The following is a 115,343-nucleotide window of genomic DNA, read 5'->3' as shown; positions in this document are numbered from 1 at the left end:
CAACTGGGGAGAACTGGCACCGTGACGAATTGACCACCAAGATAGAGTTCAACCTACGCCCATCCGCTTACGATCAGAGATCTTCAGGGTCACCAATGTCCGATAAGGCACCGCGGCACAAGCCTGCAGAACGGATGACAGCGGAACAGCTCCGCCGAGCAGCCGACGCTTGCCGAGACCTCGACGATCCGACGTTGATGGCGAAGGCTTGGGACGAGCCACCGCCGCCCGATATGCAAGCTTCAACAAACACACCGCGTCAATTCGGCCAGCTACAGAATCTCTCAGTTTCCGACACCTTCGATAATCCGCTGCCTGACGTGGAAGTCGCTGCGTGGGAAGCCGATTGTCCCCTTAGGTCCCAGACTCCAACGCGGGCGTCCGCCTTACGAAATGCAACGTCGCAATTGTTACTCAATGGCCGGCGCGCCCTTGAACACCCCGGACTTGTCGTTGGACAGGTGCATTGTGAACGTACCGCGCAGCCAGGGCGTGTTTGGTGTTGTAATAGGAGACTCGTTATGCAGCCGGATCAGCAGATGATAGAAGCACTGGTCAATTTGGCGACGAACGGCGTGCTGGACCGCATCGGCAACCGTGCCAAGCGTGCGCGGAATTGCGGCAGTGGGGACTGCACCCGCACCATCCTGAGCCGGGGAGCCCGTTTGTCGGCGACGACGCCGCTTTTAAGGAGGCGTATCCCTTAGTGCCGGCGGGGGATGCGGCGGTTGTCCGTTATCACTGGATCTGGGGCATTCTCAATGAATCTGGGGCACGACGTCAGTCCCAGGGGTTGACCAGGTCGACGCCCGTTCCGTCGAAGTGGCGAGTATTGCGGGTAGCCACAGTTGCGTGCCGGGACGCGGCGATGCCGGCGATCTGCACATCACGAATTTCCACCGCACGCCCACCTCGTTGTTGGGTGGCGGCGATGGTCCCAGCGGCAAACGCAGCCGTCAGGTCGAAGGATTGCACACGACCATCAAGGTCTTCGTCGAGGAGTTGAGAAAAGATCTCGTCGAGCCGCTTGCGTCGGCGGCTTGGCGTCAAAAGTTCAATACCAGTGCGTATCTCGAATACTGTTACCGATGTCGTCCAGATTGATTCGGTGGGCTGATTATCGAGCCATTCCACGACGGCCGGATCGGGTGTGTCCCGCATCAACGCGGAGAGCACATTGGTGTCCAGCACGATCATGATTCGTTGAACTGTGCCGGCTGGACGGGCTGTCCCCGCAGTTCGGGTATGTCCTCGGTCAGGCCCACGCCTTTGAAGCGTGACGCGATACGAGACCCGAGCCGCCCAGGCGGATTATCGACGTGCCGGACTGCGTTCCGTAAGATCTCGCGCACCTCCTCCTCGGTGCTGCGACCGTGTTGACGGGCTAGTCGCTGCAATTTGGCCTTGGTGTCGTCCTCAAGTTGACGGATGAGAATCTGCGCCACAGAGCGATGCTATCACGATATCGTTCAGATAGTGCGTTGACCTCGCCTTCATTGAGAATGCCCCAGATCCGGTTATAACGGACAGCGGTCACCGAGGAGTGTTTGATTCCGATGATGAGCGCCACGGAGAACCTGTACGCGGCCGCGTTGCTCGTAGATCAACGGACGACGACGAGGAACCTCTACGCGTCGTCCATAATGCAACTATGCCGTTCGGCGATGGAGACATCGGCGCGAACCATCTGGTTGCTCAGCGACCCCGACAGGAACGTACGGCGGGATCAACGGGACGCGGATTCGCTCGTGCCCGAGCGCATGGAGCCGACCATCGCACGGTGGATGAGTCTCTACGCCTAGGTGGCTCGGACGCGCTCGCCGATCTTCTCGTGGTGACGTTCGCGGCTTATCTGTAATCGTGTCACCCGCGACGGCTCGCGCCGCGGGTTGCGCATGGGCCCACTTATGGCTGTTGGAATGGCCACGGATTTGGCCACAGAACACGGTGGAACCGATGCGAACAAGAGGGACGGAGCGTCACAGCGGGAACGGCTGAACCTCGCTGACGTGCAGCTATGAGACCGTGCGCACTGGAGGAGACGGTGACCGGTTAGCTCATACCTTAGAGGTCGAATCGTGGCCAGTGAGCGGCGTCGTTGGCGGCATTTTTGCGCGAACATGCTGATTCAACGGCTCCAACCGCGAACCGTAGGCCAGGCCTGGTGGCTATCAGGTGTAGCTTCAGGGTGTGTTCTCAGGTGTTTATGTGGTAGCGTCTCAGGTAGATCAACGTGGAGGTGCGATATGCCAGTCTTGACCGTCTCTGCGGCGCAGCGGCTTGATGATGAGGCAGCGACGCTTTCGATCCGCGAGATCGCCGCGTATCTGCAAGAGGCCGTCGGCCAGCGCGTCGCGGCGGCGATGGCGGGCTTGGCTGACGCCAAGCAAATCGGCCGCTACGCGCGCAAGGGCGGCCCGGAACCTCACGGCGCGACCGAGCGCCGGTTACGTGAGGGCTACAAGGTCGTCAGGATGCTCGTCGATGCTTACGACGACAAGACGGCGCGGGCGTGGCTGTTTGGCACCAACACGCGCTTGGACGATCGCGCGCCGATCGAGGTGCTCGGTGCGGCGGTCGACACCGCGGAGTTCGCGATGGTTGTCCGGGCTGCACGGCAGGTCGCCAGCTTCCAGTCGTGATCGCGGCGCCCGAGCAGGGGCGAACCCTGTGGCGGGTCGGCTATTACGCTGACCCGCTCGGCTTCACTCCGCTGGAGCTGTACCAGTTCAGTCACCGTTTCGACGACGTCTACCGCCGGTTCCGCACGCTCTATTGTGCTGACTTGGCGGAAACGTGTCTTCGCGAGGTGCTAGCCGACTTCCGGCCGAACCTCGGCGCGCTGCGCCGCCATGTTGAGCGCTACGGACCTGAGGCTGCCCAAGACTTCACTGAGAAGCCGGTCACTGCGCAGTGGCGCATACAGCACGCCCTCGTTCCCACAGTCCTGAAGCTCGATGGCCCCTTGATCGATCTCACCGACGTGCCCACACGCCAGGAGATCGAGGATCGCCACGTCGAACTGCTGCTCGAGCACGACCTGCAGCACCTCGATCTGCGCGAGATCACCACCAGTCGCCGCGCCATCACGCAGACGATCGCCGCGGACCTTTTTGACCGAGGCGCCGGCGCCGTCCGGTTCCCGTCCCGCCTGGACGGCAACGCTTGCGTCGCACTCTTCGAGGGGCGCGGCACCGCGAGCTTGGCCGGAGACCCCATCGCGCTCACCGACCCGCCGCCCGAACCGCTCCTCAACGTCACCACGCCGTGGGGCCTAGTGCTTGAGCCAGCGCCGGTGAAACTGCTCTAGATTGGGATGCGCGCGGTGGTGCCCATCGGACCACACGCAAGCAAATTGGACTGCATCCAGCCTTTCAGTTGCGGTCGATAGTTCAGTTGGCGTCTCTATGAGATCCGCCGGGACCGCCGCGCTCTGTTCGGTAAGCGAAAACCATCGCACTAAGACTTCGCCCAAGTCCGCTTCTACCGACCAAGTAACCCGATCGGCTTGCCACGCAGATTGGGTTATCTCATGGGGCCAACATGGGGCCAACGAGCCAGACCGACTGATCCAACACGTCCGAATGCCGGTTGCGCTTCTGGTCTGACCGGCTGAAACACATTGGTGTAGGCCAGAACTCCGCCTGAAAAGCGGAAGGTCGGCGGTTCGATCCCGCCCCTGGCCACCACGAGATCGTCGAACGTTTTGGTTGCACTTGATCGCTTCCCGACCGGTGCCGGCCGTATACGAATTCGAAAATCGGCGTGGCCATCAGCGTGGTGACAATGGCTACCAACACCAAAATGGTGAACAGCGTCGGGGTGATGATTCCCGCTTCGAGTCCGATATTCAGCAGAATGAGTTCGATCAGACCACGAGCGTTCATCAAAGATCCCAACGCGATCGATTCCCGCAGCGGGACTTTTCGCAATCGCGCAGCCAGGCTGCACGCGACACCTTTTCCTGCAATCGACACGACAAGTATTCCGATTGTCACCGCCCACAGTTTTGGACTGTTCAGTAATCCGATCTGGGTGTTCAACCCGGAATAGACGAAGAACAACGGCAGCAGAAATGTGGTGACCAGCGGTTCGAGGGTAACGGTGACGTGCTCGGCGAAGAAACCGGACGGCATGGCGACACCGAGAATGAAGGCGCCGAAGATGGCGTAGATACCGGTGGTGTCGGTGAACCAGGCGCACGCCATGAGCAAGACGAGGACGGTGCAGAGCATCGAGGGGGTTACGGTGTTGCGGCGTTCCGATATCGTGCCGAGGCCGCGAAATGCCTTTCGTCCCAGCGTGAGCGAGAGCACGGTGTAGACAAGCCCGCCGATTATCGCCGTCGCCGCCACGGTCGGGCTGCCGCGGTGAATGGCCAGGACGGTGGCCAGGATGCACCACGACAGCGCGTCATCGGCGGCACCGCAGGCCAGGGCCAGGGTGCCCAGCGGCGTTCCGGACAATTTCGTCTCGAAGATGATCCGGGCCAGCATGGGGAAAGCGGTCGTTGCGATCGATGCGCCCAGAAACATCATTGCCATCACGAGCGTGACGCTTTTTGTGAAGAAAATTCCGCTGGCCAAGAGCGGGACGGCGATAAGCGCCCCCAGAAGCAGAGGAACCACGATGCCCGCTGCTGAAACGGCGGCGGCAGTGCCGGCACGGTGTTTGATCAAGTTCACATCGAAATTGAGTCCGACGAGAAACATGTACAGCACGAGGCCGATTTGGGCCACCGTGTACAACACGATGTTGGTGTGGCCCGGCGGGAAGAGATGGTGTTGTAAGCCGGGCGCGATGCTGCCCAAAAGGGAAGGACCGAGCAGTACACCGGCAATCATTTCGCCGACGACTTGAGGTTGTCCGAAGCGTTTTGCCACCAGCCCGACCAAACGACAGGTCGCGAGGATGACGGTCAGCTCCAAAAAGAAATGTATGGAAATGGCTGCGGGCACGGCTCAAGTCCTCAACGTCGATGTGATGGTGCCGACTGGCCCGCCGGGCCGGTGCAGCCGCCGGGGGTGACCGCCGCAGGGGTACGAGGCGGCCCTGGGCGTCGGTGGGTGGTCAAGTCTCATCCGGCCCCGCCCTCCCCAGCACTTCTCGCGTCGAATCTTCTGAGCGGAGGCCGCACGCTCGGACTTCGGTCTCCGCTTGCCAGAAGCCCGATTTAGTGTAACTTTCTTAACTATTAAGCAACTTAGCTTATCTCGCGCGTGGGAGGTTGACTTGTGGACGCACGAGCGCAACTGTCGCGCCTGAGCCCGCAAGCGCGGGAGGCTCTGGCGCGGCGAATCAAGACCCACCTGTCCGACGCCGAGAATGCCGCGCCGGACTATGACGTCACCATCGTGGGCGGGGGAGTGGCGGCCCTCACGCTGGCGCGCGAACTTCGCAGCGCACGTCCGCGGACGCGGATTCTGATCGTCGAGCCGACCCCGCACCCGGTGCCCGAGATCACCCACACGGTCGGCGAGTCGACAGTGGAAATCTCCGCGCACTACCTGCGGGACCGCATCGGCCTGGCCGACCATTTGCATACTTCCCAGTTGCGCAAAATGGGGTTGCGAATGTTCTTCTCGCACAACGGGAACGATGACATCGGGCAGCGCGTCGAACTCGGCAGCTCCAGATTCATTCCGCAGGTCACCTACCAGATCGACCGGGGCAGACTGGAGAACGAACTGACTCGACGTTGCCGCAACGACGGTGTCGAATTTGCCGCGGGCCGAGTACGATCCGTCGATTTCGGCACCGGCGGCGCGCACACGATCACCATCCAGACCGGTGACACCACTTCACACAGCACGACCCGGTGGGTGGTTGATGCATCGGGGCGAAACCGGGCGCTACCCCGGCAACTGAACTTGAAGCGGAGCAACGACCACAACTGCAACGCGGTGTGGTTGCGTGTCGCGGCCGAGCTCGACATCGGTCGATGGAGCGACGACGCCGATTGGCAAGAGCGCATCGTCGAAGGCGACCGAGCCATGTCCACCAATCACTTGATGGGTGAAGGGTATTGGGTGTGGTTGATCCGACTGGCCTCGGGATCCACCAGCGTCGGTATCGTCGCCGACCCGCAATTCCACTCGTTCGACCGCTTCAACACCCTTGCCAAAGCGCGGTCGTGGCTTGCAGAGCACGAGCCGCAGTGTGCCGCAACGTTGGCCGAGCACGCGCACCTGATCAAAGACTTCCGGGTGATGAAGAACTACAGTCACAGCGCCACGAAGGTTTACGACGGTCGCCAACGGTGGTGCCTCACCGGGGATTCCGGAGTCTTCTTGGATCCGCTGTACTCCTCGGGACTGGACCTCATCGCGATCGGCAACGGCCTCATCACCGACATGATCACTCGTGACCTCGACGGTCAGGACGTCACCACCAGGTCTGAGATCAACGACTCGCTGTTCCGGTCCCTGACCGACATGTGGCTCGCCGTGTATTGCCACCAATATGCGCTGATGGGATCGCCGGCGGTGATGTCGGCGAAAGTCATCTGGGACATCGCCTTCTACTGGGGGTTCCTGGGCTTCGTCTACAGCAACGGCCGGTTCGTCACTGTCGCCGACGACCCCGAGATCGTGCCGCACCTGGAGGGCTTGATCAAACTCAGCGTCCGCATGCAGAACTTCTTCGGAGAGTGGGCCGCGGTGGACAGCGGGCAGCCCTGCGCGAAGTTCGTTGATCTCTACACCCCATTGAACTTCATGGTGACGCTGCATACCGCGATGATGGGAAAGGCTTCGGACTTCACTGCCCAATTCGACGCCAACGTCCGCTTGCTGCACCAGTTGGCTGGCCAGTTGGTCGACACGGTCTGCACTGAGAAGTCGCGCAGCTTCGCCGATGACCATGTCGTGCGGCAAGTGCAAGCGTGGCAAGCGGACTCCTATCTGCGACAACTTCGGTCGACGTACCGACAAGAACAACCGAACAACCCGATCAGCCAAGAATGGATTGTTCGAACCGCGCCCGCGCTGGCCGTCGGAGATCAGGGGTAGTCGATCGGCCACTCGCGTAGTAAGCGGTACATCACCAACCAACAACCAAGCGGCGGTCTGATGGGCACTCTCGACTGGTCGTGAAGGCAAAGGGACGAACATGCTGACCGAACAACACCATCGCGAGCCGTTGGCGATCGTCGGGATCGGATGTCGCTTTCCGGGGGATGCCAACACCCCGGAAAGTTTCTGGGACCTATTGTGCAGCGGTGTCGACGCCACCAGGGTGGTTCCCGAGAACCGCTGGAACGCGGCCAAATTCCACGACCCCAATCCCGCGAAGGTCGGAAAGATGGTCACCCGTCGCGGCGGGTTCCTCACCGAGATCGACCAATTCGATGCTGCGTTCTTCGGCATCTCCCCACGCGAGGCGAACCTGCTCGACCCACAACAGCGTCTGCTGCTGCTGACCACGTGGGAAGCATTGGAAGACGGGGGAATAGCCGCGGATCACTTGGCCGGGACAGCAGTCGGCGTCTTCGTCGGCGGCTTCACTCTTGACTACCAACTGTTGCAGAACCAGGGCCGCACCAGCCGCTACCAGTTCAAGACCCATTCCGCCACCGGAATGATGATGACGATGCTGGCCAACCGGATCTCGTTTGCATTCGACTTCCGCGGTCCCAGTATGACCGTCGACACGGCCTGCTCCAGTTCTTTGGTCGCCGTTCACCTTGCCGCACAGAGCATCTGGAATGGCGAATGTGAATTGGCGCTTGCCGGCGGCGTCAACATCATGGTGGGGCCCAACACGGCCATCGCCGAATCCAAGAGCGGGTTCCTCAGTCGCGACGGGCGCTGTAAAGCCTTCGACCAGTCCGCGGACGGCTACGCCCGAGGTGAAGGTGGTGCGGTCGTCGTCATCAAGCCCCTCGAGCACGCACTGCGGGACCGCGACGAGATTTACGCGCAAATTCTCGGCACAGCGGTGTCGCAGGACGGCCATACCGGCAGCATCACCGTGCCTAGCGAGCAGGCGCAACAGGCAGCGGTCACCATGGCGCTGCGGCGAGCGGGCGTGAACGCCAACGACATCCGATATGTCGAGGCGCACGGGACCGGAACCCCGGTAGGCGACCCAGTCGAGATGCGCGCTTTGGCCCAGGCGTTGGGGGCCGACCGGCCGGCTTCCGATCCACTGCTGATCGGATCGGTCAAGACCAACATCGGCCACCTCGAAGCGGGCGCGGGGGTGGCTGGACTGATCAAGACGGCGTTGGTGCTCAAACATGGACGAATTCCAGCGAACCTGCATCTACGCAGCAGTCCGGTCCCGCTTTCCGAGCTGAACATCGATATCCCGCGCACCCCTCGCCCGTTCCCCGAGTGCCCGCGGCGCATCGCGGGGGTCAACTCCTTCGGCTTCGGCGGTACCAACGCGCACGTCGTACTCGCCGGGCCCCCGACGCCGAATACCGCCCCGTCCCAACGCGATCAGACCCCCTTGGCCGTGCTGCCGATCTCGGCCCGCAGCGAAGAAGCGCTGGTGGCCACGGCTCGACAGCTGGCCGAGCACCTGAGCGCGCACCCCGATCTCGCCCTGTCGGATCTCGGTTACACACTCACTCAACGACGCTCCCAACTGACCTTCCGCCGCGCTGTGACCGTGCAAAGCGTGGCCGAAGCGCGGGATCAACTGCAGGCACTCGGCTGCGGTGAGCAGAACATCGCCGCCAGCCGTGCCTGTTCTTCGGCGCCCAAGCTCGCGTTCGTCTGTACCGGCATGGGTCCCCAGTGGTGGAAGATGTGCCGAGGACTGCTGGATGTGTATCCGGTGTTCACCCACAGCATGCGCCGGACCGATCGCGAACTATCCCGTCACACCGGTTGGTCGTTGCTCGAGGAACTCTGCGCCGATGAAACCCGCACTCGGATGGGTGAAACGGCCGTAGCGCAGCCGGCGAACTTCGCCATCCAGGTCGCACTGGCCGAGCAGCTCAAACATTTCGGGGTCGAACCCGACGCCGTGATCGGACACAGCGCCGGCGAAGTCGCCGCCCAATATCTCGCCGGTGTCCTCACCTTCGAGGAAGCGACCAGAGTGATCTACCACCGAAGTCGTCTGCAACAACGCACCAGTGGACTGGGTCGCATGCTGGCGGTGGGATGCAACGCCGAATCGTTGCGCCAGACACTCGGCGATGAGGGACTAATCGGGCCGGGGGTATCTATCGCCGCCATCAACAGCCCGTCGGCCTTGACCCTGGCCGGTGACGGTGACCTGCTCGACGGCATCGCCCGCCGGCTGACCGACGCGGGAGTCTTCGCTCGATTCCTCAACGGGAAGGTGCCGTATCACACCCATTACATGGACGCGGTGAAAGACGAGCTGTGCGCAGCGTTGGCGGACCTCCCCGCCGGCAACGCGACGGTTCCGCTGTACTCCACCGTGACCGGCGATCGGCTCGATGAGTACCGGTCCGGCGCCGCCTACTGGTGGCAGAACACCCGCGCCACGGTACTTTTCGAACCCGCGCTGCGGAGCATGCTGGACGACGGCTACACGCACTTCGTCGAGCTGGGTCCGCATCCGGTGCTCGCGGCGTCGATCGCAGAGCTCGCCGCCGACCAGAACGTCGACGCGGTCGTGCTGGCGTCGCAGCGACGCAATGACGACGACGGTCGAACACTGATGAACTGCGTTGGGGCGCTGCATTGTCATGGCTACCCACTCGCATGGGACGCCCTGTACCCCCCGCGCTCGTCTCGGCTTGTCAAGCTTCCGCCGTACTCGTGGCAGTACAAACGCTTCTGGAACGAACCCCAGGAGGCGGCCGAAGACCTGCACTACCAACCGGTGCATCCGCTGCTGGGACAACCGGTGAGCGCAGTGCATCCAACGTGGGAGGCGGAGCTGAGCACCACCGCCGCGCCCTTCCTGATCGATCACCAGGTTCAGGGAAGTGTGCTGCTGCCGGGCGCCGCGTTCATCGAAATCGCCTTGGCGGCGGCCAACGAGGCTTACGGTCGCACCGACTACAGCGTGGACAACCTGGTGCTACGGCGCGCGGTCATTCTCGACCCGACGTGTGATCCCATTCTCCGGACCACCCTCAACCCCGACACCGGCACGCTGGAATTCGCGGCCTTCACCGCGACAGCGAACGGTGATCTCAAATGGACGATCGTGGCGACCGCCGAGCTCAACACGTTGAGGCGGGCAACTGCCGAGATCCCATCGGAGGCCGAACACGGCACATCCAATGACGCTGACGAGTTCTACGCCCGGACCGAAGCGCTCGGGTTCGCCTACGGTGAGGCTTTCCAGACCATCACCGGGATCACGTCAGGACAGGGCTGGGCAACCGCGCAGATCGCCGTGCCCACACCGCTCACCGACGAACTCGACAAGTACCGATTCCACCCGGCCCTCCTGGACGCAGCACTCCAAACCCTGTTCGCCGCACCAGTTTCCGGCGCGGACACCAGCGAGAGTCCCTATCTTCCCACCCGAATTCGGCGCACCGCCATCTACGGTGCGCCCGAGAAGAACATGACCGCTCGCCTGCGTGTCGTCTCGGCCGGCGCAGATGAGATCGAAAGTGACATCACGGTCACGGGTGAGGGCGGCGAACTGCTCGCCGTCTTGACCGGTTTCACGGTGCGATCACTTGCCGCCTCATCGCGGCTGTCCCCTGACCGCCTCGACAAAGATCTCTATGAGCTCGCGTGGGTGGCGACCACCGACGTCGGACACGACCAAGCAGACTGCGCGCCCTTGCCGGAAGGCTTGTCTTGGTTGATCTTCGTCGACGCCACTGGTGTAGGGCCGAGGATCGCCGAGCAGTTGCGCTGCCAGGGCCACCGGGTCCACACCGTCACCCGCCAATCCGCAGGCGCCTTGGCCGAATCCGAAGGTGGGTATGCGGTAGACCCGCAGCAGCCTGACCAGCTACACCAGTTGCTCGCAGCGCACCAGGAGAAGGAAGGCGGCCTGGCGGGTGTGGTCAACTGCTGGCCGCTGGACATCGCCGCCGATGCGGCCGAGACCACCCACCGGATCGGCGTGTTCCCGATCCTGCATCTCGTCAAGGCCCTGGCGCAGGCCGGGGCCGTCGCGCCGCGCCTCTACGTGATCACCGCCAACGCCCAACCGGTGCTCGGCAGCGAAGCGCTTGCCGTTGACCAAGCGGCGATCTGGGGACTGGGCCGGGTCATCGGACATCAGGAATTCGTCAACCAGTGGGGCGCGCTGATCGACATCGACGACGCCGACGAGCCCCACCAGACAGCGGCGCGCGTCTGCGAGCAGCTTCTCGCCAACGGGTCAGAAGACCAGATCGCCCTGCGCGGCGAGGGAACCTTCGTTCCGCGCCTTCGCCCCAGCTCGAATTTGACCAGGCCGTTCCCCACCAAACTCACCCCGGACGCGACGTACGTGGTCACCGGTGGAGCGGGCGCCCTGGGGCGCGCTGTGGCCACCTACCTCGCCGAGCGCGGTGCCCGTCACATCGCACTGCTGAGCCGAACCGCAATCCCGCCGCGGAACGTGTGGGCGCAATTGCGCCACGACGACCCGCGCCACGCAGTCATCGACATGATCCGCAGGGTCGAACACTTCGGCGCTCAAGTTCACACGGCCAGTGTCGACATCACCGACGAGGCGCGGGTGGAAACGTGGTTGAGGGATCACTACCGGGCGGGAGGTAGACCGGTGCGCGGCGTCATCCACGCCGCGGGATCGGTCGACGACCAACTTCTGGTGAACATGAGCGAAAGCAATTTCGCCAAAGTGATGGCGCCCAAGGTCACCGGTACTCGGGTGCTGCACAACGTGTTTCACAAGCACGACTTGGAATTCTTCGTCATGTTCGGGTCGGCGGGCTCAGTCATCGCCTCGCCGGGTCAAGGGAACTACGCCGCCGCCAACGCATTCCTCGACGCCTTCGCGCACTATCGACAGGCCCAGGGCCTGCCGGCGCTCACCATCGGGTGGGGGCCGTGGTCGGTCGGCATGGTCGAGGAGCTCCACCTAGAGCAGGTTTACGCCCAACGGGGGATCGAGCTGATCACGCCGGCCGCCGGCGCTCAGATACTGGATCGCCTGATCAATCAGAAGACCCCGCATGTTATCGCCATCGGCGCCGACTGGGCGCGAGCACGCAGTGTCGGACTCGGTACCCAGCTGCCGCCCATGTTCGCCGAACTCGGAAAGGCCGAGACCGCACTCGCTCAAAGTGATTCGTCTTCGTCGATCCTCGACTTGCTGGCCGGCTGCCCGGAGGAGGACCGGCTCGACGTGGTCACCGACCAGGTGCGGCAGATCGTCGCCGCCGTCTTCGATCTTGCGGCCGACGACATCGGGTGTGACGACAACCTCGACGACATCGGCCTGGACTCGATGATGGCGATGGATTTCCGGGGCCGGGTCAACGCGGGATTCGGAATCGACCTGCCGGTGCTGGAATTGCTGCGCGGCGTAAGTGTCAACTCGTTGGCCGTTCGGATTCTGGCCGAGCTCGAGCCGACCGGGGCGACCGCGGCTGCGGCTCCCGGAGGCCACGGCGAGCCCGACGAGGATGTCGATCGACTCATCGAGGGGCTCTCCGAAGCAGAGTTGCGCGAGCTATTGGCCGCTCTGGAGGCAGATCCGGCACAAAAGACGGGCGGCTGACATGGCATCTACGCGGCGGCCGGGTGCGGTACATGTCCGTGGATTGTCGAAGACCTACGGGCGCGTCGCCGCGGTCCGCGATCTGGATCTCGACGTCGGTTACGGCGAGATCTTCGCCATCCTCGGCCCCAACGGGGCGGGCAAGTCGACCACCATCGAGATACTCGAGGGACACCGGAAACGCGACGCCGGGCAGGTGCGGGTGCTGGGTGAAGATCCCGGAGTGGCCGGCCGCAGTTGGCGGGCCCGAATCGGCATCGTCCTGCAAGAGGCCAGCGACGCCGGGATGCTGACGGTGTCAGAAACCGTGCGGATGTTCGCGAAATGCTATGGCAAGGCCCGGGTTCCCGCAGAGGTACTCGAACTCGTCGGCCTGGGGTCGGTCGCGGGTTCGCGAGTGCGGACGCTATCCGGCGGGCAGCGTCGTCGCCTCGACGTCGCTTTGGGCATCATCGGCATGCCCGAATTGCTCTTCCTGGACGAACCGACAACCGGGTTCGATCCGGAAGCCAGAAGGCAATTCTGGGACCTGATCAAGCTGCTGTCAGCCGACGGCACGACGATCCTGCTGACCACGCACTACCTCGAGGAAGCCGCCGCGCTGGCAGACCGCGTCGCGGTGATCGTGGGCGGCAGGGTGGTGGCCGTCGACTCACCGATCCGACTGACCGGATATGTCAGTTCCGCCGCGACGGTCCGGTGGATCGAGGGAGACGAGGTGCACGTGGAAAAGACCGATCGCCCAACCGATTTGATCAGGCAGCGTTCCGATAGCGGGGCAGAACTGGCCGGGCTGACCGTAACCCGACCCACGCTGGAAGACGCCTATCTGCAGTTGATCGGGATGGCATGACGGGCAGCGTTCACACCCCCAGCGCCGCACCGCCCCGACACCGCTCCGCGGATCAGCAGCCGGCCCTGCCGTCCCCGCTGCGGATCGGACTGTCGCGAATCATTCCGGAAGTCAAGATGTTCGTGCGCCGGCCCGAGCAGTTGGCTCTGACGTTTTCCATGCCGGCGGTGATCAGCATCCTGCTGGGCTCCATCTTCTCCACCAAACTGCCGCATAGCGATACCAGCATCGGCGCCGTTCTCTCGGCGAGCATCCTTGCTTACGGCATCCTTTCGACGTCATTCATCAATCTCGGCATCAGCATCGCTTATGACCGCGACACCGGCGCTTTGCGGCGGTTTCGGGGGACGCCGACCACCGCGTCGTCCTATTTCATCGGCAAGATCTCGCTGGTTGCCATCGCCAGCCTCGCCGAGGCCGTAGTACTGCTGGCGGTGGGGGTGTTCGTCTTCAAATTGCGGTTGCCGTCCAGCGTTTTCGGGTGGTTCACGTTCTCCTGGGTGTTCGTGCTCGGCGTCGTCAGTTGTTCGTTGTTGGGCATCTTCGTCAGCAACTTCGCAAGTAACGCGGTGTCGGCCGCGGCGATAACCAATGCTCCGGCCATCGGCTTGCAATTTCTGTCCGGCACTTACGTTCCCATCACCGCGCTACCGACGTGGATGTTGACGCTGGGATCGGTCTTCCCGGTCAAATGGATGGCGCAGGGTTTCCGCTCGGTCCTGTTGCCATCGGAAATGGCCGCCTTCGAACCGGCCGGTAGTTGGGAGCACTGGCGGATATTCCTCGTGCTCACGGCGTGGAGTATCGGCGGGCTGGTCGCCTGTCGCGCAGTATTCAGATGGTCGGACCGAGACTGACCTCCGGGTGCCCAGCTCACGGACTCGGAAACGGCGTCCCGGTGAAGATGGTATCGATCGCCTCGGCGAGGACGGTCAGTTCCAGGCCTGCGGTGAGGGGCACCAAGCCCATGTTGGCCGCAATCGGCAGCCCGAATGCGTTGATCAGCCCCTCGATCGGCTGGCCGGTCACCATCTGGCCTATCCCGCTCAGGAACAGGTTGACGTCATAGGACGGCAACGAGACCGCGAGCGCGGTCGCGATATCCGCGGTCGGCAATAGCGTCGCGTAAGCCGTCGACAGATCAGCGGTGGCGGTGCCGACGATCTGCGTGTTCGCCGTCTCTAAGCCGGTGATGAGGTCGGTGATCGACGGCGGGCCGGTGGGCAGGGTGAAGCCGCCCGTTCCGGAGGTCAACGACGTCAACGCAGCCGAAATGTCGTGCAGCGACGGCAATGCGGGCGGCCCGCCCGCCAAGAGGTCGGTGGCCGCAGCGGTTATTCCTTGTTGGAAGCCGCTGGCCAAAGCGGGCCCCAGTGCGACGGTGTCGCTCAGTGGCGGTAGGAATCCGAACGGGGTGGGCACGTCGGCCGGTCCGGTGGACCAGCCGAAGTTCGGATCTCCGTAGCCCCAGTTGACGATTGGCTTGAGAATCGGATTGAGGAAGTCTGCGGTCGGAGTTCCTACGAACGGGATGGCCCGCAGCGGATCGAGCAACGGCAGGTTCTCCGTCGGGATCATGTAGTAGGTGGTCAAGCTCGGCCCCTGCGTGGGCAATTGGATGGCTGACGCGATCTGCGCCGGCGTCAAATCGGCATAACCGGTGTGCACCGTGACCATGCCCGCCAACGCGTTGAGGTCGGAGACGATATTGATCGGATAGCGCGGGAAGTCGGCCCAGCCGTCGTATTCCAGGGCATACGACAAAGTGTTGAAGCTGTTGCTCGGGGCCGCGCCCAGGGTGGAGAACCCCAGCGTCGGCAGGCTCAGACCCGGAAAGCGTGCGTCCCAGCCGCCATTGGGAGTCATCGAATTGCCAAGCAGCACAAAGTTGATCGGCAGCGAGCTGGGCGTGCCGGTGGGATCCAGCAACTGCATTTCCAGCGAAGCGATATTGGCGCCTTGCGAGTAACCCACAATGTTGAGGACGTTGCCCGCGGCGAGTTGCTGCTGAATCTGGGTGTTCAAGATTTGCACGCCGCGAGAGATCGAAACGCTCTGCAGCAGATCTTTGACACCGCTATCGGGATATTCCCCGGCTGGCATCGCCAAGCCCTGCACCAGGCCGGCAGGGAAATGTGGGAGCACGTACTTGTCCACGACGTTGGTGATGAAGTCTGCCGGCGGTATGGGTGTTCCGCTGCCGTCCAAGACGAACGTGACCGTGTTCGCCAGCGCCGGGGCGATGGTGTTCGGCGAGGCGAGCGCAGTAACCCCCGCGGCCTCGGCACTGGTGTAGGCGTTGCCGGCCGCGGCAAGTGCTTGGACGAAGTCGCCGTGGAACGCTGCCGCCTGGCCGATGACGGCCTGGCACTCCCGGGCGTACCCGCTGAACAGGGCGGCTATCGCGTCAGACACCTCGTCGGCGGCTGCCGCCACCGCGCTGGTCGTCCGGGCTGCCGCGGCGGAAGCGGCCTGATTGATCGTCGTTCCCAGTGTCGCCATATCCGCTGCCGCCGCTGCCATCAGCTGCGGCTGCGTCAGCACGTACGCCCCCATGGGGCCATCTTTATCACGAAGGGAACGCCGCCGTGCCCAAGCGGCAATTCACCCAGCCAATTCCCAGGCAGGGCAAAGCCATCCGCCGGGTGGCCAATCTATGTAGAGGCTATGTGCCCGACCTGGTTCGGCTTGTCGGGCCGTTCCTGCGCCCTAGGCTGCCGAAGCAACGATGAAAGCAACCACGCGCAGCGCCATTTCCCCCCGGACCCTCGGGTCGGCCCTCGTTGTCAGCTGTGCCATCGCCGCCTGCTCGCACCACGGCACCGCCGCGAAGCAGCCCCCGGTCGCGGGAACACATGCCGATTCGTTGATCGTCAGCGTCGAAGAGGTACGGCGCATCGCCAACCACGAAGGTCTGACCGCCCACTCCCACGCCGACCTGCGTCACCCGCCGCCGGCCGACTTGACCGCCCCAGGCCCGTGCCGTGCCGCGGGAATCAGCGATCTCACCTTCGGTGCCGGCTGGTCGGAATTCCGCAGCGCCGGTTACCACGGCATCACCGACGACCTCAAACCCGGCGGGCCCGCCATGATCCAAACCGTGAGCCAGGCGGTCGCGATCTACCCGGACGCGACCACCGCGCGCGGTGCGCTGGGCCAGCTGGAGTCCGCGTTGCAAGCCTGTACGGCTTTGCACGACAGCAATTACGACTTCACGATCGATCGGCCCGATGCTGGCACCGTGCGCATCACCGACGAGGGCTGGAGCCATCTGTACCGGGCGAAATCCTCGGTCTTGATCTCGGTGGGCGTGCTGGGCATCGAACCGGCCGACCGGATCGCCGCGACCATCATGCAGACCGCCACCGATCGGGTCCGCTGACACCGGCGCTCGCCGTCGCCTCCGTATGGTCGATGTGTGCTGATCGGTTTGCTCCTCGCCCTGGGTTGCTCGGTGTGTTACGGAACGGCGTCGGTGCTGCAGGCCGCGGCGACCCGATCGGTGGAAGCCGGCAGCGGCTCCGGTGTCGATGCGGTGCTGTTGATACGCGCCCTGCGGCAATGGCGCTACATCGTGGGCCTGGCTTTGGACGGCGTCGGATTTGCGCTGCAGGTGGCGGCACTGCGCCTGGTGCCCATCTACGTAGTCGGGGCCGCGCTGGCCGCGTCCATCGCCGTCACCGCCATCGTGGCCGCCTGGATGCTGTCGGCGCGGCTGTCACCGGCCGAATGGACGGCCGTCGGCGTCGTCTGCGCCGGCCTGACCATGCTGGCCATTGCGGCCGGACCCGAAGGCACGCGGCACGGACCGCACGGACTCAAGTGGGGTCTGCTGGCCGTCGATGCGGCGATCTTCCTCATCGGCGCGGGTGCCGGCCGGCTCGGTGACCGCTCGCGAGCGCTCGTCCTGGGTCTGTGTGCCGGCAGCGGCTTCGGCGTGGTCGAGATCGGTGTGCGCCTGATCGAATCCTTCGATCCGCGCAAAGGTGCCTTCTACACCCATCCGGCGTTGTACGCGGCCGCCGCCGGCGGGGCCGCCGGGTTCCTGCTGCTGACCTCGGCTCTGCAACGGGGGTCGGTGACCACTGCGGTGGCCGGGATGGTCGTCGGTGAGACGATCGCGCCCGCCTTCATCGGCGTGGTGTGGTTCGGCGACCTCACCCGCGCGGGTCTGGGCTGGATGGTGGTCGCAGGCTTCGCCGTCGCGGTCCTGGGAACATTGGTACTGGCCCGATTCGGTGAAGCGCCGACTCCCGAACCCAGCGTCGAACCTTCCTGAGCGGCCGCGCCAATCCCGTTCTCCGGCCCGACTCCCGGTGACAATTGAGGCGTGCGCCTGTTGAGCCGGTTCGTCGTGTCGGTAGCCCTGCTCGCACCTTTCGGCGCGGGCGCCGCTGCGGCCAGCGCGGACGTACCGCCGGTAAGCGACGCCGCACGCGCAGCCGGATTCGTCGACGCGCGAACCGTGGTTCCCGACGCCCTCATCGATCTGCGATACGCGACGACCAACAACTTCACGCACACGCAGTTGTATCCCGCCGACGCCCGCTGCCTGGTGCATCAAGATCTGGCGCCGGGGCTTGCCGCGGCCGCGGCGGCATTGCGACCGCAAGGGCACGTGCTGGTGTTCTGGGACTGCTACCGCCCACACGACGTTCAGGTCAAGATGTTCAAGATCGTGCCCAATCCCGCGTGGGTGGCCCGGCCCGGTCAGTACGCACACAGTCACGAGTCCGGTCGCTCGGTCGACGTCACCTTCACCAGCATGCTGCCACAATGCCCGGCCGAGCGTCACGTGTCCGGCTTGTGCCTGGCCGACATGGGCACAGACTTCGACGACTTCTCCCCGCGCGCAACAGCATTCGCCACCCAGAACGTGAGCCCCGAAGCGCAGGGCAACCGGGCGCGGCTGCGCGACGCCATGAAGTACGGCGGGCTGTCGGTCTACTCCGGAGAGTGGTGGCATTTCGACGGACCCGGTGCCGCGGTCGACCGCGCGATCCTCGATGTCCCAGTCAACTGATCTCAGAATGCGAGATGCATATCTCATATCCTGAAAAGCGCGGTAGGCTGGCGTCTCATGAGCGAACGCCGCGCCGTCTATACCCATGGCCACCACGAGTCGGTGTTGCGCAGCCACCGGCAGCGCACCGCGAACAACTCGGCCGCCTACCTGTTGCCGCACCTGCAGCCGGGTTTGTCGCTGCTCGACATCGGTTGCGGCCCAGGCACCATCACGGTCGACTTGGCGGCCCGAATCGCGCCGGGAGTCGTCACGGCCGTGGAACAAGCCGACGACGCTCTTGCTCTGGCACGGGCGGAAGCCGAACGGCAGGGCGTGTCCAACATTTCGTTCGTGACCTCCGACGTGCATTCGCTGGACTTCCCTGACGACACCTTCGACATCGTCCACGCTCATCAGGTGCTGCAGCATGTCGCCGACCCGGTGCAAGCGCTGCGGGAGATGAAGCGGGTGTGCGCGCCGGGTGGGGTGGTCGCGGCTCGCGATGCCGACTACGCGGGCTTCATCTGGTACCCGCAGCTTCCGGCGCTCGACCGTTGGCTCGACCTGTACCAACGGGCGCATCGCACCAACGGTGGTGAACCCGACGCGGGCCGGCGGTTGCTGTCCTGGGCGTTGCAGGCCGGCTTCGATGACGTGACGCCGACCGGCAGCCTCTGGTGCTTCGCGACCGAGCAGGACCGGCAGTGGTGGGGCGGTATGTGGGCCGACCGCATCGTGCAGTCCGATCTTTCTCGGCAGCTGGTCGACTCCGGCCTGGCGACGGAGACAGATCTGCAGGACGTCGCGGCGGCGTGGCGGGACTGGACGGCCGCCGCCGACGGGTGGCTGGCCGTGCCCCATGGAGAGATCCTCTGCCGGGTGACCTGAGCGGCTTGAGCGGCGCCGCCCGCAGGTGGTGATTTTGGCTGTTTCGCCAGCTCAGCGTATGGTATTGGCATTCTCTTTTTTTGCAAGTACGTTATGCACTGATGGATAACGCAGCCCAGACCCCGTCCGGCATTCCGCTCGCGCCGGTATACGGGCCGGAAGACAGGAGCGCGGAACCGCCGCCCCCTGGGCAGTTCCCGTTCACCCGGGGCAACTTCGCGTCCGGCTACCGCGGCAAGCTGTGGACGTTCCGGCAATATTCGGGGTTCGGGACCGCCGAGGAGTCCAACCGTCGCTATCGCTACCTGTTGGACCAAGGCGGAACCGGGCTTTCGGTGGCGCTGGACCTGCCTACCCAGTGCGGCTACGACTCCGACGATCCCGACTTCGGTGAAGAGGTCGGGCGGGTTGGTGTCGCGGTGGACACGTTGGCCGACGCTGAGATCCTGTTCGACGGAATCCCGCTGGACAAGATCAGCACGAGCATGACGATCAACGGTACCGCGGCGATCCTGCTGGCCTTCTATGTCGCGGCCGCCGAGCGCAAAGGAATCCCGCGCGCCAAACTCACCGGCACCATCCAGAACGACATCCTCAAGGAATACGCCTCGCGCGGCACCTGGATCTGGCCGCCGGAACCGTCATTGCGGCTCATCGCCGACACCATCGAGTTCTGCGCGGCCGAAGTGCCCAGATTCAACGCGATCTCGGTGGCAGGGGCGCACTTTCGCGATGCCGGAGCCACTGCGGTCCAGGAGATGGCATTCACCCTGGCCGACGGCGTCACCTACTGCGACACGGTGGTCGAACGCGGCCGGATGACCATCGACGAATTCGCGCCGCAGATCTCGTTCTTCTTCTACACCCACGGCGACTTCTTCGAGGAGATCGCCAAATACCGTGCGGGGCGGCGGCGTTGGGCCACGATCGTGCGGGAACGCTACGGATCCACCAAAGACAAGGCGTCGATGTTCCGCTTCGGCTGCGTGTGCGGCGGCGCGTCGCTGTATGCCCCGCAAGCCCACAACAACGTCGTTCGGGTCGCCTACGAAGCAATGGCGGCGGTGTTGGGCGGCGTCCAGTCGATGTTCACCGCGGCCTGGGATGAGCCCTTCGCATTGCCCACCGAAGAGTCGACCACCCTGGCGCTGCGCACCCAACAGATCCTGGCGTACGAGACCGGCGTGGCCAACGTGGCCGACCCCCTGGGCGGGTCGTACTTCGTCGAAGCGCTCACCGACGCCACCGAAGCCCGCATCGTCGAGATCATGGCCGACCTCGAGCAGCACGGCGGCATGGTCCGCGCCATCGAAGACGGGTACTTGCAGGGCCTGATTGCCGATGAAGCCTTCCGCATCCATCAGGAGGTCGAAGGCGGCACCCGTCCGGTCGTCGGGGTGAACCGGTTCGTCTCCGAAGAGCCCGAACCCGATATCGTCACCTACGAACTCGACGCCGAAGGGCGCGACTTGCAGCTGAAACGACTCACCAAAATCAAAGCCGAACGAGACAGTGGTGCAGTGCAATCCACTTTGGCCGAGTTGTCCCGCGCCGCCGAAGGCACCGACAACCTGATGCACAAGCTCATCGACTGCGCCAACGCCTACTGCACGGTCGGCGAGATGGTCTCCGCCCTCAAGGCGGTCTGGGGTGAGTTCGTGCAGCCGGTGGTGTTCTGACGATGGCGACCCGCGTCCTGATTGCCAAACCCGGACTCGACGGACATGACCGCGGCGCCAAGATCGTGGCACGCACGTTGCGCGACGCCGGCTTCGAGGTCATCTACACCGGTATTCGGCAGCGCATCGAGGACATCGCCTCGATCGCCGTGCAAGAGGACGTGGCCGTGGTCGGCTTGAGCATTCTGTCCGGTGCGCACCTGGCGCTCACCGTGCGCACCATCGAGGCGTTACGGGCCGCCGATGCGGCCGACATCGCCGTCGTGGTCGGCGGAACGATTCCGCACGCCGACGTGCCCAAGTTGCTGGACGCCGGTGCCGCCGCCGTATTCCCCACTGGGACATCGCTGGACACCCTGGTGCGCGACATCCGCGCGCTGACCGGTACCGCGCAACCGATCGAGGAGAACCCATGCGCCTCGGAGTGATGATCGGACCTGAGCGCGGCGACTCCGCCCGCAAGGTCAGTCGGATGCTCGCCGACATCGACTGGGCGGAGACGGCCGGGCTGGACACCGCCTGGATCCCCCAGATCCCCAACGACTTCGACGCGATGCTCGCCGTAGCCTTGATGGCCACGCGCACCAGCCGGATCGAGCTGGGCACCGCGGTGGTTCCGCTGCAAGCTCAGCACCCGATTGCATTGGCGCGTCAAGCCCTGTCCGCGCACGCGGCCACCGGTGGCCGCCTGGTTCTCGGCGTCGGGCCATCGCATCACTGGATCGTCGACGACATGCTCGGCATTCCTTACGAGCGGCCGGCCGCGTACACCCGGGACTACCTCGAAGTGCTGACCGCCGCCTTCGCCAATCCCGGACCGGTCGACGTGGAAAACGAGACCTTCCGCGTCCACAACCCGCTGGACCTGGCACCGGTTGCGCCACTGCCGGTGCTGATCGCCGCGCTCGGACCGGTCATGCTGACCATCGCCGGCGAGCGGGCCGACGGCACCGTGTTGTGGATGGCCGACGAACGCGCCGTGGCCGAGCACGTCGTCCCACGCATCACCAAGGCCGCCGACAATGCCGGACGCCCCGCGCCACGCATCGTCGCCGGCATACCGGTATGCCTTTGTGCGGCAGGCGAAGTCGATGCCGCGCGGGAGCGCGCCAATCGCATCCTCGGCGAGGCCGAAGTCTCCCCGAACTACCAGCGGTTGCTGGGTTACGGCGACGCCCGCGACGTCGGCGACATCTGCGCGGCCGGTGACGAGAAGGCGATTCTGGCGCGTTTCCGTCGATTCGCCGACGCCGGGCTGACGGACCTCTCGGTACGGCTGCTGCCCATCGGCGACAATCGCGACGAACTGATCGCCTCGAAGCGCCGCACCCGCGAAATGATCGCCGCGTTGGCGACGGAGTTGCGGTGACACCCACCGGTCCGCTGGCCGGAATACGCATTCTCGAGGTCGGCACCATGCTGGCCGGGCCGTATGCCACCATGCTGCTCGCCGATTTGGGCGCCGAAGTCGTCAAGATCGAACCGCTCGGCGGGGAAATCTCGCGCGGGGTCGGCAGCAGTTACTTCGGCAGTCTCAACCGCAACAAGTCGAGCGTCTGCCTGGACCTGAATTCCGCAGCCGGACAGGAGAATCTGCACCAGCTGGTGAGCCGATCGCATGCGCTTCTGGTGAACCTGAAACCGTCGGCCATTCACCGGTTGGGGCTCTCCTATCAGACGCTGCGGCAGTACAACGAGCGGATCGTCTGTGTAGCCATCACCGGCTTCGGTCTGCATGCCGGTGACGACCCGGCCTTCGACTACGTGATCCAGGCGGCCTTCGGTGTCGCCGCCCTGACCGGCGATCCCGACGGTCCGCCGACGCTTCCCGGCTACTCTTCGGCGGACAACTCCACCGGAATGTGCGCGGCACTGGGGCTTTTGGCCAAGATCATTTCGGGGACGGGTGGACAGGTCGACGTGTCACTGCGCGACGTGATGCTGTCCCAATTGAACTATCACGCGTCTGCGTACCTCAACGACGGCATCGAGCCGCACCGGCGGCCATTCGGAGCGCACTCGTACTACGTTCCCGCGCAACTCTTCCCGACCTCGGAGGGATATCTGGCGCTGTTCATCACCCATGACGGCTTCTGGAAGTCGTTCGCCACCGAAGCCGGCATCGGCGGCTTCGAAACGATGGCCGAGCGCGTGGCACGCCGCGACGAAGTGCTTGGCGTGGTGACAGCGATGCTGGCGACCGACACGGCGGCGAATTGGGAAGCTCGGCTACGCCCGCTCGGGGTTCCGGCCGCCGCGGTGCGGACCCTGCCCGAAGCGTTGCAAGCCACGCCGGAAGTCGTTGTGTCAGCGGGGGATCTACGCCTGGTCGGAAGCCCGATCCACATCTCCGGCTACCAGCCTGAGTATCGGCCGCCGCCGGCGTTGGATGACGCCGCGCGAGAATGAGCTACCCGCCGGGGTGGTACTCGGTGGTCACCTCGAGAAGCCGCATCACCGGCGGCGGATCGAATTGCAAGGCGTCGGACATGTGTAATTGACCGGCATTGTCGAGCATGTTCTGCAGCACCGACGGCAGGTCGTCGGCTTCGACCTCATAGAGGGCCACGTAGGGTCCGTCACCGTCCACCGGACGCAGGCGGCGGGCCGACACGATGCCGTCCAGGGCGACGAGTTCCTTCAGATGGACCTCGTTGTACCAGGTGTTGTATTCCTCGTCGCGGTCGGGCGAACTAGGAAAACTCTCGACATAGATGATCCCTTTGGCCATGCTCGCCGCCTCTCCTCTGGCTATTCGTAGCGCACGGTGATCGGCGCCTGATCGGGTACGCCCTGGCAGGTCAGAATGTAGCCCTCGGCCACTTCGTCGTCTTCGAGCGCGTCGTTGACCCGCATGGTGGCGGTGCCCTCGACGAGGCGCGCCATGCAGGTCCCGCAGTTGCCGGCCTCGCAGTTGAACGGTGGATCCAGTCCTGCCCGCCGGGCGCTTTCCAGCAGCGTCTCGCCCGGAACCAGCGGGACCGTGACTTTCTTGCGGTCGAGGTGAATCGTCACCATGCCGCCATCGGTCATGACCGCCCTCTCGGATCACCTGTACTTGCGTTCTTCAGTATAGAGAATACTATTCTCATCAACCGATAGGATCTTCTCAGCACCTTCTCACAAGCTCGGAGAGGAACGGGACGTGACCGAGCCGGCCGCGCTCGCGTTCGAAGAACGGCAGTTCAGCCTGCCGGAGCTCGACGCGCTGGCCTCCGGGCTGGCCACGTCGTTGTCTGACCGGGGGGCCGGGCCGGGACAGCGCATCGCGGTGATGTCCTCCAACCGGCCGGAATTCGTGGCCGCGGTGCTGGCGATCTGGCGTCTCGGCGCCGCCGCGGTCCTGATCAGCCCCGCCTGGAAACCCGACGAGGTGGACCACGCGCTGGGGGTGACCGATCCCGCTCACGCGATCGGCGATCATCCCGTCCTCGCCGGCATGATGCCGATGCTGGACCTCGACGAACCCATCACACCGGTGCACGCCACGTCCGGTCCGCCAGCGGCGCACGACGACGCCCTGCTGGTGTTCAGCTCCGGTACCACCGGGCTGCCGAAGGCGGTTCGCCACACCCACTCGTCGCTGGATGTCGCGGTGCGCCAGTGGCGCGACGCGCTGCACCTGACCGCTCGCGACCGCATTCAGGTCGCCACACCGCCCTCGCACATCCTCGGCCTGCTCAACATCCTCACCGCACTGCGCTCGCGGGCCTGGCTGCGGCTGCATCCGCGCTTCGACATCGGCCGGATGCTGCGGCACATCGAAACCGACCGCATCACCGTGGAAATGGCGGTGGCCCCGATAGCTCTGGCCATCGCTGCGCACCCCGATCTGGAGTCGTATGACCTGTCGTCGCTGCGCTTCATCATGTGGGGTGCCACGCCGGTCACCGCGAGCATCGCCGAGACGGTGACCCGGCGCACGGGCATCGGTTGGGTTCCGGCATACGGCACCACGGAGCTGCCGGTGATCGCGTGCAATCCGTTGGTCGGGTCCCGGTTGGACACCGTGGGCCCGGCGGTGCCGGGAGTGCAGCTGCGCATCGTGTCGCTGGACACCGGCCGGCCCGTGGCCGCCGGCGAAGTCGGCGAGATCCAGGCGCGATCGGCGTCCCTGATGGCCGGTTACTTGCCGGCCGAAGCCACCGCCGAGGCCATGCAGCAGGGCTGGTACCGGACCGGGGACGTCGGATGGCTGGACCGCAACGGTTGTCTGCGCATCACCGACCGGCTCAAAGAGATGATCAAGGTGCGCGGCTTTCAAGTGGCACCCGCCGAGATCGAAACCGTGCTGCACGGGCACCCGGCCGTCCGCGATTGCGCGGTCTTCGGTGTCCCCGACGGCGCCAACGGGGAAGCCGTGGTGGCCGCCGTCGCCACGCAGGCATCGGTCGAGGCCGCCGAACTGGCGGCTCGGGTGGAAGCCAGGCTGGCGTCCTACAAACGCCTGAGCCGGGTGGTGTTCGTGCCCGACATTCCCCGCTTGCCGTCGGGCAAAGTGCTGCGCCGAGTGCTCAAGGAGCTGTATGGATGTCCGTCTAACCACTGAGCAACAGCAGCTTCGGGACGCCGCCGCCAAGCTGGCCGACGATCTGGGTCCGGCGGCGGTGTCTGACCTCGCCGACGAGAGCCGAATTGCCCGGCTGGACAAGCAACTTCGAGCCACGGGTTGGCGGGCACTGCGATCAGACGGCGCATCCGGTGTCGAAGTGGCCATCGTCGCCGAGGAATTCGGTCGCCGGCTGGTGGACACACCGTTCCTGGGGCCGGTGCTGGCCGACGAGTTGGCCCGTCACCTCGACGTCGACGGCCGCGGCGTGACCATTGTGTCCGACGACCTTGCTTTCGACACCCGCGGATACCCACGGGCCCTGTCGCTTTCCGGTACGACGGTGGGCCGTGCCGACCTCGACGCCGGCTCCGGCGGTGCCGACCTGACCCGGGCCAGTGCCAGGATCATCGGTACGCCGACGCCTCTTGGTGAGGTGTCCACCGAGGTCGCCCGGCGCTGGCAAGCGCTGGCGCTGGTCGCCACGGCGGCCGATCTGGTGGGTTGTGCGCGCGGTGCCCACGCCGTTGCCTGTGACTACGCCAAGATCCGTGAGCAATATGGCAAACAGATCGGCTCCTATCAGGCCGTTGCGCACCTGCTCGCCGAAAGCCTTGCGCTGATCGAGGGTTCGATCAGCATCCTGCGCCATGCGGCGTGGGCTGTCGACGAACTCGATCCGGAGCAAGCCATACGGGCTGCCCAGGTGTCCAAAGTCTATTGCGCGCGCGCCGCTCGCACCGTGTGCGAGACGGCGATCCAGGTGCATGGGGGCATCGGCAACACCTGGGACTGCCTGGTGCACGTTTACCTGCGCCGCGCCTTGACGTCGACCGAGCTGTGGCCGGTATCGCTGAAGGAGATCAACTTTGGACTTTCGTGATTCGCCACCGGAGGCCGCCTTCCGGGAACGGTTGCGATCGTGGCTTTCCCTGCACGCCAACGAATTCACCGGATCGGGTGACGACTACTGGGCGCGGCAGGCGCACTGGCACCAGGCGCTGCACCGGGAAGGCTTCTTCGGGCTGTCCTGGCCCCGTGAATACGGCGGTCAGGAACTGCCGCCGGTGTACGACGTCATCGTCGACGAAGAGTTGGCCCGGGCCGGGGCGCCGCCGCGGCCCAGCGTCGGCTACCTGGTGTACGGAATCGGCAGGCACGCCAGTGACGAACTGCGACAGCGGTTTCTGCCCGGCATCATCGACGGCAGCGAACGCTGGTGCCAAGGCTTCAGCGAGCCCGGTGCCGGCTCGGATCTGGCGTCGCTGACCACCACCGCCACCCGCGACGGTGACCACTACGTGGTGCACGGGCACAAGATCTGGACCAGCTACTCCGATGTCGCCGACTGGTGTCTGCTGCTGGCCCGCACCGATCCGCACGCCAAGCGGCACCGCGGGCTGTCCGCGTTCATCATCGCCATGAAACAACCGGGGGTGCAGCAGCATCCGCTGCGCATGATCAACGGTGTCACCAATGAATTCGGCCAGGTCTTCTTCGACGGCGCCACGGTCCCCGCAGACCGGATGGTCGGCGCACCGGGTGACGGCTGGGCGGTGGCCATGACCGTCGTCGGGCACGAACGTGAGCCGTCCACCCTCGGTTATGCGGCCCGCTACACCAAGCTGGTACGAAATCTGTTGCAGCGCAATGGCACAGAGGCAGACGAAGACGTCGCGTGGGCGGCAATACAGGCCGAGATGCTCACTCATCACGTGCGGCGGCGGTTGTCCGAACAACTCGACGGCGTCTCGCACGGGCCAGAAGGCTCACTGGACAAGCTGTTGATGACCTGGGTCGAGCAGTCTGTCGGGCATGCGGCGCTGGGTGTCGGCGGTACCCGCGATCCCGAACTCCTCAATGCCTACCTGTACAGCCGCGCGCAGAGCGTGATGGGCGGAACCTCGCAGATACAGAAGAACATCATCGCTTCGCGGATCTTGGGATTGGGAGTCTGACATGTATGACATGCCAAGGGAAATCGACGTGCGCGCCGACGGCGGACTGCGGATCATCACGCTGAACCGCCCCGACGACCTCAACGCGGTCAACGACAACCTGCACGTCGGACTTGCGCGGTTGTGGCAGCGACTGTCCGATGATCCCACCGCCCGCGCGGCGGTGCTGACCGGCAGCGGCCGGGCGTTCTCGGCCGGCGGCGATTTCGCCTATCTTGCCGAATTGGCGCAAGACGCGGAATTGCGCGCCAAGACGATCAGGGATGGCCGCGAGATTGTGCTGGGCATGGCTCGCTGCCGGATCCCGGTCATCGCCGCGGTCAACGGACCGGCCGTTGGTTTGGGCTGCAGCCTGGTCGCGTTGAGTGACATCGTCTACATCGCCGAAGACGCCTTCCTCGCAGACCCGCACGTACAAGTGGGTCTGGTGGCCGCCGATGGCGGACCACTGACTTGGCCGCTGCACATCAGTCTGATGCTGGCCAAGGAATATGCGTTGACAGGCACCAAGATCGGCGCCGCGCGCGCCGTCGAACTCGGTCTGGCCAACCACGTCGCCGCCGACCCGCTGGCCGAGGCCACCGTCTGCGCCCAACGCATCATGACGCTGCCGCAACAGGCCGTCGAAAGCACCAAGCGGCTGCTCAACATTCACTTGGAACGGGCCGTGCTGGCCAGCTTGGACTACGCGTTGTCCGCCGAACATCAGTCCTTCACCACCGACGATTTCCGCTCCATCGTCAGCAAGCTGAATTCGGGCAAGAATTAGCGGCTCAATCGTGGCCGCGTAAGAACTCCCGCATCACACGATCGAATCGGTCCGGTTCTTCGATGAAGGGCATGTGCGAACTCGACTCGAACAACTCGAACCGCGACCCCGCGATGCGCTGCTGCATGTCGCGCATCTCCTCGGGAGAGCATTCGTCGTACCGGCCCGCCAAAAGCAGTGTGGGAATCGTGATTTCACTCAAGCGCGCTACCACATCCCAATCTCGCACCGTCCCGGTGATGCGAAAGTCGCTCGGCCCGAACATCGTCTCGAATATTTCGATGCCCATGTTGCGGAAAGCGTCCTGAAGTTCGGCAGGCCAGGGCCGCTTGCGGCACAGGTAGGTCTCATTCCACGTCTTGATCGCGGCCTGGTACTCCGCGGAATGGGTTGTGCCGGCAGCCTCGTGGCGGTCGATGGCGGCCTGGGTCGCCGCATCCAACTCCAATTTCAATCGCGCCACGTTCTCGGCGAACAACGGTATCGACGCTGTGCTGTTGGAGATGACGAAACTCGCGACGGGTGACGGCACGTCCAGGACGTACTGCTGGGCCAGCATCCCGCCCCAGGAGTTGCCGAAGAGGTGGAAGCGGTGCAAGGCCAGCCCCCGCACGACGGCGTCCATCTCGGCGACCGAGCGTTGCATCGTCCAAAGGCGGGCGTCGGATGGCCGGTCGGATTTTCCGCAGCCCAGCTGATCCCAGTAGATGACTTCACGTTCGTCGGCCAAGCGTTGCAGCGCGTTCAAATAGTCGTGAGGGAGCCCGGGGCCGCCATGCACGACGAGCAGCGGCAGACCGGTGCCAGGACTCCGGGGTCCGACCCGCCGGTACCAGACATTGCCGCCCGGGACCGCGATGGTCCCCTCCCGTTGCGTCACAGCAGCAGTCTAGGAAGCCGCCGCCACCGGCTGTCCTTGCAACTCGTACTCTCTACCTGAGAGAATAGTGTTCTCATGTCTGCGCGGATGGCTCTCGGGCCCCGCACACCGAAGTGGAGATACCCGTGCCTGAAGCCGTGATCGTGTCCGCCCTGCGCACCCCCATCGGGACCGCCCGGAAAGGGACGTTGCGCGACACCAGCGCATTTGATTTGGCGCACCATCTGGTGAGTGAAGCCGCGACAGACCTCGACGCCGATTCGGTCGACGATGTGATCCTGGGCGAAGGCATGTACGGCGGCGGAGTGGTGGCCCGCCACGCGGCTATCACCGCAGGCCTGAACCAGGTACCCGGGCTGGCCAACAATCGGCACTGTGCGGCGGGACAGGCGGCGGTGCAGAGCGCGGCGGCCAGCATCCGGGCGGGGATGGACGAACTCGTCATCGCCGGCGGGGTGAACTCGGCGTCCACCTCACCGCGGTCGAAGATGAACGTCGACGGCGAGTGGGTCGACTGGTTCCCCCCGACGCACCCCGACCGGCCCGACGCCCCGAATATGGACATGTCCATCACCGTGGGCTGGAACGCCGCGGTCAAAGCCGGTGTCAGCCGGGAGGAAATGGACGCATGGGCGCTGCGTTCGCATCAACATGCGATCGCCGCGATCGACGAAGGCCGCTTCAAGGAAGAGATCGTTCCCATTGAGACGCCGCACGGTGTGTTCGCGGTGGACGAGCATCCACGCCGCGACACCAGCATGGAGAAACTGGCCGCGCTCAAGCCGTTGCATCCGGAGATAGAAGGCTTTTCCATCACCGCGGGCAACGCCTGTGGCGCCAACGACGGGGCAGCGGTGCTGACCATCGCCAGCGACAGGCTGGGCCTGCCGGCATTGGCGACCGTGCGTTCATGGGCATCCGTGGGCGTCGACCCGGCGCTGACCGGCTTGGCGCCCGTCGATGCCATCCCGAAAGCCCTGAAGCGAGCGGGCCTTTCGATCACCGACGTCGACCTGTTCGAGATCAACGAGGCGTTCGCCTCGATGTGCGTGGCCACCATCAAATTGCTCGAGCTGGATCCCGACCGGGTCAATGTCAGCGGCAGCGGTTGCTCGCTGGGGCACCCGGTCGCGGCGACCGGCGCCCGGATGCTGGTGACGCTGGTGCATGAACTGCGCCGCCGCGGTGGAGGAGTCGGTGTCGCCGCGATGTGCGCGGGTGGCGGCATGGGCTCCGCGACGGTCATCGAGGTCCCGGCCCCGTGACATGACCATCGCCGACCTCATTGCCGGCGCGCGCAACGGGTCGCAGCGGGCAGCGGGTCGGCTGCTCAGCCTGGTCGAAGGCGAGCGCCGCGACGAGGTGCTGGCCGTCATCGGTGCCGATGGGGTTATGGCGGCACGCGTGCTTGGGATCACCGGACCGCCGGGTGCCGGCAAGTCGACGACGGTCGCCGCGTTGGTCGGCGCCTACCGGGAGCGGGCATGCCGGGTGGCGGTGCTGGCGGTGGATCCCTCGTCGCCGTTCAGCGGCGGCGCGATCCTCGGTGACCGCATCCGAATGACCGCCCACATCAACGACCCCGACGTGTTGATCCGGTCGGTGGCCAGCCGTGGACATCTCGGCGGGCTCGCCGCTGCGGTGCCGGCGGCAATCCGACTTCTCGGCGCCATCGGATACGACTTGGTCCTGCTGGAAACCGTCGGCGTCGGACAATCCGAAATCGAGATCGCCGCGGTGGCAGACCCGACAATCGTCATCCTGAACCCCGGTGCCGGTGATGCCGTGCAGGCCGCCAAGGCAGGGTTGCTGGAAGTCGCCGACATCGTTGCGGTCAACAAGGCCGACCGCGACGGTGCCGAACAGACGGTGCGGGACTTGCGCGCCGAGACCGCGGCTCCGATCGTCAGCCTGATCGCCGCGCGCGGCGAGGGTGTGACCGAGTTGGTCGCCGCCGTAGACGCGCATCACCGCACCGACAACCGCGCCCGCCGGCTCGCCCGCGCCCGGGCGCAGATCCTGTCGCTGGCCCACACCCAGCTACGTGCCCGCACCGACCTGGATCGGTTGGCCGAGGCGGTGGTAGACGGCCAGGAGAACCCCTATACGGCCGCCGAGCGGCTGCTGTCCCCTCCGTCGGGGGATTGAGTGTTGTCCGGCACAGCAGCGCGACCTTATTGGCGTACGACGCCGCGCAGGGAGACCAGCCCCAACTCCTTGTGAGTGAGGAAACCCGGTGGTGCGTCGCAAACGGCGGGAATGGCGTTGGCGGGACCCATAGCGGTCCAGGTGTAGCCGGGCTTCTTGTAATTGCCGTCTGGATCGGGCGGCGCTTGCAAGATCAGTTCGGTGGGTTCGTCGCCCTCGATCACGATCCGATAGTGATAGTGCCCGCCCCAATCCGGTTGCGGCTCAATCGCATCGTAAGAGTCCATGGTGTACATCTCGTGGAAGGTTATGAAAGGTTTGCCGTCCACCCACGTCGTCCACTTGTGATGCTGCGAGGCGACGGTGCCCTTGCTGATCACACCTTTGAACCCGGGCATGTCGCTGGTGGGCCCGCCTTCGAACGGAATGTCACGGATGGCTGTGCCCAACTCGACGTCCGTGGTGTACTTGTCGACAGTCTTGCCCAGCCCGTCGACCACCATGGCCATCGACTGCGCGAACAGGGGCCAGGCGTTACCGAGCAGGTTCGGACCGGCCAGGAATTCTTCTGGGTCACTTCCCATTCCCATCTCGTGCAGATACTTCAAGGTGTCCTTGCCGAAGTTCACCACCTCGTATATCTGGATGGTGTCGATCCGGCTGACGATGCGCGCCAGGGTCAGCACCAGCAGGTCACCGGCGAACCCGGGATTGACACCGCCGGCGTGAAACGAGGTACCGCCCTCATGGCAGGCGGCGTCGATCTTGTCGATGTCGGCTCTGCTGTGTTCGGTCCGATACCACCAGGCGCCACCCGACGCGACGACGTTCTTGCCGCCGCGCAGCAGACGACAGACCTCATCAGGGTCAGACCAAAGTGGTGCGTAGAACACACAATCGGCGTCGAGTGCCTCGATGGCCGCCTTGTCGTTGGTGGCCAGGACACCGATCGGCGCAACCCCGGCCAGTTCACCGGCATCCTTGCCCACCTTCTCCGGACGATTACAAAGGACGCCGACCACCTCGTAGGCGGGATTGTGGGCGAAATGACGCAGGGCAATCGTTCCGACATTGCCGATGCCCCACTGGATAACGCGGTACTTCTTGTCGGCTACGGCATTGCCAGTCATTGGGTCCTCCTACGGTACTTCGACGACACCGTCACTGCGTAGCGGTTCACCACATCAATCCGCGGATGACGGCTGCCTGCGGGATGTCCTCCACGGCGAGCAATCCTGCTGGCGCACGGCAGATCCAATCGATGGCATTGACCACTCGCGCAGCGGTGGACATGCATCCCGCTTCGGTCACGTCGAACGCCGGGTGGCAGACGTGCGTGTTGATCTCGACGCGGGGGTCACCTTCCACGACGACGCGATGCACACCGGGCTGGTTGTCCGGCGGATACTCCCAGTCTGGGGCGGCGGCGGCGGTGAGCCGATTGATGTGTTCCATCGTGATCACCGGCGCACCGTCACGCACACCTTCGACGGCGAACCGTGCCGCGGCCATCTGTCCGGGCTCTACCGTCGCCATCTTGCACTCGATGCGTTCGTCGGTGTACCACGGTTCGGTGCGTTGACGAATTTCGTCGAGTTCGATGCCAAGTTGCTCAGCCAGGTTGCGTATCGGGCCGCCCCACATGGTTGTGATGACGCCGGGCAAGAAGAGCATTGGTGTATCGGCGTCCGGTGTCATGCCGAAACCCATTGACTTGCCGGTGAATTCGTAGTCGTCATAATTGCCGTAGTCGAAGATCTCTTGAACGGTGATCGACGTTGCGCGGGTAACCAGACTCAGCGCGGAGTGCACTTCGGTGTCACCGGAGTATCCGGGATCGATCCCGTTGACGTAGAGGGAGGCGTTGCCTGCCGCACAGGCTTGCTCCAGCGGTACCCGCAGCCAATCCTCTGCCTGCCGGGGGGTCACCAGCCACACCATCGACGTTGCGGCGATGTTGATTCCGGCGGCAAGGAATCTCGACATCTGCCCGATGGTTTCCACCGGGCGCGTCTCGCCTTGTGCGGTGTAGACCACGCAGTCGGGCTCGAGCGCGATCAGTGTGTCGATGTCATCGGTGGCGATGATGCCGGTCGGTGTGCTCAGTCCGCACAGTTCGGCGGCGTCCCGACCGATCTTCTCTCGGCTTGCCGCGTGGACACCCACCAACTCCAGATCCGGCCGGCCGATGATTGCTCGCAGGGAGTGCTGCCCAACGTTTCCGGTGGAGAACTGCACGACTCGACGCATGGCTAGTCCACCGGCTCAGTAGTCGGGAATCGGCAGTGGTGAATTATTCGAGTCGATGCCACCGTCGACGTGGAATGTCGCGTTGGTCGCGTAACAGTCGCGCGTGGACAGGTATACGCAGAGGCGTCCGAGGTCTTCGACGTCACCGAGCCGATGCAAAGGAGTGGCTTCCTTCATCTTCTCCAGCGATCCCGGCATCAAGTCCAAGCTGCTTTGCAAGCCGTCAGTGGCGAAGGATCCGAGAGCAATCGCATTGACGCGAATCTTCGGCGCCAACTCCTGTGCCATGGCGCGGGTCAGCGCTTCCAACCCGCCCTTGGCCACGCAATAGGCGGTGAGCGCGCGAATGCCGAACCTGGCGGACCCCGACGATATGTTGATGATCGAGCCGTGTCCGGCGCTGAGCATGTGCGGCGCCACCAACTGGCCCATGATGAATGCCGACGTGACGCACCAGTCGAAGGTGTGTCGGAAATCTTCGTCGGTGATGTCGAGAAACCGTGCATACGTTGATCCGCCGACGTTGTTGACCAGAATGTCGATGCGGGCGAAGCGCTCCATCGTGGTCTCCACTACGCGGGTGCTGTCCGCACGACTCATCGCGTCGGCGACCAGGGCCAGGCCGTTGCCCCCGGCTTTCTCTATGTCGGCGATCGTGCCCACGACGTCGGATTCGGTGCGGGCCGTACCGACGACCGTTGCGCCGGCCTCTCCCAGCACTCTCGCGATGCCCTGACCGACGCCTTTTCCCGCGCCGGTGACGATCGCGACCTGGCCATCCAGCCGGAACTGTTCGAGTGCCATGCCACCCCAATCAGAAAGGGACTTGCGTCACGACGTCTTATCTAACGTCTGTTACTGACTCGCGTCAATATATGGGTGCGGGCGGCCTGCGCAACGCCCTCGTTTATCAGGCGGTACAGTGTCAAAGCGCCGCTCACCTGAAGGTTGGCACCGCCAATAATTGAGTCAAGTCAGCCGGATATGATCTCGGCACGACGCGACCGGCGCACTCGTCGCGTCGGAAGGAAAGATCAGCTTGGCGCACACTACAGTCGAATAAGCCACACTCCTGGCATTTGTGCTCATGACGAACAAGGAACTGACCTGACTATGGCGGAGAACCTGACTACGCGTGAGAGCAAGCGCTTACAGACCCGGGAGCGGTTGATGGGTGCGGCTATTGCCGAATTCAAGCGATCGGGTATCACCGAGGCGGATGTAGGCGCGATCGTCAATGCGGCGGGGGTTGCGCACGGCACGTTTTTCTTCCATTTCCCGACCAAGCAACATGTGCTGCTGGAGCTGGAGCGACGCGAGGAGGAGCGCATCGCAAAGCAAATAAGCCGATTCCTGGAATCCCAACCCGATCTCGCCGAAACGCTTCAAGAAGCAGTTCGTCTGGTGCTGGGGCTGGAGCGCCGCCTGGGTGACGTGCTCTTCAAAGACTTTTTGGCCCTGCACTTTTCGCAGACCCGACCACCAACCGAAGACGGTCGGGATCATCCGCTGATTGTGGCTGTGGCCGAGGGGATCGAGCGCGGTCAGCGGCGCGGTGACATCGATTCCCAGGTCAATCCGATGAACAGTGCGGTGTTCTTTCTGCTGGGCCTGTATGCCCTGCTGATCACCACCAACGCATGGCCTACCCGCGACGCGATGCTCGACGACTATGTGACCAGGACACTGCGCGGTATGGAGGCTTCGGGTCGCAAGTAGCCAGGAAGTGACTGACCCGGATTGGTAGCAGCAGCAACCTAGCGACGCATCGCTTCACTGACTATAGTCAGCACGACGGAGCCGATCTCGGTTCCGTGATTCAACTTCCGACGTGGTCGAAAAGTTGCCGATTGGGGGCAGTTTGAACTTGCCAACGTTGAAGCGCCACACTGGCAGCGAGTCCGGGTTCGACGAGCAGATCGAGGAATCGCAACTCGCTCAGCGCCGTGCTGACAGGTGGTTGATTGCCGGCAGCATGCTCATCGGTACGGCGGCACTGGGCGTCCTGGGCCTGCCGTTGTTCCTGCGCGGAGTTTGGTTGCTGCGCAGGGCTCACCACAAGGGTCTGTCGGTCCGGCCGATGCTTGTCACCCTGTTGGGCTATCTGGTCATCATCGACGCCGCGATCAACACCGTGGGCTGGGCACTGGATATGGTCGCGAATCACACCATCCTCGCCCGGGTGTTGCTCAACGGTTGGGGCGCCATGTTCGACGCCGGCTACTTCTGGCACTACAACGAGCTTTGGATCGGCGGCGCCGCCGGACCCGGCGAAAAGGGCTGGGAAATAGGGCTCATCCTGACTGTGTTCACCATGCGAATCGCCGCGGCGATCGGGTTTCTGCAGATGAAGCGGTGGGGTCACCAGTGGATGGTCATCACCTGCTGGATGGGCGTGGTGATCTGGATCGGCTACGTGTTCAACATGACGATGTTCGCCGATGTGCGCTTCGCGGGCGTGGTGTTTCCGGTCGTCGGCTGGTGGCTTTACGACATCTTCTACATCACCCCCTTTCTCGCCATTCCCTACCTGCACACGGTCAACCGAGAAGTCTTCTCCGACTGAGGCGATCAGAATTGCGCCATGCCGCCGTCAACAGGAAGCAGTGCGGCGGTTATGAACCGCGACTCATCGCATGCCAGCCAGCACACGGCCTCCGCGACGTCTTCGGGATAGACGACCCACTGCGGCAGGAACGGGGTGACCATTCCATTGAGCGTGGGGTTGGTCTCGATGGCCGCAGCCATCGCGTTGACCATGGTTCCGCCACCCATTTCGGTCAGTACGGGCCCCGGGTGCACACTGTTGACCCGAATGTGGTGGGGTCCCAACTCGGCGGCGAAAGCACGGGCCATGCCCGTCACCGCGTGCTTGCTTGCGGTGTAGTGCACCATGTAAGGCTGCATTTTGAGGCCGGCCATGGAACTGATCAAGATGACCGAACCGCCACGTCCGCCGTCGATCATGTGCGGCACACCGGCCATGACCGTGTTCCAGGTGCCCACGACATTGGTATCGATGACGTCGCGAAACGACTTCTCGCTGATGGTGTGCCACGGTTCGGGGATACAGATTCCGGCGTTGGCGACGATGACATCCAATCGACCGAGCTCGCCCACGGCAGCGCCTACCGCCGCGGCAAGCTCATCGAGATGGCGAATGTCGGATACCGCCGCCACCGTGCGACGACCTAGCGCCCGGACGAGGCGCGCTGTCTCGGCCAAGTCGTCGCGCGTGGCGGGTTCATAGGGGACCCGATCCGGAAGCGGCCCGGCCAGATCGACGGCGATGATGTCAGCGCCTTCGCTTGCCAGCCGGACGGCGTGGGCGCGACCCTGGCCGCGCGCTGCTCCCGTAACAAGGGCGACCCGGCCCGACAAACGTTCAGTCACGTTGATGACTCTACTCATTGACCAAGGTCGGATTACACACCGGACGGTACCGCGTCTTCCGCTGTATAGGGGTATGACAACGGACAATTACCGGTGAACGCAGCCGGCGGGCGCAGCCTTCATTGACTTTAGTCAGTAGGTAAGTTACAAAAGAGCACACCATGTCACCAATGGTCGAGCCTTCCGTGCGGCAAGAGCGTCGGGTGGTGCCTCGCAAGCGCCTGCTGACCGCAGCGACAGCCCAACCGCAACGCTGCGACAGGTACGAGACAAGGAGGTCCAGTGATGCTCTGGCTCTGGGAGATTGGCCGGTATGTCGCCGCATGGGGCGGTACGTGCCTCATCATCGCCTTCTGGTACTGGATGTTCTCCAACATCGGAACGTTCTAGACGAGGGACGTGCAGGCCGCGCTACGGCGCCGGGGAATCACGTTGGCTGAGCTGTCAGACACGTCGCCGTTGCTGCTTGAACGCAGCTGCGCCTTGACGGCGGTCGCGTTGAGTGGTCGCCATCGGCAAGGTGCGCGTCTGATCACGGGTCTCCAGCGCGGTTTTGGCTTGAGTGCGAGCCTTTCGATCGTGCTTGTTCCGTATCCCGCGCCGCACTATTGGACGCGTCGCACTCTGACATGCGGTGTGGCGCTGCAGTGCTCACCGTCCAAAGACCGCCTTGCCCAATACCGCTTGACGGAACTGTCACCTCGCGAGCTTTGCGCACTGACCCTCGTCGAAGCCGGCGTGGCCCTGGGCTGGGTAACCCGGGAGTGGCCCGGTCTGTTGCCGGAGATGCACCGGGTACTGCCCGACTTGGCTACCGCCGACCCAGACATGGATGCCACGTCAATGCTCGACCGGGCAATCGAATTGGCCCGGACACCGGAAACGTTGCTACCGCATCCGCTACTGGGTAGCCTGCCGTCGGCATTTTCGGTGCCTCGCGGACTGATCAGCACCATTCGCCGTTTCGGCAGGATGCCCTGGACCAGCACACAGCAGCGCCGCCCCCGGCCGTACTCCGTGCCCGTCGGCGGAGACGGTGGCGTGCGCAATCCCAACCTGCCGCCGCCGAGCAGACCTGAAGACAACGATTCGGACTTCACCCCCAACCGTCGGCAAGGGGTTCCCTACCCAGAATGGAACCAGTGGACCAACAGCTTCCTGCCCGACCATGTGGCGGTCGTGGAACACCGGCGACAGCGGCACAGCCCCGAGTCTCGAGTCAGCTCAACACCGTTGCAGAAATGGTTCGAAGAGCACACCCATCGGGCCATGGTCGGTCCTCTCGAAGACGGCTCCGAGCTGGACGTCGACTCCTACGTCAGCCATCACCTCGACGTGTTGACCGGTGCGGCGAAAGAACCGCGCGTCTTCCGGGCACTACTACCGAGCGGGCGTGATGTGACGACGGCGCTGCTGCTGGATGCCAGTTCATCGCTGGGGGTACACGGTGGCCGGATCTTCCGCCTGGAATTGGCTTGCGCCGATGCGCTGTCGCGCGCGATGACACAGGCACGGGAACGACACGGGATTTTCACGTTCACCGGAAACACCCGCCACCACGTCGAGGTGCACTGTCTGAAGGACTTCGACGACCGGCGCTTCGTTGCCCCCGGCGAGCTGGGCCTGGCGACGGGCGGCTACACGAGGCTGGGTGCGCCGGTGCGCCATCTGACGAGCCGCCTGCTGCGGCAGCCATCAGAGCGCCGATTGCTCCTGGTGATCGGTGATGGCTTGATGTCGGATGAGGGCTACGAAGGCCGTTACGCGTGGGCCGACGTAGCGCACGCCGTCGAAGAAGCCAACGAGGCGGGTGTTTCGGTGTACTACCTCGGTGTAGGCCCGACCCGGGTCGACCCGCTGCCCGAGGTCTTCGGGCCGCGCCGCTCCCAACGGATTCGACGCGTCGAGGAGCTTCCGCGTGTCCTCGCGCACGTGCACCGGGAACTGGTTGCCGCATGACGACCGACCTTTACATCGCCAACGGCAACGAAGTTCAGCTGTTCGAGCACGCCTACCACCGACGCATTCCGGTGATGCTCACCGGGCCCACAGGGTGCGGCAAGACTCGGCTCGTCGAACACATTGGTTTGCTTCTGGAACGACCCGTCATCACGATCAGCTGTCATGACGACCTGACCAGCTCGGACCTGGTCGGACGGTTCATGGTGACCGGCGGCGACGTGGTATGGACAGACGGTCCGCTGACCAAAGCGGTCAAAACCGGGGCGATCTGCTATCTGGACGAGGTCGTGGAGGCACGTCATGACTCACTGGCGATCCTGCACTCGTTGACCGACCACCGGCGAGTTCTCTACCTGGATCGCGCGGGAGAGGTTGTCACAGCGCCTGATTCGTTCATGCTGGTATGTTCCTACAACCCGGCATATCGAAGCTCACTCAAGGAGCTCAAGCCCTCGTTCCGGCAGCGGTTCGCCACCCTACCGATGCAGTATTTGCCACCCGAGCGGGAGGCTCAGGTGGTCGTGAGCGAAGCAGGCGTCGATGCAACGGTTGCTTCCCGCCTTGTCCAGTGCGCCAACGCAATCCGCACCGCCGATGACGTGTTCCACTTCGAGCCGCCCTCGACACGGGCGCTCGTCACAGCCGCGCAGCTGATCGCGGCGGGGGCATCCGAAATGGAGGCAGCCGAAGCCTGCATCCTTGCGCCCCTGACATCCGACGGTGCGGTCCACGACGGGCTTCGTGAGGTAGCGGCCGCGAGCCTGCTCGCCACTCAGTAGGAAGGGATCGAGACATGGACCAACAGGAACGCAAACGCAAGCGAGCGCTCATCGTCTTTCAGATCTTCATTTACGGCTACCTGCTGACGATGTTCCTGGTGCAGCTCTACATGTCATTTGCCCGAGGTTGGTGGGACCTGTGAATGTGCCGTTGCTGCACCGACGTTCCGAAGGCGGCTCGGTCGGCCTCGACGAGCACCACGACGAATCCCGCGGTGCCCAGCGTCGCGCCGACAAGTGGATGATCACTGGCGCCGCCTTGATGGGCATGTGGGCGCCCGGGATCATCGGATTCCCGGTTTTCATGCGCGGTGTGTGGTTACAGCGTCAGGCCCTGCGCGCCGGCCTGTCGGTGCGGCCCATGATCGTGACGCTGATCGGTTATCTGGTGTTGGTCGACGGGATGCTCAACAGTCTGGGCTGGGCACTAGACCTGGTCGCCAATCACACGCTGATCAACCGGGTGTTGATGATCGGCTGGGGCAACATGTTCGACGCCGGCTACTTCTGGCATTACAACGAGCTGTGGGTCGGCGGCGCCGCCGGTCCCGGTGAGAAGGCTTATGTGGCAGGGCTGATCCTCACGGTGTTCTCCATGCGGGTCGCCGCGGCGATCGGGTTCCTGCAGATGAAGCGGTGGGGTCATCAGTGGATGGTCATCACCTGTTGGATGGGGACGGTCATCTGGACCGCATACGTGTTCAACATGACGATGTACGCCGACGTGCGCTACGCCGGCGTCGTGTTTCCGGTCGTCGGCTGGTGGCTCTACGACATCTTCTACATCACGCCCTTCCTGGCTATCCCGTATCTGCACACAGTCAATCGCGAAATCTTCTCGGACTGAACGCCATAGGAGCACAACTGTGACCACTGCATCGACCACAGCAGAACACGGGCCGGCCGACGAGCTGCCGCCCGGTACGACGGCGTATTACGCGCGCATGCACAAGTGGATCAAGCGCGCCGTGCTGGTGTGCCTGGTCGCGCTGGTCATCGAAGGCGCCTTCACGCTGCCCTTCATGGCGATCTACTACGGCTACCCGACCCTGAGCCTCACCGAGATCTGTAGCGAACTATTGAAGGTCCGCTACTCCAATGACACGTTGGAATGCCAAGTCCCGTATCCCATGTTCGGTCCCCCTGAGGGTGCGGCCGGCAAAGCCACGGCGCAAGACGTGTGGGGGATTCAGCCGACGCCCAAATATCACCGACTGGGCTTCCGTGAGCTGGTCAGAATCCACGACCAGCGGCTCGCCCGCCAGGCGGCGCAACAACACGGCGCGCACCCTTGACGCGCAAACCGCTGCGCGTAATCCAGTGGACGACCGGCAACGTCGGCAAGAGTTCGGTACGCGCGATCGTCACCAATTCCACCCTGGAACTCGTCGGCTGTTACGCATGGTCGAAACAGAAGGTCGGTCGTGACGTAGGCGAGTTGTGCGGGATGGCGCCGCTGGGCGTGACGGCCACCGACGACGTCGGCGCGTTACTTGCACTCAAGCCGGACTGCGTGGTCTACAACCCGATGTTCCCCAGTGTCGACGAGCTGGTACGCATCCTCACCGCAGGCGTCAACGTGGTGGCGACTGCCGGATTCATCACCGGCCACTTCTTGGGGGACGGTCGCGATCGCATCGCGCAGGCATGCGATCGGGGCGGCTCGACGATCTTCGGCAGCGGCATCAACCCGGGTTTCATCCAGCTTTTCGCCATCGTGTCAGCAGGGCTTTCCGATCGAGTCGACAAGGTGTCGGTGATGGAGTCCGTCGATACGACGATCTACAACTCGCCGGCCACCGAAATCCCCATGGGCTTCGGGTATCCCATCGACCACCCGGACCTCCCCGCGATAACGCGGCAGGGCTCCGGCATTTTCGGTGACGGCGTCTTACTGATTGCCCAGGCTCTCGGCGTAGAGCTGGAAGAGGTCCGCTGCGAGGCAGAGTACGCCAGGACCACGGTGGATCTGCAATTGCCAGGGGACTGGACAATCGCGAAAAATTGCGTCGCCGGCATCGATGTCCGGTGGAAGGGAATTCTATACGGCCGGGAAGTGATCGAAATCCGCGGACGCTGGCGCAAAGGCCAAACACTGAAACCGGATTGGGATCTCGACATGGGCTACACCGTTGAGGTGCAAGGTAGCCCGACGATCAAGACGACGCTGAGTTTCGCCCCGCCGCCAGACTTTGCGGGTGAAACGTTGGATGACTACATCAGTCTCGGTCTCACGATCACTGCCATGCCCGCAATCACGGCGATCCCTGCCGTCGTCTCAGCGCCACCGGGCATCGCCACCTACAACGACCTACCGCTGCTGCTTCCGCGTGGAGTGCTGCGACCAACTTCGCACCGGAGGTAGCCGGCATTGAACGAGAGGTCGCAGCCACCGCAGGGACCGCCACAGCTTCACCACGTCGTATTCGCGGTCGAACCGCAGCGGCACACCACCGTGGCCGAGATGTTCACCCGACTCGGGTTCGCCTTCGAGAGCCTGGAATTGACCGAAATGGGATTGCGGGTGCACCTCGATTGGCACCGGGGTATCGAGTTGATCAGTCCGCTCCCGGGATCAACCGCTGCGGTGGCCGCGTCGGTGCAGGAATTCCTCGCCAATCACGGCGACGGGGTTTACACCGTGGTGATCCGGGTGCCCCAGGCGTCGGATGCGCACGCTGTGGCCGGGCAGTACGGCGCGACTGTGCGTTTCCAGCAGCACTTCGAAGGGGACGGATCTCACCTCGAGGAGATCGACCTATCGGTGATGAACCTGGCGCTGACCCTACTGGACACCAACCTGCCCTGACGCAACGACTGTCCTGGGCCGATGAGGAACGCGATGACCGTCTATTCCGAACCGAGCGTCTTCGACGCCGACCTCCCCACACTGACCTATGGCATCGCTGAAACACCGGCGGAGGTCTACCCCCGAATACAACAGGCCCGGGAACAGGCACCGCTTGCTCTGGGGCCGTTGGGGCCAGAGGTGCTCGGCTACGAACTGGCCCGGGCGATGCTTCGCGACCCTCGATTTGTGATCCCGCCAGGGATCCACCTGACAGCTCACGGCGTGACCTCGGGTCCGTTGTGGGACAGGGTGATTCGCAGCATTCTGTGCATGGAAGGAGATGAGCACCGTCGGCTGCGCGGATTGGTGTCCCAAGCTTTCACGCCGCGATCGACCGCGCGACTTCATGACACGATTGCCGCGGTCGTCAATGAAATCGTCGAGCGTGTCACCGACAAAGGGCGGTGCGACATTGTGCGTGATATCGCCCGGCCCTATCCGATTCCGATCATCTGCGCGCTTTTCGGTGCACCCCGCGAAGACTGGGAGCGGTTCTCGGCTTGGGCTGAAGACATCTTCAAGATCGTCAGCTTCGATGTCGATCTCACCAAGGAACAGGACGTCGTTCTGCGGGCGTGGGACGAGTTCGACAGCTACATCGATGACATGATCCGGCAACGGCGCAGCCGACTGACCGACGACTTGCTCTCTGAGCTCATTCGGGCCGAGGACCATGGCGACCGGCTGAACGTGGGGGAAGTGCGCATGCTGGCCTTCAGCATTCTGACGGCCGGCACGGACACCACTCGCAACCAACTGGCCGCCTCCATGTACATCATGTGCGAGCATCCGCAGCAGTGGGCGCTGCTGCGCGACAACCCCGACTTGGCCATGCGCGCCGTCGAGGAGAGCATGCGTCATTCACCCGCGGTCTGTAGCACGCTTCGCACCGTTACCAACGACGTCACCCTCGGCGACTACACCTTCCCGGCGGGAACGTTCATTCTGGTCAATACCTTTGCAGCCAATCGTGATCCGGCAATATATCCCGATCCCGGGCGATTCGACATCACCCGAGACGACCCGCCCGCGATCTTGAGCTTCGGCGGCGGCGCGCACTACTGCCTGGGGGCGAATCTGGCCCGGCTCGAGTTGGCCGATGCCCTGGCAATACTCGCCCGCCGGATGCCCGACGCGCGACGCGTGGGGCCCGCACCGTGGAAACCGATGCTCGGTATGAGCGGACCGACTAGCCTTCCGATTCAGTTCACCGCGGGTAGGTGATCGGCGGCATCACCCACCGAGGATGGGCAGTCAGCATCCGTCGATCGGGGGACAGGCGAATCATCCGCATTAGTGGCCGTCAGCCGACAGACACCGGGGCTCATCGCGGCACTGGTGCCCCCTGATGACCATCACCACGGTGGCGGTGCGTCTGTTCGGGGCGGTGTTGTGTTCTCCGCTGGCTCGTGCGCTCTCCGGTGACCGCGGCATCACCGTCAGTGCGTGAACTCAGCTGCCTTCAGTACGGTTGTCCGGTGGTGAGCGCCGACAAAGTCGCCAAGGACGCAGAACTCGAGCGGGTCCGCAACACGCACCGGTTGCGGTCCTACCGCATCGTCGCGGTCATGCGGATCGGTGTCTGGGCGTTCATGGTCGGTGCCATGGTGGTCAGCGGTCCCGAGTCGGACTGGGGATTACAACGGGGCCCTCGCTGGCCTCTACGGGTTCGCCACCCTGAGCGCGCTGATTCTGGCGTTCGTCCCCTTCGACCGTGTCGGCAGCGGCCGGTTCGGCGGGGTGGGCCGCTTGGAACCCTTCGCGTTCACCATCATTGACGTGGTGGTCCTGGTGGGCTTGCAATTGCTGTCCACCGATGCGATTTACCCCCTGCTCGTCATGATCCTGTTGCCCGTGCTGGTGGGCCTCGACGAGTCGGAGCGACGGGCGGCGGTGGTGCTGGCCCTCACCCTCATCGGTTTCGTGATTGCCGGGGTACAAGACACCGTGTTCCGGCGCGTCATCGAATGGCCCGACACCATCTTCTTGTCGGTGTTCTACGCCTTCCTGTGCGCCATGGCCCTGGTTGCGGTCCACGTCGAAGTTCGGCACGTGCGCACGATCGCCGGCCTGAGCGCCTTGCGAGAGGAATTGCTGGCTCAAACGATGTCGGCGTCGGAAGACTTGCAACGCCGTATCTCCGAAGCCATCCACGATGGTCCGCTGCAAGATGTGTTGGCCGTTCGGCAAGAGGTCGTCGAGTTGCAAACCGCTGATCCCGACGATGAGCGGATCGCGCGCGCGCTGACCGGCCTGCAAAGCGCGTCAGAACGCCTGCGGCAAGCCACCTTTGAGCTGCATCCTGCCGTCCTCGAACAGGTCGGCCTGGGCGCTGCGGTAGCGCAGTTGGCCGTCGCTACCGCGCAGCGCTCGGGCATCGAGGTGACTACCGACATCGACTATCCGGTTCGTGACCCGGTCGATCCCATCGCGTTCGGCGTCATTCGTGAGCTGTTGTCCAATGTGGTCCGGCATTCGCGTGCCACACGGGTGTCGGTGTCGCTCGAGGTCAGTGGCGACCGCTGCGTCTTCCACGTGTGCGACAACGGGATTGGAATCGAGGTGGACACCATGGCACGTCGCCTCGGTGAAGGCCACATCGGTCTGGCGTCGCACCGAGCCCGAGTGGACGCCGCCGGCGGTGTGTTCGCCTTCTTGGACACCAGCGCAGGCACCCACGTGTGCGTCGAACTTCCCCTGACTCACTGAATCCTCGCGATTCTCTGCGATGCTTTGTCCCCCGATCGGATGACCGATGTCCTCCTGACTTCAGCCCGATCGGTGGAGGTTCGCGCCACTGATCGTCCCTAATCTCAGCTTTGTGACCACAACGGGCGAGCCGGTATTCGTTGGTCGGGGAAATGGCCGAGGGTCGCCCGGTGTGGTCATTTCGTTGGGCCGAGAAGTTTCAGCATGGATGCGGGGTGCGCGGTCTTGACCACGGCCCGTGGCCGTGGCCGTGCCCTGACACGTGCCCCTGGTCGCGCGCGAGCGGCCGTCTATCTTGGTGCACACCGAACCCGGCAGCCCGGTACGGCTAGTCGAGCAACCCTTGGCGCATCGACTCGGCGACCGCGGCGGCGCGGTCACTGACGCCGAGCTTCTCGTATAGCCGTTGCACGTGCGTCTTGACGGTCGAGGGCGCCACGAACAGTTCCGCGGCGATCGCCGGGATCGACTGTCCGCGGGCAATACGATTGAGCACCTCGCGCTCTCGGGCGCTGAGGACCGGGGCGCTAGGCGCCGCGCGCTGGCGGATCTCTCCGGCCAGCCCGCCCACCAAAGAGGGCGCCACCACATCACGTCCCTTGGCGCAGTCCAGCACCGCCTTGACGATCTCGGTTCTGGTCGAATCTTTCAGCAGGAAACCGGCGGCGCCCTGCTGCAGCGCCTGGTACACGATCGCCGATTCGTCGTGCGCGGAAATCAACAACACCCGCGTCGGCAGGTCGCAGTTGCGCACGGCAGCCGCTACCTGAGCACCGTCCATTCGGGGCATTCGGTAGTCCAGCAAAGCCACGTCCGGTGAGTGAGCCTTGATCAACTCGAGAGCCGCCGCGCCGTCATCGGCCTCGCCGACGACATTCACCGAGCCGCTCAGTGAAAGGGCCCGAACAACGCCCTCACGAAATAGCGGATGATCATCGCCGACTACTACACGCACTTTCTCGGGCGTAGTCATATTGCTGCAGCGCCGAACATGGCGACGAGCTTAGCCCGTGGCGGCAAAGATTCGTCCGCAATTGCCGACATCGCCAAAAGAATGTTGACCGGCACGGTCGAATCACCGCAGCCTCCGGCGTGGTGTGCCAAGCCGCCCGTTTCGGGGATGTGTTGAGTACGGTGTTCGGTGTGTTGACCAGCGACGCGGAACTGGATCGAGTCCGTCGGGTGCACCAGTTGCGTTCCTACCGCATCGCTTCGGTGTTGCGCGTCGGCGTCGCGGTGCTCATGGCGGCGGCCATGATGATCGGCACGCGGCGCTCCGAATGGCCGCAGCAAATGGTGCTCATTGTGCTTTACGGCGTCACGGCGTTATGCGCGCTGTTATTGGCCTTTTCGCCGTTGCGGCAAAAACTGGGACTGGGTCCGGTCGCGGCCATGCGTCGCTACGAACCTTTCGCCTTCACCGCCATCGACGTGGTGGCGCTGACCGGCTTTCAGTTGCTGTCCACCGACGGCATCTATCCGCTGCTCATCATGACCCTGTTGCCGGTGCTGGTGGGGCTGGACGTGTCGACGCGCCGGGCCGCGGTGGTGTTGGCCTTCACCCTGGTCGGCTTCGCCGTCGCGGTGATCCAAGACCCGGTCATGGTGCGGGCGATCGGCTGGCCGGAAGCCGTCTTCCGGTTCCTGCTCTATGCGTTCCTGTGCGGTACGGCGTTGGTGGTGGTGCGGATCGAAGAGCGGCATGCCCGCTCGGTCGCCGGCCTGAGCGCGCTGCGCGAAGAGCTGCTGGCGCAGACCATGACGGCCTCGGAGGATCTGCAGCGCCGCATTTCGGAGTCCATTCATGACGGCCCATTGCAAGACGTGCTGGCCGCGCGTCAAGAGCTCATCGAGTTGGATACGTCCTGCCCGGGCGACGAACGGGTGGGCCGCGCACTGGCCGGGCTGCAGGGAGCTTCGGAACGGTTGCGGCAGGCCACATTCGAGCTGCACCCGGCGGTTCTCGAGCAGGTCGGGCTGGGGCCCGCGGTGCAGCAATTGGCTGGATTCACCGAGAAACGGTCCGGGATCAAGGTGACCACCGACATCGATTATCCGACTCGCAACGAAGTCGACTCCATCATGTTCGGCGTGATTCGGGAATTGCTCTCCAACGTGGTCCACCACTCCCGGGCCACCACCGCGTCGGTCGCCCTCGGGATCACCGATGAAACGTGCATCGTGGATGTGGCCGACGACGGTGTCGGCATCACCGGTGACACCATGGCCCGCCGGTTAGAGGAAGGACACATCGGGTTGGCGTCCCATCGAGCCCGCGTCGAGGCGGCCGGCGGCAGATTTGTCTTCCTCGACGTGCCTGCGGGCACCCACGTGTGTGTGGAATTGCCGCTCAAGCGCTGACCTTGACCGACGAGCCGGTAGCCGCGGCGTAACCGGCGCGGTACCCGAAAACCATTGCGGGCCCGATTGTTCCGCCCGCACCACCATAGGCACGGCCGGTGACGCCCGCCATCGTGTTGCCCGCGGCGAACAGCCCCGGGATGGGTTCACCGCGCACATGCAGAACACGGCCGTCGTGATCGGTGCGCGGACCGCCCTTGGTGCCCATTGCGCCCACCCGCACCGGCACCGCGTAAAAGGGGGCGGTGTCGATGGGACCCAGCGTCTTCCCGGCCACCGTGGTCGCGCGGTCGTCTCCCCAGTAACCGTCGTACGCACTTGACCCGCGTCCGAAGTCGGGATCGGCACCCGCAGCGACGTTGCGGTTAAACTGCTCGATCGTGCGCCGCAGCCCGTCGGGGTCGATACCGGTTTTGGCGGCCAGTTCGGCCAGGTCGGTCGACTCGCAGAACCACTGCGGCACCGGCTCCCCGGGGTTGACACCCAAGAACCCGTAGCGCTGGAAATGAATTGAGTCGAACACGATCCAGCCGCAATCGTTGACGTAACCGCCGCGCGGGTCGAGATAGTGAAAAGCGCCCGCCATCGAGTTGTAATCGCAGGCCTCGTTGACGAACCGGCGGCCGGCGCGGTTGACCATGATGCTGCGCGGGCGGGTCCGTTCCAGCCGCACACTGCGGCTGCGCTGCCGGCCGTCGATGGTGTCGTCGGGGATCTGCACGATCGGCACCCACCAGGCCTCGCCCATGTTGGCCAGATCGGCACCCTGGGCCATCGCCATGCGCAATCCGTCGCCGGTGTTGTTCGGCGGGGACACCGCGCCGTGCATCGGCCCGCGCAGAAAGGACTGCACCAGGGACGGATCCCACTCGAAGCCGCCGGTGGCCAGGACGACGCCGCGGCGGGCGCGCACGCTGCTGTGCTCCCCGGCGCGGGTGATGCGCACCCCGGTGACCCGCCCGGACTCAACGATCAAACCGGTGGCGCGGGCGCCGGTGCACGGCGTCACACCGACGTCGAGCAACCCCTTCAGCAGGCCGGCGATCAGTGCCGTGCCGGCCACGCACAGCTCACCGGCGCGCGCGGCGTCGGCGTGCAGGCGCGCCCGGGTTTCGGCGTCGAAACCGACGTTGGACCAATCGGCGGGAAACGAGGTGATGCGGCCGGCCCAGTCGCCGAGCTGGCTCAGGTCGAACGGGGCAGCGCTCAACGAGCGGCCACCCGCCGGCTGCCCCCCGGGCAGCTCTGGCTGATAGTCGGGGAAACCTTCGGCGATCTCAAAGCGCAGTCCGCTGTGGGTTTCCACGAAGTCGAGCATCACCGGGCCGGTACGCACGAACGTCTCGACCAAGTCGTCATCCATGGAACCGAAAGACTGCGCGCGCAGATATCTCAGCGCATCGTCCACCGGCAGGTTCCGCTCGGCCGACCGGTCGTGAGCGGGGATCCACACGATGCCACCGGAGACCGCAGTGGTGCCACCGACCGTCGACGCACGCTCGAACACCTGCACCGAAGCGCCGGACACCGCCGCGGTCAGTGCGGCGGTCAGGCCCGCACCGCCGCTGCCCAGCACCACGACGTCGTACTCCTGATCCCAAGACATGCCCTCGAATCCCCTTCAGCTCAGCACCGCGGAAAGTTGCTTGGCGGCGGTGACCACCGCGTCCCTGCCGCGCAGCACCACGTCTTCTCGGTGCGAGATGAGGTTGATGCAGGTGGGCGGTGACGGGGCGGGTCGAGGTACCGGCACCGCCAATCCGTACGTATTGGGCTCGATCTCGCCGTGGGTGGTGACCCAGCCCCGCTCACGGGCGACGGCCACCAGGTCCCGTTCCCCAGGCCGCGGGGGCATGCTCGCCAGCAAGGCGATCCCGGCCGCACCCCGGTCCAAGGGATATCGGCTGCCCTCATGGAAGGCGAGCTGGTAAGCGACCTGAGTGGGCACGATGACTGCAACGGCCACCTGCTCGTCGCCTTCGGCAACGAGCAGCGAAACCGTGGTGCCCAGGGTGTCGGCCAAGGTGCGCAGCGTCGGCAGGCTCAACTGCCGCACATTGTGGTCGAACGACGCGCCCAGCACGGCCAGCGCCGCAGCCGGTCGATAGCGCCCGTCTTCGCCTTTGGACACCAGGCGGAACTGAGTCAACGTCGCGAGCAGCCGGTAGGCGATGGTGCGGTGCACTCCGACCTGGTCGGCGACCTCTTGCATGGTCAGGCCGCGGGGGGACGCGGCTACCAATTGCAACGCAGTCAGTCCTCTGGCCAGCGTCTGTGAGCCCGTCCCGGAACCCGTCACGGCCTTGACAGGCCTTCTCGGGAGAGCAAAGCTCTGTATATAATGCACATTGTTGTGCGATATTAGCACACCAAATATCGCAAAGACGAGAACCTGATTTCCGGTAGGAAAGGCACCGTGGCCGAGTTCGAGAGCGTGTGGAGCGATCTGCAAGGCGTCGCCTTCACCCAGGGCTACCTCGACGCCGAGGGAGTGCGGACCCGATATCTACGGGCCGGTGATCCCGGCCGGCCGGTGCTGGTGCTGTTGCACGGATCCGGCGGCCACGCCGAAGCCTATGTCCGCAATCTGGCCGCGCACGCCGAACATTTCTGGACCTGGTCGATCGACATGTTGGGCCACGGTTACACCGACAAGCCGGGTCACCCGCTCGAAATCCCGCACTATGTGGAGCATTTGATGGCCGTCGTGCGCAGTATCGGGGCGGAGAAGATCAAGCTGAGTGGTGAGTCGCTCGGTGGCTGGGTGGCCGCGCGGGCGGCCGTCGACCACCCCGATGTCATCGACCGACTGGTCCTCAACACCGCGGGCGGGTCGCAGGCCGATCCGGCGGTGATGAAACGAATCATCGAATTGTCCATGGCGGCTGCGGAAAATCCGTCTTGGGACACCGTGCAGGCGCGCATCAAGTGGTTGATGGCCGACAAGTCGAAGGACTACGACGATCTGGTCGCCAGCCGCCAGCGGATCTACCGCCAACCCGGATTCGTCGGCGCGATGCGCGACATCATGGCGCTGCAGGACCCCGAGATACGCGCCCGAAACTTGTTGGGGCCAAACGAATACGGCGCCGTCACTGCGCCGACACTGGTGCTGTGGACCAGTGACGATCCCACGGCCGACGTGCCGGAGGGCCGCCGGATCGCGTCGATGATTCCCGGTGCCCGGTTCGAGGTCATGACCGGTTGTGGTCACTGGCCGCAGTACGAGGACCCCAAGACGTTCAATCAATTGCACATCGACTTCTTGCTGGGGCGTTGATGGTCGCGGCCGAGGTTGATTTCGACGTCGTGGTGGTCGGCGCCGGACCGGTCGGGCTGACCTTGGCCAATATCCTTGGCCTACAGGGAGTGCGGACCCTGGTGGTCGAAGAGCGGTCGACGCTGATCGACTATCCCCGCGGGGTCGGCCTGGACGACGAGGCGTTGCGCACCTTTCAGTCGATCGGCGTGGTGGACCGCGTCCTGCCGCACACCGTGCCCAACCAGATCCTGCGGTTCTTCGACGCCAAGCGTCGCATACTCGCCGAGATGGCGCCTCCTGATGCACGTTTCGGGTGGCCTAAGCGCAACGGCTTTGTGCAACCGCTGGTCGACGCGGAATTGCTGGGCGGGCTGAGCAGATTCTACCACGTCGCAGTGTGGTGGGAGCGTCCGATGATCTCTTGCGAGCAGGGCGCGGACGCGGTGACCGTCGAACTCGGTGGCGCGGATCCAGTTGCGGTGCAGGCGCACTACGTCGTCGGCTGCGACGGTGGGCGCAGCCGTACCCGCGCGATGATGGGGGTCTCGTTCGACGGCACCACCTCACCGACGCGGTGGCTGGTCGTCGACATCGCCAACGACCCACTGGGCCACCCGAACAGCGAGGTCGGCGCCGACCCGCAACGTCCGTATGCCTCCATCTCGATCGCCCACGGAATCCGCCGGTTCGAATTCATGATTCACGCCGACGAGTCCGACGAGCAAGCCGAGGACCCAGCGTTTCTCCGGCAGATGCTCGCGCGGATGGTGCCGCACCCGGACCGGGTCGAAGTGATCCGGCGCCGGGTCTACACCCACCATTCCCGCATCGCCGGTGCCTTCCGCAGCGGCAGATTGCTGCTGGCCGGTGATGCCGCGCATCTGATGCCGGTGTGGCAGGGGCAGGGCTACAACAGCGGCATCCGCGACGCCGCGAACCTGGGTTGGAAGCTGGCGGCGGTGGTGAAAGGTCAGGCCGGCGATGGGCTGCTGGACACCTATGACGTGGAGCGGCGCAAGCACGCCCGGGCGATGATCGACCTGTCCACAATGGTGGGTCGCGTCATATCACCGACCAACCGCACGGTCGCCCGGGCCCGCGACCTCATCGTGCGATCCGGCTCAATTGTCCCGTCGCTCAAGCGGTATGTGCTCGAAATGCGGTTCAAGCCGATGCCGCGCTACGAACGCGGCGCCGTCGCGCACCCCGAGCCGCGCAGTCCGGGGTCGCCAGTGGGCACGTTGTTCGTGCAGCCGCGGGTAGATACTCGCGAGCAACAGAACGTGCTGCTCGACGACGTGCTGGGCACCTGGTTCGCGGTGTTGTGCTGGAACAACAATCCCCGCAAGATTCTCGGCGCCGAGGCGTTCGAGGCTTGGCAGGCGCTGGGCGCGCGCTTTGTTGCGTTACGGCCGTTGACGCAGTTGCACTGGACCGGACACGACGATCCGGACGTGGTGATCGTGGGTGATCGATCCGGGGCGGTGAAAGCCTGGTTCGACGCACACACCGAATCGGTGGTGTTCCTGCGGCCGGACCGCTGCATCGCCGGCGCCTGCATCGCGGCGCTGGCACCGGAACTGAGTAGTGCGCTGCTGGACACCCTCGACCTCAAGCCGGGAGGAGGTGAAGTCGGAAATGACGCTGGCACTGTGCTGTATGTCCCACAGCCCACTGCTGAATCTAGCGGGGCCGTCGCAGGCCCTGCTTGACGAGATCGACACCGCCATTGCCCAAGCGCGCGAATTCGTCACCGCCTATGATCCGGAACTCGTCGTCATCTTCTCCCCGGACCACTACAACGGGTTCTTCTACAAAGCCATGCCACCGTTCTGTATCGGGTTGCGAGCCAACGGTGTCGGTGACTACGGGACGCACGCCGGACCGTTGGACGTGCCGGAGGACATCGCCGAAGACTGCGCCAAGGCCGTACTCACCGACGGTGTGGACGTCGCGGTGTCGGCGAGCATGGACGTCGACCACGGCACCGTCCAACCGCTGGAGAAGTTGTTCGGATCGGCGACGGCGCTTCCGGTGCTACCGGTGTTCATCAACGCCATCGCGACTCCGCTGGGCCCGTTACATCGTTGCCGGGCATTGGGTGTCGCCGTCGGCAACTTCGTGGCTCGCCTGGATAAGCGGGTGCTCGTCGTCGGCTCCGGTGGGCTCTCGCACAGTCCGCCGGTGCCCACCCTCGCCACAGCGGCCCCCGCGGTCGTCGAACGCATCGTGCACGGTCGAGCGATGACCGTCGAGCAGCGGCAGGTTCGGCAGACCGCCGTCGTCGAGGCGGCCAAGCGCTTCGCCGGGGGAGACAGCGACCTGCAGCCACTCAACCCTGCCTGGGACCAACGATTCCTGGAGTTGATCGACGGAGGCCACCTGGACGATCTTGACCAGTGGTCGAATTCGTTCATCACTCATGAAGGAGGCACCTCGGCGCACGAGATACGCACCTGGGTGGCGGCTTTCGGGGCCCTGACCACCGCAGGTCCTTACCGGACCACGGTGCGCTATTACAAGAACGCTCCGGAACTGATCGCCGGCTTCGCCATCAGAACGGCGACAAGCACATGACCGCCGCCGGAACGGGCACCTTCGACCACGTTGTCGACGTGCTGGTCGTCGGGTCGGGCGGCGGTGGCATGACGGCCGCCCTGACCGCTGACCACGCCGGTCTGCAGACCTTGGTGGTGGAAAAGTCCAGTCACTTCGGCGGTTCCACCGCCCTCTCCGGTGGCGGGATCTGGGTGCCAGGTGCACCCGCTCAGCGCCGGGAAGGTTATGCGCCCTCGCCCGAGGGCGTTGTCGAATACCTGCGGCACATCACCGAGGGGCTGGTCAGCGAGGCGCGAATTCGGCAGTACGTCACGTCGGCCCCGCAGATGCTGGAGTTCTTGGAACAGCTCTCGCCCTGGCTGGAATTCGTCTGGAAGCCGGGTTATGCCGACTACTATCCGGAGTTGCCCGGTGGATCCGCGCTCGGGAGCACGATCAATGTGCCGCCCATCGATTTGCGCGAACTCGGTGCCGACGAACAGACACTGCTGCAGCCCTTAGCCCTGGCGCCCAAGGGAATCTGGCTGGGTCCCAAAGAGTTGCGATCGTTCTACCGCATCCGGCAATCCTGGTCCGGCAAAGGCGTGCTGCTCAAGCTGATCACCCGAATGGTCCGCGCCAGAGTGTTCAACGAGCGCATGGCGGCGATCGGCCAGTCCCTGGCGGCGCGGTTGCGACTGGCCATGCGCGACCGCGGCATCCCGCTGTGGCTGGATGCCCCGATGGCCGAACTGCTGACGGATACAGGAGGTTCCGTGACGGGGGCAGTGGTCCATCGGGGCGGCGGTGTCGAGCGGATCGGGGCGCGGTGCGGGGTTGTCCTGGCCACCGGCGGATTCGACCACGACTTGGCTTGGCGCAAAGAACACCAGCCTGCGGTGGAGCAGGACTGGAGCTTCGGCAATCCGGCGGCCATGGGCGACGGCATCCGGGCCGGCCAGCAAGTCGGTGCGGCCGCCGACCTGCTCGACGAGGCGTGGTGGTTCCCCGCCATGCAATGGCCCGACGGCCGCATGCAATTCATGCTCAACGAGCGGATGATGCCAGCTCAATTCATCGTCAACGGTGCGGGCAAGCGCTTCGTCAACGAGGCGGCGCCGTACATGGACTTCGGCCACGCGATGATCGATGGCCAGAAGTGCGGTGTCACGCACATCCCGTGCTGGCTGATCACCGATCACCGCTCCTTCAACCGATATGTGATCGGTGGGCACCTGCCCATCCCGAAAGTCCCCGGAGCCCCGGTGCCGACCGGCCGCAAGATACCGCCGGCCTGGCTCGAGTCGGGGGTGGTCAAAGCCGCCACGAGCTGGGATGAACTGGCGGCCAAGATCGGCGTTCCGGCCGCCGCGTTGCGCCAAACCGCCTCGCGCTTCAACGAGTTGGCGCGCAGCGGTCACGACGATGACTTCAATCGCGGCGACAGCGTCTACGACAACTACTACGGTGACCCGACCCTGCCCAACCCCAACCTGTATCCGTTGGGTGACCCGCCGTACTACGCCTTCCGAATCGTCCTGGGTGACCTGGGCACTTCGGGCGGTCTGCGCACCGACGAATATGCCCGGGTGCTGCGGGCCGACGACACCGTCGTGCCCGGACTCTACGCGGTGGGTAACACGTCGGCGGCGGTGATGGGCCGCAGCTACGCGGGCGCCGGGGCAACCATCGGTCCAGCGATGACCTTCGGTTTCGTCGCGGCCAAACACCTTGCCGCTCACGGCGCTACACGGACCCTTGATTCTCCTAGGAGGTAGCAATGAAGATTTCGCTGTTCTACGAGTTCGCCCTGCCGCGACCCTGGCAGCCCGACGACGAACGGGCATTACTGCAGGAGTGCCTGGACGAGGTCGAGGCCGCCGACCGGGCAGGGTTCTCCACCGTCTGGCTCACCGAGCACCACTTCCTCGAGGAATACTGCCATTCCACCGCGCCGGAGATCTTCCTGGCTGCGGCAAGTCAGCGGACCAAGAACATCCGGCTCGGATTCGGCATCATGCACCTGCCGCCGGCGGTGAACCATCCCGCCCGAGTGGCCGAGCGCATCGCCACCCTTGACCTGCTGTCCAACGGTCGTGTGGAGTTCGGCACCGGAGAATCGTCGTCGGTGGGTGAATTGGGCGGTTTCAATATCGATCCCGCGGACAAACGCGCGCAGTGGGAGGAAGCGCTCGAGGTGGCGATCCGTTGCATGATCGAGGAGCCGTTCTCCGGTTTCAAGGGCAATCACGTCGAGATGCCGGCCCGAAACGTCATCCCCAAGCCCATGCAGAAGCCGCATCCACCGGTGTGGGTAGCGTGCACGCGGCCGGCCAGCGTACAGATGGCGGCGCAAAAGTGCATCGGCGCATTGAGTTTCGCCTATACCGGCCCCGGACCCCTCACCGAGCGGGTCAACGGCTACTACAAGGAATTCGAGGAGAGTGGGGTTCCGGTCACGCCGCAAATCAACCCGAACATCCTGGCCATCGGTGGGGACTTGTCGATGATGGTCGCCAAGACCGACGAACAGGCCCTCGATCGGCTTGGCAAAGGCGGCGGGTTCTTCTCGTTCGGCATCATGCACTACTACATGACCGGTGTGCACACCCCAGGGCGGACCGGGGTTTGGGACCGCTACCTGGAAGAGGTGGAGAAGGACCCGACGCTGGCGTACGGCCCGGGCCGCGGCGCCATCGGCTCACCGGCCACGGTGCGCGAATTTCTGCGCGGCTATGAGGAAAGCGGTGTCGACGAAATCATCCTGTTGCTCAACCCGCGCAGCCACGAGGGCACCATGGAATCCATCGAATTGATGGGTAAAGAGGTGCTGCCCGAGTTCATCGAACGCGACGAAAAAGCGGTGGCCGAGAAGAAAACGCGGTTGGCGCCCGTCATCGAGAAAGTCGAAGCTCGCCGACCCGAATCGACCGCACCACCATTCGACGAACACTACTCGTTCGGCGGTCTGCCGACCGGTCGCGGAGGTAAGTTCACCGCTAGTGAGATCCCGGAGGCCATGGCCGAGATCAACGAAGGCCGGGTTCAGGCGGCGCAGCGATTGAAAGAGCAGCAAGGTAAGTGACACGCGAAGACCTGCCGAGGCAGCCCGTTGGATGGCTGTGACGCGCGGTGGCGCTACGACGGTCGCCGTGCCGTAGTAACCGGATGTGCCTCAGGCATCGGCGCGCAGCTGGTGCGCCAGCTCACCGAGCTCGGTGCGCAGGTCATCGGTCTGGATCGACGCCCGCCAGCGTTGGGGTTGAACGACTTCCACGAGATTGACCTCGCCGACCCGGCCTCGATCGAGGACGCCGTGGCTGCTCTCGAGGGCCCCATCGACGCGTTGTTCAACGTGGCCGGCGTGTCGTCGGGCATCGGTGATCCCTTACTGGTCGTCACGGTCAACTTTTTGGGCTTGCGTCAACTCACCGAGGCGCTGATTCCGAAGATGTCGGCGGGGTCGGCCATCGTCAGCGTGTCCTCGCTGGCTGCGGCACAGTACCGGGAGCATCTGCAGGAGGTGGCGCCGCTGTTGCGCACCACCACCATGCAAGACGGCATCGACTGGTGCCGGCGCCACCCCGAAGCCGTGGGGACGGGCTACCAATTGTCCAAGGAAGCCATCATCCTGTACAGCATGCAAATGACCACCGCCCTGGGTGCACGTGGCATTCGAATCAACTGCACCGGGCCGGGTGTCACCGAGACACCGATTCTGGACCAGTTGCGCACCGCCTACGGGCAAGGCTTCCTCGACGACATACCCAAACCCCTGGGCCGGGTATCGGATGCCGCCGAGCAGGCGGCGGTCCTGTCGTTCCTCAATAGCGATGCCGCCGGTTACATTTCGGGCCAAGTCGTATGGGTAGACGGCGGAAACTTGGGTGCGGCGATCGCCCGTGAACTCGAGGAAGGGTAGCCATGGCCAGCATGACCGAGTTCCGCCGCATTGCAAAAGATCTCAGTAATTGGGGACGGTGGGGTGACGACGACGAACTCGGCACGCTGAATTTCATCACCGCCGAGAAAGTGCAGCAAGCCGCGAGCCTGGTGCGGCACGGCAAAGTCTTCCCGCTGGGGGTCGATTTCGGATCCTCGGGTCCGCAGGGCGCTTTTCAGTTCCGGCACAATCCCATCCTGGTGATGACGGTGGACGGTGGCGACGTGAATACGCTGGCCCAATACGGGCCAGGCTGGGCGCAGAACCCGACGGCCAAGCAGATAGGTGGCTACCTCGTCGACAACCTTTTCCGCTTCAACGAAGACATGATCATCATGCCGGTGCAGGCGGCCACCCAGTGGGATGCGCTGTCGCACGTCTATTACGAAGACAAGCTCTACAACGGGTATCCGGCTGGGTCAGTGACGAGCCTGGGCGCATACCACTGCGGCATCGACAAGGTCGACGCCAAGGGCATCACCTCGCGAGGAGTGCTGCTCGATCTCGTCCGTCATCGGGGAGCCAATGTGTTTCTCGAACAAGGCAACCCGATCACCCCGGATGAATTGGACGATGTGGTTCGGGCGCAGGGCGTGACCATCGAGCGCGGGGACATAGTGCTGATCCGCACAGGCTGGTGGACGAGATTTCTGCAGACCGGCAACAAGACGGAGCCCTTCTCCGGACTGCACTGGCGGTGCGCGTCGTGGCTGCACGACCATGAAGTCGCGGCGGTTGCTTCCGACAATTTGCAGGTGGAAGATCTGGTGCCCGATGTCGACGGTGCTTTCTTACCTCTGCACCTGCTGTGCTTGCGCGATATGGGGTTGATGCTCGGCGAGTACTGGGATCTCACCGCGTTGGCCGACGACTGCGCGGCCGACGGTGTCTACGAGTTTCAACTCGTCGCACCGCCGCTGAGAATCACCGGCGCCGTCGGATCGCCGGTCAATCCCATCGCCCTCAAATGATCGACCGCAAGACCGTTCTCGTCGACGGCTTGGTGACCAGCTATCTGGAGGCTGGACATGGCGACCCGGTGGTGTTGTTGCATGGCGGTGAATTTGGCGCCAGCGCCGAGCTTGGCTGGGAACGCAACATCGACGCGCTCGCCGAGCGCTATCGGGTGTTGGCGCCCGACCAACTCGGGTTCGGTCAATCGGCGAAGGTGATCGACTTCGTCGCCAGCCGAGCGATGCGGATTCGGCACGTCGCGCGGTTCTGCGAGCTACTTGGCGTCGGCACGGCCCACTTCGTCGGAAATTCCATGGGGGCAATCAATCTGCTCACCGACGCGACATCTGCACAGCCGTTGCTGCCGGTGCGCAGCATGGTGATCATTTGTGGCGGCGGGGAGATTCAACAGAACCGGCACTTCGAGGCGCTGCAGCAATACGACGCATCTCTGACGGGGATGCGTAGCATCGTCGAGGCGTTGTTCTACGACGCCGGGTACCCCGCTGACGAGGAGTATGTGCGTCGCCGCTTCGAGTCAAGTGTCGCGCCGGGCGCTTGGGAGGCGGTGGCAGCAGCGCGGTTTCGGCGTCCCGGTGCCGCCCCGCCCGCTGCCCCGTCCAGTGCACGGGCGTACGAGCGGATCAAAGTGCCGACCCTGGTCGTGGAGGGCGGCAACGACAAGTTGCTGCCGGCGGGTTGGGCGGCACAGATCGCCGCAGCGATCCCAGGCGGGCGTTCGGTCGTTGTTGACCGTGCCGGGCATTGCCCGCAGATCGAGCAGCCCTCGGTGGTCAATGGGTTGCTGCTCGACTTCTTCGCCGGCTAGGAGGTTGCCTGCGCGGCTTCATACACCAATCGGGTGTATTTCACTGTGCGGTCTGATCCCGCGGAGGTGACTTGACCCATCTTGTTCATGGCGTAGGCGAACGTCATGCGGCGCTCGAGGTCCATGATCACCACGGAGCCGCCCCAGCCGCCCCAGTAGCAGATTCTTCCGTTGGGAATGTCAGGTACCGCTTCCGGGTTTGGCAGCGCGTAGCCGATGCCCCAGCGTGCGGGCATGCCAAGCACCAAGTCGATCCCGTTCGCCTGTTCCTCGAAGATCAGGTCGATCGTCTCCGGGCGGAGCAAGCCGCGTCCAAGTCCGCTGCCCCCCAGTGAGATCGGCGATAACGAGCGCGCCAAGGAACGTGCGTTGGCGTGGCCGTTGGCCGATCCGATGTCCGCGCGCCGCCAAGCGGTGGACTGCGCGATCAGCGCCGCTTCGGAATTCGGGCTCAGAAGCGCGAAGGTCTTCCGCATCGGTTGGTCCTCAGGTACCAGGTCGAGTGGCACGTCCAGCGGTGGTGGCGGCACCAACTCGGCGATGCGGCTGTCGTCTTCGGGCCGCGCGCCGATTTGCACGTCCACGCCCAGTGGCTCTGCGATTTCGGTGCGCACGAATTCCTTCAACGCCATGCCGCTGATCCGGCGGATCAGCTCCCCGATCAGGTGGCCGCTGGTGAGCACGTGGTAGCCGGACGCGGTTCCGGGCTCCCACCAGGGTTGCTGAGCGGCGAGCCGCGAGGTCGACTTCGCCCAGTCGTACACGTCCTCGATGACGAACGGCATCTCCCACCCGGAAATACCGGAGGTGTGGCTGAGCACGTGCCGCACTTCAATGTGCTGCTTTCCGTTAGCGGCGAATTCCGGCCAATACCTGGCGACCGGCGCGTAGGGATCCAGCATGCCGCGATCAATCAGGATCAGCGCCGCTAAAGCGGTGAGGTTCTTGGTGCTGGAGAAGACGTTGACGATGGTGTCCTGGTCCCATTGCTTGGAGCGAGCCTGATCGGCATAGCCGCCCCACATGTCGACGACCATTTCGCCGTCGATGTCCACGGCGATGGATGCACCGAGTTCACCCCCGCTGGTGAGTTCTTCGGCAAAGGCGTCGGCGAGCCCGGCGAAGCGCCGATCCCAGTTACCCGCAATCACAGCGTCAACGGCGGGCCCGCTGCCGCGAAGTTGTTGTGTCATGGCATTTCCCCTCGAGATGTCGGTTCGTCGACTATGCCGCTTTGGTCTGCCGGGCAGCATTGGTGTGATCGCGTAATTTGCGCTCAAGTCGTCGCTTGGCGGTGTCTACGCATTTATGCTGATGCGATGCCGCGCTGGCGCGACGCATGCTGGCATGCATGGGTGAACCCGATCCCGGCGAGCGCACGATGTCGGTGTACCGGAGCGAGCCGGGCATGACCGGATTACCAACCGGAACCGTGACGTTGCTGCTGGCCGACATCGAAGGGTCGACCGGATTGTGGCAAACACGACCGGAAACAATGGGGTCCGCCGTGGCCCGGCTGGACGCTTCCTTGGTGCGGCTCACCCGTGCACACAACGGTGTGCGCCCGGTCGAACAGGGCGAGGGTGACAGCTTCGTCATCGCATTCACCCGAGCCAGCGACGCCATAGCATGCGCGTTAGACCTGCAACGCGCACCGCTCGCACCCATCCGCCTGCGCATCGGGATCCACAGCGGCGAGATACAGCTGCGCGATGACGCCAACTACATCGGCCCCACGATCAATCGAACAGCTCGCGTCCGGGACCTGGGACACGGGGGTCAAATCCTGCTGACCGCAGCGACGGAGCAACTCGTGGTGGACCACCTCCCGGCCGGGGCCTGGCTGGCCGACCTGGGTAGCCATGAGCTGCGCAACATAGCGCGTCGCGAGCGCATCCTGCAGTTGTGTCACCCCGATTTGCGGGTCGCTTTTCCGCCGCTGCGTTCGGCGCAGAGCCTGATCAAGCAACCACTTCCGTTGTCGCTGACTAGCTTTGTCGGGCGCGCCGCCGAATTGAGCGAGCTGCGAACACTTCTCGGAGTTCACCGGTTGGTGACGTTGACGGGCGCCGGCGGTGTCGGCAAGACTCGACTGGCGGTACAGCTGGCTTCGGACCTCGCGACCGAATTCCGCCGGCCTGTCTACTTCGTCGATCTGGCCCCGATCAGCGATCCGGACCTCGTTGCCGGTGCCGTCGCCGCGACAGTGGGGTTGCACGACCAACCCGGACGCCCCGCCATCGACTGCCTCGCCGCGCGCCTCGCCGACGGCGAGGTGCTGATCGTGCTGGACAACTGTGAGCATCTGCTGGGCGCGGCCGCGGCGGTGGTCGACGCACTATTGAGCCGGTCCCCCGGGCTGAGGTTGCTTGCCACCAGTCGCGAACCGTTACGTACCGCCGCCGAAGTGAACTGGCAAGTCCCGTCGCTTCCGCTGGAAAACGAAGCCGTCGCGTTGTTCACCGACCGCGCGTGTCAAGTGCGGCCGGACTTCACCGTCACCGACCACAACGTCGAGGCCATCACCGAAATATGCCGGCGCCTGGACGGGATGCCGCTGGCCATCGAGCTCGCCGCCGCCCGGATCCGTGCGCTGTCCGCCGTCGAGATTCGCGATAGCCTGCGCGATCGTTTCGAGCTGCTGACCGGCGGTGCCCGCACGGCAGTGCGCCGCCAGCAGACTTTACGGGCGTCGGTGGACTGGTCGTATTCGCTGCTCACCGAGACCGAAAGCGTGTTGTTCCGCGAGCTTGCCGTGTTCGTGGGCAGTTTCGACCTGGACGCCGCCCTGGCGGTGTGCGGGAGCACCGTTGTGCAGCGCTACCAAGTGCTGGATCAGCTGACGTTGCTGGTGGACAAGTCACTGGTGCTGGCGGACAGCGGAGCCGACCGTACGCGCTATCGGATGCTGGAGACGATCCGTGAGTACGCCGTGGAGAAGCTACGCGAGAGCGGCCAACTCGATGCCGTCCGGGCGCGTCACCGCGAGTACTACACCACTTTGACCACCCGGTTGGATACTCTGCTGCGCAACGACTTTCGAGGCTGCGTCGCCGACGTCGAAGTCAACTTGGACAATGTGCGGGCCGCTTTGGCTTACAGCTGTGAACAGCAGAACTACGCACTGGCGCTGCGCCTGACATCAGCGCTGCAGCCGCTGTGGCAGGGCCGCGGTCGGCTGCGGGAAGGGCTGATGTGGTTTGACACCATTCTCGGTGACGCCGATCGGCTCGGATCCGACTCGCACGATCCTGGGCAGCGAGCGATCGTCGCGCGGGCGCTGGCCGACAAGGCGGTGCTCGACTCCTATACGGTTGCCGCGCAAGCCACGAACCTGGCCGAACGCGCGGTCACAATAGCTCGCGATCTCGACGACCCGGCGCTGCTGGCACGCGCACTGACTGCGCGTGGTTGTGCTGCCGCCCTCGATTTTGCTTCCGCCGCCGGCTTTTTCGACGAAGCGCTGGGGCTTGTTCGATCGACCGGTGACAATTGGTGCTTGAGCCAAGTGCTGGGCCGACAAGCCTACCTCGCCGCGATGGCGGGCGACGCGACTGCGGCCAGCGCGCTGGGCGGCGAAGGAGCCGAACTCGCCGAAGCCCTGGGTGATTGGCCGAACCTTCATCTGTGCCGCTGGAGCATCGGGATGGCGCAGATGTTTCGTGCCCAACTAGCCGGTGCTATTGCGACCTTTCGTGCGGTTATCAACGCGTGCCAAGCCGAAAACGACGTCGTCGGCATGATGCTGTGTCTGGTCAGTCAGGGGTGCGCTTTGGTGTATTCCGGCCAGGTGTCCGCCGCGCAACAAGTGGGGCGCGCGGCCATCGCGGCGGGCGCCGAACTTGACGTGGTGTTGGAACGCACCGCCGCCACCGTGGTGGCGATGGCGGCGGTGGCCGAAGACGATGTGGCCACCGCCCGTAACATCAGTGCGAGCGTTTGGCAGCACCCTGCCGTTCATCGCGGCACGGTGGCGGTCAGTGCCGTCGCATTATGTGCGCACGCCTACGGCGACCTAACCGCAGCCCAGAGTTTGGCCGACCAGTCCGTCCACACCCTGGCAGGGTGGCACCTTCTGTGGGCGTTGACAATTCGGTCATATGTCGCCGCTGCCAGGGGCGACAAGGAAGCGGCCCGCCGCGACGTGCATCGGGCACTGGTCCTCGCTGCCGGGACCGAGGCTCGGCTCGGCCTGGCCGCGGCGTTGGAATGCCTGGCGAGCCTGGTGATCGACTCGGACGGACACCTTGCTGCGGCCCGGTTCTTGGGCGCCGCGGATGCAGTTCGCCACCGCACCGGTGAATTCCGCTTCCCGGTACACGAGAGAACCACCCAAACGGCGTTGGATGCGTGTCGCGACGAACTCGGTGACGAAGCCTTCGCAGCCGCGTATGCCGAGGGTGCGCATCTTTCGACTGAGGACGTCATCAACTACGCACTGCGCGGACGTAGCGAGCGAAAACGGCCGGCCAGCGGATGGGAGGCGCTGACGCCGGCCGAGCTCGACGTCGCACGTCTGGTGAGCGAAGGGTTGCCGAATAAGGACATCGCCGAACGGCTTTTCATCTCCCCACGCACTGTGCAAGCCCACCTGACCCACGTCTACACGAAACTGGGCTACACATCTCGGGTCCAGCTGGCGCAAGAGGCCGTTCGGCGGACCGACCGTGCGTAGTCGGCCGGGTCCCGAGTCAGACCGCGCTGCCCCCTCCGTCGACAGCCAACGTGCAACCGGTGATGAAGCTGGCCCGGGGCGAACTGAGAAACAACACGGCTTCGGCGATCTCGGCCGCAAAAGCGGTGCGGACCAACGGCAACGCCTTGCCGAGCTCTTCATTGGTGTCACCCCATTGCGCGGCGACACCTGCGGTGCGGGTGGGTCCCGGGGCGACGCTATTCACCCGCACCCCGCTCGGTCCGAATTCGGCAGCCCAACTGCGAGTGAGCGATTCCAGGGCGGCCTTGGATGCGCTGTAGCCCGAGGCGCCCGCGACGCCCTTGGACGCCACCATGGTGGTGATGTTGACGATGCTGCCGCGACCACGCCGCAGCATTCCTGGCACTAGGCCGGCGACCAAGAAGTAGGCGCCGCGGACGTTGGTGTCGAACATCGACTCGAAGATTGCCATGTCCTGGTCCACGGTCAGCGCGGCAGGAAAGCTGGCGGCGTTGTTGACGATGATGTCGACCTGCCCGCATTGCTGCACAAGCGATCTCACCGACTCGGCATCTGCCATGTCCGTTGCGATGAACCGGGCGCCGGCACCGATGGCCGTGGCCGCTTCCGCGCCCCTGGCCGGGTCGCGACCGGAGACGATGATCCTGGCTCCTTCGCTGGCAAGCAACCGCGCCGACTCCAGTCCAATGCCCGCCGTTCCGCCGGTGATCACGGCGGTGTGGTCAAGCAGTTCCATGCCCGCCTCCTAGCGGGCACCACTGGGTAAGTGGTCGGCGGCCCAGTCACTGAAACGGGTCTGGCAGATCGTCACCTCTTCACCCTCGATGGGCACGATGGAGCGGTCGTCGAGCACGGTGCCGAAGTAGCCGGCCGTGGGGTCGGTGACCACCTCACGGGAATCGCCGTGGGCGGCCAACCCGATTCGAACGAAGTCGTCCATGCCGAACTTCTCCGGACCGGCAATGTTGGTAACCCCGTTGAGTGGCTGTCCGCTGGCTGCCTTCGTGACGGCGATGGCGACGTCCCTGGCGGCGATGGGCTGGATGGCCGCATCGTGCGACAGGCGCACCGTGTCGCCATCGCTCGCCGAGTCGGCGATGCCCTTGACGAATTCGAAGAACTGGGTCGCCCGCACGATCGAATAGGGCTGACCGGACTCACGAATCAGCTTCTCCTGGGCGTCCTTGGCCCGCAGGTAGCCACTTTCGGGTACCCGGTCGGTGCCGACGATCGACAGCGCGACGTGGTGCCGCACACCGGCAGACGCTTCGGCCTCGAGCAGGTTCTTGGTCGAGGTGGTGAAGAAGTGCATGACATCGTCGTCGGCGAACGACGGCGAGTTGGACACATCGACGACGGTGTCCACCCCTACCACCGCATCGGCGACGCCCTCACCCGTGACGGTGTTGACCCCGGTGCTTGGTGAGGCGGGAATGGCTTCGTGTCCCGCCTCAGTGAGCATTGTGACTACCTGTGAGCCGATCAGACCCGTGCCGCCGATCACCAGAATCTTCATGTTCCTCGCCTTTCCAAACGTCCTGTGACCTGATGTGTTCAGCATCGTCGGGTCACCGGCAATTCGGACCCTTGAAAGTCCGTAGTCCACCCCGGGGGCAACGTCAGTTCGTCGCACCGCGCAGTTGCCGGCGTGACTTGATGCCGAGCTTGGTGAACACCTTGCGCAGGTGCCATTCGACGGTGTGCGTGCTGATGAACAACTGCGCCGCGATCTCGGGGTTGGTCAGCCCGTCACCGGCCAGCTTGGCGATCTGCGCCTCCTGCGCAGTCAGTGCGCCAGCCGTCCCGCCATTGCCCGCCGTTCGTTTGCTGACCTTCTGGCCGGTGACCAACAGTTCGCGGCGGGCGCGTTCGGCGAAGGCGTCGGCTCCCATCCGCCCGAACATCTCGTGAGCGGTGTGCAACTGTGCGCGGGCGTCGACTCGGCGGTTACACCGGCGCAGCCATTCACCGTAGATCAGGCGGGTCCGAGCGAGGTGAACGACGATCCGGGTGCGCTCCAGTCGCTCGATGGCCTCCCGATAGTAGGTTTCGGCCACCGTGTCGTCGGCCAGCAACGCCCTGGATCGGGCCAATACACCTGCCGCCCAATCTGTTCCAGCCGCATCGGCGCGCTCTTCGAGTCGGCTCAGCGCTACCAGGGCGGCGTCGCGCTCGCCGGCGCGCACCCCGGCTTCCACCAGCTCGATGAGGCACCAGCCGAACAGGCCGAGATCCTCGTTTTCACAACCTTGCCGGGCAGCGGCGAAGGCCTCGTCGTATCGGCTCAGTCCGTTGTACAAGACGGCCGACGCATACCGGGTCAGACCGATGACCCGGCCTTCACCACGAGCGACTCCGTCAGCGGACGCGGTCTCGATCAGCATTGCCGCCTCGGCCTCCACCCCACGCAGGGCGGCAAGCAGCACCGAGTGGTACTTCACCGGTGCGTAGCCGGTCGCAGCCGTGATGGCATTGGCCTCTTCGAGCAAGACCGCCGCCGCCGCGAACTCACCGGCCTGAACGTAGGCGCCGGCGCGGTAGACCAAGGCGTGCGGAAGTACGGCCAGTGCGCCGGCATCACGGGCCAGCCGCACCGCGTGGTCAGCAAGCTGGTGCCAGGTGTGGTCGTCCCATACCTCGTGCACGGCGGATTCCTGAACGATCGGGAAGGCCTGCCAGAACCACCGCATGATGTCACCGTCGGTGCGTTCGGCCGCGGCACAGATCAGCTGCAACGCCTCGCGCAATGGCCGCACGCTCGCCGCGAGCCCCTCGGTGACCCGCAGGGTGATGCCGTCGAGCAGCACATCGACCGGCCGCGCGGGTCTGGGTCCGGTGGGGGCCTGCCGGGCGGTCCTCGCCGTCATCTGCATGCCGCCGTGCGGGCACAACCGGCCGCCGAACATCGCCGCACCCACTGCCTCCAAATAGGTTTCGCGGGCCTGCGCATCGTCGAGGGTTTCCAGTCGCTTCGCGGCGTCGAGGAGGCCGACGGCGGCGTCGGAAACCGTCGGCGCGTCCGAGTCGCCGCTGCGGCTGCGCGCGAAGGCGATCTGAGCGCGCAGTTGGACGAGCCGGGCGCGCTGCAACTCATCGAGCACCGCCGAGTCGGCGATCGTCAGCAGCTCTTCGGCGGCGTCGAAGGCCGCCGCCGCCCGTTTGGCCTGGGCAGCCGCCAAGGCGCGGGCACCCCGGCGTACCGGGTCCCCGGTCAGGGCGGTAGCCCGCTCCAGGAAGGCCGCTGCCGCGGCGACACCGCCTCTGGCCTGCGCGCGCTGCGCGGAGCGCTCGAGCCGTTCGGCCAGGGACTCGTCCGGTCCCGAGGACGCCAGGGCCAGATGCCAGGCGCGCCGGTCCGGGTCCGCATCACCGTCGGTGGCCTCGGCCAAGGCGCGATGGGCCCGGCGGCGTTCCATCAGACCCGCCGCCCGATAGGCCGCTGAACGCACCAGTGGATGACGGAACCGAACCCGAGTGCCCACCTCGATCAAACCCGCCGCTTCGGCGCCGGCCGCGGCGTCGGGGGGAAGGCCGAGTGTGGCAGCGGCCCGCATCAGCAGCGCCGCGTCACCCACCGGTTCGGCGGCGGCGGTGAGCAGCAGCTGTTGGGTGGGGGACGACAGCGCCTGGATCCGCCGCACAAAGGTCTGCTCGATCTGTCCGGTCAGCGGCCGTGCGTCCGGGCGCCCGAAGCCGCCGGCGAGTTCTTCGACCGTCAGGCCTTTGGGCAGTTCCAGCAGCGCCAGCGGGTTGCCGCGTGTCTCGGCGACGATGCGCTCGCGCACCTGGCTGTCCAACCGGCCGAGGATCACCGAATCCAGCAGCGCCCGCGCATCCCCAGCGGCGAGGCCGGACACCCGCAGCTCCGGTAACCCGGCCAGTTCGTCGTCGAGCCCGTCGCGTACCGCAAAAATCATCGCCACCGGCTCGGCGACCAGACGGCGCGCCACAAAAGCCAGTGTTTGGGCCGATACCCGGTCGATCCACTGTGCGTCGTCGACCAGGAAGAGCAGCGGCTGGCATTCGGCGGCCGCGCTGATCAGGCTCAGCACGGCCAGCCCGACCAGGAACCGGTCCGGCGCCGGGACCGGCGCGACGACCGAACGCGATGTCCAGGGCGTCGCGTTGGGGATCCGGCAGCCTGGCGATGCAGTCGAGCAGGGGCGCGCACAGTTGCTGCAACGCGGCGAAGGCGAGCTCCATCTCGGATTCCACGCCCGCCACTCGTGACATGCGGAAGCCCGAGGTGCGCTCGCTCAGGAAGTCGAGTAACGCCGTCTTGCCGATGCCGGCCTCGCCGCGCAGCACGAGGACCTGGCTTTGGCCGGACTGCGCCAGGGACGTCAGACGTTCCAGGGTCGTGCACTCTGCGCGCCGACCCCGCAAACGTAGTGCCCAATCAGTATCGGTCACGCATACCGCCGCGAGTAGGGGTCGAGGTCTGACCTTACCCACCGCGCGGAGCAATGACTTAAATCAACTGCTTGACTTAACCAGCCTGGCGCCGATTAACTCGTCGTGTGGTCAACGATCTGGCGGGCAAGGTTGCCGTCGTCACCGGTGGCGCCTCAGGTATCGGCCGCGGCCTGGTCGAGCGGTTCCTCGCCGAGGGTGCTCGGGTCGTGATCGGCGATGTTCGCGACGACCTCGGCGCAGACCTCGCCGCCGCGCTGGGTCCCGATACGTTGTTCCAGCGGGCCGACGTCTCCGATCCCGAACAGGTGGGAGCGCTGGTCGCCACCGCGGTCGACAGGTTTGGTGGGCTGAACGTCATGGTAAACAACGCCGGCGTCTCGGGGACGATGCACCGGCGCTTCCTCGACGACGACTTGGCCGACTTCCACCGCGTCATGGCGGTCAATGTCCTGGGCGTGATGGCCGGCACCCGCGATGCCGCCCGACACATGGCCGACCACGGCGGAGGATCGATCATCAACCTGACCTCGATCGGCGGCATTCAGGCCGGCGGCGGGGTGATGACGTACCGAGCGTCCAAAGCGGCGATCATCCAGTTCACCAAGTCGGCCGCAATCGAATTGGCGCACTGGGAGATTCGTGTCAATGCGATCGCTCCCGGGAACATTCCGACAGCGATATTGGCGAGCGGGGTGACGGGTATGGATCCCGACGAACTCGCCGCCTATGAGGCCAGAACTCGCCAGACGATGCGTGACGATCGACCGCTGAAGCGCGAGGGCACTCCGGACGACGTCGCCGAGGCGGCCCTGTATTTGGCCAGCGAGCGGTCGCGCTACGTCACCGGGATCGTGTTGCCGGTGGACGGGGGCACGGTCGCGGGCAAGGTGATCCGCTCCCGCAGGCAGCAGGGATAGCCCCCGGTCCGATCGGCGTCGGCCCTTCGCCGGTTGCGCTGCGCTGGAGCGGGTACCCGCGCAGTTCGTTCGTTGGCACTGGGGGGCGGCTGAGTTGACTACTTCCAAGAGCGAGGTGACCCGGGGCGCGCGCGGCCAGTTGACCGGGTCGGTGTTGCTGGTCGCGCTGGTGCCGGCTATCTCCGGCGCACTGTACGGCTACGACACCGGGATCATCTCCGGTGCCCTGCTGCGCATCACGAAAGACTTCGGCATCGCCGCGGGCTGGAAACAGGTGATTGCCGCCAGCATTCTGCTGGGCGCGGTCATCGGCGCCCTGGTGTGCAGTCGTCTCTCTGACACGCATGGCCGCAAAACGACGCTGGTGTTGCTCGCCGCGGTCTTCGTGGTCGGTGCCCTGTGGTGCGCACTGTCGCCGAACCCGGTGCTGCTGTCGGTGGGCCGGGTGGTGTTGGGTTTCGCCGTGGGCGGGGCAACGCAGACCGCGCCCATCTACGTCGCCGAGTTGGCTCCGAAAAAATACCGGGGCCGACTGGTGCTGTGTTTCCAGATCGCCATCGGGGTCGGCATTCTGATCGCGACCATTGTCGGGGCGTCCGAATCGATTCCCTGGCGCTGGTCCATCGGAATCGCCGCCGTACCCGGTGCGGTGATGCTGGGCTTACTGTTGCGCTTGCCCGAAAGCCCGCGGTGGCTGGTCAAGCGCGGTGATCGGGACGCGGCGCGGCGCATGCTGGAACGAACCCGTCCGCCTGGGTATGACGTCTCCGAAGAACTCGACGAGATGGCGCAATTGGCCCTCGAGGAACAGACGGCCACGACCCGCGGCTGGTCCGGGCTGCGCGAGCGGTGGGTACGTCCGGCACTGGTACTCGGCTGCGGCATCGCCGTTTTCACCCAACTCAGCGGCATCGAGATGATCATCTACTACTCACCAACCATCTTGACCGACAACGGGTTTGACACCGCGGTGGCGCTGCGGGTCTCGGTCGGGCTGGGCTTCAGTTATCTGCTGGCCAGCTGGTCGGCCTCGTTGTCATCGACAAGGTGGGGCGACGCCGGCTCACCCTGATCATGATTCCCGGTGCGGCGGCGAGCCTGTTCGTGCTGGGACTGCTGTTCGTCACCGGCAACAGCGGCCGCGACTCGGTGCCGTTCATCGTGGCCTGCCTCATCGTGTTCATGCTGTTCAACGCCGGCGGCCTGCAACTGATGGGATGGCTCACCGGCTCCGAGACCTATCCGCTGGCGGTGCGACCGGCCGGCGCCGCCGCGCAGTCGGCGGCCATGTGGGGCACCAACGTCGTCATCACCTTGACGCTGCTTTCCACCATCAACGCCATCGGAGTGGGGCCGTCGATGTGGCTCTATGCCCTCTTCAACGTCGGTGCTTGGCTGTTCATGTTCGTCCGGATGCCCGACCTCACCGGCAGAAGTTTGGAGGAGATCGAGCGCAAGCTCGCCGAAGGAAAGTTCCGGCCGGCCGATTTCGCACGATGAGCCGACTTTAAATCAATCGCTTGACTTAATGCCGCGGTGCGCGGTTGACTAGCCACATGACTTCGATCGGCCGCGCCGTTCGTAGCGAGCGAGCCAGTTCCACTCAGGAAGCGATCCTGGTGGCGGCCGAGCGACTGTTCGCCGAGCACGGGGTGTTCGCCGTGTCCAACAGGCAGGTCAGCGAGGCCGCGGGCCAGGGCAACAACGCGGCGGTGGGCTATCACTTCGGCACCAAAGCCGACCTGGTGCGCGCGATCGAGGAAAAGCATCGCGGCCCCGTGGAGGAACTGCGCGATCACATGGTGACCGACCTGATGTCGTCCGGCGATCGGGCCGACATGCGGGCGTGGGTGGCCTGCCTGGTCCGCCCGCTCACCGATCACCTGGCCGACTTGGGCAATCCCACCTGGTACGCCCGATTCGCCGCCCAGGCGATGACCGATCCGGCGTACTACAACATCATCGTCAAGGGCGCTCTCAGCTCGCCCTCACTGGTCCAGGTTGTCGACGGCATCAACCGCTGCCTGCCCGACTTGCCGCTCGAGGTTCGCTTCGAACGAAACATCATGGCCCGCAACCTGTTGATGCACACCTGTGCGGATCTGGAACGCGCGCTTGCCGACGGTACGTCGACACCGCGCCCGTCCTGGCGGGCCGCTGCAACCGGGCTCATCGACGCGATCGTGGGCCTGTGGCTGGCCCCGGTAACTCCGAGCGAAGACTGATTCAAAATGAAAGTCACTGTGGACCAGGACATCTGCGCCTCGTCGGGCAATTGCGTCATGAACGCCCCGGAGGTGTTCGACCAACGCGATGAAGACGGCGTCGTCGTGCTGCTCACGCCGCATCCGCCCGCCGAACAACATGAGGCTGCCCGCAAAGCCGCCGCCTTCTGCCCGGCTCTGGCAATCCATATCGAGGAGTGACCGTGTCCGACACGCTGGCCAGCACGGCCGAGACTGCTGCGGCGGTTCCCGAATATCCCATGGCCCGGGCGCCCGGGTGTCCCTTCGCGCCGCCACCGGATGTGATGGCGCTGGCCGCACAGAAACCGCTGTCCCGGGTGCGGATCTGGGATGGCAGCACACCGTGGCTGATCACCGGATACGAGGAGTGCCGCGAGCTGTTCAGCGACTCCCGCGTCAGCGTCGACGACCGGGTGCCCGGGTTCCCGCACTGGAACGCAGGCATGTTGTCCACGGTGCACAAGCGACCGCGATCGGTGTTCACCGCAGACGGTGAGGAACACACCCGGTTCCGGCGAATGTTGTCCAAGCCGTTCACATTCAAGCGCGTCGAAGGTCTGCGTCCGGGCATTCAGAAGATCACCGACGACCACATCGACGCGATGCTGGCCGGGCCGAAACCGGCCGACATCGTCACCGCGCTGGCGCTGCCGGTCCCGTCGTTGGTGATCAGCCAATTGCTCGGCGTGCCATATCAGGACGCCGAGATGTTCCAGCACCACGCCAATGTGGGGCTGGCGCGCTATGCGACCGGTGAGGACACCGTCAAAGGCGCCATGAGCCTGCACAAGTACCTGTGCCAGCTGGTCGAGGAGAAGATGGCCAATCCTTCCGAGGACGCCGTGTCGGACCTGGCCGAACGGGTCAAGGCCGGCGAACTCAGCGTCAAGGAAGCCGCCCAGTTAGGCACCGGCCTGCTGATCGCCGGGCACGAAACCACCGCGAACATGATCGGTCTGGGAGTGCTTGCGCTGCTGGAAAACCCCGACCAAGCCGCCGTACTGCGCGACGCCGAGGACCCCAAGATCGTCGCCAACGCGGTCGAGGAGCTGCTCCGCTACCTCAGCATCATCCAGAATGGCCAGCGCCGCGTCGCCTTAGAAGAAATCCACATCTCCGGAGAAACCATCCGCGCGGGCGACGGCATCATCATCGATCTGGCCCCGGCCAACTGGGATGCCCACGCTTTCACCGAACCCGAGCGGTTGTACCTGCACCGCTCGGGAGCCGAGCGCAACGTCGCGTTCGGTTACGGACGCCACCAGTGCGTCGGCCAGCAGCTCGCTCGGGCCGAGCTGCAGATCGTCTACCGCACGCTGTTGCGCCGGGTTCCCACACTGGCGCTAGCCGTCCCGGTCACCGACATCCCGTTCAAGCACGACCGCCTTGCCTACGGCGTGTACGAACTGCCGGTCACCTGGTGAGCACTTCACAAACCACCGAACCCAATGGAGGGCCCGTCATGTCAACGCAGACCAGCACCATTTCGCTCTACCCGCCGGAAGGCTTTGGTGCACCGAAGAATCGCCGCGGTCACGCCCTTGGCCGCGATGTCGGTCTGCCGGAAGGGACGGTGGTCTTCTCCGCCGACAACCACATCTCACTGGCGGACGACATCTTCTACGAACGGTTCCCAGACGACCTGAAGGACAAGGCACCGCGCATCTGGTACGAAGACGGCGCCTACCAGGTCGGCCGGAAGGGCCAGTCATTCCTGCCCGGCGACTTCAGCGCGGTGCTCATGCAGTACGACGACCTGCCCGGTGCCGCGAGCACCAACATCGAGGCGCGCATCCAGGAATTGCACGACGACGGCGTCGACAAAGAGTTGGCGTTCCCCAACGCGATCCTGGCCCTGTTCCACTACCCCGACAAAAAGCTGCGCGAATTGGCGTTCCGCATCTACAACGAATACATCGCCGAATTGCAGGAGCGCTCCGGCGGTCATTTCTACGGTGCGGGACTGATCAACTGGTGGGATCCGCAGGGCACCCGGCGGACGCTGGACGAGCTGAAGTCGCTGGGACTCAAGACCTTTCTGATGCCGCTGAATCCGGGCAAAGACGACGACGGCAACCCGATCGACTACGCGAGCACCACGATGAGCGCAGTCTGGGATGAGATCGAAGCCTCCGGCCTGCCCGTCACCCATCACATCGGTGAAACTCCGCCCAAGAGCCCGTGCGAGTTCAACAGCGTCGTGGTGGGCATGATGATCAACATCGACGGTTTCCGGGAGACGTTCTCCAAGTACATCTTCGGCGGCATCTTGGACGCACACCCGCAGCTGCGGATCGGCTGGTTCGAGGGCGGAATCAGCTGGGTGCCATGGGCTTTGCAGGACGCCGAGCATTTGGTGGCCTCCTACCAGCACATGTTCAATCGGCCGCTGCAGCACGACGTGCGGTACTACTGGGACACGCACATGAGCGCATCGTTCATGGTCGATCCGCTGGGGCTGGAGCTGATCGACCGCATCGGAGTGGACAAAGTCATGTGGTCTTCGGACTACCCGCACAACGAGAGCACCTACGGGTATTCGGAGAAGTCGCTGGCCGCCGTCGTGGACGCCGTCGGGTCGGCGAACGCGGCAAAGATCGTCAGCGGCAACATCACTGCGTTCCTGGGCTTGTAACGGTGACGACGTTCGCGCCACCCCGCGGCAGCGCCGCCGGATTGGCGATTCCCCCGACGCCCGACCTGACCAGGATGCGACGAGAGACCGGGGCCAGGTTACGCGCGGCGATGACCGAACGCGGCGTCGACGCGATGATCCTGTTGGGCAACAACGCCGTCGTCTACGCCACCGGCACCAGCTGGCCGTTGGGTGACGCCGGACTGTCACACGTGGAGCGACCCGTCGCCGTCGTGCTCGCCGACGACGACTGGCCGCATCTGTTCCTGCCGTTTCGGGAAGGCGCCGCCGACGAATCAGAGTTGCCCGCCGACCATCTGCACGGCCCGGTGTATCTAGAATTCGAGGAGGGAGTAGCGCATTTCGCCAGCTTGTTGTCGGACTTGATACCGGCCGGCGCGAGCGTGGCCGTCGACGAATACACCGGTGCCATGACGCGTACGGCCAAGCTGTTGTTTCCCAACGGCACTCCGGCCGATGCCGCCGCCATCGTCAGCGCCGCCAAGGTCGTCAAGACGCAGGACGAACTGGCGTGCATGCGCAACGCCATTCGGATCACCGACGAGGCGATGGTCGACGTGCATCAGGCACTTGCCCCGGGTATCCGCCAGATCGATTTGTCGGCCAGCTTTGTGCGCCGCGCCTTCGAATTGGGTGCCACCGCCAGCATGTTGGAGCCGATTTGGCAGGTGATGCCGCAGAGCAAGGCCGACGGCGTGTGGACCACCCACGGCGATCTGGCGCTGCCGCTGCTGACCACCGAACGGGAATTGGCCGCGGGTGACGTGCTGTGGACCGACGTCAGCATCACCTACCACGGTTACTGTTCGGACTTCGGGCGAACCTGGATTGTCGGGCAGGATCCGACGCCGCGTCAGCAGGCTCAGTTCGACAGGTGGTACGAGATCATGACCGCCGTGCTGGGCGTGGCCCGCGCCGGCGCCACCGCCGGGGACCTGGGCCGCGCGGCGATCGCGGCCAACGGCGGCACCCGGCCCTGGCTGCCGCACTTCTACCTGGGTCATGGCATCGGAGTCAACGCCGCTGAAATGCCCATGATCGGAACCGATCTGGGTGAAGAGTTCGACGAACGGTTCGTGCTGCAGCCGGGCATGGTGCTGGTGCTGGAACCCGTGGTGTGGGAAGACGGCACGGGCGGATACCGCAGTGAAGAGGTGTTGGTGATTACCGAGGATGGCTGGGAACGGTTGACGAACTACCCCTATGACCCCTATGTCCACTGAGGTCCTGCCCGACGATCGGGTGCTGCGCAGCGGGCGCAGACAACGGGCGCTGGCCCAGATGGCGGCACACGACCTCGACGTACTGGTGCTCGGCCGGCAGGCCAACGTGCGCTACGTTGCGGGTGCGCCCCAGCTGTGGGTCGCCGGGACGCGACCATTCGGTCCGGCCTGCGTATTGGTGCGCGCCACCGGTGCGGTCCATCTGCTCAGCACCTGGGATGAAGGAGTGCCCGACGACATTCCCCACGAACGTCTCTACGGCATCACCTGGAACCCGAAGAACACCATCGCGGTGCTGAAGAACATCGAAGGCGCCGAGACCGCCCGGCGCGTCGGAACCGACGCGCTGTCACCGATTTTCGCGCAGCTGCTGCCGACCGCGTTCCCCAACGCCGAACTGGTCGACGGTGAAGTCGCCATGCGGGCAGCGCGGCGGATCAAGACCGCAGCGGAGATCGACGCCCTGCGCGAGGCGATAGCGGTGGCCGAGTCGGGGTTGGCCGCCGCGGTAGCCCACCTGCGGCCCGGTGTGAGTGAGCAAGTCCTGGCCGGGGTGCTGCTGGAGGCGCTCGCTGCTGGTGGGGTGAGCACTCCGTCGAATCAGGATGTCGCATGGGTGACAGCACCCGATCACCCGTGGCGGCGCGCCACCGGCGATGGCCGCGTTCAGGCGGGTGACCTGGTGGCCTTCTCCGCCGGCGTCCTCGCCGGCGGCTACATCGCCGAGGTAGGCCGTACCTGGCCGGCGGGAGACACCGCCGCCGCCGATCTGTACCGGCGCTGGGACAGACTGTGGGACAAGCTGATTCAGGCGTGCCAGCCGGGCGCCAGCGCTGCCGACCTGCTCGCCGCCTACCAGGGCGCCGGGGAGCCGGCACCGCCGATGCCCGTGGCGCGCGGTCTCGGTATGGGCTTCGACCCGCCCGTCGTCGCCGCACAGTTACCGGAAACCGCTGCCGCAGAACGCCTGGAGCCCGGCATGGTGCTGGCCGTGACCGGCTACGTCTGGGAATCGGGAATCGGCGCGGTGTTCGGGCGGGAAGCCGTGATGATCACCGCAGACGGCGCGGAGGTGCTGACCACCAGCCCGTTCTGGCAGGCGTGAGTGCAGGAAGCGCACGCTGAACCGCCGCTGGCCGGCTACATCGTCGTCGACCTGTCCACCGGCATAGCCGGTGCCTACTGCACCAAGCTGCTCGCCGACGGCGGCGCCGACGTGATCAAAGTCGAGCCGCCAGCCGGGGACCCGCTGCGTTACTGGTCGGCCTCGGGTGCGGCCATCCGGCCCGGCGTCGACGGCGCGCTGTTCAACTTCCTGGCCGGCTCCAAACACAGCGTCGTCGCCGACCCAGCCGTCGGTGACGACATCGAGTTGGTCGACAAGCTGTTGGCCGGCGCCGACGCAGTGGTGTGGTCCCGAGGCTCCGAAGTTGCCGAATTCCAACACTTTACGCCCGACGCGATCTGCCGTCGTCACCCCCATCTCACCGTCACCGCGATCACACCGTTCGGGTTACGCGGGGCCTGGTGTGACCGTGCGGCGACCGAGTTCACCCTGCAAGCGTGGTCGGGCGGAATCGTCGGGCTGGGCAGAGGTGTGCCCGACCGCGCGCCGGTGTACATCGGCGGCCAGGTGGGGGAGTACCTGGCCGGTGCCTACGCGAGCGCTGCTACGCTCGCGTCGCGTTACCGCGCCGGCGCAGGCGAATTGGTCGATCTGTCGATGCTGGAAACACAGATCCTGTGCCTGACGTATTACCCCGTCACATACTTCGAGATGCTGGGCAGGCCGTGGCGTGATGCCCGCCGCCTCACGGTGCCGGGCGTGGCGCAGGCGCAGGACGGTCTGGTCGACTTGGGCTGCGGGACCGCGCAACAGTGGTTCGACCTGTGCGCGATGACCGGTCATCCCGAGTGGATCGACGAGGACTCACCGCTGTCGATCACCGAGTTGGCCAACGTTTACGCCGATGACATCTACCAGTGGGTGCAAAGCCACCCGGTCGACGAAATCCGCGAGCTGGCAACGGCATTTCGCATCCCCAACGCTCCGGTTGCCAACGGCGCGAACATCACCGGGCTCGATCACTTTGTGGCACGTGGTTCGTTCACCAACAATCCGCGCGACGGCTTTCAGCAACCCACCCACCCGTACCGAATGCAACCCGCGCGGCTGGGGGCGCCCGGGTGGCCGCCGAAGTTGGGCGAACACACGGCGCTGCATCAAGCCGCCACCCTGCGAATCCGCCCGAAGCCCAAGGCTTCGGAGCCTTCGGAAGCGGTGGCGCAGCTTCCGTTTGCGGGACTACGGGTGTTGGACATGACGACCTTCTGGGCGGGGCCGTGCTGCACGCACTTCCTGGCCATGCTGGGCGCCGAAGTGATTCATCTGGAATCGGCGCGACGCCCCGACGGCACGCGACTGATCGCCGGAGTGCCGGTCACCGAAGCACAGTGGTGGGAGAAGTCACCGGTGTTCTGCGCGCTCAACACCAACAAGAAGGGCCTGACGCTGGACCTGCAGAAGCCGCGTGGGCGCGAGCTGCTGCATCGGCTCATCGCGTCCTGTGACGTCATAGCGGAGAACTTCACCCCACGCGTGCTCGACCAGATCGGCCTGGATTTCGCTGCGGTACAGTCGATTCGGCCGGACGCCGTGATGTTGCGCATGCCTGGCTTCGGCCTCGACGGGCCATGGCGGGACAACCCGGCCTTCGCCTATGTCATCGAGTCCGCGGCGGGGGTCAGCTGGCTGACCGGCTACCCGGACCGGCCACCGTACGAGCCGTACTCGATCGGTGATCCCAACGCCGGCATACATGCCGTCAACGCGCTGCTGCTGGCGCTCGAGCACCGGCGCCGCACCGGTGCGGGGGTTCTGGTGGAGGCGGCCATGGTGGACGCGGCGCTCAACATTGCCGCCGAGCAGGTCATCGAATACTCGGCCTATGGTGCGCTGCTGCAGCGGGCGGGTAACCGCGGGCCGACGGCGGTACCGCAAAACCTCTATCGCACCGCGGATGTGGACGAATTCGGCCGTCTGGACAGTTGGGTGGCTATCGCTACGGCCACCGACGACCAGTGGCTGGCCCTGGCGAGTGCGCTCGGCGCACCCGCGTGGGCCGGTGACCCCGCCCTTGCCACCGCAGCCGGGCGACGCTTGCACGAGGATGACATCGACGAACAGTTGGCCGCCTGGTGTGCGCACCGCAGCGGTGACGAGATCGTCGCGACGCTGTGGGATGCCGGTGTGCCAGTTGCCAAAGTGCTGCAACCACACCGGCAGACCGAGCTCACTCAGCTCCACGCGCGCGGTTTCTTCGAAGTGCTCGATCATCCGGTCAACGGCCCGGCTAGGCTCAGCACCGTGCCGATGCGGTTCTCTGGCGGGCCATCCCGGTTTCATTCCCAGCCCGCGCCCCTGCTGGGACAGCACAATCGCGAACTCCTGACCGAGCTGGGCCTCACCGAGGCCGAGATCAGTGAGCTGGAAGCCGAGGGTGTCATCGGCCACGCTCCGGCTCTGCGGACGCCGAGCTGAAGGTTCACCCCATGCCGATCGACCCGTCCCACATCCTGCTGACCGACCGCGTCGCGGTGGTGACCGGCGGCGGATCTGGGATCGGGCGCGGGATCGCGGCCGGCCTGGCGGCCTTCGGCGCCGCGGTGGCCATCTGGGAACGTAACCCTGAGACCTGCGCGCAGGCTGCCGCCGCGCTCGGGGTTCTGGGAATCACCACCGATGTCCGAGACAGCGACCAAGTCGATGCCGCCCTGCAGCGCACCACCGCCGAACTCGGGATGCCGACGATCCTGGTCAACAACGCCGGCGGTGTATTCTCCGCCCCGTTGCTCGAGACCAGCGAAAACGGCTGGGACGCACTGTATCGGGCGAACCTGCGTCATGTGCTGCTCTGCACGCAGCGGGTGGCTCGGCAACTGGTCACCGCCAACCGGCCCGGCAGCATCATCAACCTGACGTCGATCGAGGGGGTACGCGCTGCGCCGGGTTACGCCGCCTATGCCGCGGCCAAAGCCGGCGTCATCAACTACACCAAGACCGCTGCCCTCGAGCTGGCGCCGCACGGCATCCGGATCAACGCCATAGCGCCCGACATCACCCTGACCGAGGGATTGGCGGCGCTCAGTGGCGAGGCGGGGCTGGCCGCGGTAGGCGCCGTCGTCCCGCTGGGCCGCCCCGGACACGTCGACGAAATCGCCGGTACCGCAGTGTTTCTCGCCTCAGACATGTCCACTTACCTTACTGGGCAGACGATCCACGTGGACGGCGGCACCCATGCCGCGGGCGGCTGGTATCACGACCCGCACACCGGGCACTACCGCCTCGGGCCGCCTTAGTGCTTCCAGCCCTCGGCGGCTTGTTCGTCGAAGGTGCGGTCGATGCGCTCGAACCGGCGACGGATCGACTGGCGCGCGGCGGAGTGCGGCAGTACGTAGAGCCGGTTGGCCACAATGGCGTCGGCGGTCAGTCGCGCAACGTCGTCCACCGTCATGCTGTCGTCTTGGCTGGGCAGTGAGCCGACGGCTCCCGTCGCCTCGGCGGTCGAGGCTGCTTCGGGGCCCGCGCTGCGGATGCGTTCGGAGTTGGACACCAACGGGGTCTCGATAACCATCGGGCACAACACCGACACCCCGATCCCATTGGCTTTCACCTCGCGCGCCAGTGTCTCGGCAAGGCCGACAACGCCGTATTTCGCCACACCGTAGGTGCCCAGGCCGACATTCGGTACCAGCCCGGCGAAAGAGGCGGTGAAGGCGATGTGGCCACCGGTGCCCTGCTCGAGCAGCTTGGGCAAGAACGCCTCGACCGCGTGGATGTTGCCCCACAGGTCGATGTCGATCACCCAACGCCAGTCGTCGTGGGTCATCTCGGTCAGCGGGCCCGCGATGACGACGCCGGCATTGCTGAAGACCACATCGACGTGGCCGAGCAACTCGAACGCCTCGTCGGCCAGGTGGACGACCTCGTCGAGATGACGGACATCGCACCGCACGCCGTGCGCGGTGAATCCGTCGGCGCGCAGCCGCGCCACCGCTTGCTCGAGGCTCGCCTGGTCGATGTCGGCCAGCACGACACTGGCTCCCCGGCGAGCGAACTCCGCAGCGGTGGCCAACCCGATGCCGCTGGCACCGCCGGTGATGACCGCCCCGCGACCGTCAAAACTAGACAGGAATCCGTCCATGGGACGGGACTTTATTTCAGGCAGCTACCCGCGTCGACAGGCAGGGTGACACCGGTGACGTACCGGGACTCGTCGGAAGCGAAGAACAGCACCGCATTGCTGATGTCCTCGGCGTCCACCCACGGAACCGGCAGCGTGTGAAACATCTGACAGATCGGGGCCATGTCGTCGGGTCCCGGATTCTCCAGATCGGGGCGGAACAACTTCCACGTTCCTTCGTTCATGATCATCGCGGTGCTCACGTGCGTGGGGTGCACCGAGTTCACGCGAATCATGTACTGGCCCAACTCCACTGCGAACGAGCGCATGATGCCCACCACCCCGTGCTTGGCCGCAACGTAACTGCCGCAGTGCGGGTAGGCCTTGATGCCGCCGACCGAGCTGGTCAATATGATCGATCCGCCGTTGCCGCCCGCTTTGATGTGTGGCACACCGGCTTTCACCGTCTTCCACACGCCCGACAGGTTCACGTCGATCATTTCCTGCCAGTCGTACTCGCTGGTCCTCTCCAGGGTGTCACCGCCATTGCCGATGCCCGCGTTCGCCACGATGATGTCCAGCCGGCCCAACTGCTCCACGCCGGTATCCACCGCGGACTTGAGTGCGTCGAAGTCGCGCACGTCGACTTCGGCCGTATAGATTCTGCGATTCAAGCCTTTGACCAAGTCGGCGGTCTCCGCCAAGTCCTCGGGCGTGGACGCCGGGATGGTGGTGTTCTGCACGATCGGCTTGCAGACGTCGACGGCGATGATGTCCGCGCCTTCCTGCGCCAATCGCACCGCATGGCTGCGGCCCTGCCCGCGCGCCGCCCCGGTGATGAATGCGACTTTGCCCTCTACCCGTCCAGTCATCGCTTCCTCATCTCTCCGCTCAGCTCAATACAGCCGGCATGGTCTCCCAGCCCCGCACGGTCGACGTCGGGGACAGCTTGGCGTTGGTCAGGTCGACCTCCCACTCGGGGAAGCGTTTCAGAATCTCTTCCAGCGCGATCCGCCCCTCCAAGCGGGCCAACGCCGAACCCAGGCAGTAATGGGTGCCCACGCTGAAGGTCAGGTGCTGGCGCACCTCGCGCCGGATGTCGAAAACCTCACCGTCGGGCGGGAATTGGCGGTGGTCGTGGTTGGCCGCGCCGATCAGCATCATCATGACGCTGCCCGCGGGAACCGTCTGGCCGTAGTAGGAGACGTCGCGGGTCACGTATCGCGCGACATGCGGCGCCGGCGGTTCGTAACGCAGCAACTCTTCGATGGCCTGGGGGATCAACGACTTGTCCTCGACCAGGGCACGGCGCTGATCGGGGTGCTCGGCCAATACCTTTCCGGCCCAACCGATGAGGCGGGTGGTGGTCTCGTTGCCGGCCCCGGACACCACGCTGATGTAGATGAGCAGTTCGTCGCGGGTGAGCCGGCGAACCGTTCCCGTTTCGTCCTGGAACTCGGCGTTGAGGAGTTCGGTCATGATGTCGTTGGACGGATGTTCGGCGCGCCAATCGATGAATTGGCCGAAGAACTCCCCGTTCATGATGTTTTCGTCCGAGGCATTCATCGGCTTTCCCGCCTCGGTGCGCAGATTGGCATTGGCCCGATCCCGGGCGGCCTCCTGGAATTCCTCGGGGATGCCGAGCAACATGCCGATCACCCGCATGGGCATCTGTGCGCCGAGGTCGCCGACGAAGTCGAACCGGTCGGTGCCGACCAGGGGATCCAAACTGCGAGCGCAGAATTCGCGGATCTTGGGCTCGAGTTCGTTGATCTTGCGCGGGGTGAACATCCGCGACAACAGTTTGCGATGCACGTCGTGCAGCGGCGGGTCTTCGAACAGCAGCACACCGGGTGGGATGTCGATGTTGGCCTTGATCAGTTCGAGGATCGCGCCCTTGGCGGAGCTGAAAGTCTCGTAGTCGACGATGCCGCGGTTGACGTCGGCGAAGCGGCTCAGTGCATAGAAGTCGTGTTCGGAGTTGTAGTACAGCGGCGCTTCTTCGCGCAGCCGCCGGAACATCGGATACGGGTCGGCGTTGAGCTCGACGTCATACGGGTCGAAGTAGACGTCGTTGGCTGCGCTGACTGTCACGGGTTATCGCCTTCCGCCGGAACCAGACTCTGTCATGACCATCAAGAGTGTCAACGAGAGATACATTTCAGCCATTCGAGGTTCTTAGTAACGGAGAATAGCGTTCTCGTACGCATCGCTCAATGCCGTGCGATATGCGCACTGATGTGAGTGAGGGGAATGAGGGAAATATGCGTTCGGACGGGGTCAGTTCGGAGTGGCAGCGAATCCGCGTGAGCAGAAGTCCCACACCTCGTCGGCGGTGATGGGATGCACGGTGGCATCGTCGGACCCGCCGCTGGACTGTGCGATGAACATCACCGTCTGCATGGTCATGGCCGCCACCCGTTTGGGGTTGATTTCGGGCCGCAGTAGGCCGGTCTCGCCGGCTGCTTCCATGAGTTCTGTGAGCAACGCCACCAGCGGAGCGTGCGCGACTTTCACTTCGGCCGGGTGCGTGACCAGCAGCCGCGGCGCGAAGTCGGTGAACAGGGGCCGCTTGGCGGTGGGGTCCGGACGTGAAGCCTCGTACAGCAACTCGACGGCAACCTTGAGCCGCTCGAGCGGATCGGTGTGGCTTTCGGTGGCGGCGCGGATCTGGTCGGCCGAGCGGCTCAGCGCATCCTCGAACAGCGCCAGCAGTAATTCGTGTTTGCCGTCGAACTGCAGGTAGAAGCTGCGCAGCGACTGGCGCGAGCGGTCCACGACCTCTTGGACGGTAAAGTCCGTGCTGCCCTTCTCGATGATGATCGCCTGGGCCGCGTCCAGGAACCGCTGAACCCGCTGCGCGGCCCGAAGTTTCGCGGTCTTGATGGACCGCTCGACGGCACGCTGCTTCCAGGCCGGCTCTTCGCTCGGAGTGGTCACGGGCGGCTCGGTCGATTGCCGCGAGGGGAGAACATGGTTGGACTGTACCGGAGAACGCCGTGCCATCGCTGCGCTCGACCTCCTCACGGACGATGTGTTGGAGATTGTAACTTTCTCACGGCGAGAATACTATTCTCTTACACGTGTGTTTGGGAAGCGCGATCAAGAGAGCGGAGCGTCGAGAGTTCCATGCAGCTGACTTTTGACGCCGACGTCGAGGCTTTCCGCGCCGAATTCATCGCTTTTCTCGATCAGCAGCTGCCGGCCGAGGCCGACGGGTTCGAGCGACCGCGATCGTGTTCCCACATTCCCGACTGGGCGGGTCGCTGGCAGCGCAAGTTGTTCGACAACGGCTGGCTGCTGCCGGGCAATCCGCCAGAGTTCGGCGGTCGTAACGCTTCGCTGCTGCAGCAGTACGTCCACCTCGAGGAGTTGGCGCGCCGGCGGATCTACCTGACGTTCAATCCCCAAGGCGTCGGCATCATCGCGGCCTCGTTGTTGACGTTCGGAACCCCGGAGCAGAAACAGCGTTGGGCGGTGCCGATTCTGCGCGCCGAGCTGACCGCGTCGCTGGGGATGAGCGAACCCGGTGCCGGTTCGGACTTGGCGTCGTTGAAAACCCGTGCGGTGCATGCCGGTGATCACTTCGTGGTCAACGGGCAAAAGGTGTGGACCTCGGGAGCGCATGACGCCGATGTGCTGCTGACCTTCGTGCGCACCGATCCCGACGCGCCAAAACACAAGGGCATCAGTGCGTTACTGATTCCGACGGACACCCCCGGTGTGGTACGACGGCCGTTTGCGTCGGTATGTGGTCGCGACGATGTCGATTTCAACGAGGTCTTCTTCACCGATGTGCAGGTGCCGGCCGAGAACCTGGTGGGCCCGCTCAATCGAGGCTGGCACGTCGCCACCGGGTCCCTGGGCCACGAACGCGCCATGCTGTGGAAGGACTACGCCGACTTACTGCATTACCTGACAGTCGATTTCACCCCATCGGGAGCGCTCGAGCGGGATCGCTACGCCACGTTGGTGATGGACACCCAGGCCATGCGCCTGCTCGGCACTGCCGCATTGGCCCGCGCAGCCCGCGGGGAAGAGGATGTGCCCGCGCAGTCGGTGCTGAAATTGCTGGGGTCCGAAGCCGTTCAGCGGGCCTGCGAAGACGCGCTGCATGCCGCGGGCCCGGACGGGCTGGTGCATCCGGCGTTCACCGCGCCGTTTGCTCCGTTGAATCTGGACAGCCACTACGGCAGCTGGTTCGACCGGTACGCTCGCAGCTTCGCCGGCACCATCGCCGGCGGTACCTCCGAAATCCAGCGCAACATCATCGCCGAACGAGTGCTCGGACTACCCCGCAACTAGTTCCCCCGGGTGTGGGTGACCGGACCCGCGAGGGGTGGAACTCAACCGGCTCGAGCCAGCTCGCGATTGCGTGCGTCGATAGCCTCCGCAGTGGCGGGAACCAATAGGTCCCCGCCCGCACCGGCCGTGCCCTGGGCGTAGGTGACGTGCGGGCGCTGATCACGCTCATATTGGGCGAACGCTGCGTCCAGGTCGCCGCCGTTGTCGGACAATGCTTTTGCCAGCAGCCATGTTCCGGTGATGGCCAGGCTGGTTCCGCGTCCGGACATCGGGGATGCGCAGTGGGCGGCGTCGCCCACCAGGACGACCCGTCCGCGATGCCACGATGGCATGTCGATTTGACTCACCGAGTCGAAGTACAGTTGCGGGTCGCGGCATACCGCGTCGAGCAGTGCGGGTACTTGCCACTGGCCGTGTCCGCCGAACTCGTTGGTGAGGATGCGCTTTTGCGCATCGAGATCCTGGTAGTCGTAGTCGATCCAGGATGAGCGGAAGGTCAGCACCGCCAGGGCCACGTCGCGAAAGGTGACAATGCCGGCCAAGTGCCCCGGAAAGTTGTAGATCGGATTGGCGGCACCGGTCGCACGATAGTGCGGCAAATTCGCCAGAGCGGTGTAGAAGCCGAGATGACGCAGGAATTGGCTCTCGGGGCCGAAAACAAGCCGGCGGGTGGCGGAGTGCAGGCCATCGGCGCCCACCACGAGGTCGTAGCGCGCTTGCTCGCCAGAGGCAAACAGTACGTCGACGCCGCGACCGTCATCGTGGAGTTCGGTGATGGACTCGCCGAACTTCAACGCCACGGACGGGTTGAGGGCATTGCGCAGCACGTGCGCCAGGTCTTCTCGGGGGATTTCGGTGTCGTCAGCCGTGTCGTTGATCTCGGCAAGCGGTAGTTCGGCCACCCGGTCGCCGTTGCCGTCGACGAAGCAACTGCGCTTTGTCATGTCGACCTGCCGAATCCGGATCTCATCGAGGATGCCCATCTGTCGGGCAACTGCGAGCGACTCGCCGCGGATGTCGATCGGTGATCCGTTGACTCGAAGGTGTTGTGCGCGTTCGACAATGGTGACGTCATGACGGGCGTTGCCTAGGTTGATGCCCGCGGACAGCCCGGCCATGCTCGCGCCGGAGACCAGAATGCGCATTCGACATGCCCTCTCGGAGATAGGATCCATTGTGTATCCAACGAAGGGTAACGGTCGGAATTAGGAAACGCAATGTCTCTTACGCCTGACGCCGCTCCGCAGCGTCGCCGCGGTCGCGCGCTAGAAAACGCGCTCCTGGCCGCGGCCTGGGATGAACTGAATGAGCGCGGCTACGACAACTTCACCGTCGATGGTGTCGCCGCTCGGGCCTGCACCAGTCGCGCGGTGCTGTATCGGCGCTGGCCGGGAAAGCCGGAACTGGTGCACGCCGCGTTGGTTGCCGCAATGACGAAGGATCCACTCACAGTGCCGGACACCGGCAGTCTGCGCGGTGACGTCATCGATCTGCTGCGGCAGGCGAACGGTCAACGCGGCCACCTTGCGGTCACCGTCATGACCCGGCTCGGTGGTTTCTACCGTGACACCGGCACCAACATCGCCGAACTGCGCAACACGCTTGAAGGCGAGCCCGGCGCCACCATGGACAAACTCATCGCCCGCGCTGTCGCCCGTGGCGAGATCCGGCCCGACCAGATCACCGGCCGAGTTGCACAGCTGCCCACCGATCTGCTTCGCCACGACGTACTGTTCACCCTGGCACCCCTGACCGATGAAGCCATCGAGGAGATTGTGGACGCGGTATTCTTGCCCCTCGTCCGGCTCGGCGCCGACGACAGTCGCTAGATCATCCGTCGGGTGCACACTCGAGGCGGTTAGAGCTGCGCTAGCCGAGGGGCAAAGCCCTTGTCGCGCAACGTCTTTCCCGCTTGGCTGGTGAGCTCACGGGAGCTGCCGAGCAGGCCGTCGAGGACCAGGGCGCGCTTGATGTGGTGGTGCAGCGCGTGCTCGGCGGTGAAGCCGATCCCACCCAGCACCTGCTGGCAGTGGCGAGCGGCGGTCAACGCCGCCTGACCGGCCGCCGCCTTGGCCAGTAAGCAGGTGAGGTCCTCGTCGTCCTGCGCGGCCTGCAATGTCGCTTCGGCCCCTCCGATCGCGACGAGTGTCTCGGCCAGTCGATGCCGGATCGCCTGGAAGGACGCGATCGGTCGTCCGAACTGAACGCGATCCAACGCGTGCCGGCGGGCCAGGTTCAGCATCGCCCTGCTGGTGCCCAGCAGCCACCAGCCCAGCGCGCGACGCCCGGCGGCCAGCGGTACCGGTTCACCGGCGGGCGCCCGTCGTATCGGCAAGTCATCCAGGGTGGAACCGCTCGGATCGCTGCGTTCCCAGACCACCCATGACCCGCCGGCATAGGGCAGGGCAACGGCGCCCCCCGCGGGCCGCCCGGCGGCGCTCAGCACCACATCGTTGACAATGGGCGCATGCGCACCGGTCTCCCCGAGCAGCCCGAACACCAACGGGACTGCGGCCGTAGGTATTTCGTCGAGCATGTCCAACCAGCCCAGATCGGCCAGCGCCGCGTCGAGCTTGCTACCCGAGACGCCGACCATGGTGGAGCGCAGCGATTCGGCCAGCAGGCGCAGCGACTCGTCCATGCCGCTACTCCTTCCCCAGATCCAGCAGTCGACGCGCGATGATATTGCGCTGAATCTCGGCGGTGCCGCCGTAGATGGTGGCCGCCCGCGAGTACAGATATTCCGATCGCCACTCGGTGTCGTCGAGTTCCAGCGTCCCGGGAAGCAGGTCGTGCACGCTGTCGTAGAGTCGCTGTTCGGCGGTGGCCAGCAGCACTTTGTCGATCGAGGTCTCGGGCCCCAGCCGTGCCCCGCCGGCCAGCCGGTGCTGGGTGGCCCGCGATCGGCAGCGCACCGTGTGCAACGCCAAATAGGCTGCGCCGAGCGACAAGTCGTCCTCGTCGCGGGCGTCGGCAATGAGCTGGTCGAATCGGGCATACAGGTAGGCGATGCGCTGCCAGAAGCAGGTCGAGCGTTCGTAGGGCAGCAGATCCATCGCCAGCCGCCAGCCATCGCCGGGCTGACCGAGCATCCGGTCGGACGGTATCACCACGTCGTCGTAATAGACCTCGCAGAATTCGTCGACCCCGTGCATGGTGCGCAGCGGTCGGATCGTGATGCCCGGGGTGTCCAGGTCGACGAAGAACGCCGTGATCCCGTCGTGGCCGGGCGCGGTCCGGGTGAGCAGAACGCAGCGAGTGGCGAACTGCGCGAAGCTGGTCCAGACTTTCTGGCCGTTGACGATCCAGTTGTCGCCGTCGGGCACGGCGCGAGTGGTCAGCGATGCCAGGTCGCTGCCGGATCCGGGCTCGGAGAATCCCTGACACCATTGCTCGCGACCGCACAGCAGTCGCGGGACCATCTCGGCGGCGAGTTCGGCGGGCGCGTAGTCGATCATGGTGGGAGCGAGCACTTCGACCATCGAATACGGGCCCGGTTCGGCGAGCCGGCGGCCGACCACCTCTTCGCCGACGATCGCGCGCAGCAGTGGGGGACCACCCAACCCGCCGACTCTCTCCGGCCAGCCGTAGCGCATCCAGCCGGCGTCGTAGAGTGCGGCGTGCACCCGGGCGAGTTGCCCAAGTTGGGCTTGCAGCGAGTGGTCGGGTCCCGGGGCCAGGTCAGCGCCGTCGAGCCAGGCTCGTAGGTCTGCCCGGAACTGCTCGACGTTCACGGGGCCGGGCGGCCGATGGCGTGCGGACGCCCGGAATCGTGTACGCCGCTGCGCCGGATGAAGGTCATGGCACGGGTTTTCAGTCGCCAACCTTCGGCAGTTCGCAGGTAGGTGTCGCGGTAGTAACCGATTCGCATGTCGTGCGCGGAGTGTTCGATGAAGCACAGCGGTTGGGTGCCGCTGGCGGCATCACCATCGAGTTCCACCAGCGCGGTTCCGGTGAGGAACAGGCCTTTGGGAGCGGCGGCCACGAGTTCGGGGAACCTGTCCAGGGTGTAGGTGTCGCCGAAGGCACTGTAGGTGCCGTCCGGTGTGAAGACCCCGACCAGTCCTTCGATGTCTTGCTGAGTGATGGTGACGGCGTACCGGGCCAAAAGTTGCTGTATTTCCACCAGGTCGTCAGTTCTGGTTGGCATAGACCTTGCCGCCTTTCATGACGAAGCTGACGTCGCGGGTAACCGTGATGTCATCCAATGGATTTCCCGGGACGGCGATGACGTCGGCCAGCTGGCCTGCCGCCAGGCGTCCCCGGTCGGTGACGTTGATCAATTCGGCGGCAGTGACCGTGGCCGCCCGTAACACCGCAAGCGGCGGAAGACCCCAATCAGCAAGGGTGACAAGCTCGTCGGCGTTGCGGCCATGCGGTATCGCGGGAGCATCGGTGCCCACGGCGATCTTCACACCGGCTTCGTAGGCTGCCAGTATCGAGGTGCGCGACTTCGGGAACATCTCGGCGGCCTTGGCCTGCAACGCCGGGGGAGCGTGCGAGACATCCATACCCTCGGCCAGTCGCCGCGTCGACACCAGGAACGTGCCGTGCTCGACCATCATCGCGATCGCTTCGTCGTCGACCAGGAAACCGTGTTCGATGCAGTCGATCCCGGCCGCGACCGCATGCTTGACGGCATCGGCGCCGTGGGTGTGCGCGGCGACCCGAAGTCCGCGCCGGTGCGCCTCGTCGACGATGGCCCGCAGCTCATCGTCGGAATAGTGTTGTGCACCAGGGGGACCCGTCAGCGACATGACACCGCCCGAGCAACACACCTTGATCAACTGAGCGCCGTGCTTGATCTGGTAGCGCACCGCCCGGCGAATCTCGTCGACGCCGTTGGCGATGCCTTCCTCGACCGTCAGATCCAGCACGTGCGGTGCGAACGCCGCGAACATCGTGGGGTCCAAGTGGCCGCCGGTGGGCGTGATGGCGTGGCCCGCCGGCACTATCCGCGGGCCGTCGATCCAGCCCGCGTCGATGGCGTTGCCCAGCGCGACGTCGAGCAGGTATCCACCGGTCTTGACGAACAGGCCCAGGTTGCGCACCGTCGTGAAACCGGCGCGCAAGGTGCGGCGGGCATTGCCGACCGCGCGCAGCATCCGCGTCGGCGGATCGTCCTGGACCTGGGACAGGCCTGGCTTCTCTCCGCGCCCGCCCATCAGCAGATTGACTTCCATGTCCATCAATCCGGGCAGCAGCACCTGGTCGCCCAAATCGATGATTTCGCCGTCGGTTTCGCCGCCGACACCGGCGATGCGGTCACCGTCGATGCGAAGGACACCCGGCCGGACGATCTCGCCGGCATCGACGTCGAGCAGCCCTGCCGCCTTGAGCGTCAGCACCGGTTAGATCACCGGCTCCCTGACCAATTCCACCCAGGCGGCACCGCTGTCGGGGACGCGCGGCTGTTTCCACGCCTCTATCGGAAACGAGACCATGACCAGCGACTGCATGATGTGCATGAGCGTGCGTGCGTCCTCGGGCAGATCGTCTAGTGGGTACTTGTCACAGTAAGCGATGACGTCGTTGAGGAGCGGGAACGCGACGTCGTAGAACTCTTGCATTTCGGCCATCGTGGAGGCCAGCCGCTTGGCGTACCGCTCCGGTTCGGTGGCCAGGTCCCAGCCCAGATACGGTTCGAGTGCGGCGAATTCAGCGGGTAGCGCCATTGTGCGCGTACTCCTTCACGAAGTCCCCGGTCACCTTGTGTAGATGACGGAGAAGGATTTCCTGGTCGCACAGCGGGAAGTCGCTGACGACCCTGGTGCCGATCATCGTCTGGGTCGCTTCCAACGTGTTGGCGTCCTGCAATGCATATTCCTTGAACGTCACCGCGGCCAACTCCTGGGCCAAGCGTTCCCGCGCGTTCTTGGGCGGCACGAAATACAGGCTCGTTTCGAAGATGTGCTTGTCCACGGCCGTCGGCCAATAGTGATAGGTCAAGAACCACCCGGGTTCCCAGATCAGCAGCATGAAGTTCGGGAAGAAGTGCCACGAGTCGATGCCCCACTGCTTGACCTTCTTCGGGTTGACTCCCGGCGGCAGCTGTTCCAGGTTCGCGATGACGTCCGGCTTGTCCCAGGGTCCGAACAGCCCGCTGCGGAGCACCTGATCCATCGGCTTGACCATGTTCATGTCTGCCGGCGGCGCCTGGCCACCCCACGTGGAGATCATGCCGTGCGGGCTGGCGAGCTCGTAGTGCAGTGCCTCGAAGCCGTACTTCATGATCTTGGCGGCTTCTTCCTTGGTGTACTGCCCCTGGTGCAGTACCGGCGCGTGGTAGAACTCGGCGAACGCGTCGATGAACAGCTTCCAGTTGCTGCCGACGTCGGCCCGGTAGGAATACACCTCGGTCATCTCGCCGAACGGGTAGCCCTCGATGCCCTTGGCGAGCGGCCCGAGATAGTCGACCAGCGGCTGGGCGGCCGGGTCGAAGTTGACGAAGATGAAGCCCTCCCACACCTCGCAGCGCACGCCCACCAGGCCGTAGTCGCTCTTGTCGACGTCGAAGAACTCCTCTTCCTGCTGAATGAAGGTCAGTTCACCGTCGAGGTTGTAGCGCCAGGCGTGGTACTTGCAGGTGAACTGCCGGCAGATGCCGGAGGTCTCCTGGTGCGGAAAGTCGTTCCACACCAACTTGTTTCCGCGGTGGCGGCAGACGTTGTGGAACGCCTTCACCGATCCGTCCTTGGTCTTGACGATGATCACCGACATGCCACGTCCGGCCGAGGGCAACTCCTTGGTGAAGTAGCTGCCGGTGCGCGGCAGTCTTTCGACGCGACCGACATTGAGCCAGGTGCGGCGGAAGATGGCGTCGCGCTCGGCTTCGAAGAACACCGGGTCGATCGAGTCGGTGTAATCGACGGGCGCGGTCCCGAGTTCGGGATAATTCTCTGTCCAGCTTCCGGCGGCTGGCTTCGGGAAGTGGGCCAACGTTTTCACCTTCCTTCGTGGTCTGCTTCGACCTGAACGCCAAAAGTGTTGAGGGCCATGGCCAGCATGGTGTAGGAGCCGACCGTGAAGACGTAGTCCATCCGCTGCCGGTCATCGAGCCGCTCGCCGAGGGTGGCCCAGGTCTGGTCGGACAACTCCGACTTCTCGTCTAGTTCATCGACACCGCTGATCACCGTGCGCTCGAACTCGTCGAACAGGTTGTGCGCCCCGCCCGGCTGACGCACCGCGTCGATCTCCTCGTCGGTGATGCCTTCTCGTTTGGCCAGATCGACGTGGTGGGTCCATTCGTAGGTGCAGTCCCGGCGATGCGCGACACGCAGGATGGCGAGTTCGCGCAGGCGCGGCGGCAGCGTCGAGGAGTACAGCAGGTGGAGGTTGAACTTGAGGAACGCCTTGGTCAGGGCGGGGTGGTTGACCATCGTCGCCAGCACATTGGAGGCATCCCGGGGATTACGGCGCTCTTCGGGCAACATGCCGGAAAGCGCCTGTTGGACCGACTCATCCCACTGGTCCGCGGGCAGCGGCGGCAGGCGCATCCTGCGTTGTCCTCTCGGTGAGCGAGAATCAGATTCTCATTTCCAACTAACAGACTTGCACGATTCGCTCGTCCGGTCAATGCTCACGCAGAGCGGTGCACCGCGATGCGCAGAGCGGCCGACCGGCTGACCGGTTGGGTTGCGCAATGGCGGGGCCAGGTACACGCTGGGGATGTTGATTCTCACTTCGCGAGAAGATAGTTTTCACAGTAGCGGGCGTGGCACATGAGGCGGGTTGCCCGTGTGTTTTCCGGGCCGGCGCGGCGGGTCGCGAGAGGCCAAGAGACCCGAGGGGTCAAAGCGAAAGGAACGGTCATGAACAAAGAGGACATGATCCTGATCAGCGTCGACGACCATACTGTCGAGCCGCCGAACATGTTCAAGAATCACCTGCCGTCGAAATACCTCGATGACGCACCGCGGCTGGTGCACAACCCCGATGGCTCGGACATGTGGAAGTTCCGCGACACGGTCATCCCGAACGTCGCGCTCAACGCGGTCGCGGGCCGGCCCAAGGAGGAGTACGGCATCGAGCCCACGGGTCTGGACGAGATCCGGCCGGGCTGCTACAACGTCGACGAGCGAATCAAGGACATGAACGCCGGCGGCATCCTTGCGTCGATCTGCTTCCCGTCCTTCCCGGGTTTCGCCGGTCGACTGTTCGCCACGGAGGACCACGACTTCTCCATCGCGTTGGTGCAGGCGTACAACGATTGGCACATCGAAGAGTGGTGCGGTGCCTACCCGGCGCGGTTCATCCCCATGGCGATACCGGTGATCTGGGATGCCGAGGCGTGTGCCGCCGAGGTGCGCCGGGTCGCCAAGAAGGGCGTGCACGCGCTGACCTTCACCGAGAACCCGGCCGCGATGGGTTACCCCAGCTTCCACAACGAATACTGGAACCCACTGTGGGAAGCGTTGTGCGACACCGACACTGTGATGAACGTGCACATCGGGTCCTCGGGCCGGCTGGCGATCACCGCGCCCGACGCGCCGATGGACGTGATGATCACGCTGCAGCCGATGAACATCGTGCAGGCCGCCGCGGACCTGCTGTGGTCACGGCCGATCAAGGAATACCCGGACCTGAAGATCGCGCTGTCCGAGGGTGGGACCGGTTGGATTCCCTACTTCCTCGAGCGCGCCGACCGCACCTACGAGATGCACTCCACGTGGACACACCAGGACTTCAAGGGCAAGCTGCCCAGCGAAGTCTTCCGCGACCACTTCCTGACCTGCTTCATCAGTGACAAGGTGGGTGTGGCGCTGCGCAACATGATCGGCATCGACAACATCTGCTGGGAAGCCGACTACCCGCACAGCGACTCGATGTGGCCGGGTGCCCCCGAAGAACTGTGGGACGTGCTGACGCTCAACAACGTGCCCGACGACGAGATCCACAAGATCACCCACCAGAACGCGATGCGCTGGTACTCGTTCGACCCGTTCACCCACATCACGCCGGAGCAGGCGACGGTCGGCGCACTGCGCAAGGCCGCCGAAGGACACGACGTATCGATCCGGGCACTCAGCCACCACAAGGACACCAGGTCGGGTTCGTCGTTCGCGGAATTCGCCGCCAGCGCGAAAGAGCTCACCGGCAACAAGGACTGAGGCGCTAGCGCGCCCGGCGAGCAGACGCAGAATCGCATGGCCCGAAGGGCAATCATGCGATTCTGCGTCTGCTCGCGCTGAGAGGAGGGTGGCCAGTGGAGTTTGAGCTCACCGAAGACCAGGAGCTGATTCGCCGATCAGTCGCGGAGTTGGCGCGCAGGTTCGACGACCACTACTGGATGGCCAAGGACCAGGCGCACGAGTTCCCGACCGAGTTCTACCGCGCCATAGCCGACGGCGGCTGGCTGGGCATGACGATTCCCACCGAGTACGGCGGACACGGGCTCGGCATCACCGAAGCCACGCTGCTGCTCGAAGAGGTCGCCAAATCCGGCGGCGGGATGAACGCCGCCAGCTCGATTCATCTGTCCATCTTCGGGATGCAACCGGTGGTGGTACACGGCTCCGACGAACTGAAGGCGCGCACGTTGCCGCCCGTCGCGGCGGGTGATGTGCACGTGTGCTTCGGCGTCACCGAACCCGGTGCGGGACTCGATACTTCGCGCATAACCACCTTCGCCAAGCGCGACGGTGACCGCTACGTCGTCAACGGCCGCAAGGTCTGGATCTCCAAAGCCATGGAATCGGACAAGATCCTGCTGTTGACGCGCACCCAGAGCTATGACGAGGTGACCAAGAAGACCGACGGGATGACCCTGTTCCTCACCGATCTCGACCGCAGCCGCGTCGACATCCGCCCGATCAACAAGATGGGCCGCAACGCCGTCAGCTCCAACGAGTTGTTCATCGACAATCTCGAGGTGCCGGTCGAAGACCGAATCGGCGAGGAGGGCAAGGGTTTCCAGTACATCCTCGACGGCCTGAACCCCGAGCGGATGCTGATCGCCGCCGAGGCGCTCGGTATCGGCCGCGTGGCACTGGACAAGGCGGTGCAGTACGCCAACGACCGGGAAGTGTTCGGTCGCCCGATCGGCATGAACCAGGGCATCCAGTTCCCGCTCGCCGATTCACTGGCCCGACTCGATGCCGCCGAGCTGATGTTGCGCAAGGCCACCTGGCTCTATGACAACGGCAAACCCTGTGGGAGAGAAGCCAATACGGCCAAGTACCTGTGCGCCGACGCGGGCTTCACCGCCGCCGACCGGGCATTGCAGACCCACGGGGGCATGGGCTACGCCGAGGAGTATCACGTCGCGCGCTACTTCCGCGAAGCGCGGCTGATGAAGATCGCGCCGATCAGCCAGGAGATGATCCTCAATTTCCTCGGATCGCACGCGCTGAAACTGCCGCGCAGTTACTGAAGCGCCGGACCGCGTGCAGTCCGCTACGCGAGCCGTCGTTTACTGGAGCGATGCGTGAAACAGTCATCGTCGAAGCGGTGCGTACCGCGGTAGGTAAGCGCAACGGCGGTTTGTCGTCGATGCATGCGGCGGATCTGTCCGCGGTCGTCCTCAACGAACTGCTGGAGCGCGCCGCGATCGCACCCGAGATCATCGACGACGTGATCTGGGGCTGTGTCTCGCAGGTCGGTGACCAGTCCTCCAACATCGCCCGCTACGCCGTCCTGGCCGCCGGCTGGCCGGAAAGCATCCCCGGCACCACGGTCAACCGGGCGTGTGGTTCCAGCCAGCAGGCCCTCGACTTCGCGGTACAGGCGGTGATGTCCGGTCAGCAAGACGTCGTGGTGGCCGGTGGCGTCGAGGTGATGAGTCGGGTGCCGCTCGGAGCGGCGCGGGCCACCGGGATGCCGTATGGGCCGAAAGTCCTTGACCGCTATGACGGTTTCTCGTTCAACCAGGGCCTGTCCGCGGAGATGATCGCCACGAAATGGGGTTTCTCCCGCAGCCAACTCGACGAGTACGCCGCGCGGTCCCACGAGCTGGCGGCCGCGGCCCAGGACAGCGGCGCCTTCACCGAACAGATCGTGCCCGTGTTCGTCGACGCCGCAACCGTGATCACCACCGACGAGGGTGTGCGCCGCGGCACCAGCGTCGAAAAGCTGGCCGCACTGAAGCCCGCGTTCACCGAGGACGGTGTCATCCACGCCGGCAACTCCTCGCAAATCTCCGACGGCGCCGCCGCGCTGTTGGTGACCACATCCGAATTGGCGCTCGAGCTGAATCTGGTGCCCATCGTTCGGTATCGCGCCGGCGCGGTCACCGGGGCCGACCCCGTGCTGATGCTGACCGGCCCCATCCCGGCGACCGAAAAGGTGCTGGCCAAGTCGGGCGTCGGCGTGGACGAGATCGGAGTGTTCGAAGTCAACGAGGCCTTCGCGCCGGTGCCGCTGGCGTGGCTGGCCGAAACCGGAGCCGATCCCAGCCGTCTCAATCCGCTGGGCGGTGCCATCGCACTCGGCCACCCGCTGGGCGCGTCCGGCGCGGTGCTGATGACCCGCATGGTCAACCACATGCGCGACCACGGCATTCGCTACGGCCTGCAAACCATGTGCGAAGGCGGCGGCACGGCCAACGCCACCCTGGTCGAATTGGTCGTCTGACGCCGGCTGCACAGCCCCTTGCCTCCGCCGCTCAACCAACCTACTGTTTATTCACTAGGTTGGTTCGGCCCAATGATGTGACGAGGAAACCGGTTGCCTGACGTACGGCCCTACGACTCGCTTCTGGCCAAGGGCGAGGACCGCAAGCAGCGCATCCTCACGGTCGCGCAGCGGCTGCTGTCGCGCAACGGCTGGCGGAACACCACGCTCGCCCAGATCGCCCGCGAAGCGGGGGTCACGCCGGCCGGCCTACTGCATCACTTCGAATCCAAAGAGCAGCTGCTGCATGCGGTGCTCGACGCCCGCGACCGCGACGACGACGCCCATTCCGATCGCGGCGGCGATCTGCTCGGCGAAATCGCTCAGGTCGCCGACCGCTTCACCCGGGCCCCCGAGCTGGTCGGCACCTTCACCGTGCTGCTCGTGGAGAACATCGCCCCCGACGCGGTGCTGCACGACCGTCTGGTGGCCCGGCAGCGCGATGCGGTCGAAATCGTGGCCGACGGTATCCGCCGCGGACAGGCGGCCGGCCGGTACCGCACTGATATAGACCCCGCCGTCAAGGCAGTGGAGATCCTCGCCTTCATTCACGGAATGGAAATGACATGGTTGCTCGATCCTTCGATACCGCTGACCGAAGTGTTCAAGGAGTACGCGGAGACACTGGCGCGCGACTTTTCCCCGCACCGGACGACATGAGATACCGGCTCGACGTCGTGGCGTCCAGCGTTGTCGATGTCGTCATGTTCGCCGGCGGCTGGCTGTTCGATCGGGCCATGGCGGGCTGGGACGTCACCGTGCTACTCGCCGACCACCTGACCAACCGCCCCGACGACCGCCCGCTGCACATTCTCGGGGTCAGCGCGCTGGACCTCGATTTCGCGTTGGCCACCGTGGACACGCGGCACCGCCCGCAGGCCCTGGCGGCCGCGGCGGATCTGTTCGGATGTGACCCGCGGGTGCGTCGTGGCGTGCTGCAGGCGCTCGACCACGGCGTCACGGAAGTCACGTTGTGGGGCAATACCTGGCCGGCCGAACTGGACGACAGCGTCGGGCTGGTCCAGCACCGATTGAGCATGGCGGCCCAGAAGTTCAAGGCGCAGGCGCTGGCCGCGGCCGGATGTGCGGCGAGCCCGGTCGGTCTGGTCGAACCCTTCCGCAGTGGCCTGATGGCCTGCCCGTCGGTCGCGGCAGACCTGTTGCCTGCCTGACCGACGCGTTGACGGCAGCCAGCCGCTATGGAAATCTGATACTCATATGTGAGAGGCACATTCTCACTGTTGAGATTGGAGCTTGGGATGGTGAACGAGTTCGCCGAGATGGACTTCTTCCGAGATGGCCGCCTCGTCGAAAACCCATATCCCTACTACGAGGCCCTCCGCCAGCAGTGCCCCGTCACCCGCGAAAGCCATTACGGCGTCACCATGGTGACCGGTTGGGAAGAAGCCGTCGGCGTGTTGAACGACGCCGAGACGTTCTCCTCGTGCATCTCGGTGACCGGCCCGTTTCCCGGATTTCCGGTGCCCCTAGAGGGCGACGACATCACTGAGCTGATCGAGCAGCACCGGGACAAGTTGCCGTTCAGCGACCAGTTGCCCACCCTGGACCCGCCGACGCATACCAACCACCGCTCGCTACTGATGCGACTGATCACCCCCAAGCGCCTCAAAGAGAACGAGGACGCCATGTGGGCGCTCGCCGACCAGGTCCTCGATGACTTCCTGGCGCCGGGGGAAGGCGAATTCATCAAGGGGTTCGCCGGGCCCTTCACGCTGCTGGTCATTGCGGATTTGCTGGGGGTGCCCGAGGAAGATCGCGATCAATTCGTCAAGAACATCCGGCGGCACTCCGGCGGCGGGGTGGGAGGCACCGGCAAGGAGACGCTGGCGCACAACCCACTGGAATTCCTGTACGGGACCTTCGCCGACTATGTGCGTGAGCGCCGGCGGGAACCGCGCGAGGACGTGTTGACCGGTCTGGCCACGGCAACCTTTCCGGACGGGTCCATCCCCGAGGTGGAAGACGTGGCCCGGGTGGCGTGCAACGTCTTCTCCGCCGGCCAGGAGACCACGGTGCGATTGCTGGGCGCGGCGTTACAGACCATGGCCGAGCGTCCCGACATCCAGGGCCAATTGCGCAAGGACCGCAGCCTCATCCCGAATTTCATCGAAGAGGCGCTGCGCATCGAAAGCCCGGTCAAAGGTGATTTCCGGCTGTCGCGCGTGCCGACCACGGTGGGTGGAGTGGACCTCCCGGCGGGCACCACGTTGATGATCTTGCAGGCGGCGGCCAACCGTGACCCCCGCAGGTTCACCGACCCTGACTCGTTCGATCCCGCACGCAAGAACGCGCGGCAGCACCTTTCCTTCGGCCGGGGAATTCACAGCTGCCCGGGTGCGCCGCTGGCGCGCGCCGAAACGCGGGTGGCCGTTGAACGTCTCCTGGACCGAACATCGGACATCAGGATCAACGAGAGTGTGCATGGTCCGGCGAATGACCGCCGCTACCAATACGTTCCGACCTACATCCTGCGCGGCCTGACGGAACTGCATCTGGAGTTCACGCCGGCATGAGGGTCTGGGTCGATGACCAGTGCTGCCGCGGTCATGGCATGTGCCTGACGTTGTGCCCGGAGGTCTTCACCCTGACCGACGACGGCTACGCCGAAGCGGTCAGGGCCGATGTGCCCACCGAGTACGAGGCTGCGGCGCGGGAAGCCATCGAATGCTGTCCCGAGCAGGCGATCCGGGAGGGCTGACCGGGCTACTCGGTGATCGAAATGGCCTGCCGGGGACATTGACGCACCGCATCGCGCACCAGCTCCTCGTTCTCCGGCGCGACGTCGGGCTGTAAGACGGTCAGCATGTCGTCATCCCCGAGTTCGAACACCTCCGGGGCGATGCCCATACACACGCCGTTGCTTTCGCACAGGTCCCAATCCACGTGCACTTTCATCGCAGCACCCGCACCGGTACGTTCTTCCACCCCGCGACGTTTTGCATCTGGACGCGGTTGCAGCCCGCCCAGTCCACCTCGTAGCGCGGCATGAAGTCGAGCAGCTTCTCCAGCGCGAGCACGCTTTCCATGCGGGCCAGCGCGGCGCCCAGGCAGCTGTGGATCCCGTAGCCGAAGCTCAGGTTCAGCGCTTCATGCCGATCGCGGTCGATGTTGAATTCGTCGGGATCGGTCCAGGCGGCGGGATCCCGGTTGGCGGCGCCGTTGATGAGGAACACCGGCTTACCGGCCGGAATCGTAACGCCGTGCAGTTCCACGTCTTTCGTCGAACACCTGACCTGATACTGGGACGGCGCCTCGTAGCGCAGGAGCTCTTCGACGGCCGCCGGGATCTTGCTGCGGTCGTCGAGCAGCTTTTGCCACTGCTCGGGGAAGCGCGCGAACACCACCGGCGCGTTGCCGATGAGCTTGGTCACCGTCTCCGCACCGGCGCCGCCCAATAAGGTTGCGAATCCGGCGATTTCGATGTCGTCCAGCTTGGTCGTCTGGCCGTCCTCGCGTTCGATTTCGGCCTCGATCAGTTTGGTGAACAAATCGTTGCGCGGCTCGGCGCGGCGCTGCTGCAGCAGTTCGTAGTAGAACATTCCGGTGGCGATGTTGGCTTGCATGCCTTTTTCGCCCACCTCGACCTGACCGGGTTCGCGGTGCAGTGACTCGTCGATCCATATGCGCACCTGCTGCGCATGCTCTTCGGGAACCCCGAGCATGGTGGTGATCACTTCGACCGGGAACGGCGCAGAGAATTCCTGCACCACGTCGAACCGGTCCGGATCGACCTTGCTGAGGTACTTTTCGATCTTCTCGATGACCATCTCCCGCTGGGACTGGATGGCCCGGGGCGTGAAGACCTTGTTCAGCAGGCTGCGCATGTGGCGATGGTCTGGCGGGTCCATGAAGATGATCGCGCGTTGTTCGGGCGGCTTACCCGTTCGCACCATCGACAGATCGATGCCGAACGCCGAAGAATAAGTCTCGAAGTTCTTCAGCCCAGCAGCGACATCCGCATGGCGGGTCAGCGCGTAGAAGTCGTACTCCTCGCTGTAATAGACCGGCGTCTCCTCCTGCATGCGCCGATAGGTGTCCCACGCACCGTTGAAGAAATCTTGCGAAAACGGGTCGAAGACCACCTTCGTTTCGGTCATTGAGCATCCTCCTCGACGACGGGCGAAAGCCTGGAGCCGGCCATAACGGAAAGGCTGACTGTTGGGGTAACGGTAGCTGCTTCATGACGCATCGAACAGAGCTTCATCGGCTATGTCCCATGAAGGCGAGCGCGGCGTCGGCCGCATCGAGCACCGCACCGGCTTGGACTGCGGCGTCGTCTGCGAGATCGACGAGCAGGCGAAGGTCTTTGCGCAGCAGCGCACCGGCATGTCCGGCCAACCGGTCCAGGCCGCCGATCCCGCGAATCGCGTTGAGGGCGAAGCTGTTGCCGCTGCTGCGGGACACGACTTCGCCGAGCCCGTCGGGCGCCACTCCGAGCGCATCGGCCAGCGAGAGTGTGCTGGCAGCGGTGCCCAGGTTGGCGGTGAACAGCAGATTGTTGAGCAGTTTGGTGGTCAGCCCCGAACCCAGCTCGCCCAAGTGCACCACCGAGTCCGCAAAGGTTTCGAAGACGGGACGGCAGCAGGAAACGACCTGCGCGTCACCGCCCACCATGACGAGTAGTCGGCCTTCGGCAGCGGCCGGGCCGCCGCCGCTCACCGGTGCATCGAGCACCGAAACATCCACAGCCGCGGCCTTGTTCGCGAGCTCCCGGCAGGTACGGGGGTGGACGGTGCTGTGTACCGCGATGACGCCGCCCCGTTTGATTCCCGCCAGTACTCCCTGCGGCCCGGCGGTGACTTCGTCCACATCGGAGTCACCGACCACGCACAGGCAGACCAGGTCGCTGGCGGCGGCGAGGTCGGCCGGCGAGTCGGCGAGGATCGCATCGGTGGCGGTGAAGGGCTCAAGCGTTGCCGGCCGGCGCGCCCACAGCGTCGTGGGGTAGCCGGCGTCGACGATGCGTCGCGCCATGGGCGCGCCTTGGCTGCCCAGCCCGATGAATCCGACGCGCATCAACCCGCCTCGCGATCGTCAGCCGCGGAACGACCCGTGGCGCAGGTGTCGGCGAAAGCACAGACCTTGCGGTGGTAGTCGGCGGCGCTGTGGCCCAGGCTGAGGTTATGCCCCGCATCGGGTTGCAGGTTGCTGGTGAAGCTCGCTGCGGCGGTGAACATTTCGGCGATCTCGGTCAGCGCCGTGGGGTCCGCGCGAAACACCTGATCGTGCTCACCCACGGTGAACCGCACCGGTACCCGTACCGCCGGCGCGAGCGACGGGAAGTCCTGATGCGGCCAGTTCAGCGCCATAGCGCGTTCATACGGCGGGGCGCCCGGAGCCCGGGTGAGCCCGCGCACCACGTCTGGCGGATAGAGGTGCATTGGCTCCCACAGCAATTCGCGCACCCCGGGCGGGCGATCCATCCGGCTGGCGGCATTCATGACTTCTTTGGCGGCCGGGTGATAACGCCGACCCGTCCCGCCCAATTCGAGCCCGAGCAGGTCGACGGCGTGCGGGCTGGTCGCCATGCGCAGTGCCAGCTCGCAGCCGCCGGAATGACCCAGCAGGAACAGTCCCGCCCCGCGCGGACGCTGATCCAGGATGCGGTTCACCGCGCCGAAGGCCAACTCGACGCGTTGCTCTGGATGGTCCATCGCCGCTGCGTATGCCGCCGAACTGCCGTGGCCGGGCCGGTCGAGGGCGACGACGGTGAATTTCGACGACGCGCCCAACCGCAGCAACGACAACTCCGGGTGGCCCGGACAGTCGAAATAGTTCGACATGGTGCCGCCGCCATGCAAAGCGACGATCACCGCTCGGGGTTGTTCGGCCTCGGCGATCAGGCCCGACATCGGCACGCCGTCGACGATCACCACCCGCGGGCGCACGGCCGGCGCACTCATGCGTCGGCCCGCAACAGGAGCACACCACTGGGCGTCAGCCCGCCGCTACTGACCACACCCACCCGGGCATCGGCGACTTGGCGCGCACCGGCCTCACCACGCAGTTGCGTGATGGCCTCATGCAGAAGACCCATGCCGTGGGTGCGGCCGTGGGAGAGCTGACCGCCATGGGTGTTGAGCGGCAATTGGCCGTCGCGGGCGATGTTCTTGCCGCCGTCCAGGAATTCTTTGGCCTCGCCGATGCCGCAGAATCCCAGCGCCTCGATCCACGACAGGCAGTTCATGGTGAACCCGTCATAGAGTTCGGCGACGTCGACATCAGTGGGACGCAATGAGGTTCGCGTCCACACGTGTGCGGCCTGCCCCAGCACCTGCGGTTCGTGCGTCAAAGTGCTTTGGTCCCAGTCGATCCGCTCGATGATCTGCGTTCCGACCGCCTCCACCAGCACGGGCGGCTTGGCCAGGTCACGGGCGGCGTCCACGGCGGAGACGACGACGGCGATAGCGCCGTCGCACGGCACGTCGCAGTCGTAGAGGCCGAAGGGTGTGGTGATCGGCCGGGCATCCAGGTAATCCGCCATGGTCATCGGGGACCGGTAGACGGCGGTGGGGTTCAGTTCGGCGTTGGCTCGCTGGTTGAGGGCGATCCAGCCGAGCGTCTCCTTGGTGGTTCCGTAGCGGTGAAAGTGGCGCTGGGCGTTGATCGCCAGCGTGTGGGCGGCCGACGTGGCGCCGAACGGAAACTGCCAACTGGCGGTGCGGCCCATGGAGGCGCTGATCTTGCCCTGTTTCATCAGCTCGTTGTAGGTGGCTTCCCACAGCGTGCGGAAGCACAGCACGTGGCGCGCCAAACCGCCGGCGACAGCGAGCATGGCCGCGATGACTGAGCCGCCGGGGCCGAACGTTTCCATGCCACCGTTGTGCCACGTCGGCCGAATGCCCAACGCTGCCTCCAGCGCGGTGACGCCGCCCTCGCCGAATCCGCCGAGATTGCCGCCGCCGGGATAGGTGGACAAGCCGTCGATATCGTCGAATGTCAGCCCCGCGTCGGCGATTGCCGCCTCGCACGCTTGCACCGTCAACGACAGCGGCGGTTGCATCAACCGCCGCCCGATCGGCGACATGCCGATGCCGGTCAGCGCCACCTTGTCTTCGAATTTGTCGGTGGTAAGCATGGGCCGGACGTACTCGCCGAAGCGCTCCGGTGAAATCTCATCGACCGGCAGGGGCGCAGGCGCAGTGTCGGCGGCGGGGCGAAAGAGCGGTAACCACACATCGTCGACGTGCTCGAACGCGACTTCGACGGGTTGGCCGATTTCCAGCTCGTCCGGCTCGCACTCGACGATGTTCGTCGTCAACCGGATCCGTGGATCCTCGACGATGGCCACCTGTGCGATGACATACGGCGCGGGCATCCCGGGCAGGCTGAAGCGATGGTTGACGGTGAACCCGGTCAGGGTCGCCGATCCGGACACCGCCCGCACGCCGATGTCGCGGGAGCGGCAGTACCGGCACACCGGCGCTGGCGGGTGGATCAGTGCCTGACAGTCCTGGCATTCCTGGAACCGCAACCGGCCGTCGGCGCCCGAAGTCCAGAAGAACTCGTTGTCACTGGTGATCAGGGGCAGCGGGCGTCCAGGGGCTGCTGACACGTCACCTCCGCGCAATCTGGCCTCAACTGCGAGTTGGTAGGCTCATTATGCGATTCAGAGAATCACGTTATCACCTTCGGGTAGGGACATACAGAAAATGACGGAGACGTTGGTTCACCAGAAGCCGCGCCCCGGCATAGCTGTGGTCCGGCTCAATCGTCCTGAGCGGTTGAACGCCATCAACCACGCGATGGTGGCGGAGTTCAAGGATTTGCTGGCGGCTCTGGCCACCGATGTGTCCGTCCACGCTGTCGTCCTGACCGGCACCGGGCGCGGGTTCTGTTCCGGCATCGACGTGCGGGACTTCGGAGCCGGCATGTTGGAGGCGACCGACCCCGCCATCGACCGGATGCGCTTTCAAGAGGCGATGGCGTCGATACCGCAAGCCATCCGGAATCTGCCGCAGCCGGTGATCGCGGCGGTCAACGGGCCGTGTGTCGGTGCCGGATTGGCGTTATGCCTGGCCGCGGATATCCGCATTTGCTCGACTGCAGCGACGTTCGGGAACGCCGCCATTCTGCTGGGGCTTTCCGGCGCCGAAATGGGCATGAGCTATCACCTGCCGCGCATCGTCGGCACCAGCGTTGCGGCGGACTGGATGCTCACCGGGCGCACCGTCGCGGCCGAGGAGGCGGACCGCCGTGGCCTGGTAAGCCAGCTGCTCGAACCCGAGCAACTGCTCGACCGGGCGCTGGAATTAGCGGGCGCCATAGCCGATTTGGCGCCGCTGGGGGTGCAGCTGACCAAGCGGGCGGTGCAGGTCAACACCGACGCCGCCGGGCTGGCTGCGGCACTGGAATTGGAAAACCGCAACCAGGTGATCAGTCACGCGACCGAGGAGGCCGCGGCGCGGCGCCAGAAGTGGTCGTCATAACAGGCTGAGCGCCCCAGAGGAAGGATCGACCGTGGCGTGGGACTTTTCCACCGACCCGCAGTGGGCGACGCAACTGGCCTGGGTTGAAGAGTTCGTCCGCTCCGAATGCGAGCCGGTGGACCTACTGGTCAAGGAATCCCACGATCTCAATGACCCGGTGCGCCAGGCGCTGATCCCGCCGCTGCAACGGATCGTCAAAGACCGCGGCCTGTGGGCCACCCACCTCGGACGCCACTTGGGCGGCCCGGGTTACGGCCAGCTGAAGCTGGCGTTGCTCAACGAAATTCTCGGGCGCAGCGAATGCGCGCCCATCGTATTCGGTTCGCAGGCACCCGATTCCGGCAACAGCGAGATCCTGGCGCACTACGGCACGCCGGAACTGAAGAAGCGCTACCTCGAGCCGCTGCTCGACAACCGGATCGTGTCCTGCTTCTCGATGACCGAGCCGCAGGGCGGGGCCGACCCCAAGGTGTTCACCACCAGCGCCGTACCGGACGGCGACGAATGGATCATCAACGGCGAGAAGTGGTTCTCGTCCTTCGCGCAGCTGGCGTCGTTCCTGATCGTCATGGCCGTCACCGACCCCGAAGCGCCGCCGTATGAGCGGCATTCGATGTTCGTCATCCCCGCGGAGACACCGGGTATCAACATCCTGCGTGAGGTCGGGCTGGGTTATCAGCCCCTCGGCGGCGGCCGGGAGTGCTACGTGCGCTACGAGAACGTGCGAGTGCCCGCCGACCACATGCTCGGTCCGCGCGGAGGTGCGTTCGTGGTGGCGCAGACCAGGCTGGGCGGTGGACGCATCCATCACGCAATGCGCACGGTCGGTCTGGTGCGCCGGATCTTCGACATGCTGTGCGAGCGGGCGGTCTCCCGGCACACCCAAGGGCAGCTGCTCGGTGACAAGCAACTGGTCCAGGAGATGATTGCCGACTCGTGGATGGAGATCGAAGCATTCCGGCTGCTGACGCTGCAAACCGCATGGAAGATCGACCAGCACAACGACTACAAAGCGGTCCGCGCCGACATCTCGGCAGTCAAGGCCATGATGCAGAAGGTCTTGCACGACGTCTCGGCGCGCGCGCTGCAGCTGCACGGCTCGCTGGGCACCACCCATGAAATGCCCTTTGTGCAGCACCTGGTGGAGTCGTTCGTGCTTGGTCTGGCCGACGGGCCGACGGAGGTCCACAAGACCACGTTGGCCCGCCTGTTGCTCAAGGACCGCAAACCTGCCCCGGACATGTTCCCCTCGGAGCATCTGCTGCGCCAGCGCGAGGCGGCGGAGCAGAAGTACGCCGCGCAGCTCGCGGGTATTCCGCGCGCTTAGCCGAGCAACAGCCGGGCGCGGGACAGCAAATGCCCCAACACCTCCGACATTGCTTCCAAGTCGGGATCCGGACGGCGGCGGCGACGGTTGTGCTTGACGATCAGCGACCAGGTAGCCGCCGACTTGAAGCACGCCAATGCCTGGAACCAGCCCAGGTCGGGTACCGAACGCCCGACTGCGGCTTGGTATGTGGCGGCCAGTTCGTCGGGGTGGGGCGTCTTGCCGGTATACGGTGTGGCGCGGCGATAGGTCTGCGGGTCGCTGTTGATGAGGAACCATCCCACGTCGGCGCGCGGGTCGCCCACTGACCAGATCTCCCAGTCGATCACCCCGCTGATCCGGTCGTCGACGGCCAACAGATTGCCCAGTCGGAAATCGCCGTGGACGATGGCGGCGGGCGCCGGCGCGGGCACCGATGTCTGTAAGGCGGTGGCGACCTGTCGCCAGCCCGGCACCAGCGTCGGGTCCACCGTGTCCAACGTCTTGCACCAGCGCTGTATCTCCGCGTACGTGTCGATCACCGGTTCGGTGCCCAGCCCGACGGCGGCCGGCTCGATCCGGTGCAGTGCCGCCATGACGGCCGCGGCGTTCAAAAACCGCTCGGCCACAACGTCGTTGCTTTCGGCGCAGTCGAAGTCGAACAATGGCTCGAAGGAACTGCCGACCACCAGCGACATCACGAACAGCGGTGGTTCTTCCGGTGGCCGTCCGGCGTCCTCCCAAACCACCTCCGGCACCGGCACCGCGGTCGGTCGCAGGGCCTTGATGACGCGGCACTGGCGCAACACATCGCGGTGCCCGGTGGGCGGGAGCCCGGCAGGGGCCACCTTGACCACCACCGGTTGTCCCGCTGCCTGAGCGATATAGGTGAGGCTGGATGCGCCGCCGGTCAACGGGCGAAGACCCGTGATGCGAAGCTGGGAGAGGCGGCCGCACAACTGATCAGGGTCGAGGTCGGTCAGGTCAACCAGCCGATCTCGCGCAGGAACGGTTGGGTGTGCGCGATGCGGCCGGTCAACGACTTCGGGTCACCGGTGCACAGTTCGAGTGCGGTCTGCGTGATCAACTCGATGTCTTCGGTGTCGGTCTTCGCCAGATCGAGGGTGCCCGCGCCGGGCGTCGCGACGGGATGGGACGGCGCGGCCGCGTTGACCGCGATGCCGTCGTCATACAGTTCGGCCGCAAGGCTTTTCGTCAACCGATTCAGCGCGGCCTTGACCGTCCCGTAGACACCGAAGCCCGCGCTGCGGTCGAACTCGGCGAAGGGCGGCCCATCCGGCAGGTCGCCGCCGACCGAGGTCACGTTGAGCACCCACCCGCGGCGCCGCTCACGCATGGCGGGGATGGCCAGTTGGATCAGGTGCAGCGGCGCCAGCACGTGCATCTCCGTCATCAGCCGTACCCGACGGTCCGGGAACTCGGCCAAGGGGCGCAGGAATGTGACGGCGGCGTTGTTGACCAATATGTCCGGTGCGCCGATACGGTCGACGACTGTGGCGAAAAGGCGTTCGCGCTCTTCGGGTTTGGACAAGTCGGCCGGGATCGCGGTGGCCGAGCCGCCGACGCGGGTGATCTCTTCCAGCGTTTCCTGCAGTGAGCCTTGATATTTGGGGTCGGGCTCCATCGTGCGGGCGGTGAGGGCGACCGTGGCTCCCTCGCCGGCCAGTCGCTGGGCGATGGCCTTACCCAGACCCCTGCTGGTCCCGGTCACCAGGGCTGTCAGCCCGTCACACCGCTGGGTCAACGGGTGAAGCCCCATTGTGCTTCGTTGGACTCTGTTTTCAGGTTGTCCGCAGCGTCTTCCGAACTGCCGGGTGAGGGGTGCACGACCTCGGGTCGGCGGTCACCCAGTTCGGTGATGGCATGCACCGGACAGTCCAGCAGGGCCCGCATCACGGCGTCACGGTCCTGCTGCGGCACGGTGCCGTCGCCGACGAGAGACGCGTATCCCCAGTCGTCCAGCGAAAAGTAGTCGGGCGCATGCTTGGCGCACAACCCGAAGCCGTCACAGACGGTGCGGTCCAAACGGATCTTCATGGTCAGCTCACCGCCACTGCCTCATAGGGACGATCGGTCCGGAATGCGCCGGCACCGCAATCCCGACAGCCACCGTCGAGGTGTTCGGCCACCTCATCGGGAAACTGGTCGAGCAGGGTCGCCGCCACATTGGTGGCGGCGTCAAGCGTCGCGCACGCGCCTCGCCCCCGTAACACCACCGACCAGCGGCGCATTCGCTCCAGATCTTCGGTCGTGGCGGCGAAGTCGCGCAACGCAGCGGCAACGGCGGCCATTGCCGCGGTGCCGTTGAAGCAGGACCCGCACTGCCCGGCGTTCTCGCGATCGAAGTAGGCCAGCACCGAGGCCGCCACCGCCACCGGGCAATCATCGGTGATCACCGAGATGGCGCCGCAGCCCAGGCCGCTACCGATCTTGCGCATCGTCTCGTGGTCCAGGGTGGTGTCCAGCACGCTGCGGTTGAGCAAGCCGGCGAAGTAACCGCCCATCAGCACACCGCGCACCTGGTCGGTCGAAACCCCGTGTAGTGCAAGCAACTCGGCGAACGGCAAGCCGTGCGGAAGTTCGTAGAGGACGGGTGCCCGGTTCGCGCCGGTGATGGTGGCCAGAAACGTCCCTGGCGACAGCACGGTTCCCTGCGTGCGAAATGCCGTCGCACCGTGGCGTTGTAGGTACGGCACATTGGCCAGGGTCTCGACGTTGCTCACCAGCGTGGGTCGACCGCCCACACCGGCTTCGAATGGGCGCGGCGGCTTGTCGGTCGGCTTGGCCGGTCCGCCGTTGATCGCATGGACGGCGGCGGTCTCCTCTCCGGCCACATACCCCGGCGCTACCGTCCACACCTCGACACGCAGGTCGCCCAACCTGGTTGAGTCGACTTCACCGACAGCGGCTTGGACACTGCGTGCTGCCTCGGGATCTGAGACGTACACGTACGCATGTTCGGCACCCACCACCGCCGCCGCCAGCCGCAAACCATCCAGCACCAGGTGCGGACGGTTGCGCAGCAGCCATCGGTCCTTTATGGAAGCCGGTTCTCCCTCTTCGCCGTTGGCGATGACGACGGTGCCGCCGGCGCTGCGCCCGTTGTCGCGGACCGCCCGAAGCTTCAAGCCGAGCGGAAACGCAGCACCGCCACGGCCGACGAGTCCGCCGGCTTCGACCTCGCTCAGCAATTCGTCGGCATCGCGGAGCGCCAGATAGCCGCCTTGGTCGGTATATGCCGCCAGATCTTCGCGGTGGGGGCCGTCGTGGATCAGCCTCGGCGGGCAGTCAGACCAGGTGATCGTCCGCACTGCGATGTCGGTGGCTTCCATCATCGGCCCCGCTCCTGCCCGACTACGCTGTCCCGCATGCGGACAGCGGTGGTGCGAGTCAACGTCGACCCGTCCGGTGCGCTTACCGCTGAGCAGTTACGCGAGGGCATGTCCGCCCTCCTCGGGTTGGTCGCCGCGGCCGGCGCCGGCATGGTCGAAAACGATCTTGCGTCTCGGCCGCCGGGGCGTCGCGAGGTAGAACTGCTGATCGCCGGTGACAACGCCGAATCGGCCAAGGCGACCGCAGTTGAGCTGTGTCGCAGAGCTTTTGCCGATCCTGTTGCGGGAGTCATCACGTTCGTCAGCAGGGGGACCGACGACGATGCGCGCGGTGTGCTGGCCGGGTTCGGACTCACCGGTGAAATCCTGCGCAAGCCGGGCGATGACGGCTTCGACATCGTCTATGTGACGCTGCGCGAAGAAGACCTCGAACGGGTTCCAGAAAGCCGAATCCATACGGCGTTGGAAGCCTCGCTCAACTGCGAGGTGCACATCCGCACGGTGTGAACGCATCAGCCCAAGAACTCCAGAATCGCGGGCGCGGCCTGCACCCAGGTGTCGAACATGTTGAAATGCTTGACTTTGCCGGCCGCGCGTTCTTCGCTGGCGCGCTCCCAGGCGTCCTCGGGCCAGGGCGGGTCGATCAGTTTGGAGCCCTTGATCAGGCAGCTAACCTCCAACGAGGTGCGTTTGGGATGATCCCAGTCATTCTCCCCGCCGCGAATGATCAGCGTCGGAACCTTGATCCGGTCGAACATCTCGTCCTCCACCCCCGGAATGGTCTGGCCCGGTTTGGAGACGAAGGCGTTCAGCCAGCGCAACATCACCTTGAGGAACTCGTCCTTGTCGAAGTCCAGGAATCGTTGTTTGTTGGCGGGGTTTTCTTCGATGCGTTCGCGCCACTCGGCCACCTTGATCACACCGTCCATGCCGGCTCCGCGGGCCGCGAGGATGCTGGGGACGATGTAGAAGGAGCCCAGTACGAACGTGCCGTAGATGCCGCCGACGATGTTCCACACCACCAGCTTCTCCACCAGTTCGGGGTAGAGCATCGTGGTGAGCATGGAGTCGCGGGCACCGCCGGACCCGCCGGCCAGAATGCATTTGTCGACACCGAGTGCGGCGAGCAGGCCATGCAAGGTCTCGGCGCGCATGTGCGACTCGCTTTGGCCGTAGAACTGCACGTCTGAGGCGCCGCAGTTAGGCCGGTCCCACAACAGCACGCGGTAACCGCCGTCGACGAGGGCCTCGGCAAGGGGGCGCAGCCCGGGGATGTCCTTGCTGAATCGCCCGCCCGGCGTCGCGACGATCAAATCCCCGGACTCGCCCAGGATCTCGTAGACAACGTTGCCGCCGTTCACCTCGATCGAAGACACGCGATTCTCCTGTAGTGTCACGCCATCACCAGAACGTCGTTGCCGATCACCCGAACGGGATAGGTACGGATACTCCACTCCGGCTTGACCGCGGTGGTGCCGGTCGCCAGCTCGAAACCCCATTGATGCCATGGGCAGTAGATGTATTCGAGATCTCGCACCATCACCGCATCGCCCGGGGCGCTCTCGTCGACGATGGTGCGGCCGCGGGCGCGCCCCGAACACAGTGGTCCGCCTTGGTGCGGGCAGTAGTTGGCTATGGCGTAGAAGGTGCCGTTGACGTTGTAGACGCCCACGCCGTGGCGTCCGATCGGCACCAATTTGTGTGCCCCAGGCGGGATTTCGTCGACCGTCGCAACGACATGCTCGCGACCCTGGGCGAGGCGGGGCCGCTTGGCTTCTTCGGTCAACTCAGTGAACCCGGACTTGGCCTTCGAGGACCGGCACGGTCTCCGGCAGCTTGTAGGTCGCGATGCCGTTGCGGAACATCACCGCTTCCCGGGCGGCCTTGGGTAGATGCTTGACCAGCCAGCGCGGGTCGTCGAAGGTCCAGTGCGGATAATCCGAGGAGTACAGCAGGATCTTGTCGCACTCCATCCACTCCATCGCGCGGGTCAACTCCGTCTTGTCTTCGGGGTAGTCCAGCGGCTGGGTGGTGAACTTGATGTGGTCTTTGACGTACTCCGAAGGCTTGCGCTTGATCTCCATCCAGGATTTACGCGCCTCATAGATCGCATCCATGCGCCACATCAGCGGCAGGATCCAGGTGAACGCGTGCTCGACGAACACGATGCGCAGTGTCGGGAACCGGTCGAACACACCGTCGAAGACCAGGCTCATCACCTGATTGGCGGCCAGTAGCGAGTACGTCACCATGAAGTCGTGGTTGTAGCTGGGGAAGCCCACCGGCGGTGTCGGCAGCTCGTCGAACTGGCTGCGGGACAGGTGGCAGCTGACGGTGATGTCGTGCTTGGTCGCCGCCGCCCAGATCGGGTCGTATTTCGGGTTGCCCCATGGCGGGCGCGGCTCGGCCTTGATCAGGATCTGCGCCATGTAGGGGTGCCCGGCCCAACGTTCGATCTCCCGCACGGTGGCCTCGGGGTCTTCGATGGCGGCGCAGATCGAACCGCGCCACCGCTGGTGCCAGTTGTTGTGGCTGTCCAGCCAGTGGTTGGCCTGCCAGTCGTTCAAGGCGACTGACATCGCGTGCTGAGCTTCTGGAATGCGGGCCGGATAAGCCGCGGGTTCCAGGATCGCGATGTCCGAACCGGCCTCCATGATCAGCTGACGAAACGCCATGTCGGGATCACTGCCGGGGAACTCGCCGTCCGGGGGGAAGGTGTCTACCCGCATCGCGTAGGCGTGTGCGTAGTCGGGGGCGTCGTAGTAGATCTGCTCACCCACGTTGCGGGTGAGGAAGTACTTGCTGCGCCACGGCTCCGGGATGTACTGGATGATCTCGCCGCGCTTGGGAACGGGGTGGACGTCTGAGTCGACGCACCGCACAGCGATGCGCTCGGTGGGCGTAACACGTTCCGATATGTGGGTCAGCGTCATTTCGACCTCCTCGGCCTGCCTTTGTCTACTGTGCGCCCGACTCCACGGCGATGTCTATGCCGTAGAGCTCGGCCGCGTTGCGCCAGCACAGCTTCTCGCGCTGCTCCGGGTCCAGGGCCGAGGGCAATTTGCTGACATCACCGCACTGCCAGTGCGGATAGCTGGAGCCGAACATCACCATGTCGTCCTTGCCGGTGAAGCCGAACCACTCCCCGGCGAACTCGGTGTCGCCGGGACCGTCGAGGCTGCCCTGCACGAAATACACGTGGCCGGGCAGGTAGTCGCTGGGGATGCGCGGCGCCCACGGTGTCTGTTCCAGGTGCGGCCGGCCGAAGGTGTCCATCCGCCAGATGAAGGGAGTCACGAAGTCGGCCGCGCCGTCGGCCCAGACGAACTTCAAGTCCTCGAAGCGCTCGAACACGCCTTCGGCGATCATGTTCATCAGGTGATACACGTAGTTCAGCGCCATGAAGCTGACGTACTGCTCGTAGGTGCGTGTGTTGCCGTTCGGCGTCGGGGGATAGGCGATTCCCGACCCGACCTCGATGTGAGCGGCGACCGGCAGGCGGGCCTGCGCCGCCGCCTCCCACAGCGGCCAGAACTGGGGTTTGCCGTAGAGCTCCCGGGATTGCAGCGGGACACCGATCTGGACCACGCGCGGATGATCGCGCCACTTGTCGATCTCGCGCAGGGCGCCGGCGATGTCGTCGGGATTCACTCGGATGGTGCCGCGGAACCGGTCACCGAATTCGTCGGATTCCAGCCACCGCGACACCATCATCTCGTTGTGGGCGGCATGCAACGCACTGCCCAGGTGCCGGTCGGGCATGATGCCGCGTCCCATGGGGTGCAGGATCGCGACGTCGACGCCGCGATTGGAGAACAGTTCGCTGGCAACGAATTCGGGATCTGAGCCCGGATATTGGCGGTCGGGCCCCTTGGTGTTCGGGGCATACTCGCCGCCGGGCGCGCCGTACCAGTCCATTTCGTAGTCCGGGAAACCGCGGCTCTTGAACGGCTCGCGAAGGAAGGAGCGCAGGTCTTTGTTGGATGGGAAGAAGATGTGCACGCTGGCGTCGATGAGTGGCGTGCGCGCCCCGTCGGCGTGTTCGATCACCAGAGCCACCCTTCAGCCGCGGCAGCATTCATGACCCCAAGCCGGCCATATGATAGACAACCTAACATTTCGCCTGTGGGCCCATCAACGGATTTCCGGTAAGCATTTCGGTTAGTCATCTGTCCTGGTAACGGCTGTTTTCGCCGGTTGGCGTAAGTCTAGTTCTTCATTGCGGATAATAACATTCTCTGGTCCTGGTGTAAGTCACTGGATTGCGTCGCCCGGTGGCGTGTGGGGAGGTTCGGGCGATGAGGTGGAGTTGCCCGGGCTATGGGTCGCCGAGTTCGGCGAAGATCTCACCGGCGGCGCGAAAGCTGTCGACCGCGGCCGGCACGCCGGCGTAGACGGCCACCTGCAGGAAGACCTCGCGGATCTCCTCGCGCGTGACGCCGTTGGTCAACGCGGCCCTGATGTGCGTCCGCAGTTCGTGTGGCCGGTTGAGTACCGAGGTCATGGCCAGGTTCAGCATGCTGCGGGTCTTGCGGGTCAGGCCGTCGCGCCCCCACACCGCGCCCCAGCAGTACTCGGTGACGAGATCTTGCAGGGGCGCGGTGAAGTCATCGGCTTCGGCGAGTGCCTTGTCGACGTAGTCCTTCCCGAGGACCTCCGAGCGAATCTGGCGGCCACGCTCATATGTCTCGCTGTCCAATGCCGTACTCCTTCGTGATGAACCCACTAGCGAGCAGCTTAGGGTCCAACCGGCGCACAGCCGCAGGCCAATTCGATGAGCGGCGAATCAGTCTGTGCGGCAGCAAAAGTGCGGCCGGGTCTGCAGGCGGTAGCGCCTAATTGCAGATCGAGAGGACGATCCGTCCGCCGCCGAGTAGGGACACGGCGTGCGCTTCGGCGGCGCTGGGCGTCAGCCCTGCGCCCCCGTGGTAAGTCACACCATCATGGGCGACTGCGCCGCATTTGGTGAAGGTAGTGACTACGGTGCAGGTCTGCGCACCGCACCGCTGCAGCGCCTGTTGCTGTGCCAGCAGTTTCGACTTGGAGCGCCGGGCGATGCCCAGCGAGCCGTCGTGGCTGTAGGCGATCGCGCCGTAGTGGGTGAGCAAGGGGGGCAGATTCGTAGGCTCGTGGGTCTGCAGATGGGCCGGCGCATTGGTGATCGCCGATGTATAGGGATGGGAATAGGCGGAAGCCGTCGGCGTGAACGCCATGCCAACCGCAGTGACCACACTCCCGACTGCCAGTGCGACGCGACGTCGTTGTCGTGCCGTCATGTTAGCGACTCCCTTCTCTCGAGCAGTGACCGGCGAACGCGTGTGAGCACATGTTTACAAATGTGAAATATCTACGCCCTATAATACCGGCACTCGTCGCCTGTCGGATTGTGTTACGGAAGGGTTCTGGGTGACACTGCCCGATCTCGTTCTGGTGCACGGTGGTGCGCACGCCGGTGACTGCTGGGACTTGGTCGTCAGCGAATTGTCCTGGCAGGAGCCAAGATTGCGGGTGTTGGCAGTGGACCTGCCCGGCCGCGGCCGCAATGCCGAGCCAAGAGCGACGCTCGGGGAGTGGGTCGCCTCGGCGGTCGCCGAGGTCGAGCAGGCGTCGTTCGGTGAGGTCGTCGTCGTCGGGCATTCGATGGGCGGTCTGGTGGTTCCCGGCATCGTCGCTCGGTTGGGTGCCGCCAGGGTGCGCGAGATGATCCTCGCCGCGGCATTCGTGCCTCCGCAGGGATCGGCGGTAGTGGAGACTCTCCGAGGGCCGCTCGCACCGTTGGCCCGGGCGGGACCCTGGATACAGAGGCTCGACCGGTC

General features: G+C 65.0%; 108 protein-coding genes and 3 pseudogenes (1 of these 111 cut by a window edge). 66 read left to right on the top strand and 45 right to left on the bottom strand.

All coding sequences use genetic code 11. The features are described 5' to 3' along the window. Positions 1–780 precede the first annotated feature (780 nt). Both I2456_RS23030 and I2456_RS23025 read right to left on the bottom strand, forming a co-directional pair. Complete coding sequence (locus tag I2456_RS23030) at positions 781–1,197, bottom strand: type II toxin-antitoxin system VapC family toxin (protein ID WP_007168492.1); 417 nt, start codon at positions 1,195–1,197, stop codon at positions 781–783. After that, positions 1,194–1,445, bottom strand: a complete 252-nt coding sequence (locus I2456_RS23025) for a FitA-like ribbon-helix-helix domain-containing protein (protein WP_007168493.1) — start codon at positions 1,443–1,445, stop codon at positions 1,194–1,196. Before I2456_RS23025 ends, I2456_RS23030 begins: the two co-directional genes overlap by 4 nt. A 114-nt stretch (positions 1,446–1,559) precedes the next feature. Between I2456_RS23025 and I2456_RS23020 the strand changes: the two genes are divergently transcribed. The 3 genes from I2456_RS23020 (at position 1,560) to I2456_RS23010 (ending at position 3,310) form a co-directional block, all read left to right on the top strand. Then, a complete protein-coding gene (locus I2456_RS23020) occupies positions 1,560–1,802 on the top strand; it encodes a hypothetical protein (RefSeq protein ID WP_231588680.1) in 243 nt (80 codons plus the stop codon). 444 nt (positions 1,803–2,246) lie between these two features. After that, positions 2,247–2,642: a hypothetical protein gene (locus I2456_RS23015; RefSeq protein WP_007168495.1), complete on the top strand. Its 396-nt coding sequence runs from the start codon at positions 2,247–2,249 to the stop codon at positions 2,640–2,642. Beyond that, entirely contained in the window at positions 2,639–3,310 is a 672-nt protein-coding gene (locus tag I2456_RS23010; RefSeq protein ID WP_007168496.1) for an RES family NAD+ phosphorylase, read from the top strand. The genes I2456_RS23015 and I2456_RS23010 overlap by 4 nt, the downstream gene beginning before the upstream one ends. Before the next feature lie 220 nt (positions 3,311–3,530). Here I2456_RS23010 and I2456_RS23005 read toward each other — a convergent pair whose 3' ends face one another. Next, positions 3,531–4,958, bottom strand: a complete 1,428-nt coding sequence (locus I2456_RS23005; protein WP_163703902.1) for a cation:proton antiporter — start codon at positions 4,956–4,958, stop codon at positions 3,531–3,533. 276 nt (positions 4,959–5,234) lie between these two features. Here I2456_RS23005 and I2456_RS23000 point away from each other — a divergent pair, with 276 nt between their 5' ends. The 4 genes from I2456_RS23000 (at position 5,235) to I2456_RS22985 (ending at position 14,334) form a co-directional block, all read left to right on the top strand. Continuing rightward, the gene (locus I2456_RS23000) at positions 5,235–7,010 is read left to right on the top strand and encodes an NAD(P)/FAD-dependent oxidoreductase (protein ID WP_085075402.1); all 1,776 of its coding nucleotides are present in this window, start codon (positions 5,235–5,237) and stop codon (positions 7,008–7,010) included. Between the two features lie 100 nt (positions 7,011–7,110). Beyond that, a complete protein-coding gene (locus I2456_RS22995; RefSeq protein WP_085075401.1) occupies positions 7,111–12,624 on the top strand; it encodes a type I polyketide synthase in 5,514 nt (1,837 codons plus the stop codon). A gap of 1 nt (position 12,625) precedes the next feature. Further along, positions 12,626–13,477, top strand: a complete 852-nt coding sequence (locus tag I2456_RS22990) for an ABC transporter ATP-binding protein (protein ID WP_085075400.1) — start codon at positions 12,626–12,628, stop codon at positions 13,475–13,477. Then, positions 13,474–14,334 carry an ABC transporter permease gene (locus tag I2456_RS22985; protein WP_085075399.1) on the top strand — a complete coding sequence of 287 codons (861 nt, stop codon included), beginning with the start codon at positions 13,474–13,476 and terminating at the stop codon, positions 14,332–14,334. The genes I2456_RS22990 and I2456_RS22985 overlap by 4 nt, the downstream gene beginning before the upstream one ends. Before the next feature lie 16 nt (positions 14,335–14,350). Here I2456_RS22985 and I2456_RS22980 read toward each other — a convergent pair whose 3' ends face one another. Continuing rightward, positions 14,351–16,033 (bottom strand): PE-PPE domain-containing protein, encoded by a 1,683-nt coding sequence (locus tag I2456_RS22980; RefSeq protein WP_085075398.1) that lies wholly within the window; start codon positions 16,031–16,033, stop codon positions 14,351–14,353. Between the two features lie 172 nt (positions 16,034–16,205). Here I2456_RS22980 and I2456_RS22975 point away from each other — a divergent pair, with 172 nt between their 5' ends. The 8 genes from I2456_RS22975 (at position 16,206) to I2456_RS22940 (ending at position 23,458) form a co-directional block, all read left to right on the top strand. Then, positions 16,206–16,859 (top strand): sensor domain-containing protein, encoded by a 654-nt coding sequence (locus I2456_RS22975; protein WP_085075397.1) that lies wholly within the window; start codon positions 16,206–16,208, stop codon positions 16,857–16,859. A gap of 36 nt (positions 16,860–16,895) precedes the next feature. After that, entirely contained in the window at positions 16,896–17,756 is an 861-nt protein-coding gene (locus I2456_RS22970) for a DMT family transporter (protein ID WP_205880185.1), read from the top strand. Positions 17,757–17,831: 75 nt separating this feature from the next. After that, entirely contained in the window at positions 17,832–18,500 is a 669-nt protein-coding gene (locus tag I2456_RS22965) for a M15 family metallopeptidase (RefSeq protein WP_241008027.1), read from the top strand. A gap of 57 nt (positions 18,501–18,557) precedes the next feature. After that, positions 18,558–19,370 carry a methyltransferase domain-containing protein gene (locus I2456_RS22960; protein WP_085075395.1) on the top strand — a complete coding sequence of 271 codons (813 nt, stop codon included), beginning with the start codon at positions 18,558–18,560 and terminating at the stop codon, positions 19,368–19,370. A 101-nt stretch (positions 19,371–19,471) separates the two neighbouring features. Beyond that, positions 19,472–21,049: a methylmalonyl-CoA mutase family protein gene (locus I2456_RS22955; protein WP_085075394.1), complete on the top strand. Its 1,578-nt coding sequence runs from the start codon at positions 19,472–19,474 to the stop codon at positions 21,047–21,049. A gap of 2 nt (positions 21,050–21,051) precedes the next feature. Beyond that, complete coding sequence (locus tag I2456_RS22950; protein ID WP_068163094.1) at positions 21,052–21,477, top strand: cobalamin B12-binding domain-containing protein; 426 nt, start codon at positions 21,052–21,054, stop codon at positions 21,475–21,477. Next, positions 21,462–22,418 carry an LLM class F420-dependent oxidoreductase gene (locus I2456_RS22945; protein WP_068163091.1) on the top strand — a complete coding sequence of 319 codons (957 nt, stop codon included), beginning with the start codon at positions 21,462–21,464 and terminating at the stop codon, positions 22,416–22,418. Before I2456_RS22950 ends, I2456_RS22945 begins: the two co-directional genes overlap by 16 nt. A 47-nt stretch (positions 22,419–22,465) precedes the next feature. Beyond that, positions 22,466–23,458, top strand: a complete 993-nt coding sequence (locus tag I2456_RS22940) for a CaiB/BaiF CoA transferase family protein (protein ID WP_241008026.1) — start codon at positions 22,466–22,468, stop codon at positions 23,456–23,458. 1 nt (position 23,459) lies between these two features. Here I2456_RS22940 and I2456_RS22935 read toward each other — a convergent pair whose 3' ends face one another. After that, entirely contained in the window at positions 23,460–23,780 is a 321-nt protein-coding gene (locus I2456_RS22935) for a DUF4286 family protein (RefSeq protein ID WP_068028357.1), read from the bottom strand. Positions 23,781–23,800: 20 nt separating this feature from the next. Then, positions 23,801–24,082 carry a 2Fe-2S iron-sulfur cluster-binding protein gene (locus tag I2456_RS22930; RefSeq protein WP_068028359.1) on the bottom strand — a complete coding sequence of 94 codons (282 nt, stop codon included), beginning with the start codon at positions 24,080–24,082 and terminating at the stop codon, positions 23,801–23,803. A 112-nt stretch (positions 24,083–24,194) separates the two neighbouring features. Between I2456_RS22930 and I2456_RS22925 the strand changes: the two genes are divergently transcribed. The 4 genes from I2456_RS22925 to I2456_RS22910 are packed head-to-tail and all read left to right on the top strand — an operon-like array spanning position 24,195 to position 28,325. After that, positions 24,195–25,598, top strand: a complete 1,404-nt coding sequence (locus tag I2456_RS22925) for a class I adenylate-forming enzyme family protein (RefSeq protein WP_085075392.1) — start codon at positions 24,195–24,197, stop codon at positions 25,596–25,598. Then, positions 25,576–26,481 carry an acyl-CoA dehydrogenase family protein gene (locus tag I2456_RS22920; RefSeq protein WP_085075391.1) on the top strand — a complete coding sequence of 302 codons (906 nt, stop codon included), beginning with the start codon at positions 25,576–25,578 and terminating at the stop codon, positions 26,479–26,481. Before I2456_RS22925 ends, I2456_RS22920 begins: the two co-directional genes overlap by 23 nt. Further along, positions 26,468–27,556, top strand: a complete 1,089-nt coding sequence (locus I2456_RS22915) for an acyl-CoA dehydrogenase family protein (protein ID WP_085075390.1) — start codon at positions 26,468–26,470, stop codon at positions 27,554–27,556. The genes I2456_RS22920 and I2456_RS22915 overlap by 14 nt, the downstream gene beginning before the upstream one ends. Before the next feature lies 1 nt (position 27,557). Continuing rightward, positions 27,558–28,325, top strand: coding sequence for an enoyl-CoA hydratase/isomerase family protein (locus I2456_RS22910; protein WP_085075389.1), 768 nt, complete (start codon positions 27,558–27,560; stop codon positions 28,323–28,325). A 4-nt stretch (positions 28,326–28,329) separates the two neighbouring features. On the opposite strand, the gene I2456_RS22905 is transcribed toward I2456_RS22910, so the two are convergent. Then, a complete protein-coding gene (locus I2456_RS22905) occupies positions 28,330–29,205 on the bottom strand; it encodes a proline iminopeptidase-family hydrolase (protein ID WP_085075388.1) in 876 nt (291 codons plus the stop codon). 125 nt (positions 29,206–29,330) lie between these two features. Here I2456_RS22905 and I2456_RS22900 point away from each other — a divergent pair, with 125 nt between their 5' ends. Further along, a complete protein-coding gene (locus tag I2456_RS22900; protein ID WP_085075414.1) occupies positions 29,331–30,470 on the top strand; it encodes a thiolase family protein in 1,140 nt (379 codons plus the stop codon). A gap of 1 nt (position 30,471) precedes the next feature. Next, a complete protein-coding gene (locus tag I2456_RS22895; protein ID WP_085075387.1) occupies positions 30,472–31,353 on the top strand; it encodes an ArgK/MeaB family GTPase in 882 nt (293 codons plus the stop codon). 26 nt (positions 31,354–31,379) lie between these two features. Here the strand turns inward: I2456_RS22895 and I2456_RS22890 are convergent, their stop codons facing one another. Genes I2456_RS22890 through I2456_RS22880 form a run of 3 tightly spaced genes read right to left on the bottom strand, consistent with a single transcriptional unit; the run spans position 31,380 to position 34,407 of the window. Beyond that, on the bottom strand, positions 31,380–32,483 hold the full coding sequence (locus I2456_RS22890) for an NAD(P)H-dependent amine dehydrogenase family protein (protein WP_085075386.1): 1,104 nt from the start codon (positions 32,481–32,483) through the stop codon (positions 31,380–31,382). Between the two features lie 46 nt (positions 32,484–32,529). Continuing rightward, complete coding sequence (locus tag I2456_RS22885) at positions 32,530–33,603, bottom strand: NAD(P)H-dependent amine dehydrogenase family protein (protein WP_085075385.1); 1,074 nt, start codon at positions 33,601–33,603, stop codon at positions 32,530–32,532. A 15-nt stretch (positions 33,604–33,618) separates the two neighbouring features. Then, positions 33,619–34,407 carry an SDR family NAD(P)-dependent oxidoreductase gene (locus I2456_RS22880; RefSeq protein WP_085075384.1) on the bottom strand — a complete coding sequence of 263 codons (789 nt, stop codon included), beginning with the start codon at positions 34,405–34,407 and terminating at the stop codon, positions 33,619–33,621. Positions 34,408–34,716: 309 nt separating this feature from the next. On the opposite strand from I2456_RS22880, the gene I2456_RS22875 reads away from it, so the two are divergent. Both I2456_RS22875 and I2456_RS22870 read left to right on the top strand, forming a co-directional pair. Beyond that, on the top strand, positions 34,717–35,322 hold the full coding sequence (locus I2456_RS22875; protein WP_139823311.1) for a TetR/AcrR family transcriptional regulator: 606 nt from the start codon (positions 34,717–34,719) through the stop codon (positions 35,320–35,322). A 256-nt stretch (positions 35,323–35,578) separates the two neighbouring features. Continuing rightward, positions 35,579–36,169, top strand: coding sequence for a hypothetical protein (locus tag I2456_RS22870; RefSeq protein WP_371869967.1), 591 nt, complete (start codon positions 35,579–35,581; stop codon positions 36,167–36,169). A 5-nt stretch (positions 36,170–36,174) separates the two neighbouring features. Here I2456_RS22870 and I2456_RS22865 read toward each other — a convergent pair whose 3' ends face one another. After that, on the bottom strand, positions 36,175–36,996 hold the full coding sequence (locus I2456_RS22865) for a mycofactocin-coupled SDR family oxidoreductase (RefSeq protein WP_068158917.1): 822 nt from the start codon (positions 36,994–36,996) through the stop codon (positions 36,175–36,177). A gap of 432 nt (positions 36,997–37,428) precedes the next feature. Here I2456_RS22865 and I2456_RS22860 point away from each other — a divergent pair, with 432 nt between their 5' ends. The 9 genes and pseudogenes from I2456_RS22860 to I2456_RS22825 all read left to right on the top strand — a co-directional run bounded on the left by I2456_RS22860 (position 37,429) and on the right by I2456_RS22825 (position 45,297). Continuing rightward, a complete protein-coding gene (locus I2456_RS22860) occupies positions 37,429–38,955 on the top strand; it encodes a nitric oxide reductase activation protein NorD (protein ID WP_085075411.1) in 1,527 nt (508 codons plus the stop codon). Continuing rightward, positions 38,952–39,737 (top strand): CbbQ/NirQ/NorQ/GpvN family protein, encoded by a 786-nt coding sequence (locus I2456_RS22855; RefSeq protein WP_085075383.1) that lies wholly within the window; start codon positions 38,952–38,954, stop codon positions 39,735–39,737. Before I2456_RS22860 ends, I2456_RS22855 begins: the two co-directional genes overlap by 4 nt. A 14-nt stretch (positions 39,738–39,751) precedes the next feature. Continuing rightward, on the top strand, positions 39,752–39,880 hold the full coding sequence (locus tag I2456_RS28950) for a hypothetical protein (protein WP_255322713.1): 129 nt from the start codon (positions 39,752–39,754) through the stop codon (positions 39,878–39,880). Beyond that, positions 39,877–40,584 carry a hypothetical protein gene (locus tag I2456_RS22850; RefSeq protein WP_371869949.1) on the top strand — a complete coding sequence of 236 codons (708 nt, stop codon included), beginning with the start codon at positions 39,877–39,879 and terminating at the stop codon, positions 40,582–40,584. Before I2456_RS28950 ends, I2456_RS22850 begins: the two co-directional genes overlap by 4 nt. A 19-nt stretch (positions 40,585–40,603) precedes the next feature. After that, positions 40,604–41,032: a hypothetical protein gene (locus I2456_RS22845; RefSeq protein ID WP_085075381.1), complete on the top strand. Its 429-nt coding sequence runs from the start codon at positions 40,604–40,606 to the stop codon at positions 41,030–41,032. Next, on the top strand, positions 41,029–42,102 hold the full coding sequence (locus I2456_RS22840) for an NAD(P)H-dependent amine dehydrogenase family protein (protein ID WP_241007793.1): 1,074 nt from the start codon (positions 41,029–41,031) through the stop codon (positions 42,100–42,102). The genes I2456_RS22845 and I2456_RS22840 overlap by 4 nt, the downstream gene beginning before the upstream one ends. A 99-nt stretch (positions 42,103–42,201) precedes the next feature. Further along, on the top strand, positions 42,202–42,546 hold the full coding sequence (locus I2456_RS22835; protein WP_241008025.1) for a hypothetical protein: 345 nt from the start codon (positions 42,202–42,204) through the stop codon (positions 42,544–42,546). A gap of 33 nt (positions 42,547–42,579) precedes the next feature. Next, entirely contained in the window at positions 42,580–43,812 is a 1,233-nt protein-coding gene (locus tag I2456_RS22830; protein WP_085075379.1) for a cytochrome P450, read from the top strand. 257 nt (positions 43,813–44,069) lie between these two features. Next, positions 44,070–45,297, top strand: a pseudogene (locus tag I2456_RS22825) (sensor histidine kinase). Between the two features lie 328 nt (positions 45,298–45,625). Here I2456_RS22825 and narL read toward each other — a convergent pair. Next, positions 45,626–46,270, bottom strand: a complete 645-nt coding sequence (gene narL / locus I2456_RS22820) for a two-component system response regulator NarL (RefSeq protein ID WP_068031240.1) — start codon at positions 46,268–46,270, stop codon at positions 45,626–45,628. On the opposite strand from narL, the gene I2456_RS22815 reads away from it, so the two are divergent. Beyond that, complete coding sequence (locus tag I2456_RS22815; RefSeq protein ID WP_163703872.1) at positions 46,226–46,426, top strand: hypothetical protein; 201 nt, start codon at positions 46,226–46,228, stop codon at positions 46,424–46,426. The two genes, narL and I2456_RS22815, sit on opposite strands and share 45 nt — an antisense overlap. A gap of 14 nt (positions 46,427–46,440) precedes the next feature. Beyond that, positions 46,441–47,658, top strand: a complete 1,218-nt coding sequence (locus I2456_RS22810) for a sensor histidine kinase (protein WP_085075409.1) — start codon at positions 46,441–46,443, stop codon at positions 47,656–47,658. Here I2456_RS22810 and I2456_RS22805 read toward each other — a convergent pair. Together I2456_RS22805 and I2456_RS22800 are read right to left on the bottom strand one after the other, a co-directional pair. Continuing rightward, positions 47,648–49,264, bottom strand: a complete 1,617-nt coding sequence (locus tag I2456_RS22805) for an FAD-dependent oxidoreductase (protein WP_085075378.1) — start codon at positions 49,262–49,264, stop codon at positions 47,648–47,650. The two genes, I2456_RS22810 and I2456_RS22805, sit on opposite strands and share 11 nt — an antisense overlap. A 15-nt stretch (positions 49,265–49,279) precedes the next feature. Then, positions 49,280–49,957, bottom strand: a complete 678-nt coding sequence (locus I2456_RS22800; protein WP_085075377.1) for an IclR family transcriptional regulator — start codon at positions 49,955–49,957, stop codon at positions 49,280–49,282. A 117-nt stretch (positions 49,958–50,074) separates the two neighbouring features. Here I2456_RS22800 and I2456_RS22795 point away from each other — a divergent pair, with 117 nt between their 5' ends. Genes I2456_RS22795 through I2456_RS22760 form a run of 8 tightly spaced genes read left to right on the top strand, consistent with a single transcriptional unit; the run spans position 50,075 to position 59,184 of the window. Next, positions 50,075–50,938 carry an alpha/beta fold hydrolase gene (locus I2456_RS22795; protein WP_085075376.1) on the top strand — a complete coding sequence of 288 codons (864 nt, stop codon included), beginning with the start codon at positions 50,075–50,077 and terminating at the stop codon, positions 50,936–50,938. After that, positions 50,938–52,632, top strand: coding sequence for a bifunctional 3-(3-hydroxy-phenyl)propionate/3-hydroxycinnamic acid hydroxylase (locus I2456_RS22790; protein WP_085075375.1), 1,695 nt, complete (start codon positions 50,938–50,940; stop codon positions 52,630–52,632). The genes I2456_RS22795 and I2456_RS22790 overlap by 1 nt, the downstream gene beginning before the upstream one ends. Then, positions 52,580–53,497 carry a 3-carboxyethylcatechol 2,3-dioxygenase gene (locus I2456_RS22785; protein WP_241007792.1) on the top strand — a complete coding sequence of 306 codons (918 nt, stop codon included), beginning with the start codon at positions 52,580–52,582 and terminating at the stop codon, positions 53,495–53,497. The genes I2456_RS22790 and I2456_RS22785 overlap by 53 nt, the downstream gene beginning before the upstream one ends. Beyond that, positions 53,494–55,236 (top strand): FAD-binding protein, encoded by a 1,743-nt coding sequence (locus tag I2456_RS22780; protein WP_085075373.1) that lies wholly within the window; start codon positions 53,494–53,496, stop codon positions 55,234–55,236. The genes I2456_RS22785 and I2456_RS22780 overlap by 4 nt, the downstream gene beginning before the upstream one ends. A gap of 2 nt (positions 55,237–55,238) precedes the next feature. Next, a complete protein-coding gene (locus I2456_RS22775) occupies positions 55,239–56,543 on the top strand; it encodes an LLM class flavin-dependent oxidoreductase (protein WP_085075372.1) in 1,305 nt (434 codons plus the stop codon). A 27-nt stretch (positions 56,544–56,570) separates the two neighbouring features. Continuing rightward, a complete protein-coding gene (locus tag I2456_RS22770; protein ID WP_085075371.1) occupies positions 56,571–57,380 on the top strand; it encodes a coniferyl-alcohol dehydrogenase in 810 nt (269 codons plus the stop codon). A 2-nt stretch (positions 57,381–57,382) separates the two neighbouring features. Then, positions 57,383–58,372 carry a cyclase family protein gene (locus I2456_RS22765; RefSeq protein WP_085075370.1) on the top strand — a complete coding sequence of 330 codons (990 nt, stop codon included), beginning with the start codon at positions 57,383–57,385 and terminating at the stop codon, positions 58,370–58,372. Beyond that, a complete protein-coding gene (locus I2456_RS22760; RefSeq protein ID WP_085075369.1) occupies positions 58,369–59,184 on the top strand; it encodes an alpha/beta fold hydrolase in 816 nt (271 codons plus the stop codon). The genes I2456_RS22765 and I2456_RS22760 overlap by 4 nt, the downstream gene beginning before the upstream one ends. On the opposite strand, the gene I2456_RS22755 is transcribed toward I2456_RS22760, so the two are convergent. Then, positions 59,181–60,377, bottom strand: coding sequence for a serine hydrolase domain-containing protein (locus I2456_RS22755; RefSeq protein ID WP_085075368.1), 1,197 nt, complete (start codon positions 60,375–60,377; stop codon positions 59,181–59,183). The two genes, I2456_RS22760 and I2456_RS22755, sit on opposite strands and share 4 nt — an antisense overlap. 188 nt (positions 60,378–60,565) lie before the next feature. On the opposite strand from I2456_RS22755, the gene I2456_RS22750 reads away from it, so the two are divergent. Further along, positions 60,566–63,859 (top strand): helix-turn-helix transcriptional regulator, encoded by a 3,294-nt coding sequence (locus I2456_RS22750; RefSeq protein WP_371869968.1) that lies wholly within the window; start codon positions 60,566–60,568, stop codon positions 63,857–63,859. A gap of 16 nt (positions 63,860–63,875) precedes the next feature. Here I2456_RS22750 and I2456_RS22745 read toward each other — a convergent pair whose 3' ends face one another. The 3 genes and pseudogenes from I2456_RS22745 to I2456_RS22735 form a co-directional block, all read right to left on the bottom strand. Then, the gene (locus I2456_RS22745) at positions 63,876–64,598 is read right to left on the bottom strand and encodes an SDR family NAD(P)-dependent oxidoreductase (protein ID WP_085075367.1); all 723 of its coding nucleotides are present in this window, start codon (positions 64,596–64,598) and stop codon (positions 63,876–63,878) included. A gap of 9 nt (positions 64,599–64,607) precedes the next feature. Then, positions 64,608–65,378 carry an SDR family oxidoreductase gene (locus I2456_RS22740; RefSeq protein ID WP_085075366.1) on the bottom strand — a complete coding sequence of 257 codons (771 nt, stop codon included), beginning with the start codon at positions 65,376–65,378 and terminating at the stop codon, positions 64,608–64,610. Between the two features lie 103 nt (positions 65,379–65,481). Further along, positions 65,482–68,218 (bottom strand): annotated as a pseudogene (locus I2456_RS22735) (ATP-binding protein). A 164-nt stretch (positions 68,219–68,382) separates the two neighbouring features. Here I2456_RS22735 and I2456_RS22730 point away from each other — a divergent pair. From I2456_RS22730 to I2456_RS22685, 10 genes and pseudogenes are all read left to right on the top strand, one after another. After that, complete coding sequence (locus tag I2456_RS22730) at positions 68,383–69,195, top strand: SDR family NAD(P)-dependent oxidoreductase (RefSeq protein ID WP_085075365.1); 813 nt, start codon at positions 68,383–68,385, stop codon at positions 69,193–69,195. A 214-nt stretch (positions 69,196–69,409) separates the two neighbouring features. After that, positions 69,410–70,695 (top strand): annotated as a pseudogene (locus tag I2456_RS22725) (sugar porter family MFS transporter). A 56-nt stretch (positions 70,696–70,751) separates the two neighbouring features. Next, a complete protein-coding gene (locus I2456_RS22720; RefSeq protein ID WP_085075364.1) occupies positions 70,752–71,420 on the top strand; it encodes a TetR/AcrR family transcriptional regulator in 669 nt (222 codons plus the stop codon). A 6-nt stretch (positions 71,421–71,426) separates the two neighbouring features. Further along, entirely contained in the window at positions 71,427–71,621 is a 195-nt protein-coding gene (locus tag I2456_RS22715) for a ferredoxin (RefSeq protein WP_085075363.1), read from the top strand. 2 nt (positions 71,622–71,623) lie between these two features. Next, a complete protein-coding gene (locus tag I2456_RS22710) occupies positions 71,624–72,865 on the top strand; it encodes a cytochrome P450 (protein ID WP_068031297.1) in 1,242 nt (413 codons plus the stop codon). A gap of 149 nt (positions 72,866–73,014) precedes the next feature. Then, positions 73,015–74,076, top strand: coding sequence for an amidohydrolase family protein (locus I2456_RS22705; RefSeq protein WP_174814252.1), 1,062 nt, complete (start codon positions 73,015–73,017; stop codon positions 74,074–74,076). 74 nt (positions 74,077–74,150) lie between these two features. Then, entirely contained in the window at positions 74,151–75,320 is a 1,170-nt protein-coding gene (locus I2456_RS22700; protein ID WP_139823312.1) for a M24 family metallopeptidase, read from the top strand. Beyond that, complete coding sequence (locus I2456_RS22695; RefSeq protein WP_068031181.1) at positions 75,310–76,425, top strand: M24 family metallopeptidase; 1,116 nt, start codon at positions 75,310–75,312, stop codon at positions 76,423–76,425. Before I2456_RS22700 ends, I2456_RS22695 begins: the two co-directional genes overlap by 11 nt. Further along, positions 76,426–78,861 carry a CaiB/BaiF CoA-transferase family protein gene (locus tag I2456_RS22690; RefSeq protein ID WP_085075361.1) on the top strand — a complete coding sequence of 812 codons (2,436 nt, stop codon included), beginning with the start codon at positions 76,426–76,428 and terminating at the stop codon, positions 78,859–78,861. 11 nt (positions 78,862–78,872) lie between these two features. Beyond that, on the top strand, positions 78,873–79,679 hold the full coding sequence (locus tag I2456_RS22685; RefSeq protein WP_085075360.1) for an SDR family NAD(P)-dependent oxidoreductase: 807 nt from the start codon (positions 78,873–78,875) through the stop codon (positions 79,677–79,679). Here the strand turns inward: I2456_RS22685 and I2456_RS22680 are convergent. From I2456_RS22680 to I2456_RS22665, 4 genes are all read right to left on the bottom strand, one after another. After that, positions 79,676–80,512 (bottom strand): SDR family NAD(P)-dependent oxidoreductase, encoded by an 837-nt coding sequence (locus I2456_RS22680; protein WP_371869969.1) that lies wholly within the window; start codon positions 80,510–80,512, stop codon positions 79,676–79,678. The two genes, I2456_RS22685 and I2456_RS22680, sit on opposite strands and share 4 nt — an antisense overlap. Positions 80,513–80,535: 23 nt before the next feature. After that, positions 80,536–81,375 (bottom strand): mycofactocin-coupled SDR family oxidoreductase, encoded by an 840-nt coding sequence (locus tag I2456_RS22675; protein ID WP_068031168.1) that lies wholly within the window; start codon positions 81,373–81,375, stop codon positions 80,536–80,538. A 19-nt stretch (positions 81,376–81,394) separates the two neighbouring features. Next, a complete protein-coding gene (locus I2456_RS22670) occupies positions 81,395–82,597 on the bottom strand; it encodes a cytochrome P450 (RefSeq protein WP_085075359.1) in 1,203 nt (400 codons plus the stop codon). A gap of 186 nt (positions 82,598–82,783) precedes the next feature. Further along, positions 82,784–83,443: a TetR/AcrR family transcriptional regulator gene (locus I2456_RS22665; RefSeq protein WP_085075358.1), complete on the bottom strand. Its 660-nt coding sequence runs from the start codon at positions 83,441–83,443 to the stop codon at positions 82,784–82,786. A 189-nt stretch (positions 83,444–83,632) separates the two neighbouring features. Between I2456_RS22665 and I2456_RS22660 the strand changes: the two genes are divergently transcribed. After that, complete coding sequence (locus I2456_RS22660) at positions 83,633–84,808, top strand: acyl-CoA dehydrogenase family protein (RefSeq protein WP_068161884.1); 1,176 nt, start codon at positions 83,633–83,635, stop codon at positions 84,806–84,808. 41 nt (positions 84,809–84,849) lie between these two features. On the opposite strand, the gene I2456_RS22655 is transcribed toward I2456_RS22660, so the two are convergent. After that, positions 84,850–85,953, bottom strand: a complete 1,104-nt coding sequence (locus tag I2456_RS22655; RefSeq protein ID WP_085075357.1) for an FAD-dependent monooxygenase — start codon at positions 85,951–85,953, stop codon at positions 84,850–84,852. Between the two features lie 72 nt (positions 85,954–86,025). Here I2456_RS22655 and I2456_RS22650 point away from each other — a divergent pair, with 72 nt between their 5' ends. Continuing rightward, positions 86,026–86,637, top strand: a complete 612-nt coding sequence (locus I2456_RS22650) for a TetR/AcrR family transcriptional regulator (protein WP_085075356.1) — start codon at positions 86,026–86,028, stop codon at positions 86,635–86,637. Positions 86,638–86,666: 29 nt separating this feature from the next. Here I2456_RS22650 and I2456_RS22645 read toward each other — a convergent pair whose 3' ends face one another. Genes I2456_RS22645 through I2456_RS22615 form a run of 7 tightly spaced genes read right to left on the bottom strand, consistent with a single transcriptional unit; the run spans position 86,667 to position 92,304 of the window. Continuing rightward, positions 86,667–87,449 (bottom strand): acyl-CoA dehydrogenase family protein, encoded by a 783-nt coding sequence (locus I2456_RS22645; protein WP_085075355.1) that lies wholly within the window; start codon positions 87,447–87,449, stop codon positions 86,667–86,669. 4 nt (positions 87,450–87,453) lie between these two features. Continuing rightward, the gene (locus I2456_RS22640) at positions 87,454–88,542 is read right to left on the bottom strand and encodes an acyl-CoA dehydrogenase family protein (RefSeq protein WP_085075354.1); all 1,089 of its coding nucleotides are present in this window, start codon (positions 88,540–88,542) and stop codon (positions 87,454–87,456) included. Further along, positions 88,539–88,958 carry a nuclear transport factor 2 family protein gene (locus I2456_RS22635; RefSeq protein WP_085075353.1) on the bottom strand — a complete coding sequence of 140 codons (420 nt, stop codon included), beginning with the start codon at positions 88,956–88,958 and terminating at the stop codon, positions 88,539–88,541. Before I2456_RS22635 ends, I2456_RS22640 begins: the two co-directional genes overlap by 4 nt. Continuing rightward, on the bottom strand, positions 88,942–90,156 hold the full coding sequence (locus I2456_RS22630) for a metal-dependent hydrolase family protein (protein WP_068031144.1): 1,215 nt from the start codon (positions 90,154–90,156) through the stop codon (positions 88,942–88,944). Before I2456_RS22630 ends, I2456_RS22635 begins: the two co-directional genes overlap by 17 nt. A gap of 3 nt (positions 90,157–90,159) precedes the next feature. Continuing rightward, positions 90,160–90,483 (bottom strand): hypothetical protein, encoded by a 324-nt coding sequence (locus tag I2456_RS22625; protein ID WP_068031140.1) that lies wholly within the window; start codon positions 90,481–90,483, stop codon positions 90,160–90,162. Further along, positions 90,467–91,747, bottom strand: coding sequence for an aromatic ring-hydroxylating oxygenase subunit alpha (locus I2456_RS22620; RefSeq protein ID WP_085075407.1), 1,281 nt, complete (start codon positions 91,745–91,747; stop codon positions 90,467–90,469). Before I2456_RS22620 ends, I2456_RS22625 begins: the two co-directional genes overlap by 17 nt. A 5-nt stretch (positions 91,748–91,752) precedes the next feature. Next, the gene (locus I2456_RS22615; RefSeq protein ID WP_085075352.1) at positions 91,753–92,304 is read right to left on the bottom strand and encodes a carboxymuconolactone decarboxylase family protein; all 552 of its coding nucleotides are present in this window, start codon (positions 92,302–92,304) and stop codon (positions 91,753–91,755) included. A 315-nt stretch (positions 92,305–92,619) separates the two neighbouring features. Here I2456_RS22615 and I2456_RS22610 point away from each other — a divergent pair, with 315 nt between their 5' ends. From I2456_RS22610 to I2456_RS22580, 7 genes are all read left to right on the top strand, one after another. Beyond that, positions 92,620–93,918, top strand: a complete 1,299-nt coding sequence (locus I2456_RS22610; RefSeq protein ID WP_085075351.1) for an amidohydrolase family protein — start codon at positions 92,620–92,622, stop codon at positions 93,916–93,918. A 95-nt stretch (positions 93,919–94,013) separates the two neighbouring features. Next, positions 94,014–95,180: an acyl-CoA dehydrogenase family protein gene (locus tag I2456_RS22605; protein WP_068031130.1), complete on the top strand. Its 1,167-nt coding sequence runs from the start codon at positions 94,014–94,016 to the stop codon at positions 95,178–95,180. Positions 95,181–95,230: 50 nt separating this feature from the next. Beyond that, positions 95,231–96,379 carry a thiolase family protein gene (locus I2456_RS22600; protein ID WP_068161871.1) on the top strand — a complete coding sequence of 383 codons (1,149 nt, stop codon included), beginning with the start codon at positions 95,231–95,233 and terminating at the stop codon, positions 96,377–96,379. A gap of 93 nt (positions 96,380–96,472) precedes the next feature. Continuing rightward, a complete protein-coding gene (locus tag I2456_RS22595; RefSeq protein ID WP_085075350.1) occupies positions 96,473–97,078 on the top strand; it encodes a TetR/AcrR family transcriptional regulator in 606 nt (201 codons plus the stop codon). Further along, a complete protein-coding gene (locus I2456_RS22590; protein WP_068161868.1) occupies positions 97,075–97,590 on the top strand; it encodes a hypothetical protein in 516 nt (171 codons plus the stop codon). Before I2456_RS22595 ends, I2456_RS22590 begins: the two co-directional genes overlap by 4 nt. Positions 97,591–97,677: 87 nt before the next feature. Further along, positions 97,678–98,952, top strand: a complete 1,275-nt coding sequence (locus I2456_RS22585; RefSeq protein ID WP_068161865.1) for a cytochrome P450 — start codon at positions 97,678–97,680, stop codon at positions 98,950–98,952. Beyond that, positions 98,949–99,137, top strand: a complete 189-nt coding sequence (locus tag I2456_RS22580; RefSeq protein ID WP_068161861.1) for a ferredoxin — start codon at positions 98,949–98,951, stop codon at positions 99,135–99,137. Before I2456_RS22585 ends, I2456_RS22580 begins: the two co-directional genes overlap by 4 nt. Before the next feature lie 5 nt (positions 99,138–99,142). Here I2456_RS22580 and I2456_RS22575 read toward each other — a convergent pair whose 3' ends face one another. The 5 genes from I2456_RS22575 to I2456_RS22555 all read right to left on the bottom strand — a co-directional run bounded on the left by I2456_RS22575 (position 99,143) and on the right by I2456_RS22555 (position 103,994). Then, positions 99,143–99,334: a ferredoxin gene (locus I2456_RS22575; RefSeq protein WP_068031112.1), complete on the bottom strand. Its 192-nt coding sequence runs from the start codon at positions 99,332–99,334 to the stop codon at positions 99,143–99,145. Continuing rightward, the gene (locus I2456_RS22570) at positions 99,331–100,536 is read right to left on the bottom strand and encodes a cytochrome P450 (RefSeq protein WP_085075349.1); all 1,206 of its coding nucleotides are present in this window, start codon (positions 100,534–100,536) and stop codon (positions 99,331–99,333) included. Before I2456_RS22570 ends, I2456_RS22575 begins: the two co-directional genes overlap by 4 nt. A gap of 103 nt (positions 100,537–100,639) precedes the next feature. Continuing rightward, on the bottom strand, positions 100,640–101,455 hold the full coding sequence (locus I2456_RS22565; protein ID WP_085075348.1) for an NAD(P)-dependent oxidoreductase: 816 nt from the start codon (positions 101,453–101,455) through the stop codon (positions 100,640–100,642). Next, entirely contained in the window at positions 101,455–102,342 is an 888-nt protein-coding gene (locus I2456_RS22560; protein ID WP_085075347.1) for an alpha/beta hydrolase, read from the bottom strand. Before I2456_RS22560 ends, I2456_RS22565 begins: the two co-directional genes overlap by 1 nt. After that, entirely contained in the window at positions 102,339–103,994 is a 1,656-nt protein-coding gene (locus I2456_RS22555) for a thiolase C-terminal domain-containing protein (RefSeq protein ID WP_085075346.1), read from the bottom strand. The genes I2456_RS22560 and I2456_RS22555 overlap by 4 nt, the downstream gene beginning before the upstream one ends. Before the next feature lie 97 nt (positions 103,995–104,091). Between I2456_RS22555 and I2456_RS22550 the strand changes: the two genes are divergently transcribed. Both I2456_RS22550 and I2456_RS22545 read left to right on the top strand, forming a co-directional pair. Continuing rightward, a complete protein-coding gene (locus I2456_RS22550) occupies positions 104,092–104,868 on the top strand; it encodes an enoyl-CoA hydratase/isomerase family protein (protein WP_085075345.1) in 777 nt (258 codons plus the stop codon). A gap of 31 nt (positions 104,869–104,899) precedes the next feature. Beyond that, on the top strand, positions 104,900–106,195 hold the full coding sequence (locus I2456_RS22545; RefSeq protein WP_085075344.1) for an acyl-CoA dehydrogenase family protein: 1,296 nt from the start codon (positions 104,900–104,902) through the stop codon (positions 106,193–106,195). On the opposite strand, the gene I2456_RS22540 is transcribed toward I2456_RS22545, so the two are convergent. The 4 genes from I2456_RS22540 to I2456_RS22525 are packed head-to-tail and all read right to left on the bottom strand — an operon-like array spanning position 106,192 to position 109,527. Then, the gene (locus I2456_RS22540) at positions 106,192–107,157 is read right to left on the bottom strand and encodes a phosphotransferase family protein (protein ID WP_068031090.1); all 966 of its coding nucleotides are present in this window, start codon (positions 107,155–107,157) and stop codon (positions 106,192–106,194) included. The genes I2456_RS22545 and I2456_RS22540 overlap by 4 nt on opposite strands. Next, complete coding sequence (locus I2456_RS22535; protein WP_068031087.1) at positions 107,154–107,954, bottom strand: SDR family NAD(P)-dependent oxidoreductase; 801 nt, start codon at positions 107,952–107,954, stop codon at positions 107,154–107,156. Before I2456_RS22535 ends, I2456_RS22540 begins: the two co-directional genes overlap by 4 nt. Next, complete coding sequence (locus I2456_RS22530) at positions 107,936–108,232, bottom strand: ferredoxin (RefSeq protein WP_068031083.1); 297 nt, start codon at positions 108,230–108,232, stop codon at positions 107,936–107,938. Before I2456_RS22530 ends, I2456_RS22535 begins: the two co-directional genes overlap by 19 nt. A 2-nt stretch (positions 108,233–108,234) precedes the next feature. Next, positions 108,235–109,527 (bottom strand): NADH-ubiquinone oxidoreductase-F iron-sulfur binding region domain-containing protein, encoded by a 1,293-nt coding sequence (locus tag I2456_RS22525; RefSeq protein ID WP_085075343.1) that lies wholly within the window; start codon positions 109,525–109,527, stop codon positions 108,235–108,237. Between the two features lie 36 nt (positions 109,528–109,563). Here I2456_RS22525 and I2456_RS22520 point away from each other — a divergent pair, with 36 nt between their 5' ends. Then, entirely contained in the window at positions 109,564–110,034 is a 471-nt protein-coding gene (locus I2456_RS22520) for a hypothetical protein (RefSeq protein ID WP_068031077.1), read from the top strand. Between the two features lie 5 nt (positions 110,035–110,039). Here I2456_RS22520 and I2456_RS22515 read toward each other — a convergent pair whose 3' ends face one another. The 6 genes from I2456_RS22515 to I2456_RS22490 all read right to left on the bottom strand — a co-directional run bounded on the left by I2456_RS22515 (position 110,040) and on the right by I2456_RS22490 (position 114,803). Beyond that, positions 110,040–110,903 carry an alpha/beta fold hydrolase gene (locus I2456_RS22515; protein ID WP_068031291.1) on the bottom strand — a complete coding sequence of 288 codons (864 nt, stop codon included), beginning with the start codon at positions 110,901–110,903 and terminating at the stop codon, positions 110,040–110,042. A 17-nt stretch (positions 110,904–110,920) separates the two neighbouring features. Further along, positions 110,921–111,313: a Rieske (2Fe-2S) protein gene (locus tag I2456_RS22510; protein ID WP_068031074.1), complete on the bottom strand. Its 393-nt coding sequence runs from the start codon at positions 111,311–111,313 to the stop codon at positions 110,921–110,923. A gap of 1 nt (position 111,314) precedes the next feature. Beyond that, positions 111,315–112,460, bottom strand: a complete 1,146-nt coding sequence (locus I2456_RS22505) for an amidohydrolase family protein (protein ID WP_068161827.1) — start codon at positions 112,458–112,460, stop codon at positions 111,315–111,317. A 25-nt stretch (positions 112,461–112,485) separates the two neighbouring features. Next, positions 112,486–113,577: an amidohydrolase family protein gene (locus tag I2456_RS22500; protein WP_085075406.1), complete on the bottom strand. Its 1,092-nt coding sequence runs from the start codon at positions 113,575–113,577 to the stop codon at positions 112,486–112,488. A 268-nt stretch (positions 113,578–113,845) separates the two neighbouring features. Beyond that, positions 113,846–114,226, bottom strand: a complete 381-nt coding sequence (locus tag I2456_RS22495; protein ID WP_068161824.1) for a carboxymuconolactone decarboxylase family protein — start codon at positions 114,224–114,226, stop codon at positions 113,846–113,848. 136 nt (positions 114,227–114,362) lie between these two features. Beyond that, complete coding sequence (locus I2456_RS22490) at positions 114,363–114,803, bottom strand: DUF4189 domain-containing protein (RefSeq protein WP_139823310.1); 441 nt, start codon at positions 114,801–114,803, stop codon at positions 114,363–114,365. 130 nt (positions 114,804–114,933) lie between these two features. On the opposite strand from I2456_RS22490, the gene I2456_RS22485 reads away from it, so the two are divergent. Beyond that, positions 114,934–115,343, top strand: partial view of an alpha/beta fold hydrolase gene (locus tag I2456_RS22485; RefSeq protein ID WP_085075341.1) — the 5' portion only. 349 nt of this gene lie beyond the right edge of the window; only the first 410 of its 759 coding nucleotides appear in the window; its start codon is at positions 114,934–114,936; its stop codon lies off the right edge, out of view.

This window comes from Mycobacterium kubicae (assembly GCF_015689175.1).
Taxonomy (GTDB): Bacteria; Actinomycetota; Actinomycetes; order Mycobacteriales; family Mycobacteriaceae; genus Mycobacterium; species Mycobacterium kubicae.
Note: the sequence above shows the minus strand (reverse complement) of the source record. Positions and strands in the feature narration are given on the sequence as shown.

Excerpts from the sequence above, each read along its gene's own strand:
- I2456_RS22525 (WP_085075343.1), bottom strand. The coding sequence starts at position 109,527 with ATGGAAGCCACCGACATCGCAGTGCGGACGATCACCTGGTCTGACTGC.
- I2456_RS22675 (WP_068031168.1), bottom strand. The coding sequence starts at position 81,375 with ATGACTGGACGGGTAGAGGGCAAAGTCGCATTCATCACCGGGGCGGCG.
- I2456_RS23020 (WP_231588680.1), top strand. The coding sequence starts at position 1,560 with ATGAGCGCCACGGAGAACCTGTACGCGGCCGCGTTGCTCGTAGATCAA.
- I2456_RS22750 (WP_371869968.1), top strand. The coding sequence starts at position 60,566 with ATGTCGGTGTACCGGAGCGAGCCGGGCATGACCGGATTACCAACCGGA.
- I2456_RS22780 (WP_085075373.1), top strand. The coding sequence starts at position 53,494 with ATGACCGCCGCCGGAACGGGCACCTTCGACCACGTTGTCGACGTGCTG.
- I2456_RS22980 (WP_085075398.1), bottom strand. The coding sequence starts at position 16,033 with ATGGGGGCGTACGTGCTGACGCAGCCGCAGCTGATGGCAGCGGCGGCA.
- I2456_RS22505 (WP_068161827.1), bottom strand. The coding sequence starts at position 112,460 with ATGACGCTGACCCACATATCGGAACGTGTTACGCCCACCGAGCGCATC.
- I2456_RS22885 (WP_085075385.1), bottom strand. The coding sequence starts at position 33,603 with ATGCGTCGAGTCGTGCAGTTCTCCACCGGAAACGTTGGGCAGCACTCC.
- I2456_RS22805 (WP_085075378.1), bottom strand. The coding sequence starts at position 49,264 with ATGTCTTGGGATCAGGAGTACGACGTCGTGGTGCTGGGCAGCGGCGGT.
- I2456_RS22755 (WP_085075368.1), bottom strand. The coding sequence starts at position 60,377 with ATGACACAACAACTTCGCGGCAGCGGGCCCGCCGTTGACGCTGTGATT.
- I2456_RS22990 (WP_085075400.1), top strand. The coding sequence starts at position 12,626 with ATGGCATCTACGCGGCGGCCGGGTGCGGTACATGTCCGTGGATTGTCG.
- I2456_RS22950 (WP_068163094.1), top strand. The coding sequence starts at position 21,052 with ATGGCGACCCGCGTCCTGATTGCCAAACCCGGACTCGACGGACATGAC.
- I2456_RS22960 (WP_085075395.1), top strand. The coding sequence starts at position 18,558 with ATGAGCGAACGCCGCGCCGTCTATACCCATGGCCACCACGAGTCGGTG.
- I2456_RS22520 (WP_068031077.1), top strand. The coding sequence starts at position 109,564 with ATGCGGACAGCGGTGGTGCGAGTCAACGTCGACCCGTCCGGTGCGCTT.
- I2456_RS22610 (WP_085075351.1), top strand. The coding sequence starts at position 92,620 with ATGAACAAAGAGGACATGATCCTGATCAGCGTCGACGACCATACTGTC.
- I2456_RS22760 (WP_085075369.1), top strand. The coding sequence starts at position 58,369 with ATGATCGACCGCAAGACCGTTCTCGTCGACGGCTTGGTGACCAGCTAT.
- I2456_RS22635 (WP_085075353.1), bottom strand. The coding sequence starts at position 88,958 with ATGCCAACCAGAACTGACGACCTGGTGGAAATACAGCAACTTTTGGCC.
- I2456_RS22890 (WP_085075386.1), bottom strand. The coding sequence starts at position 32,483 with ATGACTGGCAATGCCGTAGCCGACAAGAAGTACCGCGTTATCCAGTGG.
- I2456_RS22740 (WP_085075366.1), bottom strand. The coding sequence starts at position 65,378 with ATGAAGATTCTGGTGATCGGCGGCACGGGTCTGATCGGCTCACAGGTA.
- I2456_RS22700 (WP_139823312.1), top strand. The coding sequence starts at position 74,151 with ATGCGACGAGAGACCGGGGCCAGGTTACGCGCGGCGATGACCGAACGC.
- I2456_RS22585 (WP_068161865.1), top strand. The coding sequence starts at position 97,678 with ATGGTGAACGAGTTCGCCGAGATGGACTTCTTCCGAGATGGCCGCCTC.
- I2456_RS22975 (WP_085075397.1), top strand. The coding sequence starts at position 16,206 with ATGAAAGCAACCACGCGCAGCGCCATTTCCCCCCGGACCCTCGGGTCG.
- I2456_RS22830 (WP_085075379.1), top strand. The coding sequence starts at position 42,580 with ATGACCGTCTATTCCGAACCGAGCGTCTTCGACGCCGACCTCCCCACA.
- I2456_RS22715 (WP_085075363.1), top strand. The coding sequence starts at position 71,427 with ATGAAAGTCACTGTGGACCAGGACATCTGCGCCTCGTCGGGCAATTGC.
- I2456_RS22655 (WP_085075357.1), bottom strand. The coding sequence starts at position 85,953 with ATGCGCATTCTGGTCTCCGGCGCGAGCATGGCCGGGCTGTCCGCGGGC.
- I2456_RS22625 (WP_068031140.1), bottom strand. The coding sequence starts at position 90,483 with ATGGCGCTACCCGCTGAATTCGCCGCACTCGAACCGTATCTGGGCTGG.
- I2456_RS22535 (WP_068031087.1), bottom strand. The coding sequence starts at position 107,954 with ATGGGGCTTCACCCGTTGACCCAGCGGTGTGACGGGCTGACAGCCCTG.
- I2456_RS23030 (WP_007168492.1), bottom strand. The coding sequence starts at position 1,197 with ATGATCGTGCTGGACACCAATGTGCTCTCCGCGTTGATGCGGGACACA.
- I2456_RS22695 (WP_068031181.1), top strand. The coding sequence starts at position 75,310 with ATGTCCACTGAGGTCCTGCCCGACGATCGGGTGCTGCGCAGCGGGCGC.
- I2456_RS22650 (WP_085075356.1), top strand. The coding sequence starts at position 86,026 with ATGTCTCTTACGCCTGACGCCGCTCCGCAGCGTCGCCGCGGTCGCGCG.
- I2456_RS22815 (WP_163703872.1), top strand. The coding sequence starts at position 46,226 with ATGATCATCGCCGACTACTACACGCACTTTCTCGGGCGTAGTCATATT.
- I2456_RS22660 (WP_068161884.1), top strand. The coding sequence starts at position 83,633 with ATGCAGCTGACTTTTGACGCCGACGTCGAGGCTTTCCGCGCCGAATTC.
- I2456_RS22940 (WP_241008026.1), top strand. The coding sequence starts at position 22,466 with ATGCTGGCCGGGCCGTATGCCACCATGCTGCTCGCCGATTTGGGCGCC.
- I2456_RS22530 (WP_068031083.1), bottom strand. The coding sequence starts at position 108,232 with ATGAAGATCCGTTTGGACCGCACCGTCTGTGACGGCTTCGGGTTGTGC.
- I2456_RS28950 (WP_255322713.1), top strand. The coding sequence starts at position 39,752 with ATGGACCAACAGGAACGCAAACGCAAGCGAGCGCTCATCGTCTTTCAG.
- I2456_RS22490 (WP_139823310.1), bottom strand. The coding sequence starts at position 114,803 with ATGACGGCACGACAACGACGTCGCGTCGCACTGGCAGTCGGGAGTGTG.
- I2456_RS22945 (WP_068163091.1), top strand. The coding sequence starts at position 21,462 with ATGCGCCTCGGAGTGATGATCGGACCTGAGCGCGGCGACTCCGCCCGC.
- I2456_RS22565 (WP_085075348.1), bottom strand. The coding sequence starts at position 101,455 with ATGCGCGTCGGATTCATCGGGCTGGGCAGCCAAGGCGCGCCCATGGCG.
- I2456_RS22855 (WP_085075383.1), top strand. The coding sequence starts at position 38,952 with ATGACGACCGACCTTTACATCGCCAACGGCAACGAAGTTCAGCTGTTC.
- I2456_RS22575 (WP_068031112.1), bottom strand. The coding sequence starts at position 99,334 with ATGAAAGTGCACGTGGATTGGGACCTGTGCGAAAGCAACGGCGTGTGT.
- I2456_RS22785 (WP_241007792.1), top strand. The coding sequence starts at position 52,580 with ATGTCCCACAGCCCACTGCTGAATCTAGCGGGGCCGTCGCAGGCCCTG.
- I2456_RS22880 (WP_085075384.1), bottom strand. The coding sequence starts at position 34,407 with ATGGCACTCGAACAGTTCCGGCTGGATGGCCAGGTCGCGATCGTCACC.
- I2456_RS23015 (WP_007168495.1), top strand. The coding sequence starts at position 2,247 with ATGCCAGTCTTGACCGTCTCTGCGGCGCAGCGGCTTGATGATGAGGCA.
- I2456_RS22645 (WP_085075355.1), bottom strand. The coding sequence starts at position 87,449 with ATGGACGAGTCGCTGCGCCTGCTGGCCGAATCGCTGCGCTCCACCATG.
- I2456_RS22895 (WP_085075387.1), top strand. The coding sequence starts at position 30,472 with ATGACCATCGCCGACCTCATTGCCGGCGCGCGCAACGGGTCGCAGCGG.
- narL (WP_068031240.1), bottom strand. The coding sequence starts at position 46,270 with ATGACTACGCCCGAGAAAGTGCGTGTAGTAGTCGGCGATGATCATCCG.
- I2456_RS22995 (WP_085075401.1), top strand. The coding sequence starts at position 7,111 with ATGCTGACCGAACAACACCATCGCGAGCCGTTGGCGATCGTCGGGATC.
- I2456_RS22600 (WP_068161871.1), top strand. The coding sequence starts at position 95,231 with ATGCGTGAAACAGTCATCGTCGAAGCGGTGCGTACCGCGGTAGGTAAG.
- I2456_RS22790 (WP_085075375.1), top strand. The coding sequence starts at position 50,938 with ATGGTCGCGGCCGAGGTTGATTTCGACGTCGTGGTGGTCGGCGCCGGA.
- I2456_RS22910 (WP_085075389.1), top strand. The coding sequence starts at position 27,558 with ATGTATGACATGCCAAGGGAAATCGACGTGCGCGCCGACGGCGGACTG.
- I2456_RS22580 (WP_068161861.1), top strand. The coding sequence starts at position 98,949 with ATGAGGGTCTGGGTCGATGACCAGTGCTGCCGCGGTCATGGCATGTGC.
- I2456_RS22775 (WP_085075372.1), top strand. The coding sequence starts at position 55,239 with ATGAAGATTTCGCTGTTCTACGAGTTCGCCCTGCCGCGACCCTGGCAG.
- I2456_RS22920 (WP_085075391.1), top strand. The coding sequence starts at position 25,576 with ATGGATGTCCGTCTAACCACTGAGCAACAGCAGCTTCGGGACGCCGCC.
- I2456_RS22615 (WP_085075352.1), bottom strand. The coding sequence starts at position 92,304 with ATGCGCCTGCCGCCGCTGCCCGCGGACCAGTGGGATGAGTCGGTCCAA.
- I2456_RS22570 (WP_085075349.1), bottom strand. The coding sequence starts at position 100,536 with ATGACCGAAACGAAGGTGGTCTTCGACCCGTTTTCGCAAGATTTCTTC.
- I2456_RS22685 (WP_085075360.1), top strand. The coding sequence starts at position 78,873 with ATGCCGATCGACCCGTCCCACATCCTGCTGACCGACCGCGTCGCGGTG.
- I2456_RS22720 (WP_085075364.1), top strand. The coding sequence starts at position 70,752 with ATGACTTCGATCGGCCGCGCCGTTCGTAGCGAGCGAGCCAGTTCCACT.
- I2456_RS22745 (WP_085075367.1), bottom strand. The coding sequence starts at position 64,598 with ATGGAACTGCTTGACCACACCGCCGTGATCACCGGCGGAACGGCGGGC.
- I2456_RS22870 (WP_371869967.1), top strand. The coding sequence starts at position 35,579 with ATGCTCATCGGTACGGCGGCACTGGGCGTCCTGGGCCTGCCGTTGTTC.
- I2456_RS22955 (WP_085075394.1), top strand. The coding sequence starts at position 19,472 with ATGGATAACGCAGCCCAGACCCCGTCCGGCATTCCGCTCGCGCCGGTA.
- I2456_RS22765 (WP_085075370.1), top strand. The coding sequence starts at position 57,383 with ATGGCCAGCATGACCGAGTTCCGCCGCATTGCAAAAGATCTCAGTAAT.
- I2456_RS22560 (WP_085075347.1), bottom strand. The coding sequence starts at position 102,342 with ATGAGTGCGCCGGCCGTGCGCCCGCGGGTGGTGATCGTCGACGGCGTG.
- I2456_RS22875 (WP_139823311.1), top strand. The coding sequence starts at position 34,717 with ATGGCGGAGAACCTGACTACGCGTGAGAGCAAGCGCTTACAGACCCGG.
- I2456_RS22935 (WP_068028357.1), bottom strand. The coding sequence starts at position 23,780 with ATGGCCAAAGGGATCATCTATGTCGAGAGTTTTCCTAGTTCGCCCGAC.
- I2456_RS22985 (WP_085075399.1), top strand. The coding sequence starts at position 13,474 with ATGACGGGCAGCGTTCACACCCCCAGCGCCGCACCGCCCCGACACCGC.
- I2456_RS22835 (WP_241008025.1), top strand. The coding sequence starts at position 42,202 with ATGTTCACCCGACTCGGGTTCGCCTTCGAGAGCCTGGAATTGACCGAA.
- I2456_RS22550 (WP_085075345.1), top strand. The coding sequence starts at position 104,092 with ATGACGGAGACGTTGGTTCACCAGAAGCCGCGCCCCGGCATAGCTGTG.
- I2456_RS22590 (WP_068161868.1), top strand. The coding sequence starts at position 97,075 with ATGAGATACCGGCTCGACGTCGTGGCGTCCAGCGTTGTCGATGTCGTC.
- I2456_RS22930 (WP_068028359.1), bottom strand. The coding sequence starts at position 24,082 with ATGACCGATGGCGGCATGGTGACGATTCACCTCGACCGCAAGAAAGTC.